This is a genomic window from Amycolatopsis albidoflavus, from assembly GCF_039525725.1.
Lineage (GTDB): Bacteria > Actinomycetota > Actinomycetes > Mycobacteriales > Pseudonocardiaceae > Amycolatopsis > Amycolatopsis albidoflava.
The window spans coordinates 57672-170947 of sequence record NZ_BAAAHV010000027.1; the positions used below are offsets into that span (position 1 = coordinate 57672).

110 protein-coding genes and 1 pseudogene (1 of these 111 only partly in view) are annotated in these 113276 nt (G+C 68.4%); 53 read left to right on the forward strand and 58 right to left on the reverse strand.

What is annotated here, in order from left to right; translation table 11 throughout:
* Positions 1 to 2129 precede the first annotated feature (2129 nt).
* The 6 genes and pseudogenes from ABD156_RS41880 to ABD156_RS41905 all read left to right on the forward strand — a co-directional run bounded on the left by ABD156_RS41880 (position 2130) and on the right by ABD156_RS41905 (position 6605).
* Complete coding sequence (locus ABD156_RS41880) at positions 2130 to 2459, forward strand: hypothetical protein (protein ID WP_134670394.1); 330 nt, start codon at positions 2130 to 2132, stop codon at positions 2457 to 2459.
* A 758-nt stretch (positions 2460 to 3217) separates the two neighbouring features.
* A complete protein-coding gene (locus ABD156_RS41885) occupies positions 3218 to 3571 on the forward strand; it encodes an RGCVC family protein (protein WP_240690961.1) in 354 nt (117 codons plus the stop codon).
* A 49-nt stretch (positions 3572 to 3620) separates the two neighbouring features.
* Complete coding sequence (locus ABD156_RS41890; protein ID WP_134670396.1) at positions 3621 to 4772, forward strand: N(5)-(carboxyethyl)ornithine synthase; 1152 nt, start codon at positions 3621 to 3623, stop codon at positions 4770 to 4772.
* Positions 4773 to 4844: 72 nt separating this feature from the next.
* Entirely contained in the window at positions 4845 to 5120 is a 276-nt protein-coding gene (locus ABD156_RS41895; RefSeq protein WP_344286692.1) for a hypothetical protein, read from the forward strand.
* 36 nt (positions 5121 to 5156) lie between these two features.
* Positions 5157 to 5936: pseudogene (locus ABD156_RS41900) on the forward strand (pentapeptide repeat-containing protein); the annotation flags it as partial.
* A gap of 207 nt (positions 5937 to 6143) precedes the next feature.
* Complete coding sequence (locus tag ABD156_RS41905) at positions 6144 to 6605, forward strand: hypothetical protein (protein WP_344286694.1); 462 nt, start codon at positions 6144 to 6146, stop codon at positions 6603 to 6605.
* Here ABD156_RS41905 and ABD156_RS41910 read toward each other — a convergent pair.
* The 5 genes from ABD156_RS41910 to ABD156_RS41930 form a co-directional block, all read right to left on the reverse strand.
* The gene (locus ABD156_RS41910) at positions 6598 to 7725 is read right to left on the reverse strand and encodes a hypothetical protein (RefSeq protein ID WP_344286695.1); all 1128 of its coding nucleotides are present in this window, start codon (positions 7723 to 7725) and stop codon (positions 6598 to 6600) included. The genes ABD156_RS41905 and ABD156_RS41910 overlap by 8 nt on opposite strands.
* 13 nt (positions 7726 to 7738) lie before the next feature.
* Positions 7739 to 8914 carry a phosphoribosyltransferase-like protein gene (locus ABD156_RS41915; protein WP_344286696.1) on the reverse strand — a complete coding sequence of 392 codons (1176 nt, stop codon included), beginning with the start codon at positions 8912 to 8914 and terminating at the stop codon, positions 7739 to 7741.
* Complete coding sequence (gene trpF / locus ABD156_RS41920) at positions 8901 to 9605, reverse strand: phosphoribosylanthranilate isomerase (protein WP_344286697.1); 705 nt, start codon at positions 9603 to 9605, stop codon at positions 8901 to 8903. Before trpF ends, ABD156_RS41915 begins: the two co-directional genes overlap by 14 nt.
* 276 nt (positions 9606 to 9881) lie before the next feature.
* Positions 9882 to 10124: a hypothetical protein gene (locus ABD156_RS41925; RefSeq protein ID WP_344286698.1), complete on the reverse strand. Its 243-nt coding sequence runs from the start codon at positions 10122 to 10124 to the stop codon at positions 9882 to 9884.
* 48 nt (positions 10125 to 10172) lie between these two features.
* The gene (locus tag ABD156_RS41930) at positions 10173 to 10436 is read right to left on the reverse strand and encodes a helix-turn-helix transcriptional regulator (protein WP_344287019.1); all 264 of its coding nucleotides are present in this window, start codon (positions 10434 to 10436) and stop codon (positions 10173 to 10175) included.
* A gap of 51 nt (positions 10437 to 10487) precedes the next feature.
* Here ABD156_RS41930 and ABD156_RS41935 point away from each other — a divergent pair, with 51 nt between their 5' ends.
* The 4 genes from ABD156_RS41935 to ABD156_RS41950 all read left to right on the forward strand — a co-directional run bounded on the left by ABD156_RS41935 (position 10488) and on the right by ABD156_RS41950 (position 15491).
* Positions 10488 to 10673, forward strand: coding sequence for a hypothetical protein (locus tag ABD156_RS41935; protein ID WP_344287027.1), 186 nt, complete (start codon positions 10488 to 10490; stop codon positions 10671 to 10673).
* A gap of 536 nt (positions 10674 to 11209) precedes the next feature.
* On the forward strand, positions 11210 to 13078 hold the full coding sequence (locus tag ABD156_RS41940) for a hypothetical protein (RefSeq protein WP_344286699.1): 1869 nt from the start codon (positions 11210 to 11212) through the stop codon (positions 13076 to 13078).
* Between the two features lie 402 nt (positions 13079 to 13480).
* Positions 13481 to 14878, forward strand: a complete 1398-nt coding sequence (locus ABD156_RS41945) for an MFS transporter (protein ID WP_344286700.1) — start codon at positions 13481 to 13483, stop codon at positions 14876 to 14878.
* Position 14879: 1 nt separating this feature from the next.
* On the forward strand, positions 14880 to 15491 hold the full coding sequence (locus ABD156_RS41950; RefSeq protein ID WP_344286702.1) for an HAD family hydrolase: 612 nt from the start codon (positions 14880 to 14882) through the stop codon (positions 15489 to 15491).
* An 81-nt stretch (positions 15492 to 15572) separates the two neighbouring features.
* On the opposite strand, the gene ABD156_RS41955 is transcribed toward ABD156_RS41950, so the two are convergent.
* The 10 genes from ABD156_RS41955 to ABD156_RS42000 all read right to left on the reverse strand — a co-directional run bounded on the left by ABD156_RS41955 (position 15573) and on the right by ABD156_RS42000 (position 27100).
* Positions 15573 to 16955, reverse strand: coding sequence for a glucose-6-phosphate dehydrogenase (locus tag ABD156_RS41955; RefSeq protein WP_344286704.1), 1383 nt, complete (start codon positions 16953 to 16955; stop codon positions 15573 to 15575).
* 4 nt (positions 16956 to 16959) lie between these two features.
* Positions 16960 to 17877 carry a Dyp-type peroxidase gene (locus ABD156_RS41960; RefSeq protein ID WP_344286706.1) on the reverse strand — a complete coding sequence of 306 codons (918 nt, stop codon included), beginning with the start codon at positions 17875 to 17877 and terminating at the stop codon, positions 16960 to 16962.
* Positions 17874 to 18209: a hypothetical protein gene (locus tag ABD156_RS41965; protein WP_344286708.1), complete on the reverse strand. Its 336-nt coding sequence runs from the start codon at positions 18207 to 18209 to the stop codon at positions 17874 to 17876. The genes ABD156_RS41960 and ABD156_RS41965 overlap by 4 nt, the downstream gene beginning before the upstream one ends.
* A gap of 2 nt (positions 18210 to 18211) precedes the next feature.
* Positions 18212 to 19390, reverse strand: coding sequence for a PucR family transcriptional regulator (locus ABD156_RS41970; protein WP_344286710.1), 1179 nt, complete (start codon positions 19388 to 19390; stop codon positions 18212 to 18214).
* A gap of 4 nt (positions 19391 to 19394) precedes the next feature.
* Positions 19395 to 22019: an ATP-dependent chaperone ClpB gene (gene clpB, locus ABD156_RS41975; protein ID WP_344286712.1), complete on the reverse strand. Its 2625-nt coding sequence runs from the start codon at positions 22017 to 22019 to the stop codon at positions 19395 to 19397.
* Between the two features lie 2 nt (positions 22020 to 22021).
* Complete coding sequence (locus ABD156_RS41980) at positions 22022 to 22327, reverse strand: chaperone modulator CbpM (protein WP_344286714.1); 306 nt, start codon at positions 22325 to 22327, stop codon at positions 22022 to 22024.
* The gene (locus ABD156_RS41985) at positions 22324 to 23256 is read right to left on the reverse strand and encodes a DnaJ C-terminal domain-containing protein (protein ID WP_344286716.1); all 933 of its coding nucleotides are present in this window, start codon (positions 23254 to 23256) and stop codon (positions 22324 to 22326) included. Before ABD156_RS41985 ends, ABD156_RS41980 begins: the two co-directional genes overlap by 4 nt.
* The gene (locus ABD156_RS41990) at positions 23256 to 23750 is read right to left on the reverse strand and encodes a nucleotide exchange factor GrpE (protein WP_344286718.1); all 495 of its coding nucleotides are present in this window, start codon (positions 23748 to 23750) and stop codon (positions 23256 to 23258) included. Before ABD156_RS41990 ends, ABD156_RS41985 begins: the two co-directional genes overlap by 1 nt.
* A 5-nt stretch (positions 23751 to 23755) precedes the next feature.
* Positions 23756 to 25639 carry a molecular chaperone DnaK gene (dnaK, locus tag ABD156_RS41995; RefSeq protein WP_344286720.1) on the reverse strand — a complete coding sequence of 628 codons (1884 nt, stop codon included), beginning with the start codon at positions 25637 to 25639 and terminating at the stop codon, positions 23756 to 23758.
* A 513-nt stretch (positions 25640 to 26152) separates the two neighbouring features.
* Positions 26153 to 27100 carry a nucleoside hydrolase gene (locus ABD156_RS42000; protein ID WP_344286722.1) on the reverse strand — a complete coding sequence of 316 codons (948 nt, stop codon included), beginning with the start codon at positions 27098 to 27100 and terminating at the stop codon, positions 26153 to 26155.
* 168 nt (positions 27101 to 27268) lie between these two features.
* Between ABD156_RS42000 and ABD156_RS42005 the strand changes: the two genes are divergently transcribed.
* From ABD156_RS42005 to ABD156_RS42060, 12 genes are all read left to right on the forward strand, one after another.
* Positions 27269 to 28780 (forward strand): AMP-binding protein, encoded by a 1512-nt coding sequence (locus tag ABD156_RS42005; RefSeq protein WP_344286724.1) that lies wholly within the window; start codon positions 27269 to 27271, stop codon positions 28778 to 28780.
* 32 nt (positions 28781 to 28812) lie between these two features.
* The gene (locus ABD156_RS42010) at positions 28813 to 29955 is read left to right on the forward strand and encodes a thiolase family protein (RefSeq protein WP_344287021.1); all 1143 of its coding nucleotides are present in this window, start codon (positions 28813 to 28815) and stop codon (positions 29953 to 29955) included.
* Entirely contained in the window at positions 29946 to 30332 is a 387-nt protein-coding gene (locus ABD156_RS42015) for a Zn-ribbon domain-containing OB-fold protein (protein ID WP_344286726.1), read from the forward strand. The genes ABD156_RS42010 and ABD156_RS42015 overlap by 10 nt, the downstream gene beginning before the upstream one ends.
* Before the next feature lie 38 nt (positions 30333 to 30370).
* The gene (locus ABD156_RS42020) at positions 30371 to 31153 is read left to right on the forward strand and encodes an IclR family transcriptional regulator (protein ID WP_344286728.1); all 783 of its coding nucleotides are present in this window, start codon (positions 30371 to 30373) and stop codon (positions 31151 to 31153) included.
* A gap of 16 nt (positions 31154 to 31169) precedes the next feature.
* Positions 31170 to 32726, forward strand: a complete 1557-nt coding sequence (locus tag ABD156_RS42025) for a methylmalonyl-CoA mutase family protein (RefSeq protein WP_344286730.1) — start codon at positions 31170 to 31172, stop codon at positions 32724 to 32726.
* On the forward strand, positions 32723 to 33100 hold the full coding sequence (locus tag ABD156_RS42030) for a cobalamin B12-binding domain-containing protein (RefSeq protein ID WP_344286732.1): 378 nt from the start codon (positions 32723 to 32725) through the stop codon (positions 33098 to 33100). Before ABD156_RS42025 ends, ABD156_RS42030 begins: the two co-directional genes overlap by 4 nt.
* Positions 33101 to 33299: 199 nt before the next feature.
* The gene (locus ABD156_RS42035) at positions 33300 to 34664 is read left to right on the forward strand and encodes an MFS transporter (protein WP_344286734.1); all 1365 of its coding nucleotides are present in this window, start codon (positions 33300 to 33302) and stop codon (positions 34662 to 34664) included.
* A gap of 22 nt (positions 34665 to 34686) precedes the next feature.
* Positions 34687 to 35670, forward strand: coding sequence for an aldo/keto reductase (locus tag ABD156_RS42040; RefSeq protein ID WP_344287023.1), 984 nt, complete (start codon positions 34687 to 34689; stop codon positions 35668 to 35670).
* A gap of 18 nt (positions 35671 to 35688) precedes the next feature.
* Positions 35689 to 36483: an SDR family NAD(P)-dependent oxidoreductase gene (locus ABD156_RS42045; RefSeq protein ID WP_344286736.1), complete on the forward strand. Its 795-nt coding sequence runs from the start codon at positions 35689 to 35691 to the stop codon at positions 36481 to 36483.
* Positions 36480 to 37349 carry a carbon-nitrogen hydrolase family protein gene (locus ABD156_RS42050; RefSeq protein WP_344286738.1) on the forward strand — a complete coding sequence of 290 codons (870 nt, stop codon included), beginning with the start codon at positions 36480 to 36482 and terminating at the stop codon, positions 37347 to 37349. Before ABD156_RS42045 ends, ABD156_RS42050 begins: the two co-directional genes overlap by 4 nt.
* Positions 37346 to 38710, forward strand: a complete 1365-nt coding sequence (locus ABD156_RS42055; protein ID WP_344286740.1) for an amidase — start codon at positions 37346 to 37348, stop codon at positions 38708 to 38710. Before ABD156_RS42050 ends, ABD156_RS42055 begins: the two co-directional genes overlap by 4 nt.
* Positions 38707 to 39537 carry an LLM class F420-dependent oxidoreductase gene (locus ABD156_RS42060; RefSeq protein WP_344286742.1) on the forward strand — a complete coding sequence of 277 codons (831 nt, stop codon included), beginning with the start codon at positions 38707 to 38709 and terminating at the stop codon, positions 39535 to 39537. The genes ABD156_RS42055 and ABD156_RS42060 overlap by 4 nt, the downstream gene beginning before the upstream one ends.
* Positions 39538 to 39584: 47 nt before the next feature.
* Here ABD156_RS42060 and ABD156_RS42065 read toward each other — a convergent pair whose 3' ends face one another.
* The 5 genes from ABD156_RS42065 to ABD156_RS42085 form a co-directional block, all read right to left on the reverse strand.
* Positions 39585 to 40316: a glycoside hydrolase family 75 protein gene (locus tag ABD156_RS42065; protein ID WP_344286744.1), complete on the reverse strand. Its 732-nt coding sequence runs from the start codon at positions 40314 to 40316 to the stop codon at positions 39585 to 39587.
* A gap of 197 nt (positions 40317 to 40513) precedes the next feature.
* Positions 40514 to 42043 carry an eCIS core domain-containing protein gene (locus tag ABD156_RS42070; protein WP_344286746.1) on the reverse strand — a complete coding sequence of 510 codons (1530 nt, stop codon included), beginning with the start codon at positions 42041 to 42043 and terminating at the stop codon, positions 40514 to 40516.
* Positions 42044 to 42125: 82 nt separating this feature from the next.
* Positions 42126 to 43244: a serine hydrolase domain-containing protein gene (locus ABD156_RS42075; RefSeq protein WP_344286748.1), complete on the reverse strand. Its 1119-nt coding sequence runs from the start codon at positions 43242 to 43244 to the stop codon at positions 42126 to 42128.
* 112 nt (positions 43245 to 43356) lie between these two features.
* Entirely contained in the window at positions 43357 to 44397 is a 1041-nt protein-coding gene (locus tag ABD156_RS42080) for an alpha/beta fold hydrolase (protein ID WP_344286750.1), read from the reverse strand.
* A 91-nt stretch (positions 44398 to 44488) separates the two neighbouring features.
* Positions 44489 to 47200, reverse strand: a complete 2712-nt coding sequence (locus tag ABD156_RS42085) for a helix-turn-helix transcriptional regulator (RefSeq protein WP_344286752.1) — start codon at positions 47198 to 47200, stop codon at positions 44489 to 44491.
* Between the two features lie 113 nt (positions 47201 to 47313).
* Between ABD156_RS42085 and ABD156_RS42090 the strand changes: the two genes are divergently transcribed.
* The 9 genes from ABD156_RS42090 to ABD156_RS42130 all read left to right on the forward strand — a co-directional run bounded on the left by ABD156_RS42090 (position 47314) and on the right by ABD156_RS42130 (position 55816).
* Positions 47314 to 48834: a tannase/feruloyl esterase family alpha/beta hydrolase gene (locus tag ABD156_RS42090; protein WP_344286754.1), complete on the forward strand. Its 1521-nt coding sequence runs from the start codon at positions 47314 to 47316 to the stop codon at positions 48832 to 48834.
* Positions 48835 to 48948: 114 nt separating this feature from the next.
* Positions 48949 to 49437 (forward strand): DUF6130 family protein, encoded by a 489-nt coding sequence (locus tag ABD156_RS42095; RefSeq protein WP_344286756.1) that lies wholly within the window; start codon positions 48949 to 48951, stop codon positions 49435 to 49437.
* Between the two features lie 45 nt (positions 49438 to 49482).
* Positions 49483 to 50421 carry a LysR substrate-binding domain-containing protein gene (locus tag ABD156_RS42100; protein ID WP_344286758.1) on the forward strand — a complete coding sequence of 313 codons (939 nt, stop codon included), beginning with the start codon at positions 49483 to 49485 and terminating at the stop codon, positions 50419 to 50421.
* A gap of 54 nt (positions 50422 to 50475) precedes the next feature.
* Complete coding sequence (locus ABD156_RS42105; protein ID WP_344286760.1) at positions 50476 to 51024, forward strand: SCO family protein; 549 nt, start codon at positions 50476 to 50478, stop codon at positions 51022 to 51024.
* Positions 51024 to 52592 carry a linalool dehydratase/isomerase domain-containing protein gene (locus ABD156_RS42110; protein ID WP_344286762.1) on the forward strand — a complete coding sequence of 523 codons (1569 nt, stop codon included), beginning with the start codon at positions 51024 to 51026 and terminating at the stop codon, positions 52590 to 52592. Before ABD156_RS42105 ends, ABD156_RS42110 begins: the two co-directional genes overlap by 1 nt.
* Before the next feature lie 10 nt (positions 52593 to 52602).
* Positions 52603 to 53454, forward strand: coding sequence for a fumarylacetoacetate hydrolase family protein (locus ABD156_RS42115; protein WP_344286764.1), 852 nt, complete (start codon positions 52603 to 52605; stop codon positions 53452 to 53454).
* Between the two features lie 7 nt (positions 53455 to 53461).
* Positions 53462 to 54376, forward strand: a complete 915-nt coding sequence (locus ABD156_RS42120; protein ID WP_344287025.1) for a VOC family protein — start codon at positions 53462 to 53464, stop codon at positions 54374 to 54376.
* A 32-nt stretch (positions 54377 to 54408) separates the two neighbouring features.
* Positions 54409 to 54924 (forward strand): SRPBCC family protein, encoded by a 516-nt coding sequence (locus tag ABD156_RS42125; protein ID WP_344286766.1) that lies wholly within the window; start codon positions 54409 to 54411, stop codon positions 54922 to 54924.
* A 79-nt stretch (positions 54925 to 55003) separates the two neighbouring features.
* Positions 55004 to 55816, forward strand: a complete 813-nt coding sequence (locus ABD156_RS42130; protein ID WP_344286768.1) for an SDR family oxidoreductase — start codon at positions 55004 to 55006, stop codon at positions 55814 to 55816.
* 57 nt (positions 55817 to 55873) lie between these two features.
* On the opposite strand, the gene ABD156_RS42135 is transcribed toward ABD156_RS42130, so the two are convergent.
* Positions 55874 to 56314: a COG1361 family protein gene (locus ABD156_RS42135; protein WP_344286770.1), complete on the reverse strand. Its 441-nt coding sequence runs from the start codon at positions 56312 to 56314 to the stop codon at positions 55874 to 55876.
* Between the two features lie 296 nt (positions 56315 to 56610).
* Here ABD156_RS42135 and ABD156_RS42140 point away from each other — a divergent pair, with 296 nt between their 5' ends.
* Positions 56611 to 57816 carry a hypothetical protein gene (locus ABD156_RS42140; protein ID WP_344286772.1) on the forward strand — a complete coding sequence of 402 codons (1206 nt, stop codon included), beginning with the start codon at positions 56611 to 56613 and terminating at the stop codon, positions 57814 to 57816.
* A 3-nt stretch (positions 57817 to 57819) separates the two neighbouring features.
* On the opposite strand, the gene ABD156_RS42145 is transcribed toward ABD156_RS42140, so the two are convergent.
* On the reverse strand, positions 57820 to 58278 hold the full coding sequence (locus ABD156_RS42145) for a MarR family winged helix-turn-helix transcriptional regulator (protein ID WP_344286773.1): 459 nt from the start codon (positions 58276 to 58278) through the stop codon (positions 57820 to 57822).
* Between the two features lie 79 nt (positions 58279 to 58357).
* Here ABD156_RS42145 and ABD156_RS42150 point away from each other — a divergent pair, with 79 nt between their 5' ends.
* Positions 58358 to 59212: an NAD(P)-dependent oxidoreductase gene (locus ABD156_RS42150; protein WP_344286774.1), complete on the forward strand. Its 855-nt coding sequence runs from the start codon at positions 58358 to 58360 to the stop codon at positions 59210 to 59212.
* Positions 59213 to 59257: 45 nt separating this feature from the next.
* Here ABD156_RS42150 and ABD156_RS42155 read toward each other — a convergent pair whose 3' ends face one another.
* The 18 genes from ABD156_RS42155 to ABD156_RS42240 form a co-directional block, all read right to left on the reverse strand.
* Positions 59258 to 59713, reverse strand: a complete 456-nt coding sequence (locus ABD156_RS42155; protein WP_344286776.1) for a hypothetical protein — start codon at positions 59711 to 59713, stop codon at positions 59258 to 59260.
* Positions 59714 to 59744: 31 nt separating this feature from the next.
* Positions 59745 to 60092, reverse strand: coding sequence for a hypothetical protein (locus ABD156_RS42160; RefSeq protein WP_344286778.1), 348 nt, complete (start codon positions 60090 to 60092; stop codon positions 59745 to 59747).
* Between the two features lie 169 nt (positions 60093 to 60261).
* On the reverse strand, positions 60262 to 62007 hold the full coding sequence (locus ABD156_RS42165; protein ID WP_344286780.1) for a CocE/NonD family hydrolase: 1746 nt from the start codon (positions 62005 to 62007) through the stop codon (positions 60262 to 60264).
* Between the two features lie 24 nt (positions 62008 to 62031).
* On the reverse strand, positions 62032 to 63258 hold the full coding sequence (locus ABD156_RS42170) for an MFS transporter (RefSeq protein ID WP_344286782.1): 1227 nt from the start codon (positions 63256 to 63258) through the stop codon (positions 62032 to 62034).
* Between the two features lie 98 nt (positions 63259 to 63356).
* Positions 63357 to 64334, reverse strand: coding sequence for a 5-oxoprolinase subunit C family protein (locus tag ABD156_RS42175; protein WP_344286784.1), 978 nt, complete (start codon positions 64332 to 64334; stop codon positions 63357 to 63359).
* The gene (locus ABD156_RS42180) at positions 64328 to 65224 is read right to left on the reverse strand and encodes a 5-oxoprolinase subunit B family protein (RefSeq protein ID WP_344286786.1); all 897 of its coding nucleotides are present in this window, start codon (positions 65222 to 65224) and stop codon (positions 64328 to 64330) included. The genes ABD156_RS42175 and ABD156_RS42180 overlap by 7 nt, the downstream gene beginning before the upstream one ends.
* Positions 65221 to 65970, reverse strand: a complete 750-nt coding sequence (locus tag ABD156_RS42185; protein WP_344286788.1) for a 5-oxoprolinase subunit PxpA — start codon at positions 65968 to 65970, stop codon at positions 65221 to 65223. The genes ABD156_RS42180 and ABD156_RS42185 overlap by 4 nt, the downstream gene beginning before the upstream one ends.
* A 2-nt stretch (positions 65971 to 65972) precedes the next feature.
* Entirely contained in the window at positions 65973 to 67295 is a 1323-nt protein-coding gene (locus tag ABD156_RS42190) for an aspartate aminotransferase family protein (RefSeq protein WP_344286790.1), read from the reverse strand.
* The gene (locus ABD156_RS42195) at positions 67292 to 68272 is read right to left on the reverse strand and encodes a phosphotransferase (protein ID WP_344286792.1); all 981 of its coding nucleotides are present in this window, start codon (positions 68270 to 68272) and stop codon (positions 67292 to 67294) included. Before ABD156_RS42195 ends, ABD156_RS42190 begins: the two co-directional genes overlap by 4 nt.
* Complete coding sequence (locus ABD156_RS42200; protein ID WP_344286794.1) at positions 68269 to 69027, reverse strand: SDR family NAD(P)-dependent oxidoreductase; 759 nt, start codon at positions 69025 to 69027, stop codon at positions 68269 to 68271. The genes ABD156_RS42195 and ABD156_RS42200 overlap by 4 nt, the downstream gene beginning before the upstream one ends.
* A 188-nt stretch (positions 69028 to 69215) precedes the next feature.
* Positions 69216 to 69788: a TetR-like C-terminal domain-containing protein gene (locus ABD156_RS42205; protein ID WP_344286796.1), complete on the reverse strand. Its 573-nt coding sequence runs from the start codon at positions 69786 to 69788 to the stop codon at positions 69216 to 69218.
* A gap of 23 nt (positions 69789 to 69811) precedes the next feature.
* Positions 69812 to 71308: an MFS transporter gene (locus tag ABD156_RS42210; RefSeq protein ID WP_377926010.1), complete on the reverse strand. Its 1497-nt coding sequence runs from the start codon at positions 71306 to 71308 to the stop codon at positions 69812 to 69814.
* Between the two features lie 30 nt (positions 71309 to 71338).
* Positions 71339 to 72241 carry an NADP-dependent oxidoreductase gene (locus ABD156_RS42215; RefSeq protein WP_344286800.1) on the reverse strand — a complete coding sequence of 301 codons (903 nt, stop codon included), beginning with the start codon at positions 72239 to 72241 and terminating at the stop codon, positions 71339 to 71341.
* A complete protein-coding gene (locus tag ABD156_RS42220) occupies positions 72238 to 73785 on the reverse strand; it encodes a carboxylesterase/lipase family protein (RefSeq protein ID WP_344286802.1) in 1548 nt (515 codons plus the stop codon). The genes ABD156_RS42215 and ABD156_RS42220 overlap by 4 nt, the downstream gene beginning before the upstream one ends.
* A gap of 227 nt (positions 73786 to 74012) precedes the next feature.
* Positions 74013 to 74729 carry a TetR/AcrR family transcriptional regulator gene (locus ABD156_RS42225; RefSeq protein WP_344286804.1) on the reverse strand — a complete coding sequence of 239 codons (717 nt, stop codon included), beginning with the start codon at positions 74727 to 74729 and terminating at the stop codon, positions 74013 to 74015.
* Positions 74730 to 74813: 84 nt separating this feature from the next.
* Complete coding sequence (locus ABD156_RS42230) at positions 74814 to 75626, reverse strand: class I SAM-dependent methyltransferase (protein WP_344286806.1); 813 nt, start codon at positions 75624 to 75626, stop codon at positions 74814 to 74816.
* Between the two features lie 10 nt (positions 75627 to 75636).
* Positions 75637 to 76089: a GbsR/MarR family transcriptional regulator gene (locus ABD156_RS42235; protein ID WP_344286808.1), complete on the reverse strand. Its 453-nt coding sequence runs from the start codon at positions 76087 to 76089 to the stop codon at positions 75637 to 75639.
* Between the two features lie 33 nt (positions 76090 to 76122).
* Positions 76123 to 77055: an alpha/beta hydrolase gene (locus tag ABD156_RS42240; protein ID WP_344286810.1), complete on the reverse strand. Its 933-nt coding sequence runs from the start codon at positions 77053 to 77055 to the stop codon at positions 76123 to 76125.
* Between the two features lie 108 nt (positions 77056 to 77163).
* Between ABD156_RS42240 and ABD156_RS42245 the strand changes: the two genes are divergently transcribed.
* Together ABD156_RS42245 and ABD156_RS42250 are read left to right on the forward strand one after the other, a co-directional pair.
* Positions 77164 to 77502, forward strand: a complete 339-nt coding sequence (locus ABD156_RS42245) for a PadR family transcriptional regulator (RefSeq protein ID WP_344286812.1) — start codon at positions 77164 to 77166, stop codon at positions 77500 to 77502.
* Entirely contained in the window at positions 77499 to 78413 is a 915-nt protein-coding gene (locus ABD156_RS42250) for a hypothetical protein (RefSeq protein WP_344286814.1), read from the forward strand. The genes ABD156_RS42245 and ABD156_RS42250 overlap by 4 nt, the downstream gene beginning before the upstream one ends.
* 70 nt (positions 78414 to 78483) lie before the next feature.
* On the opposite strand, the gene ABD156_RS42255 is transcribed toward ABD156_RS42250, so the two are convergent.
* On the reverse strand, positions 78484 to 79353 hold the full coding sequence (locus ABD156_RS42255; protein ID WP_344286816.1) for a cyclase family protein: 870 nt from the start codon (positions 79351 to 79353) through the stop codon (positions 78484 to 78486).
* A 44-nt stretch (positions 79354 to 79397) separates the two neighbouring features.
* Positions 79398 to 79754 carry a winged helix-turn-helix transcriptional regulator gene (locus tag ABD156_RS42260; protein WP_344286818.1) on the reverse strand — a complete coding sequence of 119 codons (357 nt, stop codon included), beginning with the start codon at positions 79752 to 79754 and terminating at the stop codon, positions 79398 to 79400.
* Between the two features lie 86 nt (positions 79755 to 79840).
* Here ABD156_RS42260 and ABD156_RS42265 point away from each other — a divergent pair, with 86 nt between their 5' ends.
* Positions 79841 to 81136, forward strand: coding sequence for an MFS transporter (locus ABD156_RS42265; protein ID WP_344286820.1), 1296 nt, complete (start codon positions 79841 to 79843; stop codon positions 81134 to 81136).
* Here ABD156_RS42265 and ABD156_RS42270 read toward each other — a convergent pair.
* From ABD156_RS42270 to ABD156_RS42280, 3 genes are all read right to left on the reverse strand, one after another.
* Positions 81120 to 82727: an ABC-F family ATP-binding cassette domain-containing protein gene (locus tag ABD156_RS42270; protein ID WP_344286822.1), complete on the reverse strand. Its 1608-nt coding sequence runs from the start codon at positions 82725 to 82727 to the stop codon at positions 81120 to 81122. The genes ABD156_RS42265 and ABD156_RS42270 overlap by 17 nt on opposite strands.
* A 275-nt stretch (positions 82728 to 83002) precedes the next feature.
* A complete protein-coding gene (locus tag ABD156_RS42275; protein ID WP_344286823.1) occupies positions 83003 to 83419 on the reverse strand; it encodes a Dabb family protein in 417 nt (138 codons plus the stop codon).
* Between the two features lie 11 nt (positions 83420 to 83430).
* Positions 83431 to 84273 (reverse strand): NmrA family NAD(P)-binding protein, encoded by an 843-nt coding sequence (locus ABD156_RS42280; RefSeq protein WP_344286824.1) that lies wholly within the window; start codon positions 84271 to 84273, stop codon positions 83431 to 83433.
* A gap of 114 nt (positions 84274 to 84387) precedes the next feature.
* Between ABD156_RS42280 and ABD156_RS42285 the strand changes: the two genes are divergently transcribed.
* The gene (locus ABD156_RS42285; RefSeq protein WP_344286826.1) at positions 84388 to 87054 is read left to right on the forward strand and encodes an AAA family ATPase; all 2667 of its coding nucleotides are present in this window, start codon (positions 84388 to 84390) and stop codon (positions 87052 to 87054) included.
* Here ABD156_RS42285 and ABD156_RS42290 read toward each other — a convergent pair.
* From ABD156_RS42290 to ABD156_RS42300, 3 genes are read right to left on the reverse strand one after another with little or no spacing between them, the layout of a single operon-like run.
* A complete protein-coding gene (locus ABD156_RS42290; RefSeq protein ID WP_344286828.1) occupies positions 87020 to 87301 on the reverse strand; it encodes a hypothetical protein in 282 nt (93 codons plus the stop codon). The genes ABD156_RS42285 and ABD156_RS42290 overlap by 35 nt on opposite strands.
* Positions 87298 to 87753, reverse strand: a complete 456-nt coding sequence (locus ABD156_RS42295; protein WP_344286830.1) for a DUF2269 family protein — start codon at positions 87751 to 87753, stop codon at positions 87298 to 87300. The genes ABD156_RS42290 and ABD156_RS42295 overlap by 4 nt, the downstream gene beginning before the upstream one ends.
* Complete coding sequence (locus ABD156_RS42300; protein ID WP_344286832.1) at positions 87750 to 88430, reverse strand: DJ-1/PfpI family protein; 681 nt, start codon at positions 88428 to 88430, stop codon at positions 87750 to 87752. Before ABD156_RS42300 ends, ABD156_RS42295 begins: the two co-directional genes overlap by 4 nt.
* Before the next feature lie 121 nt (positions 88431 to 88551).
* On the opposite strand from ABD156_RS42300, the gene ABD156_RS42305 reads away from it, so the two are divergent.
* From ABD156_RS42305 to ABD156_RS42350, 10 genes are all read left to right on the forward strand, one after another.
* Positions 88552 to 89511 carry a GlxA family transcriptional regulator gene (locus tag ABD156_RS42305; RefSeq protein ID WP_344286834.1) on the forward strand — a complete coding sequence of 320 codons (960 nt, stop codon included), beginning with the start codon at positions 88552 to 88554 and terminating at the stop codon, positions 89509 to 89511.
* Between the two features lie 97 nt (positions 89512 to 89608).
* A complete protein-coding gene (locus tag ABD156_RS42310) occupies positions 89609 to 90649 on the forward strand; it encodes an ABC transporter permease (protein WP_344286836.1) in 1041 nt (346 codons plus the stop codon).
* The gene (locus ABD156_RS42315; protein ID WP_344286838.1) at positions 90646 to 91611 is read left to right on the forward strand and encodes an ABC transporter permease; all 966 of its coding nucleotides are present in this window, start codon (positions 90646 to 90648) and stop codon (positions 91609 to 91611) included. The genes ABD156_RS42310 and ABD156_RS42315 overlap by 4 nt, the downstream gene beginning before the upstream one ends.
* Positions 91608 to 92615, forward strand: coding sequence for an ABC transporter ATP-binding protein (locus ABD156_RS42320; RefSeq protein WP_344286840.1), 1008 nt, complete (start codon positions 91608 to 91610; stop codon positions 92613 to 92615). The genes ABD156_RS42315 and ABD156_RS42320 overlap by 4 nt, the downstream gene beginning before the upstream one ends.
* Entirely contained in the window at positions 92615 to 93625 is a 1011-nt protein-coding gene (locus tag ABD156_RS42325; protein ID WP_344286842.1) for an ABC transporter ATP-binding protein, read from the forward strand. Before ABD156_RS42320 ends, ABD156_RS42325 begins: the two co-directional genes overlap by 1 nt.
* Positions 93618 to 94562: a LysR family transcriptional regulator gene (locus tag ABD156_RS42330; RefSeq protein ID WP_344286844.1), complete on the forward strand. Its 945-nt coding sequence runs from the start codon at positions 93618 to 93620 to the stop codon at positions 94560 to 94562. The genes ABD156_RS42325 and ABD156_RS42330 overlap by 8 nt, the downstream gene beginning before the upstream one ends.
* Positions 94559 to 96259: an ABC transporter substrate-binding protein gene (locus ABD156_RS42335; RefSeq protein ID WP_344286846.1), complete on the forward strand. Its 1701-nt coding sequence runs from the start codon at positions 94559 to 94561 to the stop codon at positions 96257 to 96259. The genes ABD156_RS42330 and ABD156_RS42335 overlap by 4 nt, the downstream gene beginning before the upstream one ends.
* 37 nt (positions 96260 to 96296) lie before the next feature.
* Positions 96297 to 97367, forward strand: a complete 1071-nt coding sequence (locus tag ABD156_RS42340) for a zinc-binding metallopeptidase family protein (protein ID WP_344286848.1) — start codon at positions 96297 to 96299, stop codon at positions 97365 to 97367.
* 53 nt (positions 97368 to 97420) lie between these two features.
* The gene (locus tag ABD156_RS42345; protein WP_344286850.1) at positions 97421 to 98446 is read left to right on the forward strand and encodes a LysR family transcriptional regulator; all 1026 of its coding nucleotides are present in this window, start codon (positions 97421 to 97423) and stop codon (positions 98444 to 98446) included.
* Between the two features lie 660 nt (positions 98447 to 99106).
* Complete coding sequence (locus tag ABD156_RS42350) at positions 99107 to 99703, forward strand: TetR/AcrR family transcriptional regulator (protein ID WP_344286852.1); 597 nt, start codon at positions 99107 to 99109, stop codon at positions 99701 to 99703.
* Between the two features lie 196 nt (positions 99704 to 99899).
* On the opposite strand, the gene ABD156_RS42355 is transcribed toward ABD156_RS42350, so the two are convergent.
* Both ABD156_RS42355 and ABD156_RS42360 read right to left on the reverse strand, forming a co-directional pair.
* The gene (locus ABD156_RS42355; protein ID WP_344286854.1) at positions 99900 to 100832 is read right to left on the reverse strand and encodes a TIR domain-containing protein; all 933 of its coding nucleotides are present in this window, start codon (positions 100830 to 100832) and stop codon (positions 99900 to 99902) included.
* Between the two features lie 92 nt (positions 100833 to 100924).
* Positions 100925 to 101506 carry a TetR/AcrR family transcriptional regulator gene (locus tag ABD156_RS42360; protein ID WP_344286856.1) on the reverse strand — a complete coding sequence of 194 codons (582 nt, stop codon included), beginning with the start codon at positions 101504 to 101506 and terminating at the stop codon, positions 100925 to 100927.
* A 31-nt stretch (positions 101507 to 101537) separates the two neighbouring features.
* Between ABD156_RS42360 and ABD156_RS42365 the strand changes: the two genes are divergently transcribed.
* Positions 101538 to 101936, forward strand: coding sequence for a PaaI family thioesterase (locus tag ABD156_RS42365; protein WP_344286857.1), 399 nt, complete (start codon positions 101538 to 101540; stop codon positions 101934 to 101936).
* 3 nt (positions 101937 to 101939) lie between these two features.
* Here ABD156_RS42365 and ABD156_RS42370 read toward each other — a convergent pair whose 3' ends face one another.
* Both ABD156_RS42370 and ABD156_RS42375 read right to left on the reverse strand, forming a co-directional pair.
* Positions 101940 to 102728 (reverse strand): hypothetical protein, encoded by a 789-nt coding sequence (locus tag ABD156_RS42370; RefSeq protein WP_344286859.1) that lies wholly within the window; start codon positions 102726 to 102728, stop codon positions 101940 to 101942.
* Entirely contained in the window at positions 102725 to 103969 is a 1245-nt protein-coding gene (locus tag ABD156_RS42375; RefSeq protein WP_344286861.1) for an MFS transporter, read from the reverse strand. The genes ABD156_RS42370 and ABD156_RS42375 overlap by 4 nt, the downstream gene beginning before the upstream one ends.
* Positions 103970 to 104139: 170 nt before the next feature.
* On the opposite strand from ABD156_RS42375, the gene ABD156_RS42380 reads away from it, so the two are divergent.
* On the forward strand, positions 104140 to 104721 hold the full coding sequence (locus ABD156_RS42380) for a hypothetical protein (RefSeq protein WP_344286863.1): 582 nt from the start codon (positions 104140 to 104142) through the stop codon (positions 104719 to 104721).
* Here the strand turns inward: ABD156_RS42380 and ABD156_RS42385 are convergent.
* A complete protein-coding gene (locus ABD156_RS42385; RefSeq protein WP_344286865.1) occupies positions 104718 to 105347 on the reverse strand; it encodes an O-methyltransferase in 630 nt (209 codons plus the stop codon). The two genes, ABD156_RS42380 and ABD156_RS42385, sit on opposite strands and share 4 nt — an antisense overlap.
* The gene (locus ABD156_RS42390; protein ID WP_344286867.1) at positions 105344 to 105934 is read right to left on the reverse strand and encodes a nuclear transport factor 2 family protein; all 591 of its coding nucleotides are present in this window, start codon (positions 105932 to 105934) and stop codon (positions 105344 to 105346) included. Before ABD156_RS42390 ends, ABD156_RS42385 begins: the two co-directional genes overlap by 4 nt.
* Positions 105935 to 106070: 136 nt before the next feature.
* Here ABD156_RS42390 and ABD156_RS42395 point away from each other — a divergent pair, with 136 nt between their 5' ends.
* Positions 106071 to 106841, forward strand: coding sequence for an AraC family transcriptional regulator (locus ABD156_RS42395; RefSeq protein ID WP_344286869.1), 771 nt, complete (start codon positions 106071 to 106073; stop codon positions 106839 to 106841).
* 3 nt (positions 106842 to 106844) lie between these two features.
* On the opposite strand, the gene ABD156_RS42400 is transcribed toward ABD156_RS42395, so the two are convergent.
* A complete protein-coding gene (locus ABD156_RS42400) occupies positions 106845 to 108161 on the reverse strand; it encodes a carboxylesterase/lipase family protein (protein ID WP_344286871.1) in 1317 nt (438 codons plus the stop codon).
* A 15-nt stretch (positions 108162 to 108176) separates the two neighbouring features.
* Positions 108177 to 109082, reverse strand: coding sequence for an MBL fold metallo-hydrolase (locus ABD156_RS42405; RefSeq protein ID WP_344286873.1), 906 nt, complete (start codon positions 109080 to 109082; stop codon positions 108177 to 108179).
* Positions 109083 to 109184: 102 nt separating this feature from the next.
* Between ABD156_RS42405 and ABD156_RS42410 the strand changes: the two genes are divergently transcribed.
* Positions 109185 to 110054 (forward strand): helix-turn-helix domain-containing protein, encoded by an 870-nt coding sequence (locus tag ABD156_RS42410; protein ID WP_344286875.1) that lies wholly within the window; start codon positions 109185 to 109187, stop codon positions 110052 to 110054.
* Positions 110055 to 110129: 75 nt separating this feature from the next.
* On the opposite strand, the gene add is transcribed toward ABD156_RS42410, so the two are convergent.
* Positions 110130 to 111158 carry an adenosine deaminase gene (gene add, locus ABD156_RS42415; RefSeq protein ID WP_344286877.1) on the reverse strand — a complete coding sequence of 343 codons (1029 nt, stop codon included), beginning with the start codon at positions 111156 to 111158 and terminating at the stop codon, positions 110130 to 110132.
* Positions 111159 to 111330: 172 nt separating this feature from the next.
* Complete coding sequence (locus ABD156_RS42420; protein ID WP_344286879.1) at positions 111331 to 111729, reverse strand: hypothetical protein; 399 nt, start codon at positions 111727 to 111729, stop codon at positions 111331 to 111333.
* Between the two features lie 944 nt (positions 111730 to 112673).
* Between ABD156_RS42420 and ABD156_RS42425 the strand changes: the two genes are divergently transcribed.
* Together ABD156_RS42425 and ABD156_RS42430 are read left to right on the forward strand one after the other, a co-directional pair.
* The gene (locus ABD156_RS42425) at positions 112674 to 112904 is read left to right on the forward strand and encodes a DUF397 domain-containing protein (protein WP_344286881.1); all 231 of its coding nucleotides are present in this window, start codon (positions 112674 to 112676) and stop codon (positions 112902 to 112904) included.
* Between the two features lie 151 nt (positions 112905 to 113055).
* Positions 113056 to 113276 carry the start of a Scr1 family TA system antitoxin-like transcriptional regulator gene (locus tag ABD156_RS42430; RefSeq protein ID WP_344286882.1) on the forward strand. The gene runs 682 nt beyond the window's last position, so the window shows 221 of its 903 coding nt (coding positions 1–221); its start codon is at positions 113056 to 113058; the stop codon falls past the right edge of the window.

Genomic DNA, 113276 nt, shown 5'->3' on the forward strand with positions numbered 1-113276 from the left:
CTTGTGCCGGAATGGACGGTCCGATGACCTGAGCGGACAAGGATTTCCCACGCGGTCCCGGCCCTTTCGTCCGACCGGCCGCGTGCAGCGCGCGAGGCGCGGCAACCGGATCCGCCTCCGGAGGGATCGTCAGGTCGCGGACGTGCGGCCTGGTCACCACGACGGAGCGTTGCCGGCGGCGGGAAAACCGGGCAGGCGCAACCAGGTGCGGCCCGTGGCGGAGCGGGGAAGAAACGAGATCCCCAGTGACCGGATTTGAGCCTGTTGCGGCCCACCCGCCCGGCTGTTCGACCTAGGCGCGGATTTCCGTGCCCGGCTTCCGGGACCGCGGCCGCCGGGCGCTGTCGAAACAGCCCTCCTCGGCGTCCGGCCCCTTGTACCGCGACCGCTCGCCTGCCGGCAACAAGTCCGATTCCCATGCCCGCCGCCAGGTTCGCCGGGACAGCCGCTCCCGTCCGGCCGGCCCGTTGGCGGACGCCGATACCACCGGCCCTACGCGCCGGAAAACGGCTCCGAAGCCGGGGCTCGCCGACGCGGGAACCGGCTCTCCGCCGGAGGAAACCGCGGCCGGAGTACGTCCTGCGGGCGGATCAGCGCATCGGGCCGCGACGGGACCTGCGAACCGCTCCGAGATTGCGTTGTTATTCTTTCCGCACAACGGGTTCCGTCATTCGCACGGCAGCGGGCCACGCCGCACCGTCACCCTCCCGAGTGGGCGCTGCCGACGGAGCACAAACCCGCCCGCAGCTGCTCGGCGGCATCATGGCCGCTGGGAAGACGATGGTGCGCCGTAGGCCGGCTGCATGCCGTGCTCCCGTCCCCGGTTCACGTGACCGGATGAGACCCGAGGACGATGCGGGCTCCTGCACCCGCACACGGAATGCCTTCGGACACCGCTGACAGTACACCCTCCCGCTGCTGCCGTCGCCGCTGTCGCGGACCGCGATCGCCGGCTGGAGCCCTGCCCAACCTCGTCGGCTGGTGCGGCGCAGGCGAACCGGTGCCGCACCGGCAGAGCCGTGTCCCTGTCGCTTGCGGAGGGGCCGGGAACCTCGCGGAGCGCCCGCCGCCCTGCCAAGCGACCGCGCCCCGGCAGGGCGGCTTTCCGCTCCCGCGCTTAAGGATTCCACAATGGACGAACGCGAGACCGCGGCCGCGCCGGACGCCGGGCAGTCGGCCGGAAGCGAATACACAGAGCTGTCGGCGGGACTGCTCGGCGGCGTCCGGTGCGGTGCGCGGCGGGAGCACCTTCGCCGTTTCGGCGGCAATGCACGCGTGGCGGCAGGCGGCACGGCAGTTGTCGATTACAGGCCGCGATGTCGGCCGACGACAAGGCCGGCCCGGCTGAGCTGCGGCTGGCGGGTCGGCAAGCACACGCGCCACCAGGTTCATCCGAATGTTCGAGGGGACCGGCCCGGACATCGGCCGTGCAGACCCGGCAGGGCGGCGCCGAGGCCGGTTTCCTGTGCCGTACGGCGAAATGCCAGGCTTGCCTCTTCGTTCCTCCGCTGTTGCCGGGGGTGTCGACCTCTCCATGGGCCGAACGGCAACGAAGGCGACCTCGAGCACGGGAAGCCGGATGACAGTCTCAGGCCGGAGGCAGCGCGCGGCCCGTTGCAGCGCGGGTTTCGTTGAAGCCGCCCGCTCCGAGTGCGGGCACGTCGGCAGCGGCTGGTGGCCGCGGTCAGCGGACCACGCCACGCTACTGCCTGCCGGCGCCGCGGCGCCGGCCGAAGCGGCCGGACAGCTCTCGGCTCGGCCACTGCTGCCGGGAGCCAGCCGCGCTCCGTGGGCGGCGAAGACCGGACTCGCTCGCACCGCAAGTCAAGCAGCCGCTTTTCTCTCTCGCACCGCCGATCTCGTGCGCACTCTGCTCGAGCTTGCGGCTGCGGCGGACCCGGATGGTGTACTGACATCGCGTCAGGGTGCCCGTAGTGTGATTCCGCAGAGGGGGACGGCCTCAGCCCTGCCCGGGATCGTGCAGACGCCGTTCCGCCCCGGCACCGGCTTGCTGCCCGCGAGACGGAACTGGTCGCAGTGAGCCGGAGGTTCTGGTGCCGCCTGCCTACCCCTTCGGGGCGATCCCCGGCCGTCGTGACCCGCCCTGCGGGTACTGCGGCGAGCGGCCCGTGTCCACGAGCCTCCAGACCGCTCTGGTGCGCGACTCGTCGGTCGTCGATTCCGTGGAATTGGCCTTGCCCGGACAACGGGTCGTCCACGCGTGCTGCGACGAGCACCTGGCCGCGCTGGTGAGCAAGGCCAAGCTCGAATGGGTCGACGAGCAGTGGTGGTTCGGGCTGCTGTGCCAGGCCAGCCGGGACTCGTCGCTGAGCCGCGCATCCCTGCGCCAGATCTCGCGACGGGTACGGCTTTCGGAGGCACAGCTGGACGCGGCGTTGCGGTGGAACGCCGCGCGGGCCGACCCGCTCGCGCGCTTGCCGGGCGGGCAATCGTGCTGAACGGAACTCGGTGCGTACCCCTCGAGCACACCGCCCCTGACGAAACTCTGCCAAGCGGATCCGCATTCTGCGTCCGCACTGGCGTCGCCTGCGCCGACACGAGCGCAACCAGCAGCCATCTGCGCCGGAACCGCCGAACCGTCGTGCTTCACCAGCGACACACGCTCCGCGCAGCGCCGTGAGCACGTCGTTCGAGGCGCGGAAGCACCGGAGATTCCAGCCGCGCCCGCCGGGTTCACCGCGTGGCGCGGCAGATCCTCGCCGGTGCCGAACGCGGATGTCGACGGCGGCAGGGCCGCGTTCTCCGAATCCGGCCGGGCGGTTGCCGGTCACGGCGATCGGCACGGGTCCTCGGCGGGCCGGCCTGCTCGGTGCCGCCGGAGATCCCCGTCGGGAACGGTCCCCGGCCGGCGGCCCGGTCGCCGGGATGCCGGGACGGCGCCGAGCGGGTGACCGTTACCTGCTGAGGCCCAGGCGCGTGTAGGGTCAGTGGTGTCCGGGAGCATCCCGTGTGCGGGCAATCGAGTTTGCACCGTCCCCGGACTCCGCCTGGTTCTCGCGCGCCACGTGGTGACGATCGCGGCACGCCGGCCTTCTCGTCCCAGTTCCGGTGGTTGCCGGGGCTGGAGCGTCATGAACGTACCGCACCGCATTCCGCCGCGGGCCCGCACGGAGCCCGTCCATTCCCCGGGCACCGTCGCCAGCGTGTTCCGCACGGCCGCGAACGGATCGGCGACCGCCGGCCGAAGAGCCCGGCGATGATCGCGATGCGCGCCGCGCTGGCGCCGACCGCCGCGGCGCCGTCCGGCGATTGCCCGGTCTGTCCACATCAGACAGACGCGCACGACCCGATCGCGGACCGCTTCTGCGCCGCGACCGCAGCAGGCGCGCTCCACCGCCGCTGCGCCTGCGCCGCTGGCGGCCGCGAAACCACGAAAGAGGAACGACCCATGACCGCACGAATCGACTTCGTCTCCCGCTACGACCAACGCGTCGCCAAGGTACGGGACCTGCTCAAGCAAGACACCGGCCTCACCGACACCGCTTGCCAGGCCCTCGCTGTGCGACTGCTGCACCTCATTGACGAAACGCCCGAAGACCTGCGCCGATAACGCCCTCGGGCACACGTTGTCCAGACCACCATCGAGCAAAAGGAACCCGGTGCACCAGCTCACTCTCGGCGTCGTCGCGCATTCGCGGAAACCGGACGAACGCCGATTGCCGATCCACCCCCGGCATCTCGAGCGGATCGACGCCGATCTGCGCGAGCGCATCTACCTCGAACACGGCTACGGCGAGGACTTCGGAGTGCCCGACGAACAGCTGAAAGGCACCGTCGCCGGGCTGCGCACGCGGGAGGAACTCATCGCCGAATGCGACGTCGTCCTGCTCGCCAAACCGGTGCTGAGCGACGTCGCCGAACTGCGGCCGCACCAGGTGCTGTGGGGCTGGCCGCACTGCGTCCAAGACCGGGAACTCACCCAGCTGGCCGTCGACCGCAGGCTGACGCTGATCGCGTTCGAGGCGATGAACCACTGGACCCGCGACGGGTCCTTCGGGCTGCACGTGTTCCACAAGAACAACGAGCTGGCCGGCTACTGCTCGGTCCTGCACGCCCTGCAGCTGACCGGGTCGACCGGCGACTACGGACGCCGCCTCCGGGCGGTGGTCATCGGTTTCGGCGCGACCGCGCGAGGCGCGGTCACCGCGCTCAACGCACACGGCGTGCACGACGTGCGCGTCCTCACCGGCCGCGGCATCACCGCGGTCGGCTCGCCCATCCACTCCGCGACGATGGTGCACTTCCAGCACGACGCGAACAGCCCCGGCGACCCCCGCCGCAGCCACGCACTCACCGACCGCGGACGAGTCCCCCTCGCCGGATTCCTCGCCGAGCACGACATCGTCGTCAACTGCGTGCTGCAGGATCCCGCCGAGCCGCTGACGTTTCTCGTCAAAGCCGACCTGGACGCGTTCGAACCAGGCAGCCTCATCGTCGACGTCTCGTGCGACGAGGGCATGGGCTTCAGCTGGGCCCGGCCCACCACCTTCGCCGACCCGACCTTCACCGTCGGCGAAGGCATCACCTACTACGCCGTCGACCACAGCCCGTCCTACCTGTGGAGTTCGGCGACCTGGGAGATCAGCGAGGCCCTGCTCCCCCTGCTGCGACCGGTGCTCGACGGACCCTCCGCATGGGACACCGACGACACCATCGGACGCGCCGTCGAAATCCGCGACGGCGTCATCGCGAACCCGGCGATCCTCACCTTCCAACGGCGCTCCGCGGCTTATCCCCACCGCGTGACGTAGCCGTCGGCACCCGCTGCCGACGGTCCGGTCTCGTCGCCCAGCTTCTCGGCATTCGCTCAGGAAGGAGTCTCAATGACTGCGATACCGAGCACTGGCAAGGACGTCGTCACCGAGGTCGGCGAGTGGCTCGGCGGCGAATTCGCCAGCCAGCTCTCCCCCGACGCGGTGCACCGGGAGGTCCGCGCCGCAGCCCGCGATCTGGACGGCTCGATCGTTCCCGAAGCCCTCGGCGACATGGTGCACCGGCTCGCCCGGGGCCGCCTAACACGGCTGTCGGCCGCGGAGCCCTCCCCGCCGGCCGCCACGCGGCGGCCGGCTTCCGCACCGCCCGCACTGCTTGGCGGCTGAGCCCGCCCCGATGCGGGAGGTGCGAACGAGACGGACCTCACCGACGTGGAACTGTCCGGAGCTGATCTGACCGGCGCGGTGCTTCGCGAAGCCCGCTTCGGCGAAAACGCGGTCTTGGCCCGGGCGAACCTGACCTCGACCGCACGACCCTGGCCCACGCCGACCTGCGAGACGCGATCCTCGGCTCAGCCAAGCTACGCGGCGCTGCCCTGGACAACGCCCGGCTTTCGAACACCTCGCTCAGTGGCGCCGCAGCCAACGGCACCACCTTCACGGATACCGATTTCCGAGGCACGGACCTTTCCCGGACTTGCTTCGTCAACGCTGATCTGCGCCGCGCTCGCCAGGACAGGGCTCGAAACGCTAGTCGATCGCCATTGGGCTGAACGCGGATTCGAGATCGCCTGCACTATCTGTGGAGTCAAGACGTTCGCCGTCATGGCTGACGCCTCTTCCCGAGGGCCCGCCGTCTGCTACCGACTGGACGCCCCCATCGACCGCGCCAGCGACAACGGCGTTCTGCCGCACCTGCTCGCCATCGCAGCGCTGGCCGCACAGCCCCAGAATGCGAACTGCCCCCCAGGCACTGACCTCATTCTTCCCGATGGCGGCACTCCCGAGGTCGACATCTTCGGAGTACACAATGCACGTGTGCTGGCAGGCGAAGTGAAGACCCGAGCCACTGACTTCACCACTGGTCAGCCTCCCGGTGACGTCAACCTATCCAAACGCCTCGATGCCGGCACCCACCTTCTAGCCGCGATCGACACACTGCCCGCAGACACTGCAAAGGCAGTTGCGCCCGGCCACGGTTGAAGATCCATGGCCATACAAGGCCACAACCATCAGGACTACCGCGGGGACGACCAACGGAGCCACCCACACCGACACACGCCCTTAACCAGCGGGTTCGGAACGGCGTCACCGACCGCACTAAGAACTGACCAAGGCTTAGCGATAAGCCGTGATCGTCGTCGTGCCACGATGGTGACCATGCAAGCTGTTCTCGCAGCCGGGATCGCAGTGATCGGCACCTTGTTAGGTTCGACCGTGGCCTACCTCTTCCAGCGAAGGCAGGCGCGATTCGTCCATTCGATGGCTTCGCATGGACGGATGCGGGATGAACAGATCCTTGCCTTCAGCTCGTTCGCCGAGGCGATCGCGGACCTGCGAGGCGCCCAGATCCGGCGATGGACGAGCAGGCAGGAGGATCAGCCCGACAGCGAACAGTACGTGCATGCCCGGGCTGAGTCCTGGCGGCTGCGGACTGCCGCGCGGAGCGCCATGTACCGGGTTCAGCTGGTCGCGGCCGACGAGGCCCTGGCCAATCGAGCGGGTGAACTCGTGGAGCTCACTGTGGCGATCCTGGCGGCGGGCGACGTCCAAGATCTGGACGCTTCAGCGAAGCGCTCAGCTACGGAGACCAACATGTTCATCACCGAGGCGCGACGCGTCTTGCGCAGCGATCGCGCGCAGCTCATTTAAGCGGAGGCAGGCTGGCCGGGTCGGTGGAGTGGTACTCAAACACCGTAATGTCGCGCGCGCCGAGGGAGTACGGCGACAGGTACTGCGAGCCGCGGCTGTTGAGTACGTCGGCCCGGACTTCGCTCGTCGTTCCGTGTTGTTCGGCATGCTCCTGCACGACGAATTGCGCCGCGACCGCGAGCGGCTTAGGACCGAACGACCCGATCGCGAGCAACGTACGGAGTCCTTCATCGCTGGCTTGACTGCAGATCGCAGCGACATCGCGCATGTACGCCAAGGCGTGCCTGACAGTGAAGACATAGCGAACCTGGACGCCTTGCAGTGGTGCGTCACGCAAGATCGTATAGTGGTTGCGCAGCTTCAACCGCGACTCAAGCAAGTTGTCGGAGTTCATGAAGTTGACCAGGTGAATGCCGATTTGGTTGCCCATGCCGTTGCCCCTCAGAGCTTCGAGAAGCGCGACCGCATCGTGCGTAGTGCCAGCGGCGAAGATCACCACTTCGGCATGATCGCGTTCCTCTAGCAGGCTCCGCAACGGGAGGCTGCTGAAGTGGCCGACGACTTCGCCCAGAAGCTCCGGTCCGGCCGCCTTCGGATAGTTATCGGCCCACGCGTAGAGGAGAGCTACCTTCCGCACCTTCGGGAACCTCCCGCGGTTGCTGCTGGAAGCCGCGACCTCCTCGATCAACGCCGAGAGGAGGTTCCTCGGGACAGCGGAGTAGTCCACGATCAGCTGGTCAATGCAGGGCAAGCCGCGCATGAGCAAGGCCAGCTCTCCCAGGAACCGGCCCGGATCGATCGGGTACTCGATGATCTTGTGTGCGACGCGGCCCCGGTGCTGACCTCCAGACAACGCCTGCACAACTCGGCGGACGTTGACCGCCTTGATCGCGTCGAGAAAAGTCGGACTGTGCCTGCCCTGCAGGGTGAAGATGATCCAGTGGATCTCGGACGTGCTTCCATCTTGGTCTAGGCCTTCGAACAGCTCGATGAGTTCAGTGCAGCAGTGGGTGGATCGCTCCTCGAAATTAGGCGCGAGAATGATCATGACCCGTGCGTGGCTGGTACCGCGAATGGTCCACCGGATCGACTGGAGGTCGCCAATCCGCAGGTATGACATTGATCGCCACCCTTCAGCGCCGCAGCGCTTCGATGATTTCTGGTCTCTCCGCAATTGTTGTCCATTTCGCGGACGACGGTTCGGCGGATTGATTGCCTATCCGTGAATGGACTCGGATGTAGGGCCCGGCGTAAGGGATCTCCGCGCCGGGTTCGCTCGAGTACCAGAAGATGGGGAGCGAGTCGGTCGGACAGTTCGCGTGGTCGACCAAGGTGAGGCCGCACCCGCGATACCCGTACTCAAGGTTGTCCCCGCTGCGGTCCCTCATCCGGTCCAGTCTCCGATCCGGTATCAGGAAGTGCTCCGCGAACCACTGGCAGAGTTCCAAAGCACTCGTACGGAGGCTGGGATCGAGAATAAGCGTTGTATCAGGGTGCGTGACACTGTGGCGGTCGTCAAAGTAGACAGCCTTGTGCCAGCTGATCCCGTCTACACGCAGCTCTGCCACGAGGTCGCGCAACGAATGCTCGGCGCGACTGGTGAGCACCTGGCACAGCACGACGATTCTTGGCACCGAGAGTCCCGATTGTTCCGCGAGTCCTCGTGCGAGGATCAGCCGACGCAGATCCGAGACAACGGAGTGACCGCTTAGCGACTTGTCCACCAACAGAACCCAGTGAGACTTCGCCACCATGGTCGCCAGCATGCTTCTCGCCGAATCCGACTTCGCCGGATTGAGGAGGTCCAGCAGCACGTCGGCGAGTTTGTCGACGCCGTCGACCCGCTGCTGACGCTGGTTGTCGAGCCTCCCCTCAATCCCGTTCACGTGACAGAACACGCTTGTCATGGCGTTGGGGTCGTTCTCGAAGAAGTGGCAACGGGACAGGACTGTCTGCCGCGCAGCGATGTGCTCAAGACCGAACTCGCCCTCGCAGAGGTCGAGGTACAAGGCACGCCACGCATCGTTGAGCAAGACCTGCGGGAGATACACCGTGTTCGCGAACAGATACAGCGCGGCGTGCTTCCATGACGCGGGCAGAGGCCCGGCACGATCCAACCACTCCAGCGAGCGCCAGATGCGCCGCCAGACCGGCACTGAGGTTCCGCGGTAAGGCGAGGACACCTCAAGGTTGTCGAGCAGGTGCAGCTTGGAAACCAGCTGCTCGTCCGCGAGCGTCGCGATGTCCAGGTCGTCCCAATAGGGAGCCGCGTAGTCCGGGAACGGACCTCGCGGATCATCGGATCGCACGCGGAGCCCCGCCTTCCGCCCCAAGTCTCCGCACCGCAGTCGCGAAGGCGACGAGCCGATCGACGTCATGGTCCCCACTTGGCCCCAGCAGCGAACTCTGCGCGTCAACTGCATAGGGACGGTACGAACTCACAAGACTCGCGACGTTGTCGGGGGTGATGCCGCCAGCGAGGAACACTCGGTCGATGGGGATCACATCTAGCGTGCGATGCAGAGCGCGGGAGTCGAGCAACCGACCGGTCCCTCCTTGGCGGTGGTCGAGGATGACGAAGTCGACCAGATCAAGGATCTCGGTCGTGAGTTCCCGAGACGGCGTCTCCTCTGGATCAACCAGCATAATCACTTTCGTGTTCAGCGGCTCGGACCGCAGGGCGGTCAGGAGAGCGTCCAAACCGTCGACCGACCAGGTCCGGTGCAGTTGCAACCACCGGACGCCGGTCTTCCGCAGCGCGCGTGCCACCGGTGCGACGGCATCGACCTTCGTCAGCAGGACGGGCTCGATGGTGAGCATCTCGTCCACGATCACGTCGACCAGGGAACGTACTGCGCTTAAGGCGTGATCGTCGAGCGAATCTATGGCGTGGATTCCCGCGAAGTCGAACCCCAGCTCTGACATACGGCGAAGCGCTGTCGACGTTCGCACGCGGCACCCTTTAATCCGGGTGCTGGCCGGCTCTCCGATCGCCTGCATCCACACCTCGTTTCTCGGCTTCTTAGGAGAGTCGCCGCAGATCAACGATCGTTACGACGCAATGAATGAATACCGCCAGTTGGAGCCTCGCGACGTGCGCTCCAGCGACGCTTGGACGCGCTGGGCGGGGTCGCGATCACCGGCGGAATCGGGAGGGTGCCCGGCGTGTTGCTGGCCGCTGTGCGATCACCTGGCTGGGCACCGGGGCGTCGATCTGGTCGCGGGTGTCGGACGGAGGTGCGGGCCAGAACTGAATGAGGAACCGCTCCGCGCCGTTCAGAGGGCCCCGTTGCCGCCGTCGACGCGGTGTGCCCTGGCGGCCATTGCTTCCCGCCGGCCCCTGGCGCGGTCGCCGGTGTGGGCACGGATGCGGTAGAGCACCCGGCCGCCGAGATCGAACCGGGCGAGAGGCTGCTCCCGGGCGGTGCGCCAGAGGCAGAGCCTGCCGGTCGAGAACCACGTCAGCACCTCGCTGACAGTGACCCAGTCCGCAGCGGGCGGCGGCTCGCCGTCCTCCATTCGTGGCCGGGTTCCGACGCGTGCAAGCGGTTCCGCGGAGGCGGCGCGTCAGGTCGTCGTGAGCGCGTCGAGCAGTTTCGACAGCGCAGTCTGCGCGGCGGCCGAGACGTAAGGCCCGACTGCGACCAGCGAGGCGATGAGTGCCGACGCCTCACCAGGGGTCAGCGTGAGCGGAGGCAGTTCCGGCCGCGCGTCGATCCGGTAGCCGCCGCCGGGGCCGCGGCGTACGGCGATTGGGACGCCTGCTTCGGTCAGGCGGGCGAGGTCCCGTTCCACTGTTCGGACGGTGGTTCCCGTCCTCGCGGCCAGCACTGAGCCGGGTACGAATCGGGGTGCTCTCGCGCGGAGTTCTTCGATGAGCGCGTGCTGTCGTTCGACCAGCGGCAGGGCTTGATGGAGTTGCGCGAAGCCTGCCTGATGGCCTGGTCCGATTGGCCGGGGCGGCGGTGGGTTCGCCACTGTGTCACCGTCTTCGTCAAGGTGTCCGAAAAGCCGACACCGCGCGGTCGGGTGGCCGATTCTACGGTGCGTTCATGGTCCCTTTCTTGATAATCGAGGCTCTGGTGCGTCAGCGTGAGGCGGATCTCCGTGACGGTCTGCAACCCTCGCCTCGACGCCGGGGCGGTCGCCGTGCCCTGCGGCAGTGGCTCGGCTGGGTCGGACTCGGGACCTGGCGGACTCCGGAAAAGAAATCACATAAGCAGGGTTAATCAAGTTTGCTCAACCATTGATCCGACGTCCGTCTTGTGAATATGCGGCATTCGCCGAGGCAGCGGCGAGCTAAGTTTCCGCATGCGGCGGGCACGGGCGACACGACATCGTCGCGACCACGCGCCAGGGAAAGAAGATTCCCCGTCGACGCGTGCCGTCAACCAAGCGTCCACAGTGGACATAGAAGGGTCTTAACCGCAGGCAAGCAGCCGATCCTGCGCGTCCGATCAGCGGGTTTCCGCCGAAGGTCCGTCCGGGCCATACTCCCCTCAGTCGCGCATTCGGCGCGCGTCGGGAGGTGTTCTCGAGTGGCACGAAGACATTCCTTTCCGGGCACTTTCTTTTCCCTCCTTTTACTCGGCGGCAGTCTTCTCTTGAGTGGAAACCAAGCCGCGGCGACGGAGGTGGTCGTCGATCTTGGGGCGTTTCCGGGTGATACCTCGAGCGAGGTCACCGGGATCAACGACAGTGGTGTTGCGGTCGGTTTTTACGACACTGGGGCCGAGGCTTCTGTCGCTGCGCGCTGGGAGCCGGGCGGAGAGGTCTCGCGGTTGCCGGTTCCCGCGCCGTTCAGCAGGTCGGCGGCGCGGGCGGTCAGTGACCGGGGGGTCGTCGTCGGGTTCGCCTACAACGGTGACGGCACGCAGAAACCCGTGCGTTGGCAGCCGGACGGGTCGTTCGCCGAGTTGCGGTCGGCGAGCGGGTTCGGGTACGGCGAGGCTGCGGCGGTCAACTCCGCGGGTGTCGCGGTCGGCTTGACGATGCCGGTCAATTCCCGCGGGCAGGCGGCGCGGTGGGACGTCAAGGGGAATCTGGCGATGCTTCCGATGCCGTCGGGCGCTGACGAGTCGGCTGCCTTGGGGATCAATGACCGCGGGACGGTTGTCGGGACTATTCGGAATCAGGCTGTCCGGTGGGATGTTGACGGCAAGTTCGTCATGCTCGCCTTGCTTCCCGGAGCCAGCGACGGCAAGGCGACCGGCATCAGCGACACCGGGGTCGTCGTGGGCAGTTCTGGAAGGCGGCCGGTGCGCTGGGACGCGGACGGGACGGTCCACCAGTTGCCGGGGCTTCGTTCGCCGGACTCGGCTGGCGGCGCGAACGCGATCAACAAAGCTGGGGTCATCACTGGCAGTTCCAGTGGCGCGGACGGGGTCAGCCACGCTGTGCGCTGGGATTCCCACGGTGGCATCACCGACCTCGGAGCGTTGCCGGGCGGCCGGGCGAGCAGCGGGTCCGCGATCGATTCTCGTGGCACGGTCGTCGGCTATTCCGTGGCGTCCGTTGGCTCGGCACGGCAGGCTGTGCGCTGGTTGCCGTCGGGGCAGGCGGTCGATCTGGGTCGTTCGCTGCCGCGGTTCGAGTCGGCTTCGGCGAGTGCGATCAACGCTCGCGGGCAGGCGATCGGGAGTTCCTGGAAATCCGGCGGCAAGCTCCATCCGGTGCTCTGGTCCCGCGACGGCCGCATGACCGACCTCGACCCGGACGGGGACACCCGGTGGGCGAGCGCGATCAACGACAGTGGCGTCGTCGCGGGTACCGACGGCTCTTGGGCGGTCCGCTGGAACACCGACTTGACCGTCGCGCGGCTCAAGACGCCGGGTGGAAACGCCTGGTCCAGCGCTGCGGGGATCAATGACCGCGGCGTGATCGTCGGGCGGACGGCGCAGCGGTCGAGAGGGGCGCGGCCGATCCGGTGGAACGCGGACGGGACCTCGACCTACCTGCCCAAGCTGGACGGCGACTTCACCGGCGGAGCTACAGCGGTCAACAACCGGGGAGTGGTCGTGGGGCACTCCGGCCACCGGGACGACACCTCCCGGCACGCGCTCCGCTGGGCGGCGGACGGGGCCCTCACCCAGTTGCCTGGTCTACCGTTGGCCGGTTACACCGCAGCCCTCGCAATCAATGACCGCGGCGAGGTGGCTGGCTATACCGCGAATCGACCGGCGCGCTGGAGTGTGGATGGCAAGCTCACTGTCCTCGCTGTTCCCGCTGGCGCGACCCATGCTGAGGCCACCGGGATCACCGGCGCTGGAGAGGTGGTCGGCTGGGCGGCTTTCAGCTCCGGCGTTCCTGACCGGGCGTTGCGGTGGAGTGCGGACGGGGCCCTGACTGTCCTGCCGTCGCTGCCGGGTGGGACGTCGGCGCGGGCGTTGGGGGTCAACGCGCGCGGGGACGTCATCGGGAAGTCCGACAACTGCGGCCATCAGGTGCACGCGGTGCGCTGGCCTGCACGCTGAGGCGTCGCTGCCGGCTCTGGCGGACATTCCGGCCTGGGCGGGATCGGGTGAACGTCGGTACCTGGCGGGTGTGCGGGGCGGGTTCCCGGGCGGGCACTGGCTCGTCCGGGAACCGGTCGGCGCCAATAATCCTCGTATTCCTCAGTTGTCACCGCGCAAATTGCCCGGCCGTCCATGGACATTGCCACGAATTCAGGCTCGCCAGGATTGTCCGAGAGGTGACGCGCGAGCGAAGAGTCTCGGCCGACTGACTCCGATACCCTCACGGTCGGAACAGCGTCTCCGCTGACGACAATTCGCCAGGCGTCCATCGACGGTTACCAGTCGACCCGTCGCCAAGATCGAGAGCAGTGTCCGAAATCCGCCAGCGCGCGCCTCCCCGTCCAGGCACGCTCGGCTTCTGTGGCTGTCGAACTCTTCCCGTCCGCCGAGCAAGTCCGCCCGCGGCGGGGGTTGCTGCTCGCGGTATTGCTGTCCGGGCAGTTTATGGTCAATGTGGACGGTGCGGTGGTCAACATCGCCGCTCCCACGATCCGGACCGGGCTCGGCACGGGGGAAGGGCCGGTGGCGCTGGTCGTCTCGGGGTATCTCATCGCCTACGCGGTCCTGCTGGTCACCGGGGCGAGACTGGGGGCCACACACGGGCGGCGGCGGATTTTTCTGTGGGGGCTGGCCGGGTTCACCGCCGCGTCGTTGGCCTGCGGGGTCGCACCGGGGATCGAGTGGCTGATCGTCGCGCGGTTCCTGCAAGGGGCGGCCGGGGCGCTGATGGTGCCGCAAGTCCTGAGCGGGATCCAGACGCACTTCACCGGTGCCGATCGGGGCCGGGCGCTGGGGTATTACGCGGTCGCGCTGTCAGGCGGCGCCGTTGCGGGGCAGGTGCTCGGCGGGTTGCTTGTCTCGGCCGATCTCTTCGGTACTGGCTGGCGGTCCGTCTTTCTGATCAACGTCCCGGTCGGGGTGGGGCTGCTCTTGGCCGCGCGGAGGGCGTTGCCTGCTGACAGCCGGGATGAGCGAGGCACGCTGGATCTGCCGGGCGCGGGTGTGCTGTCTGCCGCGGTGTTGCTGGCGATCGTGCCGTTGGTGCTCGGGCGCGAGCATGGCTGGCCGACCTGGATGTGGCTGTGTCTCGCGGCGAGTCTGGTGGTGTTCGGCTGGTTCGTCCGTCATTGCAGGGCAGCCGCCGGGCGGGGGAAGCGTCCGTTGATCGCGTTGGACGTGGTCGCGGATTCGGTGGTACGAAACGGGTTGCTCGCGCATGGCCTCACGACCGCGACTTACGCTGGACTGCTGTTCGTGCTGGCGCTTTACCTGCAGCAAGGCGTCGGGGTCGGACCGGCTGAGACTGGGCTGGCCATGGTGTCCTGGGTCGCTGCCTTCGGAGTGGCCGGGTTGGCGCTCCCCCGCCTTCCCGCTCGCTGGCGCAGGTTCGCGCCGGTGGCTGGGTGTCTTCTCCTCGCTATTGCCTATGCCTCGTTGTGCATCAACTTGTCGATCGCCGGGCGTCCTGGGCCGCCGTTGATCCTGTTGCTCGGGCTTGGCGGGATTGGGCTCGGAGTCAGTTCGAACTCATTGATCGACCGTGTGACCTCGACAGCTCGGCCGGATCGCGTCGCGGATCTCTCCGGTGTGCTCAACACTAATGCCCAGCTGTGCGCTGCGCTCGGGGTCGCGGGGGCGAGCACCGCTTATCTTGGACTTCCCTTCGAGACGACCGCCTCGTTCGCGACGGTGCTGGGCGGGTTCGCCGGGCTTGCCCTGATCGCCGCAGCCGTCGCGCTCGGCACGGAAAGGAAATGACATGCTCACCGCCGCCCTCTTCGATCTCGACGGGACACTTGTCGATACCGAACCCCGCAGTCAAGCCGCTTGGCGTCGGCTGTTTCGCGCGCACGGGGTCGGGCTGGACGAGTCGTTGGTCGCCTCGTTCGCCGGACGTCCTGGCAAGACCGTGCTGGCTGAGAACCTTCGGCTCTTCCCTGATGGGTCCACAGTGGACGGACTGTTCGCCGAGGCGATGTCCTACGCGACTGACGCGGCCGAGCCGATGCCCGGGGCCGTCGAACTGGTGCGGGCGTTGCATGAACTCGGTTGTCCGATTGGGGTGGTCACGTCGGGCACTCGCGATTACGCGCATGCCGAACTGAATGCGCTCGGCGTGCGGACGCTGTTCGATACGGTTATCACGGCGGAAGACGTCTCCCGGGGGAAGCCTGATCCTGAGGGTTATCTCCTCGGTTGTGCTCGATTGGGGGTCGAGCCTGCTCGGACCGTTGTGTTCGAAGACGCTCCTGCCGGGATCGCTGCGGCTAAGGCTGCGGGGACGTTTTGTGTGGCGATCGGGGCCGACGGTTCGGCTGCCGATCTGGTGGTCGCCGACTTGACCGAGGTGCCGTTCTCGCTTGTGAGGTAGACACGAGCTCGAAAAGCAGTCGAGCGGGTCAGGTTCTGCACATGGAGTGGGTGGGCGTATGTCGACCGAGGGCGAGGGAGGTCAACTGGCAGACAGCCAGGGCAATTGCCAAGCCGGGTATCCGTCCACCAGGTCATCCGCGGCGGAAGGCCCCCACGTTCCCGGTGCGTACAGCCGCGCCGGGCGGGGATAGGCCAGGGCTGGGCGCAGAATTCGCCAGCTTTCCTCTACCGCGTCCTGCCAGGCGAACAGCCGGTCGTCGCCTTCGAGTGCGTCGGCCAGCAGGCGTTCGTACGGCGATCGCGGCTTGCCCAGGTCCCGCTCGAAGCTCGTGTCCAGGCGCACTGGGCGCCATTGCTGCGTACTGTCCAAACCGGACAGACGAAGCCGGAAAGCCGGGTCCGGCGAGATTCGCAGGACCAGCTGGTTCGCCTCGACCTCTGCGGCGTCCGGCAGGAATCGCAGCGGCGGCGGGCGTTTGAAGATCATCCGGACCTCGGTGGCGTTCTCGGGCAGGCATTTGCCCGCTCGCAGGAAGATCGGCACCCCGGCCCAGCGCCAGTTGTCGATCGAAAGTTTGAGCGCGACATAGGTTTCGGTGTTCGACCCGGCCGCCACCCCGTGCACGCCCTGGTAGCCCTCGTATTGACCGCGCACACAGTCGCCCGGATCCACGGCCGGGATCGCCCGGAACACTTCGAGTTTCTTCGCCCGCAGATCCGCCACGCTCGGCCCGACCGGAGCGTCCATCGCCACCAGCGCCAGCAGTTGCAGCAGATGGTTCTGCACTACGTCGCGCAGCGCCCCGACCTGGTCGTAGAACCGGCCGCGCCCGGCGACGTCCAGTTTCTCGGCCATGGTGATCTGGATCGCGGCCACGCTGTCGCGGTCCCACAGTTCGGCGAGCACGTGGTTCGCGAACCGCAGGTATTCGATTTCGGTGACCGGTTCTTTGCCGAGGAAGTGATCGACCAGGAGCACCTGCTTCTCGTCGAGGACTTCGCTCAGGCGTCGGCGCAATTCCTGCGCGGAGGCGAGGTCGGAGCCGAAAGGTTTCTCCAGCGCCACGCGGCAGTCGGCCAGCAGGCCCGCGGCGGCCAGGTGGTCCACGACGGTCGCGAACAACGAAGGCGGCAGCGCCAGGTAGTACAGCGGTCTGGCGGTCAGTTGTGCGGCAAGTGCTTGGTACAGCTCAGGATCGGTGGCACCGCCGCTGAGGTAGGTCATCCGCCGAGCGAGGCGGGCGAACACCGCCTCATCGAAGTCGTCGACGGCCTTCTCGACGGAGCGGCGGGCGAGTTCGGTGAATTCGTCCTGGGAAAGCGAAGCGGTGGCGGTGCCGATGACCGGACACCGCAATTCGCCGCGCTGTTCGAGCCGGTAGAGCGCGGGGAGGGTCATTTTCGCCGCGAGATCCCCGGTGATCCCGAAAATCACCAGTGCTCCGGCGTTCCAGTCCGCCATCGGTTCAGCCCTGCCGGACCGGCGGATCGCCGAGGAAATCGGCCGGGGGCACGAAGAACAGGCTGCCGGTGACCGCGGTGGACACGTCGAGGAGGAGGTCCGGCGGATCGGCGACGAACATCCGCTCCAGCATCTTCTCGGTCACCGCGGGATCGGCCGCGTAGCCGCAAAAGTAGGTGCCGTACTCTCCGCGGGCGATGGAGCCGAAGGGCATGTTGTCGCGCAGGATCTTGTGTTCCGTGCCGTCCGGATCCTCGATCGTGGTGCGCGAAACGTGCGAATCCGGCGCTTTCCGCGCGTCCGGGATTTCGATGTCGTCGGCGAGATGCCTGCCGACGGACCGGTCGCGTTCCTCCACCGGCATCGCGGTCCACTTCGCCAGGTCGTGGAGGTATTTCTGCACGATCAGGAACGATCCGCCGGCGAAGGGACCGTCCTCGATCAGCGCTGCGCGGGCCGCGGCGGCGTCGGTGGGGTTTTCCGTGCCGTCGACGTAACCGAGCAGGTCACGGCGGTCGAAGTAGCGGAACCCGGGGGTGGCGTCGTACACCGAGACCGCGTCGCCGAGCCGGTTCACCACCCGCCGGGCCAGTTCGAAGCACGGGTACTGCCGGGTCGCGCGGATGTGCAGGAAGACGTCGCCGGGAGTGGCGGGCGCGTGGTGCCGCGAACCCGTCAGTTCCTGGAAGGGGTGCAGGCCGGCCGGGCGCGGGCCGGTGAAAAGCCCGTCCCAGGCTTGCGAGCCGAAGCCCGCCACGCAGGTGAGGCGTTCTTCCGGCAGCGGGAAAGCCACGGAGCGGACCAGCCCGGCGAGGTCGGGCAGCAGGTCGAGGACGGCGGCCTCTCCCCCGGGATTGATCGTCAGCGTCAGGAAGATCGCGCTTTCGCTCAGCTGGGCGAGAACCGGTTGCGGCGTGGTCACAGGAGGCCCGCCTCGTCCGGGATGACCTCGCAGGTGCGTTCGCGGTCCAGCGGAGCCGACATCGAAGCGACGGTGCCGGTGCCGCAGCCGCGCCACGCGACGGTAATGCCCTGCGGCTCGTCGTGACTGGATCCGATGGGGCCTCGCGCCGCGGTTTCGGCGGGGCCGACGTGATACGTGCGGATGTCGCCCTCGGCGGTGCCGTCGACCCTGGTCACTTCGTAGGCGAAGATCGCGACGCGCTGTCCGGCGGCCGGGAAATCGGGCGGCCACGGGTTGTCGAAGAGGCCGCCGCTGGGCGTGCCGAGGGTTTTCGCGGTGATCTGGTTCATGGTCAATCCCTTTGAGAGTGGGCTGGAATCCCGACCCGCAGCGCTTGCATCGCGGTGACAAGCTCGGCCAGGTCACGGGGGTCGGTCAGCGACCGGTCGGTGAGTTCCCGGATCCGCCGCAGCCGGTAGCGGACGGTGTTGGCGTGGCAGTGCAAGGTCTGTCCGGCGCGTTCGGACGAGCCGCCGCCGGAGAAGTACGCCTCGAGCGTCTCCAGCAGCAGATCGCGTTCGTCGGCGGGCAAATCCAGGACCGGGCCGAAGACCTGGTCACCGAGCCGCCGGCCTTCGTCGGGGTCGTAGGCGACGAGCGCGGCCAGCGGGCTCGGGTCGAACGCACGGACCTCGACGCGTTCGGGCGGCGTGCCGGCCAGCGCGGTGCGCGCCAGGTGCAGTGCGCGCGGGGTGTCGGCGAGCGACGTGTACGGCGGGCTGACCCCGGTGCGGGTCAACGCGACTTCGTTGAGCACGGTCAGCACCGCGCTGTATTGCCCGTCGCGCACCGACACCACCCCGGCCTGCAGCACGGGCGTGAGCTGCCAAGCCGACATGATGCCGAGCTGCCCGAGCCGCCGTTCGATGCCGGGCAGGCTCTCCTCGGCCAGCCCGCGGGTCTCCGCGGCGACAACGGCGAGTTTCCCGTCGAGCGGCAGGCCGAGCAGCCGTCCGGCTTCCCACGGCCCGGCTTCGGAGAGGCGCTGGCCGGTGAAAAGAGCTTCGACCAGCGCGGAACGGCGGCGTTGCTGGGCGACGAGGAGTTCCGCGCTCGCCGCCCGGTACGCCTCGGTCACGCGGACGGCGTGCTCGTCGGTGAGCTGCCAGAGCAGGCTCGCGGCGTCGATCAGCACGTCGACGCTGCCGGTCTCGCGGGCATGCGCGGCCAGCAGGTCCCACAGCATCGCGCAGCCGATCCGGTACACCTGCAGCACCTCCGGCAGCGGCGCGCCCTGGTGCGCGCGCCTGCTGCCGGTCTCCTGCGGGGCGCCCTGGTCCGGGGCCTCGATGCCGCCGAGCGAGTCGACCAGAAACCGCACGTTGACCGCGATCGAGCGGTGCAGGTCCGCGCGCGGCACGATCTTCTCGTCCCGGTAAAGGTCGATCCGTTCGCACGCCGTCGCGCAGATCTCGTCGATCAGCCGCGGCAGGCGCGGCTGAACCCAGGCGACGAGCTCGCCTATGGTCATCGGATCATGCCGCAGCCTCGGCGTCCCGGCAGGTCACCGTGAGCACGCCGTCGTCGAGGCTGACGTCGATGGTCGTGTTGTCGTGCGCTTCGCCGCCGAGCAGCGCGCGGCCGATCCGGGTCTCGACCTCGCGAGCGAGGAACCGGCGCAGCGGCCGGGCGCCGTAGACCGGGTCGAAGCCCTGTTCCGCGATGAAGCGCAGTGCTTTGTCGGACACCTCCAGGGTCATGTTCTGCTCGGCGAGCCGCTTGCGCAGGTCGCCCAGCATCAGCTCGACGACCCGTTCGATCTCCGGCAGCGTCAACGGTTTGAACAAGACAATGTCGTCGATCCGGTTGAGGAACTCCGGCCGGAAATGCCCGCGCAGCGCCGCCATCACCTCGCCGCGCGCGGACTCGGTGATCTCGCCCTCGGCGTTCACCCCGTCGATCAGGAAGTGCGCGCCGATGTTGGAGGTCATGATGATGACGGTGTTGCGGAAGTCGACCGTGCGGCCTTGCGAATCGGTCAGCCGCCCGTCGTCGAGCACCTGCAGCAGGGTGTTGAAGACGTCCGCGTGCGCCTTCTCAATCTCATCGAACAGCACCACCGAGTACGGTTTGCGCCGCACCGCTTCGGTGAGCTGGCCGCCCTCGTCGTAACCGACATACCCGGGCGGTGCACCGACAAGCCGCGAAACCGTGTGCCGCTCCTGGTACTCGCTCATGTCGATCCGGACGATGTTGTCCTCGGTGTCGAACAGATCCGCCGCCAGCGCCTTCGCCAGCTCGGTCTTGCCGACCCCGGTCGGGCCCAGGAACAGGAACGACCCGATCGGGCGACGCGGGTCCTTGATCCGCGACCGCGCCCGGATGATCGCGTCCGCGACCAGCTGCACCGCCTCGTCCTGGCCGATCACGCGCTCGTGCAGCAATTCGTCCAGGCGCAGCAGCTTCGACCGCTCGCCTTCCTGAAGGCGGCTGACCGGGATGCCGGTCCACCGCGACACGACCGCCGCGATTTCCTCCTCGGTCACGACCTCGCGCAGCAACCGGGTGCCCGCCTGCCGCGTGGCGAGCAGTTCTTCCTCGCCTTCCAGCCGACGTTCCAGCTCGGGAAGCTTGCCGTGGCGCAATTCGGCGGCCTTGTTCAGGTCGTAGGCCCGCTCGGCGGAGTCGGCATCCCGGCTGACCTGCTCGATTTCCTCGCGCAGCGCCTGAACCTTGTGCAGCGCGGAGCGTTCCGCCTCCCACTGCGTCCGCATCCCGCCCGCCTCGGCGCGGAGGTCGACCAGTTCGCGACGCAGCTCTTCGAGCCGGGCCTTGCTCGCCGCGTCGGTTTCCTTCGCCAGCGCGGCTTCCTCGATCTCGGTGCGGGTCAGCCGCCGGCTCAGCTCGTCCAATTCGGCGGGCATCGAGTCGATCTCCGTGCGCAGCATCGCGCACGCCTCGTCCACCAGGTCGATCGCCTTGTCCGGCAGGAACCGGTCCGAAATGTAGCGATGGCTCAGCACGACTGCGGCGACCAGCGCGCTGTCCTGGATCTTCACGCCGTGGAACACTTCGAGCCGCTCGCGCAGCCCGCGCATGATCGAGATCGCGTCTTCGACGGACGGTTCGTCCACCAGCACCGGCTGGAAGCGTCGTTCGAGCGCGGCGTCCTTCTCGATGTATTTGCGGTACTCGTCCGCGGTCGTCGCGCCGATCAGGTGCAGTTCGCCGCGCGCCAGCATGGGTTTCAGCATGTTGCCCGCGTCCATCGCACCCTCGGTGGCACCTGCGCCGACGACGGTGTGCAGCTCGTCGACGAACAAGAGGATCCGGCCCTCGGCCGAGGTCACCTCATTGAGCACGGCCTTCAGCCGCTCCTCGAACTCACCGCGGTACTTCGCGCCCGCGACGAGCGCGCCGAGATCGAGCGAGAACACCGTCTTGCCCTTGAGCCCTTCCGGCACGTCGCCGCGATCGATGCGCTGCGCGAGCCCCTCGACGATCGCGGTCTTGCCCACGCCCGGATCGCCGGTGAGCACCGGGTTGTTCTTCGTCTTGCGCGACAGGATCTGGATCACCCGGCGGATCTCGGCGTCGCGCCCGATGACCGGGTCCAGCTTGCCCGCCGCGGCGTCGGCGACGAGGTCGCGGCCGTACTTTTCCAAGGCCTCGTAAGCGGATTCCGGCGTCGCCGAGGTGACCCGCTGGTTGCCGCGCACCTTCCGCAGCACCTCCAGGAACTTGTCCCGGGTCAGCCCCGCGCCGCGCAACAGCCGTCCGGCCGCGCTCGAACTGCCCTCCTCCAGCAACGCCGCGACGAGGTGTTCGACGGACACGTAATCGTCCTTCAACCGCCCGGCTTCGCGATCGGCCGCGTCGAGCACCCTCGCGAGCCGGGCGGTCACCCGGGTTTCGCCAGGTGTGACACCGGGGCCGCTCACTTTGGGGCGGCGGCCGAGCTCGGCTTCCAGCTCTTGTTTAAGCCGGGCCGGATCCGCCCCCGCTTCGTCGAGAAGCCGCGACGCGAGCCCGTCGGACTGGTCGAGCAACGCGAGCAGCAGGTGTTCGCCGTCGACCTCCGGCTGGCCGTACCGCAACGCGGCGGTCTGGGCGTCGTGCAGTGCTTCCTGGGATTTCTGGGTGAGCCGGTTGGGATCCATGGTCAGTCTCCGCTGCGTCGGGATCGGAGGTCCGCTTCGAGGTCCGCGATGCGGTCGAGCAGGTCGGCGACCAGGCCGACCGCCGCGTAGTTCAGCGAGAATCCGGCGCGCAGCCGCTGGATCCGGGCCGCCGCGGACACCTGGGCGACCGGGTACCACCATTCGCCGCGCGCGTCCTCGACCGGTTCCAGCAGGCCCAGCACGGTGAACCGGCGGACCAGCTCCGGATGCAGGCCGGTCGCGTGCGCGAACGTCGGCAGATCCAGCTGCGCCGCGCCGGGGCGGCGGCGCACGAGCGCGTAGGTCATCCCGGCCTCCTCGGGTTTTCGTCGGTGGCCGCGGCCAATTCCTCGTAGAGCTTGCGCTGGGCGTCGGTCAGGTCCTTGGGGACGACGATCTTGACCGCGGCGTACAGATCGCCGGGATTTCCCCGGGAGTTCGGGATGCCGCGCCCGCGCAATCGCAGCTTTCGGCCGCTGGAGGTTCCTGCCGCGATCTTCAGCTTCGCTTCACCGCCGCCGGGAAGGTCCATGGCTACGGTCGCGCCCAGCGCCGCTTCCGAAGGCAGCAAAGGAAGATCGACGGTCACGTCCCGTCCTTCGACCTGGTAGCGCTTGTCGTGCAACAGATGCACCACCAGGTAAAGGTCCCCGCGCGGTGCGCCTTCGCCGCTGCCGTAGCCGCCTTGCCCGGCCAGCCGGATGCGCTTGCCGTTGATCACGCCGGCCGGGATGTTGACGTCGACGGTGCGCGAGCCCTCCGGACCGTCGAGGGTGAACGAACGCCGGCCGCCGCGGAAAGCCTCGTCCAGGCTGATTTCGACGCCTGCTTCCTGATCGGCACCGGGAATCGGACCGCGTGGCTGACGGCCGAAGCCGCCTTGGAAGCCACCTTGGAAGCCGCCGCCGAACATGCCGCCGAAGAGGTCCTCGAAGTTGACCCCTTCGGCGCTCTGGAAACCGCCGCCGGACTTGGCGCGAGCGTAGGTTTCCGGGTCCATGTCCGGAGGGACCTGCCGGAAGTCCTTGCCGAACGCGTCGTAGCGCTTGCGCTTCTCCGGTTCGGACAGCACGTCGTAGGCCTCGGAAACGGCCTTGAACTTCTCCTCCGCTCCCGGGTCCTTGTTGATGTCCGGGTGGTACTTGCGGGCGAGTTTGCGGTACGCCTTCTGGATTTCGTCCTGGCCCGCCGTCCTGGAGACGCCGAGCAGCTGGTAGAAGTCCTCGCTATCGCTCATCAATCCACCTTCGCGACCACGACCGCCGCGGGCCGCAGCTGGTTCTCGACGTCGCCGTAGCCGGGGCGCACGACCTGAACCACCGTGCCCGGCTCGACGCCCACGGCCGGAACCACCGATACCGCCTCGTGCAGCTGCGGATCGAACGGTGTGCCCTGTTCGTCCGCGTGCCGGGGAAAGCCGAGGTTGGACATCGCCGTGTCGGCCTGTGCCCGCACCGCTTCGACGCCGGAGACGACGGACTTGGGGTCTGCCTCGGCGTGCCCGATGGCCAGGTCCAAGTTGTCCAGCACGGTCAGCAGTTCTTTGGCGGCCCGCTTGCGTTCTTGCCGGCGCACCTGGACGGTGTCCCGCACGGTCCGTTTGCGCAGGTTGTCGAGGTCGGCCATCGCCGTGCGCCAGTTGTTCTCCAGCTCGGCGACCCTCGACTGGAGCCAGGAGACGTCGGTGTTGCCTTCCGGTTCCGCGGCTGCGTCTTGCTGCTTGTTCTCCATGGCGATCAGGAGGTGGTGAATTCGGCGTCGACCACGTCGTCACCGTCGTCGCCGTGTCCCGTCGAAGGTGCGGCGGGCGCGTCGCCAGCGGTAGCCGCCACCGCGGCCAGGCCGTGGAACAACTGCTGGAGTTCCGAGGTCATCGACCGCAGCTTCTCCAGGCTCGGGGCGTCCTGTTTGAGGAGGTCCCGGGCATCCACGGCAAGGTTCTCCGCGCGTGCCTTTTCGTTGAGCGGCACCGCGTCCCCGAGTTCGGTGACACTTTTCTCCACCTGGTAAACGGCGCTGTCCAGGGTGTTCCGGGCGTCGACGACCTCACGCAGCTTGGCGTCCTCGGCCCGGTGCGCCTGCGCGTCGGCGACCATGCGATCGACGTCCGCGGAGTCCAAATTGGAGCTTTCGGAGATGGTGATGGTCTGTTCCCGGCCGGAATTGGTGTCCTTGGCCGAGACGTTGAGGATGCCGTTGGCGTCGATGTCGTAGGTGACCTCGATCTGCGGCACGCCGCGCGGAGCCGGCGGGATGTTCTCCAGCCGGAACCGGCCGAGCACCCGGTTGTCCGCCGCCTTTTCGCGCTCGCCCTGCAGCACGACGATGTCCACAGCGGACTGATTGTCCTCGGCGGTGGAGAAGGTTTCCTTGCGCCGGGCCGGAATCGTGGTGTTGCGGTCGATGACCTTGGTCATCACGCCGCCCATCGTCTCGATGCCCAGCGACAGCGGGGTGACGTCGAGCAGCAGGACGTCCTTGGCCTCGCCCTTGATGATGGCCGCCTGGACCGCCGCGCCGAGGGCGACGACCTCGTCCGGGTTGACCGTCATGTTCGGGTCTTTGCCGCCGGTCATCCGCCGGACCAGCGCCTGCACCGCCGGGATGCGCGTCGAGCCGCCGACCAGGATGACCTCGTCGATGTCGTGCGCGGTGAGCTTCGCGTCGGCGAGCGCCTGCTCCACGGGTACTTTGCAGCGCTCGACGAGGTCGGAGGTGATCTGGTCGAAGGTGGAGCGCATCAGCGTGGTGTTGAGGTGCTTCGGGCCCGAGCCGTCCGCGGTGATGAACGGCAGGTTGATCGTGGTCTGCGTGACCGAGGACAATTCTTCCTTAGCCTTGGACGCGGCCTCGAACAACCGTTGCAGCGCTTGCGGATCAGCACGCAGATCGATGCCGTTCTCCTGCTCGAACTGGTCCGCGAGATGGTCGACGACGCGGCGGTCGAAGTCGTCGCCGCCCAGATGCGTGTCCCCCGCGGTCGAGCGCACTTCCACTACGCCGTCGCCGATGTCCAGGACACTGACGTCGAACGTCCCGCCGCCAAGGTCAAACACCAGCACCGTCTCGTGCTGCTTCTTGTCCAGCCCGTAGGCAAGCGCCGCCGCAGTCGGCTCGTTGATGATCCGCAGCACTTCCAGCCCGGCGATCCGGCCCGCGTCCTTGGTGGCCTGGCGCTGCGCGTCGTTGAAGTACGCCGGGACCGTGATGACCGCCTCGGTCACCTTCTCGCCGAGGAACTTCGACGCGTCGTCCACCAGCTTGCGCAGCACCAGCGCCGAGACCTCTTCCGGCGCGTACTTTTTGCCGTGCACGTCGAACCGCACGGCGTCGTCCGGCCCCGGCACGACGTCGTAGGACACCGCGTCGATCTCGCTGGCCACCTCGTCGTAGCGGCGGCCGATGAACCGCTTCGCCGACGAAATCGTGCCCTTCGGATTCATGATCGCCTGCCGCCGCGCGAGCTGCCCCACCAGCCGCTCGCCCGAATCGGTGTACGCGACCACCGACGGGGTAGTCCGGGCCCCGTCCGCGTTGGCGATCACCTCGGGCTGGCCGCCCTCCAGCACCGCGATGACCGAGTTGGTCGTCCCCAGGTCGATGCCCACCGCTTTCGCCACGACGCGTTCCTTTCCGGGATTTCTTTCCTATCCGGAGACCTCAGGACAGGACGGGTTCGAGGTCTGGTGTACTGGAGAGGGAAAGGGGTCGTCAAGGCGAAATGATCTTGGGTTTTGCCTTGACCAGCGCATTCGCTTGACGATTGTGGAGCGCACCAAAGAATATTGTTCCGCCACACAATCGGCTGGCTTCGCCGGGTGGCTCATTTACTGTGTGCGATCAAGTCGTACAGTTCGACCTCGCCGCTTCGGGTGTCTGGCCTTCGCCCACCCTGGGATGAATTCCGTCGGCCGCACGGCCGCTACCCCTCGGGGATCTCCAAACCCATGTGCGCCGCCAGCGCTCGTCAACGGAGCAATGCAATGCGGTTTTCAGGTAGGTCGGAGTCGCGCGGAGGGAACCACGGTCGAATTCGAAGGTGATGAGTTCGGCGTTCTCGGTGAAGTCGACCTTCCAGATCCCGCGTCTGGCTCGAGCGGCCGTCATCTTCCTGGGAAACAGAAGCCAGGTCTTCAGCCTGGGTGCGCTCTCGTCCGTGAGGCCCGCCCTCGAACGGGAGCCCGGCCAGGCAGCAAAGCGTGCGTCAACTGCGCAAGCAACCTACCGGTGTCAGCGGCGACGGCGACAGCCGACCTCGCCGGGTGCTCAGTCTTGACGGCTCGGGTCTGTCCACGCCGCCGCTCCCCGAGGTCGACCGTGACCGACGTGCGGTGAAGTCTGGCGATCTCCGGGTCGAGCAGGATCGCGGCGGCCAGCGGATCATGGAGCGGGAAAGCCGGCAACTTCCCCGGCAGAGCAAGGAGCATTGTCGCCATTCGTCCCCATAGCCGATCTTCATCAGCGGCGAGGCGTTCGAGCCAGAGCCGGGTGACGGTGGCCTTGCGGGTCACGTCGAGAGGAACCAGCGTCAGGTCGAACCCAGCCGCTACGACCTGGGCAGCTGCCTCGGGATCGTGCCATACGTTGCTTTCGGCGTAGTCGCTGATGTTGCCCTTCGCCTCGAACGCTCCGGCCATCGCCACCGCGCGCCGGACCAGCCGGGGCAGTTCGGGTTCGGCGTCCAGGGCGATCGCGACATTGGTGAGCGGGCCCAGAGTCAGGAGATCGACACAGCCGGGGCTCTTCCGGGCGAGCCGGACGATTTGCTCGGCGGCGGTTTCCTCCCGCACGGGCTTCCGTTTCGGCGAGCCCGCCGCCTTGCCCAGGAGATCTTCCGGATGGGCCAGATGCAGCGGCCGGGCGAGCGGCTCCGACGCCCCGACTGCCATGGGCGTCGAATGATCACCTGCGATCTCGAGGGCCCGCAAGCCGTTGTCGGCCGCGGCAGTCGCAGAGACGTTGCCGTGCACCGAACCGGCACCGGCGATCTCGACGCCAGGGGTGCGGGCGAGGAGAACGAGGGCAAGCGCGTCGTCAACACCGCCGTCCTGATCGACGATGACGGTGGTCGTGGTTGCCATGAGGCATCTTCTCCAGAGGCCCGCGAGTGACGCAATCCTTCGACGCCGCCCGCGAGCGCGCTACGGCCGAGGACCTCCCCGACGACTACACCCCCTTGACAGGTCGTTTCATCAGACAATACGTTCTTGTCGCCAGATGAAACACCTTCAGCAAGGGAGGCCGCTCGGATGGTTCTCGACACCGCCTACTTGCTTCGTCGCGCGGGGGCCTCCTACCGGGGCCTCACGGCGGTCGACGACGGGCGTACGGCGCGTACTTTCGGCGAGCTTCTCGACCGCGCGGAGCGGTTGGCCAATGCCTTGGACGCGCTCGGCATCCCGGACGGCGCGAGCGTCGGGATTCTGTCCGACAACCGCACGGAGTTTGTCGAGACGGACTGCGCCCTGGCGCTCGGGCGGCGGGTTCGGGTGGCGCTCAACGCGCGGCTGCATCTGGAGGATTTCCGTTACGTAGCCGAGGATGCCGGGCTCCGAGCGCTCTTTTTCGCACCGAAGTTCGCAGAGGAGGCGCACGCGTTGGCCGAGAAGTTCGGCATCGCGGTGATCCCGTTCGAGGAAGACGCCAGCTTTGAACACGCGTACGAGGGTCTCATCGCGAAAGCGAAATCCGAGCCGGTGTTGCGCGACCGCGATCCTGAAGGCGCGGCGTGGATTTCCTACACCTCAGGGACAACCGGGCGGCCCAAGGGAGTCGTGCTGTCGCATCGCGCGCTGCGCGAGGTGGCGCTGAATCTGCTGCTGGAGCTGGCACCGGTCCGCGAAGGGGAACGGGTTTTGCTTACCCAGGCCGTTTCGCACGCGTCGGGGTACTTTGTGCTGCCGTACTTGATCAGTGGCGCGGGCGTGCACGTCATGCCGAAATTTGATCCGGACGAGGTGTGGCGTCGTTCCCGAGAGGGACATTTCCGTACGCTCAAAGCGGTCCCGGCGATGCTCGAACCATTACTGGACGCGGCGCGCGGCGAGTGGGGGTTCGAAACGATCGTCTACGGGGCGTCGAGCGTGGCATTGCCGGTGCTGGAGCGCGCGCTCGATCGGTTCGGGCCGACGTTGGTGCAGGACTACGGGCAGTCCGAGGCGCCGATGACGATTACCTGCCTGAGCAAGGCTGATCATCTTGACCCGTACGCGAGGCAGTCCGCGGGGCGGCCTTGGCGGTCGGTAGCGGTCGAGGTGCGCACCGAGGACGGCCGAGTAGCTCGGACCGGGGAGATCGGGGAAGTCTATGTGCGCGGGTCGCATTTGATGTCCGGGTATCACCGCAAACCCGAGGCCACGGCGGCGGTTCTGGTGGACGGATGGTTGCGCACCAAGGATCTCGCGCGGGCGGACGAGCGTGGGTTTGTCCATCTCCAAGGGCGCAATGACGAAATGATCAATTCCGGCGGGTACAACATCGCTCCTCGCGAGGTGGAGAACGAGCTGTCGGCGCACGCCGCGGTCAGCGAGGCGGTGGTGCTCGGCCTTCCCGATCCGCGCTGGGGCGACGCGGTCACGGCGGTGGTGCGGCTGCGGGACGCCCAAGCCGCGTCCAGTCAGGAGTTGATCGAGTTCGTCCGGCCCCGGCTGGGGATTCGCACGCCGCGCAGGCTGGAGATCTGGGACGCCATTCCGCGCACGCCGTACGGGAAGGTCGACCGGGTCGAATTGCGCGACAAGCTGATCGGAGGGTTCGAGTGAACACCGGCGACATTGAGATCTTAGGCGTGGGGATGCATCCCTTCGGCCGGTACCTCAACTCCTCGCTGAAGGATCTCAATCGCGTCGCGTGCGTGTCCGCGCTGGTTGACGCGGGGCTTGAGGTGCGCGACCTCGACGCGGTTTACGCGGCCAATGCGATGGCGGGATTGTTGCAGGGGCAGGAGATGATCCGCGGCCAGTCGGTCATGCGGGAGATCGGGATCGAGCGCATCCCCGTCACGAATGTCGAGAACGCGTGCGCGAGCGGGTCGACTGCGTTGCGTCAGGCCATCCTCGCGATCCGCGCTGGTTCGGCGGACGTCGTGCTGGTCGCGGGTGTGGAGAAGATGTTCGTGGAGGATCGTTCCCGGACGCTCGCGGCGTTGGAGTCCGCGGGCGATCTCGACGCGGTGTCCGGGATCGGGCTGCAGTTCACCGCGGTCTACGGGATGCGGCTGCGCAAGCTCATCGCGGCGGGCAGGCTGACGGTGGACGATCTGGTCGCGGTTTCCGTCAAGAGTCACGCCAATGGCGAGCGCAATCCCTATGCACAGCACCGGAAAGTCGTCAGTCCTGAGGAAGTGCTGGATTCGCGGCCGATCGCTGATCCGTTGACGTTGCTGATGTGCAGCTCCATCTGCGACGGTGCGGCGGCGGTCGTGGTGGCACGACGCGGGGCGGTGCCAGCGAAAGAAAGGCCGAGCGTGCGGATCAGGGCGTCGCAGGCCGCAACGGGGTACACGACCACCGGGAACGAACCGTCGCTGACCGAATTGTGCGCGGCGGCGGCGTATGCGGAAGCGGGGCTCGGACCCGAGGACGTCGACGTCGCCGAGGTGCACGACGCGATGGCTCCTGCCGAACTCATCGCGTACGAGCAGCTCGGTTTCTGCGGTCCGGGCGACGCGGGCGCGCTGCTCGACAGCGGGGCGACCCAGATCGACGGCTCCCGTCCGGTCAACCCGAGCGGCGGGCTGTCGTCGCGCGGGCACGCGGTGGGGGCGACCGGGTTGGCCCAGATCGCCGAGTTGACCTGGCAGTTGCGCGGCGAAGCGACTGGACGGCAGGCCCAGCGTCCGCGCATCGGCCTCGCCCACAACAACGGCGGCTGGCTGGAGGGCGAGTCCGCCGTCTCGAGCGTGCATTTGCTGGAGAGGACCGAGCCATGGGACTGAACGCCGCTTTGCAGGTTCCGACCACCGCCGAACGGCCGCGCGACAACGGGTTCGCACTCGTGGGCAGCCGTTGCGGACAGTGCGGTGCGGCCGCGTTCCCGGCGCGCGCGGTCTGTCATCGATGCGGGACGGCCGCACCCGCCGAACACACTTTCGCCGCGACCGGCGTGCTGCTCACCTACACGACTGTGCACGTCCCGAGGCCCGGGCTGCCCGCGCCGTACACGCTCGGCCAGATCGCCCTCGACGACGGCGGGCCGATGGTGTTCGGCCAGGTCAGGACGGACGGAGACGAGCCTGAGGCGGGGATGGCCGTGCAGGTGAGGATCGGCGAGACGCCGCGCTACTGGTTCGTACCCGAGCGTTTCGCTGGTTGATACGGTGACCTCACTCGATGAAAACGCAGAGGTGGCCAGTGACTGAAACCCCCGACGGCTCCACGGTCCGCGCGGTCAGCCGGGCGATCGACATCCTGTTCGCGCTCGGGCACAATCCGCTCACGCTCGGTGACGTGGCGGAGGTCGTCTCGCTGTCGAAGCCGACGACGTACCGGCTGCTGAGCACGTTGCGCGCCAAGGGAATGGTCGTGCAGGACCAGGCCAGCGGACACTACGGGCTCGGTCCCGGCTGTTTTCACCTGATGTCGTCGATCTCGAACGGGAACGCGGGCTTCATCTTCGAGGCGACCGACGCGCTGGAGCAACTGCGCGACGTCACCGCGGAGACCGTCGCGGTGCACGTGCGCGCCGGCCGTTCCCGCATCTGCGTCAAAGAACTCCCGAGCCCGCATCTCATCCGCTACATCGCGGGCGTCGGCGTTTCCGAGGGCATCCACACCGGGTCGGCGGGCAAGACGCTGCTCGCGTTCATGCCCGAGGCGGAGCGCGAACGCCTGCTCAAGGACCTCCCGCTCGACCCGACGACGCCGAACACGATCACCGACCTCGAAACCCTTCGCGCCCAGCTGAAGAGCATCGCGGCCGCGGGCATCGCGCACAGCCACGGCGAACGGGCGGTGGGCGCGGTCGGCGTCACCGCGCCGATCACGGACGCGAACGGTTTCGCGCTCGCGGCGTTGAGCGTCATCGGGCCGGAGGGCCGGCTCGGCAAGGAGAAGATCGCCGAGATCGAACGACACGTACGGGAAGTCGCGGCCCGGATTTCGGCGACGGTATCCGGAGCGTCCGAAGTGGACTGAACGAGACGGAGGTCCAGTGCCCCACGATGGCGACGACAGCACCACAGCGAACGACGGCCGGGTTTCGCTCCGCGCGCGGTACGAGCCGACCACTGCCGAGCCCGCGCTGAAAGCGTGGAGCGACAGCCGGATCGCCGAGCCCGGACCGTTCCGGCCGCGCTTCATGGTCTACTCCGGACTCGGCCCGCCCGCGATGACCGCGGAACGGCTCGCCGTGCTGCAGGAGGTCGGCGCGGAGTCGTTTCTGCTGGCCGCCGACCTCCCCTCGCAGCTCGGTTTCGACCCCGACCACGAGCTTTCGCACGCTCAGGTCGGCCGGGCCGGCGTGTCCTGCGCGACGCTCGACGACTTCGCCACGATCTGCTCGCGGCTCGATCTCGCCGCCGCGGACAGCGTCGGGATGCTGCAGAACTCGCTCGGACACGTCGCGCTCGGAATGGTCCACAGTGTACTGTCCGATCGAGACGCCCGGCACGTCAAGCTGGTGATGCAGAACGATCCGCTCAAGGAATTCACCGCTCGCGGCACCGAAATCCACTCCCCTGCGCAAGCGCTGCGGATTGCCGCCGATTGCGTCGCGTTCGCGATCGACGAGGACATGCCCGGAGCGGCGCTTACCGTCTGCTCCAACCATTACGACGTCGCGGGCGCGGGTCCGTTGCTGGCGGTGGCTTTCGCTTTCGGCAACGCCATCGCATACCTGGACGAATTGGTCGCGCGCGGCTACGAACCCGCGGACGTCGCCGGGAAACTGATGTTCTTCCTCAACGAGCGCAGCGATTTGTTCGTGGAGGCCTCGGTTTTCCGCACCGCGCGGATCTTGTGGAGCGAGATTCTGCGTGACCGGTACGGCATTCCGGTCGCCGAACAACCCGTCGCGAAGCTCATGGGCTACGCGCACGGGCTGGAATCCGCCGAGGAACCGCTGGTCAACATCCCGCGCGTGACGCTCAGCGTGCTCGGGTCCATGCTCGGCGGCGTCGATTACCTCTGCGCCACCGGTTACGACGAGGCGTTGCGCATCCCGTCCGCCGACGCCGCCGCGCTCGCCGTGCGTACGATGCAGGTCGTCGCGTACGAGCACGGCACGCTGACGACGATCGATCCGCTCGCGGGCAGCGCCAAACTGCGCGACGTGGACGAGCAGGTTATGCGCAAAGTCCGGCTCGAACTCGACCGGCTCACCGAAGCCGGCGGCCCGCTCGAAGCCATCGAGAACGGCTACATCGCTGGGCGCATCGACGAAAACCGCGGTGCGCGCCAGGAACAATTGCGGACCGGCGAGCGGCTGATGGTCGGCCACGGCGTATTCGACGCCAAGGCCCGCGCTGAGTGGTTCGCGGGCAAGAGTTCGGGCGAGATCGACTTCGCGAAGGTCGAGCGGGAGGCCGTCGAGCGGATCACCGAGCACAAGCGCCGCCGCGACGCCGCGTCGGTCGACCGGGCGCTCAAGGCGGTCGAGACCGCGGCCGCGGGGACCGAGAACCTCGTGCAGCCCAGCATCGAGGCATTGCGTGCCGGTGCGACCTCCGCCGAGATCGTCGGCGCCACCCGGGAAGGGTTCGACAGATGACGCGCGTCGTACTCGCCAAACTCGGACTCGACGGCCACGACGTCGGCGTCCGGCTCATCGGCAAACACCTCGCCAACGCCGGATTCGAAGTCATCTACCTCGGCAAACGCATCCCCACCGCCACCATCGTCCACGTCGCCATCCAGGAGGACGCCGACGCCGTCGGGCTCAGCTGTCTCAGCGGCGGGCTCGGTCACTTCGCCTCGCTGACCGTCGAAGGGCTACGCCGCGAAGGCGCAGACGTCCCGGTCCTCGCCGGCGGCATCGATGAGCCCGCCGAGATCGAGCGCATGATGGCGGCGGGCGTGCATCGGCATTTCGGGCCCGGCGCCTCGATGGAGGAGATCGTGACGGCGTTCCGCGAGGCGACCTGACGCCGTCCTCTACCCGCCTCCCGCTCAGCCGATCGGGAGGTCCCGGTCCTGCCCTCAAGAGGCCCGGCAAGACCCCCCTTGACCTGCGTGACCAGGGCGAGTAGACAAGCCATATCACGTAGTGGTTCGCACGTTTCATTGGACGAAACACAGAGAGTTTCGTCCCGACGGCCGTCGAAGGTGGCGGAAGGAGCGGGCAATGGCGCCGGCGCAGGAACCGACCCAGGCACGACCCGAGACGAGACTGGCCAAGGTCGCGGTGACCGCGCTCTCGGCCTCGAGCATCGAGAACTACGACTTCTTCATCTACGGCACCGCGGCGGCGCTGGTCTTCCCCCAGCTCTTCTTCCCCGAGCAAACCGCACTGACCAGCGCATTGCTCAGCTTCGCGACCTTCGCGGTCGGCTTCATCGCCCGGCCGCTCGGCGGCGTGCTCTTCGGCCACATCGGCGACGTGCACGGCCGCAAGAAGGCGCTGATCGGCGCGCTCGCCGGGATGGGCCTCGCCTCGACGCTCATCGGCCTGATGCCGACGCATTCGGTGATCGGGGTCGCCGCGCCGATTCTGTTGGTATTGCTGCGTTTTCTGCAGGGCATCGCGGTCGGCGGACAGCTCGGCGGCGTCGTCCTGCTCGCGATGGAGAGCGCGCCGCCCCGCAAGCGCGGCTTCTTCTCCAGTTTCGCGCAGGCGGGCGGCCCGGGCGGCATTATTCTCGGCAACCTCGCCTTCATCGCGGCTATCCGGTTCACCTCGCCCGCGGCGTTCGAGGCGTGGGGCTGGCGCGTTCCGTTCCTCGCCAGCGCCGTGCTGGTCTGGCTGGCCATCCACCTGCAGCTGCGCCTCGAGGACACCGACGCGTTCCGGCGGCTCAAGCAGGTCAAGAAACCGGACGCCGGACGCTCCCCCGTGCTGCGCGCGTTTCGCGTCCACTACAAGCAGATCGCGTTGGTCGCGGCCGCCTACATCGGCATCAACGTGACCTACTACCTGTTCATGACGTTCGCGGTTTCCTACAGCACGAACTCCGCGATTTTGGGGCTGTCCAAGGACACCATCCTGCTCGCCGTCCTCGTGGCGGCCGGGGTGCAGCTGGTCTTGCTCCCGGTGTCCGGCGCCATCTCAGACCGCATCGGACGGCGCGCGATGCTGCTGGCGGGTTCGGGGATGCTCTGCGCTTTCTCGTTCGCGTTCTGGCCGCTGCTGAACACGAAGTCGACGTTCCTGATCCTGGTCGCGTTCATCGTCGGCCTCGGCCTGATGCACACCACGATGTACGGACCGCAGGGCGCGTTCTTCGCCGAGGCGTTCTCCACCGGGCTCCGGTACTCCGGCGTTTCGCTGGGCGTGCAACTGGGGGCCGTGATCGGCGGTGCGTTCGCTCCGCTGATCGCGACGTCGCTGTACGCGGCGACCGGATCCTCGATGTCGGTGGCCATCTACATGGCGGTGGTCTGCGCGATCACCTTCGGCGCGGTGCTCCTCATGCCGGAAACCCACCTGAAAGACATCAACGAGCCAGTGGCGGCAGCCGAACCCGCCGCCGCGAGCGATCCAGCCCACTGAACAAAGGAGAAGCAGCATGGCGATGCCCACCCGGCATCTCGGCAAGCTCGACGTCGGCGCCCAAGGGCTCGGCTGCATGGGCATGAGCGATTTCTACGGCAGCGGCGACGAAAGCGAGTCGATCGCGACCGTGCACCGCGCGCTCGACCTCGGCGTGACGCTCCTGGACACCTCCGACATGTACGGCTACGGCGCCAACGAGGAACTGATCGGACGGGCGATCGCCGGCCGCCGCGACGACGTCGTCCTGGCCACCAAGTTCGGCGTCGTCCGCGCGGAGGACGACTCGATGGCGCGTTCGGTGCGCGGGGACGCGGAATACGTCCGGCAGGCGTGCGACGCTTCCCTGCGCCGCCTCGGTGTCGACCACATCGACCTTTACCAGCAGCACCGGGTCGATCCCGCCGTCGAGATCGAGGAGACGGTCGGGGCGTTGGCGGAGCTGGTCGCGGCCGGGAAGGTGCGCCACATCGGACTGTCGGAGGCGTCCGCGGAAACGATCCGCCGGGCGCACGCGGTGCACCCGATCACGTCAGTGCAGACCGAATGGTCGCTGTGGTCGCGCACGATCGAGGACGAGGTGGTGCCGGTCTGCCGCGAGCTGGGCATCGGGATCGTGCCGTACTCGCCGCTGGGCCGCGGCATTCTCACCGGCCGCTACCGTTCGACGGACGATTTCGAGAAGGACGACTTCCGGCGGACGTCGCAGCCGCGCTTCGCCGAGGGAAACCTCGAACGCAACCTGGAATTCGTGCGGGCGCTGGAAGAACTCGCCCGACAACGGGGTGTCACGGCGGGTCAGCTCGCGCTGGCGTGGGTACACAGCCATGGCGACGACGTCGTGCCGATCCCGGGCACGAAGAAGCGGAGCAGGCTGGAGGAAAACGTCGCGGCCGTTGATATCTCGCTGTCCGCAGCTGACGTGTCGGCGATCGAACAGGCGGTGCCCGCGGATCAGATCGTCGGCGAGCGGTATTCCCCGGACCGGATGTCGTTGCTCGAATGACCTTGATGGGTTGGTGAAATGCGTTTCGCAGACCGTGTGGTGATCGTGACCGGCGGCGGTGGCTCTGGGCTGGGCCGGACGCTGGTCCGCCGTTTCGCCGCCGAGGGCGCCGCCGTGGTGGTCGCCGACCGCGACGAGGCGGCGGCCGGCCAAGCCGCCGCCGAGGTGGAAGAACACGGCGGACGAGCGTTAGCGGCAAGGACCGATGTGCGCAGCGATGACGACGTCCGCGCGCTGGTCGAAGCCACCAGATTCGCGTACGGCCGCATCGACGTCCTCGTCAACAACGCCTTCACGTCCAATCCGGCGTCCATTCTGGACACTCGCATCGAGGACTGGCAACGCGACCTCGACGTCGTGCTGACAGGCGCTTTCCGCTGTTCCCAGCAGGTTCTGCCGACGATGATCGACCAACGGCGCGGCGTGATCATCAGCGTCTCGTCGGTGAACGCGCACACCCACGTCGGCGCGGCCGGCTACAGCGCCGCGAAAGCCGGGGTGGAAGCGCTGACCCGCAACCTGGCCGTCGAGTTCGCGCCCTTCGGGATCCGGGCGAACGCGCTGGTTCCCGGCACTTTCCGCACCGACGTCTGGAAGGAACGGCAGAAGATCGACCCGGACCTCCTGGACCGCCTCGCGACCTGGTATCCGCTCGGCCAGGTCGGCGTGCCCGACGACATCGCGTCCGCTGCGCTCTTCCTGGCTTCGGACGAGGCGTCGTTCATCACCGGGAGCCTGCTGCCGGTCGACGGGGGTCTGCTGGCGGGCAATCCGCAGTTCGCGCGCGACGTGCATCCGGAGAACCACCGATGAAGGACGAGGTGCACGTTTCGCTGGTGCAGTTCAGTTCGGCGGTACTGGACTGCCCGGGCAACGCTAAACGGATGGCGGAGTTCGTCGAGCGCGAGGCACAGGAGCACGGGGCTGAGCTGATCGTTTTCCCTGAGCTCAGCAACACCGGGTACGTCCGCTCCGCGCGCGACGACGCCTATGCCGAGAGCCTCTACGCCGCGTCGGAACTCGTGCCCGGCCCGACCACGGAGGCGCTGGGCGAAGCCGCTCGCCGTGGTGGTGCACACGTCGTAGTTGGTATGTCACAACGGCATCCGCGGATACCAGAGGTGCTTTACAACAGCGCCGTGCTGATCGGTCCGTCCGGCGACGTGGTCGGCATCCAGCACAAGGTGCATCCGTGCCGCGACGAGAAGGAATACTACGTTCCCGGCGATGAGATCTCCGTGTTCCCCACTGCGCTCGGCACGCTCGCGCTCAACGTTTGCTACGACGTCCGGTTCCCCGAAATGGCCCGCGTGCAGACCCTTGCGGGTGCCGAGATCGTCGTCTCGCTGTGGGCGTCGGCGGTGCAGCCGGGCAAGGTTCCGTCGGACAGCATCGTCTCGCGGTGTGCGACGAGAGCGATGGAGAACGCTGTGTTCTTCCTGGGCTGCAACCGAACTGGCACTGATGACGAGCAGCGCTTCTACGGCCGAAGCGCCGTCGCGGGCCCGAGCGGTGAAGTGCTGGCGCGCTCGGACGACGACCGCGAGGACGCCGTCCGGGCAGTGCTGCGGGGCGCAGATCTCAAAGCGCAGCGCCGATATCTCACGATTTTCCGCGACCGCAGACCGGAATTGTACGGCCGCGTCACCGAACCGCTCTCCCGCCCGGAGCCCCTATGAACTCGCACCTCAGCCAGTGGACGGCTGAACAACTCGGCGCCGCTTACGCGTCCGGCGATCTTTCTCCAGTAGAAGCGACAACGGCGGCGCTGGACGCGATCGACGTCGATCTCCGCGCTTTCGCTTACGTCGACCAGGAAGGCGCGCTCAAGCAAGCGGCCTTGAGCGAACAACGCTGGGTCGACGGGCGCGCACTGGGACCGCTCGACGGCGTTCCCGCGTCGATCAAGGACCTCTTCCTCACCCGAGATATGCCCACGCTGCGCGGCTCGCGTCGCACCGACCCGACGCAGCGTTGGGACACCGACAGCCCCGCCGCGGCGGCACTCCGCGCGAACGGGCTGGTCCTGCTCGGCAAGACGACGACTTCAGAACTCGGCTGGAAAGGCGTCACCGACAACCCCATCGACGGCATCACGCGCAACCCGTGGGACCCGAGGCTCACCGCAGGCGGATCGAGCGGCGGCAGCGGCGTGGCGGTCCGGGCGGGAATGGGCGCGGTGTCCGTGGCCACCGATGCGGCCGGTTCGGTCCGGATCCCGGCCGCGTTCTGCGGCGTCGTGGGCTTCAAGCCGACACACGGACGCATCCCGATGCACCCGCCGAGCGTCCTGGGCACCCTGGCACACGCCGGACCTTTGGCCCGCTCGGTAGCCGACGTCGCCGCGCTGACCGACCTCCTCGCCGCCCGGGACCACCGCGATCCCTCCTGGACACCGACAATCGGCGAAACAGCGGACCCCATCAGGGTCGCGTTCTCACCAGCGCTCGGTCGCGTGGACGTGCATCCGGAGATCGCCGCCCTCGTCGCGGAAACCGTCGCCTCGTTGGCCGAAGCGGGCTTACAGGTCGAGGAGTCCGACCCCTCTTTTCCGGACCCGGCAGACACATTCGACGTACTGTGGTCCGTCGGCGTCGCGCACATCGTCCGGCGCTACGGCGGCACGGCACCGCTCGATCCGGGCCTGCAGACGCTCATCGAACGAGGTGCCCGATACGAGACTGCCGACTATCTCGACGCGCAAAGCGAACTCGCCGCGCTCGGCGTCGCCATGGGCGAATTCCACACGCGTTACGACGTCCTGCTCACGCCGACCGTGCCGATCGAACCCTTCGCCGCGGGCCACGACGTGCCGCCGGACAGCGGGATGGCCGACTGGCCACAGTGGACGCCCTTCACTTACCCGTTCAACCTGTCCCGGCAACCCGCGCTCAGTGTCCCGATTGGACGGACGTCGCGCGGCCTGCCAGTCGGCCTCCAGGTCGTCGGATCCCGTTTCGCGGACTCGACGGTCTTGAAGGTCGGTGCCCTGATTGAACAATTACGTCCCGCGCTCACCTATCCGCAGGAGAACGCATGAAGTTCGGCGTCAACACTTTCGTAACCGACGAAAGCATCCGCCCTGACGCGCTGGGCCGAGCACTGGAAGAGCGCGGCTTCGAAACGCTGCTCGTCACTGAACACTCGCACATCCCGGCGAAACGGGAGACGCCCTGGTCCGGCGGCGGCGAACTGCCGCGCGAGTACTACCGTACCTATGACCCGTTCGTCGCCCTCGCCATCGCCTCCGCGGCCACGACCACGCTCACCCTCGGCACCGCTGTCGCCCTGCTAGCCCAGCGCGACGTCTTCCAGACCGCGAAAGAAGTCGCGACGCTCGACGTCCTTTCCGGCGGCCGGGTCCTGTTTGGAGTCGGCGTCGGATGGAACCGCGAGGAAATGCGCAACCACGGCGTCGAACCGCGCCGCCGCGGCCCGCTGCTGAACGAGAAACTCGCCGCGCTCAAAGCGATCTGGACCGCCGACGAGGCCGAATTCCACGGCGAACACGTCGACTTCGATCCGGTCTGCTCCTGGCCGAAACCCGCGCAACGCCCGCACCCGCCCATCGCCATCGGCGGCGAAAGCCCAGCCGCACTCGACCGGCTCGCCCGCTACGGCGACGAATGGATGCCCCGCGCGAAAACTCCGGTCGAGGAACTGCGCCGCGTCGCGTCGTGGCTGGCCGACCAGGGCCGATCCGACGTCCGCACCACGCTCTGCGGAGCCACATTGGACTCTGACATCGCGGCGTACGCCGAAGCCGGAGTAGACCGGGTGACGTTCACGCTGCCGCCCCTGCCGGACCGGGAAACGGTGCAATACCTGGACAAACTGGCGGCCTACGTCGAACGGCAAACACGCTGAATGCGGTCACTGCCAGCTTCGGCAGTGACCGCATCAGTTTTCGAAGACTAGATACCCATGCTCGCGCCGAGCGTGTCCAGCGCCTTGTTGACCATGCCCTGGGCCGCGGCGTTCAGGTTGGCGTTGGTGCCGTTGACAACCCAGTCCGAGCCGGAGAACATCACCACGGTCACGCCGTTGTCGACGCCGCCGTCAGTTCCGCTGCTGTTGATTCCGAGCAGCGAAGCCGCCTTCACCGACGCTTCGCCCAACTCGCGGGAGTCGTTGTCCGAAGTGTCCTGGTCGTTCGCGGTCTGCGTGTCGCCGAAGATCGCGCCGATCACCTTGCTCTTGTAGAACATCAGCGCGAACTGCCTGCCCTTGATGCCGTGCTCCTTGTAGAAGAAGTGCGGGCACGGGCTCTTCTTGTCGTAACAGTCGTCGCCGAGGACGTAGAACGGCACCTTGTGCGCGCCGAGCGACTTTCCGTTGCTGTCCTTGAAAGTCGTGGTGCCCAGGTGGTCGGGATCGGGGTCGGGGTCACTGCCGTCGGTGTCGACGGCCAGGCCGGAACCGTAGGCGTAGACGCCCTTCGCCACCTGGTAGACGTTGACGTTCTTGGCCCGCGTCATGGTGTTGATGTGCGGCTGGGTATTGACCTTGTTCGCGTTCGTGCTGTTCTTCTTGACGCCGGCCAGCACCTCCGCGGCCGTGTACGACTTGGCCGCGGTGTCCGCGGTGGACGCGTGAGCGGAGTTGACAGCGAGCGGCACGGCGAGCGCCAGAGCGGCGCCAACCACAGCGAAACGCCTACGGGAGGATGACATGACCGGGCGACCTCCAGCCTTCATTAGGAAAACTTCCTAACATAGTGAACCATCCGTGACCAGTCGTTGTCACGAGGTCACTTCGAGAAAGTTCGAGGCGGCGGCCTGGTGCTGGGGATCCACGCGGGACAGGTGCCGCTGACCGGCACGCCGCCCGCGGATCAGTCCGGCTAGTGCAGCTCGAAAGTGAAGAACTGACGCCCCTCCACCAGCACCCGAATCTGGATGACCTGGCTGACGCGGCGCGGCAGAGCGTCGCGCATCGCGAAGAAGATCGTCCTGATCGCCTGGAACATCGCGGCGCGGTCTTTCGCCAGCCGATAACTGACCGGGAGACTCAGGTCCACACCGGATCGATTGTTCTTCTGCGCGTCGTCGAGAAGCGACGCGACGTGGAGAGCGAAGTCGCTCGCCAGGTCGTAGTCCCCGGCCCGCTCGGTGCCGCGCACCTCCGGCGGCGTCAGCAACAGCGGGTCGAGCCTCCGGGCGGCGTCCAAGACGGCCTTGCTCGGCCCAGCCGGCTTGAGGTTCGGCTTGGGCGCGTCCCGCGACGGAGAGAAGTCGAATGTGACCGACGGGCCCGGGATGATCTTCTCGCCGGGCGCGGACGGAACCGGCGGCGCGACGGACGGCGGCACGGCCTGGGCGTACGGGCTGCCCGCGCCCTCCTGCTGACGTTCCATCGCCTTGCCCGGCTGCTGGTTGATCCATCCCTCCACGAGGCTGTGGATGGAGCCCTGCTCCTCGGGCTTGAGATGTGCCTGATCCATCGCCACGTCGACAAGCTTGAGTATTCCCGACACGACCGCCGACTTGGCGCCGTCCACGACGAGCTTCCGCAGGCTGTCGGACAGCCCTAACCGGCGGAGGATCGGCGTGAGAGTCGAATCGACGACCACGGCGCCGACCGCCTCGCCCGCGTTCTTCGGCTGTTTGTCCGGGTCGGCCTTCGCCGGAGAGATACCCAAATGCGTCGCCCGATTCTCCGGAACGACGGACGGCAGCTTCTTGGCGACCTCGTGCGCGAGGACGGCCGGCGTGCCGGACACCGGCCCGGACAACCACGCCTGAACCGACGCCATCTTCAACGCATCGCCGACGAACAGCTTCAGGATCGCGGACTTCACCTCGTCGGTGTTGTGCAGGGTCTGGCCACCCTGGACACGCTGTACCTCAGTCAGGTATTCGGCGAGCGCCTTCTCGACCTTGCCGACCGGCACGCCCGGCTTCTCGCTGGTGCGGTCGGCCTGCCGCTGGATCGCCGCGACCGGACCGCCGGGCACCGCCGACCCCGCGTCGGCCGCCCGCTCGGCCGGGTCCCCGGGGGAACTGACCCCCGGCACGAGGCGGCTCGCGTGCCGCTGCTGCACCACGTGGGCCGCCTCGTGCGTCAGGAGGGGTTCGTCGGGAGTGCCGGCGACGACGATGTCCTCGCCCGAGGTGTACGCGACCGCGTCCAGGTCCCGGGCGGAGCGGGCCGCGTCGGGACCGGTGTGCACCCGGACACCGCTGAGGTCCTCGCCCCACCGGCCTTCCAGCCGGTGCCGCACCTCGGACGGCAGCGGCGTCCCGGACGAGCGCGCCGGGATCTGGCTGAAGTCCGTCGAGACGGCGGCCGGCGTCTCGTGGACTTCGTCCGGCGCGACCTGGGCTACCGGATCAGGCTTCCGCCTCGTCGGACGGTGGTCGTGAGCCCGCATACCGCGCCTCGCTTCCGATCGCCTGGCTACGGCTTCAGCCCCCAGGATCGGCCGCGTGCGTCACCGTCGCATCACCGCCGCGTCAGGACGCGCAATAGGCCTTGAGCGCCGCGTTGCCGAGCGTGGTCTGTCCCCGCGTCGCGGCTCCCGCCAGATGGTTCTCGTTGGCCGCGACCAGCACCTGCTTGCTGCCGTCGTCGCTGGTCAGCCACAGGTTGTAGTAGCCGAGCACCCCGCCGCTGTGATTCCAGACCGGGCCGCAGGCCGTCGGCGACAGGCCGATTCCCAGCCCGTATTGGTTGCCCGCGTTGTCGGTCGGCACTGTCGTCTTCAGCTCGGCCTGCTGCTGCGGCGGCAGGAGTTTTCCGCTCAGCAGCGCGCGTTCGAAGGTCGCCAGATCGTCCTCTGTGGACACAATGGCGCCAGCGGTGCCGAACGCTTGCACGTTGGAGACCGTGACGTCGTTGTAGAACGCGCCGAGCGCGATGTAGTAGCCGTTCAGATAGTTGCCGGCCAAGCCGGGATCAGCGGTCGGGAAGGAAGTGCCGCTCAAGCCGAGCGGCTCGATGATGCGCTTCTGGATCTCCGCCGCCGGTTCGTCCCCGGTCACCGCCTTGATCACCATGCCGGCGACCACGTAGTTGGTGTTCGAGTAGTGGAACGAGGTGCCCAGCGACGGGTGCGACGTCGCGATGTCCACCAGCGTCTGCGGCGGCCATGCCTGACGGGGGTTGGTGTTCGCGACGTAGGGGCCGAGGAACCGGAGGTCTCCCGCGTAGTCCGGCAGGCCGGAGGTCTGGTGCAGCACCTGGCGGACGGTGATCTTCGTGCCGTCGTTCCCGTTGGCGTTCACCGCGCCGGGCAGCCAGCGGGCGAGCGGGTCGTCGAGGGAGAGCCTGCCCTCGGCTTCCAGCTGCAGCAGGACGGCCGCGGTGAACGCCTTGGTGTCGCTGCCGATCCGGAACTGCGCTTTCGGGTCAGCCGGGGTCTTGGTGGTGAGATTTCCGTATCCGGCGTGGATGTATTGCGCGGTTTCGCCGTTCCGGACCAGGCCGATCACGCCGGGATATCCCGCGCTGACCCCGCCCTGGGCTCCGGCTTGGAGGATCTCCGCCGGAGTCTCCGCCGAAGCCGGACTGGCCAGCCCGGTCAAGGCCGCCGCCACAGCCATCGCGACGGCTCCGAAAGCTTTGCGTCTCATCGCACTCCTCGCGTCGAAGGTCGCCGGGCTTGCCGATTCCTGAACGGGCACAGCAGTTTCCGGCGAGAGGAATGCGCAACATATCCGCTTCCGATCAAACTTCGATGAATCGTCAGAGCTTGGCCGCGTCCGCGATCGCCTGCGCGAACGGCCGCGGTGCCTCCTGCGGCACGTTGTGCCCGATCCCGTCCAGGATCCGGTGCTCGTACTTCCCGGTGAACTTGGCGCGGTAAGCCTTGCCGTCCTTGGCCGCGCCGTCGAAGTCGCTGGCCAGCGTGATCGCCGGAACGCCGATGGTCGCGCCCGCCGCGAGTTTCTGTTCGTACGCCTCGTACTGCGGCTCGCCCGGAGCGAGGCTGAGCCGCCAGCGGTAGTTGTGGATGACGATCGCGACGTGGTCCGGGTTGTCGAACGCCGCGGCACTGCGGTCGAATGTCGCGTCGTCGAAGTGCCAGGTCGGCGACGCCGTCTTCCAGATCAGCTTGGTGAAATCGTGGCGGTTCGCCGCGTAGCCGGCGCGGCCGCGTTCGGTCGCGAAGTAATACTGGTACCACCAGCCCAGTTCCGCGGCCGGGGGCAGCGGCTGAAGGTTGGCCTTGAGGTTGGCGACGATGTACCCGCTCACCGGGACAACCGCCTGGCACCGCTGCGGCCACAGCGCCGCGATCACCGCGGCCGTCCGGGAACCCCAGTCGTAGCCGCCGAGAATCGCTTTGTCGATCTTCAACGTGTCCATCAGCGCGACGACGTCCTGCGCGATAGCGGTCTGCTGTCCATTTCGGACAGTACTGGCCGACTTGAACACCGTCGATCCGAACCCGCGCAGGAACGGGACGATCACCCGGAACCCTTGCGCGGCAAGCAGAGGCGCGACGTCGGCGTAGCTGTACGGGTCGTACGGCCAGCCGTGCAACAGCAGCACCGGCTTGCCGTCAGCCGGACCGAATTCCGCGTAAGCCATCGAAACGAGACCGGCGTCGGCGTGCTTGATCGTGCCCAGCGAGGTGTGCTCGCCAGAGCCCGCCCGCAAATCCGCTCCGGCGGCGGGCTGCGCGACGGCGGGCTGCGACGCGGCGGGCGAGGAGCAGGCAGCGAGAGAGGTCGCCGCCAGACCGGCCGCGAACGCCTGGGTGAATCGTCTCCTGCTGATCATCTGAACTCCTGTGCGCGAGACCGTGGGACGGCCTCGACGCTAAGGAGCCCGGCCGCCGCCCGCGCCCGTCGGATGACGCAACCGGCGTAAGTCAGTCGCCCAGAGCCCGCACCGCACCAGCCAATTCGGCACGAGAACTGACGCCGAGCTTCGGGAAGATCCGGTGCAGGTGGGTCCCGACGGTCCGGTGCGAAAGATAGAGCCGCTGCCCGATCTCCCGGTTCGTCAGCCCCTCGGCGGCCAGCTGCGCGATGCTCAGCTCGTGCGGAGTCAGCTTGTCCCGGGCATCCGGGCTCCGGTTCGGGCTCGACTCCCCCGCGCTGCGCAGTTCGCGCCGCGCCCGCTCGGCCCACGCCGTCAGGCCGAGCGCGTCGAAAGTCTCCCGCGCGGTCCGCAGGTGCGCGCGGGATTCGACGACCCGGCGCTGCCGTCGCAGCCACTCGCCGAACGCCAGATGAACCCGCCCGCGTTCGGCGGGCCAGCCGCTCAAGTCCGCCTGCAAAGCAGCCGTGAACAGGTCTTCCGCGGTTTCCTTCGGCGCGAGCACGGCCCGCGCGTACCGGAGCCCGATGTGCAACGCCGGGGCTGACGTCGACGCGGCCAACGGCTCCAGCTCGGCCAGGATTTCCCGCATCGCTTCGGTCTGCCCGGCCCGCACGGCGGCCTCGGTCAGCTCCGCGACGCAGTACGCGCGCAAGGCCAGCTGATAAGCCGGATCCGCGGGATCGAGCAGACGGCGCAAGTCGGCGAACGCGTCCTCGTACCGGCCTTCGCTCAACCCCACGAGCCCGCGCGCGAGCTGGACCGTGGCCAGCACCGGACGCGCACCCGCGGCGAGCCCCGCGCGCTCGGCCTCGTCCGCGAGTGCGGTGGCCTGCTTGTGGTCGCCGCGCAAAGCCGCGATCTCGGCCTGGACCGCGAGCGCCAGCCCGCCCATGAACGGCTGGCCCGTCTCCCGCGCGAGCCGGACGGCTTCGGCGGCCGAGGGCGCGGCACCAGCCAGGTCGCCGAGCCGGACCCGGCTCCACGCCTGGACGGCCAACGCACGCGGCAACACCCCGAGCTTGCCTTGCGCCCGCAAGCCCGGCACCGCGGCCGTCGAAAAGCGGGCCGCCAGGTCGAATGCGCCGACCTGCAAGGAAGCGCTGCCCAGGTACCGGTCGGTTTCCGGGTCAGCTCCGGCCGCGCCGGCGAGCACCCGAAGCTGCTCCAGCACCGCAGTGCCCCGCTCGAACGGCGCGACGTACGCGGCGACCGCGATCAGGCGCGGATCGTCGTCGGGAATGGGCAACTTGGCGGCGACGTCCAGCAGTTTCCGGCGGGCCGTCGCGCCGGGTTCGGCCCAGAAACACCGCATCGCGGCACCCCACAAGATCCGCATCGCCGCGTCGTCCTGTCCATCGGCGGCAGATTCGGCGAGGGACTCGGCGAGGGCCGCCAGCTCCCCGATCCGCGAGGGATCCTCGCGGACGCCGTCCTCGAAAGCGCTGAGCACCTGGCTCGCGGTCGCCTTGCGGCGTGGGGAAAACGACTCGTCGCGCACCAAGCGTTCGGCGGTCTCGCGGCGGCCCGATTCGACCGCCAGCTCGGCGGCTCGCAGCAACCGATCCGCCCGTGCGTCCGGGTCTTCGCTGAGCCGCGCCGCCTGCTCCAGCGCGGCGATCGCGGCGGCGGCCCCGCCTCTCCGGCGAGCGCGATCGGCCGCCGATTCCAAGGCCGCGGCCACGGTTTCGTCCGGACCGGATGCCGCCCGGGCTTGATGCCAGGCTCGCCGATCAGGCTGTTCGCGCACCGTCTCGGCCAACGCGAGCTGCGCCCGCCGACGGTCGCCGAGCGTCGCGGCGGCGGGAATGGCCGAGCGCATCAACGGGTGCCGGAAGGTCACGCAGCCGACCGCGAACTCGACCAGCCGGGCGTCGACAGCGGGGCTGAGCACCTCGGGCTCGACCGGCGTGCCGAGCAAAATCCCCGTCGCGGCAAGGGTTTCGGCGATCGAACCGGCCTCGTTGAGCGCCGCGACCAGCAGGGCGGCTCGGGTGGCTTCCGGCAGCGTCGCGACCCGGGACGCGAATGTCCGCTCAAGCCGTTCGGTCAGCGGCAGGACCGGGTCGAAGACGTCGAGGTCGGCCACCGCGGACGGAAGTTCGGTCAGCGCGAGCGGATGGCCGGCGGACTCGGCGAGCAGCCGCGTCCGGACCAGCGGGTCGAGCCTCGGTGCCACCGAGTCCAGCAATTCGGCAGCGGCGTCGTCGGTGAGGCGGCCGAGCGGCATCGGCGAGAGACCGGCGTCGAGCAGCGGACCGGAATCGTCCCGGAGCGTGGCGAGCAGCGCGACCGGTTCGGTCTCGACGCGCCGGGCGACGAAGGCCAGGACGTCCGCGCTGGCGCGATCCAGCCAATGGACGTCCTCGGCGACGACCAGCACCGGCTTCGCGGCGGCGGCATCGGCCAGCAGCGTCAACGCGGCGAGCCCGACCAGATACCCGCTGGGTTCCGGCCCGTCCGCGAGCCCGAGCGCGGTTTCCAGAGCGGTCCGCTGCGGCGCGGGCAGCTCGGCGAAGCCCGCGCGGACGGGGTGCAGCAACTGGTGCAGCCCGGCGTAGGCGAGGTCCTGCTCGGCCTCGGCACCGGTCGTCCGCAGCACCCGCATTCCCGCGACCGAAGCCGCGGCCGTTGCAGCGGCGACGAGCGCGGACTTCCCGATGCCGGCCTCGCCGCGGATGAGGACGCCGACGCGTCCTTCCGGGCCGTCGACCAGTTCGGTCAGCTCCTTGAGCTCGGCGTCCCGTCCGTGCAGCGTCATGATCCCTGACGATACCGGGAGCCGACGTACGTCGACGGCGTCGTCCGACGGGCGCGAAGACGGCCGCGAGCGGCTTAGTTTCAGCCGAAAGCGACCCTCCACAAAGGAAAGCGATGAGACGCACCCGAACACTTTTCTCGGCGTTGCCGCTCGCGGCGCTGCTGGTGACGACCGTCACCCAGCTCGCGCCCAGCGCCGCCGCGGCGGAGACCACCGCCTGCGCCACCGTCCCCGCCACCGCGCCCAGCGGGGCGAAGATCGAATCGGTGCAAGCTGAGCCGAAGCCCGGCTACTGCGAAATCACCGTCACGCTCACCCACCCCGGGGCCAATGACCACGTCAAGGTCGCCGTGGCATTGCCGCAGACCGGGTGGACCGGCCGGCTCCAGGCGGTCGGCGGCAGCGCGTACGCCGCCGGCGACTTCGGCGCACCGCTGGCCCAGGCCGCCAAGGACGGCTACGCGGGCGTGACCACTGACGCCGGCGTGCTGACCGGGCTCGACTCCTCGTGGGCACTGACCGCGCCCGGCAAGGTCAACCGGCCGCTGCTGACGAACTTCGCGACCCGCTCGGTGCACGAGGCCGCGCTGGTCGGCAAGGACGTCACGCAGCGGTTCTATCACCGGCCGGTGACCTATTCGTACTGGAACGGCTGCTCGACCGGCGGCCGCCAGGGCTACTCCGAGGCGCAGAACTACCCCGGCGACTTCGACGGCATCCTGGCGAACGCGCCCGCGGTCCACTGGACGCAGTTCGCGGTCGCGACGCTCTGGCCGCAGATCGTGATGAACCAGGAGCACGATTTCCCGAGCCCCTGCGTCTTCAGCGCGTTCCGGCAGGCCGCGGTCAAGGCGTGCGACGCGAACGACGGCGTCCGCAACGGCATCGTCGACCGGCCGGACGAGTGCAGCTACGACCCGCGCTCCCTGATCGGCACGAAGGTCCTCTGCGACGGCAAGGAGGTCATCGTCACGGCCAAGGACGCCGACGTCGTGCGCAAGATCTGGGCCGGGCCGACCGACGAACGCGGCCGGAAGCTGTGGGACGGCCTCCCGAAGGGCGCCGATTTCACCTGGCTGGCCGGCATCGACGACACCCCGTCCGCGCCCGGGTTCCCGGTGGCGGTCAAATGGGTGCAGTCGTTCGTCGCCAAACAGGCCGATTTCGACACTTCGAAGCTCACCTACGCCCAGTACGCGCAGGTGTTCCGCCAGTCGGTGCGCGAGTACGACGACGTCATCGGCACCGCTGACCCGGACTTGTCGGCCTTCCGCCGGACCGGCGGCAAGCTGCTGACCTTCGTCGGCTCGGACGACCAGCTCATCCCGCCCGGCGGCACGCTGCGCTACCGCGCCGAGGTCGAACAGGCGATGGGCGGCTCCCACCGGGTGAACGACTTCTACCGGCTGTTCCTGGCTCCCGGCGTCGAACACTGCGGCGGCGGGACGGGCGCGGCGCCGACCAACCCGCTCGGCGCGCTGGTCGATTGGGTCGAACACGGTAAGGCGCCGGCCACCTTGGCGGCCTCGACCGCGGACGGGAAGCAGACCCGCGACCTGTGCGCGTACCCGCGAGTCTCGCGGTACCAGGGCTACGGCGACCCGGCCGTCGCGTCCAGCTACCGCTGCCGCTGACCTGTGCCGTGCGTGCCGACCCCAGCGGCACGCACGGCACTTCCCTCGCGACGTACGGCAATGCAGTCATCCGACCGACGCGAAGATGATCAACAGCGACCTAGTTTTCTTGCTATGCCTCGCTTCTTTCGCACCTTGGCTCTCGGTTCAGCTGTCCTGCTGGCGACTGCCTGCTCTGCCTCCGCGGCCCCTCCGCCCGCCACCTCTCCTCCCGCCGGCCCTCCTCCGGCCGCGGCTTCGGGCTGGCCGCCCGCACCCGTCGTCCCGCTGCCGTCCCAGCCGCCGCCCGCACTCGTCGTCGACGCGCCGCTGCCGGAACAACTCGCGAAAGGCCTGGTCGTCCTGCGCTACCGGGCGGAAAACCTCCGCATCGTCCCGGTCTACGGCCCAGCCGCGCTCGACGTCTCCCCGCGCATCGGCCACATCCACGTCACGGTCGACGACGCGCCCTGGCACTGGGCCGACGGCAGCGGCGAACCGCTGATCATCCAGGCGCTGCCGCCCGGCCCGCACAAGGTGTGGATCGGGCTCGCCGACCCGACGCACAAGGTCTTGGACAGCAAAACCGTCAGCTTCGTCGTGCCGGTGGGCGGCCACCATTGAGCGGACCGGCAGAATCGGGCGCATGCGAACAGCCGAGCGTTCCGGATGACCGATCTCGCCGACGGCAGGCTCAAGCTGCGGCATCTGCGGTACGTCGTGGCCATCGCTGAGCACGGATCGCTGGTCGCCGCGGGCGAGCGGCTGCACATCACCCAGCCGGTGCTGACCCGCGGGCTGCGCGAACTCGAGTCGATCCTCAAGGTCGAACTGTTCGAACGCGGCCCGCGCGGGATGACGGCGACGCTGTTCGGCGAGGTGTTCGTCGACCACGCCCGCGCAGTGCTCGCCGAACTCCGCCAGGCCGGGCGGCATCTCGAAGAGCTGGTCGACGGCCACGCCGGCACCGTCACGATCGGTGCCTTCCTCGCCGGGGCGAGCGTGCTGCTGCCCCGCGCGGTCGCGCGCGTGAAAGCCGTCGCCCCCGACCTGACCGTGATCATCCGGCACGGCGGCCCGGAAGCGCTGTACGAGGCGCTGCTCGCGGGCGACATCGACCTCGTCGTCGGCACCCTCGAACCCGCCAATAACGACCGGCTTCGCCAGCACCACCTCTACTACGAACCCGCCCGCGTGGTGGCCCGCAGCGAGCATCCCGCGCACCAGCGGCCCGGGCTCACGATCGCCGATCTGATCGGCGAACTCTGGTCGCTGCCGCCCGCCGACAACCCGCAGCGGCGCCAGCTGGAAGAACACCTCCTCGGCCGCGGCCTCTCGACCCCGGCCAATCGCATCGAATGCGGTTCGTTCCTGGCCGTGCGCGCCATCGCGCTCGAGACCGACACCCTGGTCGTGATGCCGCAGCTGGTCGCCGAAACCGAACCGGGCCTGGCCGCGCTGCCGATCGACCTCGGCATCGTGGAATCGGTCGGCGTCACGCTGCCCGCGGGCAGGCGGCTCACCCCGACAATGCTGCTGATGACGCGGAAACTGGACGAGGCGGCGGCCGAGATCCGCAAGACCATCGGCTATACCCAACCGACATAGCCGAGCGCCAACGCGGCATTGGACGGGCATGGCCATGGCTCCTAGCTTGGAGTCATGGAAATGAATTCCTCCTGCTGCACCCCTCCCGGTTCCGGTTCGGCGACCATTGTGCGCCCGGTTCCGACAGTCGGCGGAAGTTTCCGGCTGATCGACGATTCCGGCGCCGCGGTCACCGAGCGTTCCTATTTCGGCAAATACCTGATCGTCTTTTTCGGCTTCACGCATTGCCAGACCGTGTGTCCGCCCGCGCTGGCCCGGATCGACCAGGCACTCGAAGAACTCGGCGAACTCGCGAATAGCGTGCGGGCCCTTTACGTGACGGTCGATCCGGAACGCGACACTCCGGAGGTCCTGCACGCTTTTCTGGCCGCGCGGCACCCGCGGATCACCGGGTTGACCGGGCCCGCCGAGGAAATCGAGTCGATGAAGAAGGCGTATCACGTGCACGCCCGTCGCGTCGACGACCCGGACGGCTACCGGATGCCGCACAGCGCGTTCACCTTCCTCATGGGACCTGAAGGCGACTACCTCACGCACTTCGCGGACACGGTGGACAGCAAGGAAATCGCCGCCGCTGTCCAGGCTTTCCCGGCGGTGCGGTGATGCTCGCCGCACCGGACATCTCGGGGTATCCCGCGCTCGACGACTTCCAAGCGGGACACGTCCAGCACGTGCGCAATCTGGTCGCCCAGCAGGACAACGAGTGGGCGAACATGGGCAGCATGCTGTGGGGCCAGGAATGGACCGACGCTTACCGCTACCAGCTCACCCAGATGGCCTACACCCTGGGTTTCGCGCATTTCCACCATCTTCCGGCCGCCCCCGGCGCGTTCCGTCCGGCCTTCGAAGAGATCATCCGGAAAATGCAGCTTCCGGAAGTGTGGGCGTACTGGCGCGAAACCAGCCGGGGCAGCATCCGCAACAATCCGGATATCACGGAATTGCGCGAGGGCTGGCGCGATCCGGTGTTCAAAGAAAACATCATGTACAGCGGCCGGTTCTTCGCGATCCTCGGCATGCACAGCATGCTTTTCGACAGCGACCAGTACGACCGCGACGGCGCGCTTTCCTTCCGCTGGGACCCGCTGTTCCAGGGACTCGGCCCGGAAGTCTACGAGTACTCGCTCAGCTCGCTCGCCGACAACCTGTACTGGCAGATGGCCGAACAAGGCTGGTACGGCATCGTCTGCGAACCCAACTGCCTTTTCCTCGTCTGCAACCAGTTCCCGATCCTCGGGTTCCGGTTCCTCGACCTGCGCAAGGGCACGTCGGTCGCCGATGAGGTCACCCAGGCCTACCAGGCGGCGTGGGACAAGCGGGGAATCCTGAACGAATACGGCGAGTACTGGCGGCTCTGGCTGGTCGAGCAGGACCGCCCGGAAATGCCGCTGGAGGGCGGCGGCAACGCCTGGACGGCGCTGAACCTGAACGCCTGGAGCCGCGACCTGGTGCACCGGCTCTACCCGGACCAGATCCGCGACGAAATCCGGCGCACCCCGGACGGCCTGGTCACCCTCGCCGAGCCGACTGCGGCACTGGAGGCCCGCAAAGCCCGCGCAGCCGGCCGCGAACCGGAGTTCACCCGCGACCTGGACTTCACCTGGCGCGCCCCGGCTTTCGGTTACGTCGCAGGGTGCATGGCGGAGGTCGGCGACCAGGAGAACCTGCGCGGCCTGCTCGGCTACGCCGACGCCTACCTGAACCCGACCTGGGAGAACGGCGGCCTGTTCTACCCGCGTCAGGACCGTTCGTTCGACGAGAACGGCAACCTGATCTTCATGGACCGGCTGACCGGGAACGCGATGCTCGGCTACGCCCGGCTGAACGTCCCGGACGGGCTGTGGAAGATGTACCACGATCCCTGGACCGCCGAGCATTTCCGCGAGCCCCGGGTGACCCGGATCGACGGCACGGCCGAGATGCTGCGCGCCTGGTACGACCGGGAGAAGGCGCTGCTGGCACTGACTTTGCGCCCGGTCGCCGGAAAACCCGCCGACGTGACATTGCGGATCAGCAATGCCGAGGCGCCCTGGAAGCTCTTCCGCGGCGACGTGTTCGCCGCCGATTCCGCCGGGACGGGCACCCCCGGCCTGCACACCCGGCGCGAGGGGAACGACCTCGTCGTCAGCCTCCCGCTGCCGGTGCGAACCAATCTGACGCTCTGTTTCTGAGGAGAAAACCGTGAAACTGGCCAATGTGGACGGCCGGGCCGTCCTGCTGACCGCCGAGGACAAGGGAATCGACGTCCCGAAAGCGTCGGGCGGCCTTTTCGGCCTCGGTTCCGCCTATCAGAACTGGACCGAATTCCGGGCCTGGGCGAAGAAACTCACCGCCGAACCCGACGTCGTCTTCACCCGTGCCCAGCTCGGTCCGCCCTCCCCCGCCCCGCGGCAGATCGTCGCGATCGGCCTCAACTACGACGCCCACGCCGCGGAGTCCGGGTTCGCCGCGCCGGACGGTCTTCCCCCGGTGTTCGCCAAATTCGTTTCCGCGCTGACCGGTCCCGACACCGAGGTCGTGCTGCCGCCCGGCGGCAAGGTGGACTGGGAGGTGGAACTGGTCGCGGTCATCGGCCGGACCGCCCACCGGGTCGAGGAATCCGAGGCGTGGGACCACATCGCCGGCGTGACGATCGGGCAGGACCTTTCCGAGCGCGTCTCGCAGCTGGCGGGCCCGGCTCCGCAATTCGGCCTGGGGAAGTCTTTCCCGAACTTCGCGCCGGTCGGACCGTGGCTGGTCACGCCGGACGAACTGGCGGATCGAGACGACCTGGCGCTGTCGTGCGCGGTCGACGGCGAGACCGTGCAGGACGGCCGCACGCGCGAGATGATCTTCCCGGTCGCGAAGCTGATTTCCGCGCTGTCCCGCACCATCACCTTGTACCCGGGCGATCTCGTCTTCACCGGAACACCGTCCGGGGTCGGCGTCGGCCGTACGCCGCAGCGATTCCTGCGAGCCGGGGAAGAGCTGGTCAGCCGGATCGAAGGCCTCGGCGAAATGCGGCAGACCTTCGTCGCGGATCCGGAGGCCTGACGTGGGGATGCATCGGCTGACCCGGGTCACGATGGGCGTCCCGAACGTCGCGGAAACCATTGCCTACTACGCTGATTTCGGCCTCAACCACGTCGGTGACGGGTCCTTCGCCACCCTCGACGGCGGCGAGCAGCTGCGCGTCCGGCACGCGCCGTACCGGCAGTTGCTCGAACTCGGCGTGGGCGTCGACGACGCCGACGACATCGCGCGGACCGCGGCGCGCCTCAACCGGCTCGGCGTCGTCAGCACCGAAACCGGCACCGCCGTCGCCGCGATCGAGCCGGTCTCCGGATTCACCGTCCGGGTCGAGATTTCGCCGCGGATCACGCAGCAACCCGTGCTGGCCACGCCGTACAACGGACCCGGCCGCATCGAGCGGTTCGGCCGCGCGCCTGGCGTGGTGCGCACCAGCGCGGTCCGGCCCAAGAAGCTCGGCCACTGCGTGGTGGGCACCACCGATCTCGACGCCACCATGCGCTTCTTCACCGAGGCGCTCGGCTTCAAGGTCAGCGACTACATCGGGAACAAGGGCGCGTTCATGCGCTGCTCGGTCGACCACCACAACGTGCTGGCGCTCGCGGCCCCGGTGAACTTCCTGCACCACACGTCGTGGCAGGTCGACGATATCGACGACGTCGGCCGCGGCGCCGCGGCGATGCTGAGCGGCCATCCCGACCGGCACGTCTGGGGCCTCGGCCGCCATCACGCGGGCTCCAATTTCTTCTGGTATCTCAAGGACCCGGCGGGAAACTTCAGCGAGTACTACTCCGACATGGACTGCGTCCCCGAGGACGAGATCTGGAAGCCGGAGGTTTTCGACGGCGTCCAGGGCCTGTTCAGCTGGGGTCCGCCCCCGCCGCCGTCGTTCCTCGAACCGGACGACCTCGGCGCGCTCATGACCGGCCAGCATTCCGCCAAGTAACCCCGAAATAACCCCGAAGAAGGAGAGAAATCATGTCTGAAGCCCTGTACGTCCGGCAGATTCCGGACAACCTCAACATCCGCTTCGTCGAAAACCGCATCGTGGTCAAGCGCCCGGCGCAGGAGGTGTACGACTGGGTGACCACCTGGTCGAACCTGCCGAAGTGGCTGCCGATGGCCTCCGGCACCGAGGTGCGGCGCGGCACGCCGGACGTCCCGGCGGAGCTCGGCGACGTGCTGCTCGAAAACATCGTGCCGGACCTGAACGAGAAGCCGAAGCTCTACACCGTCGTCGCGCGGGTCCCGGGAAAGCTCTGGACGGTGGTCGGCCGCGACGTGCTCGAAGACGGAACCCCGGCGCCGTCGATGCACGCGATCGCCACCTTCACCACCTTCGACCTCGGCGACGGGACGACCCTGTTCTGCCGCCTGTTCGAGCGCCTGATCCCGCCCACCGAACCGGCCGGCCCGCACCCGGTCGAGGACCCGGCCCGCATCCAGCCCGGACTGGAACTGCTGAAGGCGCACATCGAGGGCACCGCCGCGTAGTTCCGCGGTTGACCTCCACCATGGTCGAGGGAGAAGGATCGCGGTGAAGGTCTGAGCCATACCGCGGAGGAGATTGCTGATGATCTTGGTGACGGGCGCGACCGGAAACATCGGGCGTTCGCTGGTCGGACGACTCGCCGGGGCCGGGGCCGAGGTCCGTGCGCTGACCCGGTCCCCCGGCCGGGCAACGGTTCCGGCGGGAGTCGGCGTCGTCGAAGGCGATCTCGAGGATCCCGCCTCGCTCCGGCTGGCGCTCACCGGCGTCGAAGCGATTTTCCTGCTGCGGACCGGAGACACGGACACCAGCCAGATCCTGAAAACCGCGGCCGAAGCGGGCATCGCGCGAGTAGTGACAGTGTCGTCGCTGCTCGCGCAGACCCACCCCGGCTCGTCCGTCGGCCGGACGCTGCTCCGCGGCGAGCAGGTCGTGCGGGACAGCGGCCTCGAGTGGACCATACTGCGGCCCTGGGAATTCTTCTCGAACCTGCTGTTCTGGGCGCCCGCGATCCGCTCGGACGGTGTGGTGCGGGCACCGCGGCCGGGCTTGCCGTCGCCCGCCATCGATCCGCGCGACATCGCTTCGGTGGCGGCCAGCGCGCTGCTGGAGGACGGCCACGGCGGCAAGACCTACCCGCTCACCGGCCCTGCGACCTTGACGCCGCAGGAGAAGATCGCAGCGATCAGCGCGGCACTGGGCCGCCCGCTGCGTTTCGAGGAAGATCCCAGCCTCGCGACCGAGGACCCGGCCGACGACCTCGCCGCCGCGGTGTCGTTCCCCGGAGTCTGCGCGGTGGCGAGCCCCGGCGCACTGTCCACAGTGGAGGACGTGACCGGCGTTCCGGCGACGGCTTTCCGGCAATGGGCGATCGAGCACGCCGATTCGTTCCGCTGACCGGCCGCTGGCACTGCGTCGCCCGGCTCAACCCGGCGACGCAGTGCCAGCCGCTCGCTACCGCGAGACGGTGACCGTCGGGCCCTCCACCGTCTCGTACGAGTAATTGTCTCCGACGAACTGGTGCTCGATTACGTACTGTCCGAGCTGTGCGCTGGCGAAAACCCCGATGGTGAAGGTGAAGGTTTTGCTGCCGTTGATCGGGACATCGCCCACGTCGTAACGAATAGTGTTTCCGGCCTGGTAGCACAGCGCGCAGGTGCTGACGTCCAGGAGCTGGTTGATCGCGCCGTTCGCCACGCCCAGACCGAGCTTTCCGCCTTTCAGCGGATCGGCATCGGCGTTCGACAAGGTCACCGAGAAGGTCAGGGCCGCCCCTGGCGCGACGGTGGCCGGCGTAATGCTCACGGTGCTCGACGGCGCCGGGTCGGCGTTCGCGGGAACGCCCATCCCCATCAAGGCGAGAACACACATCAGCGCGACAATAGCTTTTCTCATGACAGCTGATCACCCACTCCATGCTCGGCACAACACAGAAAAAAGGGATGGCCCGCCTCGGCCCGTCGTGTGCTCGCACGGCCGTTCGGAGCACAGCTGCTCATTCTTTCGGCCGCACGGTATTTCGTCGCTTTCAAGCCGGATTGACCAAGAGCGGGGAATGCGACCTCCTTCTGGGCCAGACCCCCGACAGGTCGACGTTAGCCCGGAAATGATAGCGGGAATCCGACCCGTCGCGCGAGAACTGTTCTTCGATCGCCGCTATCGTCGGGAACGATCGGCGAAAGGACCTGCGCATGCCTCTCAGCCCGCAGACTGTCACGTTGCCCGGCCAGGTCCGGGACGTGGCGGCACCCGGCCCGAACGGACCGTTGGTCGCGACCGCGTACGACCGCGACAACCTGTCCGGCACAGTGCTTACCGCGCTCGACGCGTCGGGTGCGGTGCTCTGGAAACACCGAGCTGACGGCCGCCCGTACCCGCCGTTGGTCAGCGTCAGCGGGACAGTGTGGATCGCCCAGCGGGACGCGGGCTGCTACGTCCTGACCGAACTCGACCTCGCTGGCTCGGTCCTCCGTTCAGTCGTGCTCGACCACGAACCGCACGAGCACCTCGGCGCGTTCGTCCTTCTGGCGGACGGCTTTTGCGTGTCGTGGCTTCCCGCCGGCAGTTCCCGCGTCGTACCGCCCGGTCGCGCCCCTCGCGTTGCCCGCCACGACGAAAGCGGCCGGACAGTCTGGTCCACCACCATCCTGCTCAGCTCGCTGAAACCGGAGGACACCGACTCAGCCGAACACCCGGGGCCGCCCCGAGAGCCCCGGACGCTCACCGCGGCGCACTGGCAGCCGCTGCTCGTCTCCGCCGATCGCATCGCGGCCGGTTTCGCGGACGACGGCAGCGGGATCGGCGTGACGCTCTTCCTCGACACCGCACACGGCGGCGTTATCTCCCAAACCCTGCCTGGCCCGCGCAGTCGGTGCGCCATCGCGGCACCCGGCGAATTCCTGATCGGCGAACAGGGTTACAGCTTCTTCCGCACCACCCGGTACGACCGAACCGGAATGGCCACGCAACGGTGGTCCAGCCACGGTTTGCTGCTGATCGATAGACACGGCGGCATTCGTGGTCCCGAATCCGAAAATATTCGTCGCTTGCGTTCGCGATTCCGCGGCCTGGCCGAAAACGGCACCCTGCTCGACGGACCGCTGTTGCGTGGTTGCTACACCACGTATCCGGCGCTGGACCGCAATGGCACAGCCGTATTCTGGCGAGAAGGCCGTCTCCTCACCGTCGATGCGGACTTCCAGCTGCGCAAGCTCTTCCTCAGCGAAGACGACCGCGGGGTGACGGGCCGGATCCTGCTGCTCGCGGACGGGCTGGTCGTCTTCAGCCTGGGCAGCGAACTGCTGTTCTTCCGCGACACCGGCCTCGGCCCGCTGGACGACGGCCCGTGGCCGTGCGGCGGCGGCAATCTCAACGGCAACCCGGTGCGATACCAGTAGAGCTCAGCCGGCCCTGCCGTCCAGCCTCGGCGCGCCGAGCAAGCGCAGCCCCTCCTCCAACTCCGCCAGCGCCGCGCCGCCAAGGAAGTGCTCGCGAACCGCCCGGGCATAAGCCGGCAATGCGGACTCGTACGTGTGCAACCCTGCTTCGGTCAGCGAAATCCGCATCAACCGACCGCGCCCCGCAGCCGCGCGGTCGACCAGGCCGCGCCCGTGCATGCGGGCGAGCTGGTGCGAGAGCCGGGTCGCGGTCCAGCCCGTCAGTTCGCCGAGCAGCTTCTGGCTCAACTGCTTGTCTTCGGCCTCGTGCAGCCGCGCCAGGATCTGGAAATCCGCGCCGGACAGCCCTCTCGCGGCGAACAGGTCCCGCTCGACGGCCGCGACCGCCTTCCCGCTGAACTGCACGAATGATCGCCACACCCGCGTCTCTCGCGGGTCGAGCAGATCCGGGTCGCGGCTCATGGTCTCCCTTACGTCGTCTCCTGAGGTAGTATCGGACCTCTGACTTGATACGTCAAGTTGACACATCAGGAGGAACATCATGCGAACAGCAGCGGTGCTCGGCACCGGCGACGCGGGTTCCGCGATGGCGCGGCAGCTCCGGGAGCACGGCTTCGCGGTCCGCGCGTGGAACCGGACCGAATCCCGCGCCCAGCCGTTGACGGCACACGGCGTGGCGGTCTTCCCCACCGCCGCGGAGGCGGTGCGCACAGCCGAGGCCGTGCTCATCACAGTGTTCGACGCCGCAGCGGTGCTGGAGGTACTGCGTGAGATCGCACCGGCCCTCGACTCCGACGCGGTCGTGTTGCAGAGCGCGACCGTCGGCGCGGACATCGACGGGATTGTCCAGACCGCGGAACAGCTCGGCGTGACTTTGCTCGACGCGCCGTTCCTCGGCAACCCCAAGCGAGGCGGGCTCACGCTCATGGTCGCCGGAGCAGCCGAACCCAAGCGGCTCGCTAGCCCGGTTCTCGAGGCGCTCGCGTCCACTGTGGTCGATGTCGCGGACCGGCCGGGTGGTGCGAGCCTGCTGAAATTAGCCTGCAACGCCTGGCTTTTCGGCCTGAACGCGGTGGCCGCGCAGACCGCCGTGCTGACCGAAGCGTTCGGCTTGGATTTCCGGCTCTTCCTCGACGCCGTCGCCGGCTCGAAGGCCGACAGCCCGTACCTGCGTTATCGCGCGGCGCAGCTGACCGGCGAAACCGACGAGGTGCTCAGCCCGGTCCGCGCGGCGGTCAAAGACCTCGCCCACATCCGCGCCGCCGCGACGTCCGCCGGAGTCCCGGATCTGGTTCTGGACCACCTCGCGCGGCTCTACACCCAGGCCGCGGACAACGGACTCGCCGACCACGATCTGGCCGCGGTCCGCGTCGTCCTCGGAAAGCAGGCGGCATGACGATCCTGGCCGGAGTGCGCCGCTGGCACGTGACCGCCCAGCTAGTCACCGCACCACGACGTAGTCTCCACCGGCCCGGGCCGCGACGAGATCGGCGTGCGTCGACCCGCTGGTCAGGAAACGCCCCCGGACGACGCGGACCCAGGAACCGTCGAGAGGAAAGACGAGCACTAACTTCGTACCGTCAGTTCCGCGTAGCATCGAACCTTTTCTCAGGTTGCCGAGAAATTCGATGATGTCGCGTTCGATGTCCCCGGCGAATTCGCGATGGCGTTCCTGCGAGATGTCGTACAGATCGGTGTCGATGTCGTAGGTGACCCGCTTCCCGCTCGCCGGGTCCCGCGCCTCGAACTCCATCCCTAGCCACCGTTGCGGATCGACGATCACGGTGGCCTGCCATGTCAACCCGCTGAGCTGCCATCTCACCGGCGTGTCGTCGGCGACCACCGTCCAGGCGGTGGTCGCCGCCAGCTCGCGAAGGAAGTCAAGGAGGCCAGTCATGCCGCCGATTCTAAGCCGTGGACTGCCCGGCTCAGCGCACGGTGAACGGCAGGATCGAGTACGAATGCTGACAGTCCAGCGCCACCCAGTAATTCCCGTTCCCCGCCGGAGTCACGTCCGTCCGCACACTAGCCTGCGCGGTGCCGACGTAGGTGTGCGGGTTCGTCGGGAAACCGGTGAGCACGTTCGACCACAGCTGGCGCACCGGGCCGTCGTCCTTGGTGCATTGCCAGCTCATCGTCACCGGATCCCCGGGCGCGCCCGAGTTCGGATCGAGAGTCAGCTGCGAAGTCCTCGGCGACGCGGCCGAAGCAGGCCCCACCGCGCCGATCCCGGCCAGCCCCAGCACGCCAAGCAAGACAATTGTCCGGCGAATCATAACCCCTCCCCAGGTTTCGAACTCCTCACGATAGAACCGCGCACTTCGCTCTGTCCAGCCATCTCCGCGACCAGACGCCGCCCATCGAGAGCGGCGTCTGGCGGTTTCGCGAGACCGGCGGTTCCGTGCCGCGGGTTCGGCGGGTGACACCGGTTCGCGAAGTGTGCGGTCAGGCTCCGGGAATCCGGGGCAGCAGCAACTGCGGTCGCTGGTTTTCGTTGCTGTGCAAGGTAGTCCTCCCGCTGTACGCCGCGCGGTCGCGGTCGCCGGGGAGTTCGTGCCAGTACGCACCGCTCCCGCGGACTTCGCGGCCGTAAGTTAGCTCATGCGGGCCGGGCAAATGGTGCTCGTAATCCTGGCCGCGCACGGACACCCCGAGCGCGTAACCAGCCGGGACCACGATCGAGAACGGCCAGATTTCCACGTCCGCCTCGTACACCTCTCCAGGCGTCAGCGGCGACACCGCGGTGTGCCGCTGCCAAGGACGATACGGGCGGGAAAGTTCCGGGTCGAGTTCGCGGTGCGACAGGCGCAGCCAGCCCTGACCGACCGGACCGTGCGGCTCGAAAGCAGTCGGGAAAAGGACTTCGACGCCATCGGGATCGAACAGGTGTACCGTGACGAAGAGATCCGCGTCCTCAGTCGTCGACGAAACGAACAATTTCAACGCCGCCGGACCGGTGTATTCCACTGCTTGCGAAGCGGACGGCAGGGTGAACAGCAGCCCTTCCGACCGCGCGACGAACTCCGCTTGCTGCCAGCCGGACGGAGCGTGTTCGGTCAGTGCGCGAGTGCCGAGGTCGAGATGCAGCGCGGTCCATTCGGTGCGCGCGAGCGGCCATTCCCGTTCGTGGCGCAGGAAAAAGCTGTCCGGCGTGCGTACCTGCAATTGAACCGGTGGCTGCGCGTCCCAGCCGTTGGCTTCGCCCTTGAGGAAATGGTCGAAGAACCGGCGCTGCACGTCGAGGCCGTAGTCGGTGTAGAACTCCGTCCAGTGCTCCAGCCCGTGCACCTCCAGCCACTTCTGCTCGGACGAAACCCGTTGGAATCCCTCGAAGTTGCCGCGCGAATGCAGCCCCATGCCACCCCAGTTCGAGGAGGACAGGACCGGGACGGTGATTTTCTCCAGCACCGCGGTCCGGTCCTGGTAGTAGTTGTCGACGACCGGCCGTTCGAGCAGAACGTCGGAGATCCGGATCTCGGCCGCCGCCAGTTCTTCCTCGGTACGCACGGGTTTCCCGGACACGCGGCGGCCGGTGTTCGGGTTGACCGGCGAGTCGGCGCGGCCGTGCTGGATGCGCAGCACCTGGTTCGGAGCCCAACTCGGCATGAACTCCGTCGGGATCCCGCCATGGTGGGTGTATTCGCGGAAATAGTCGGACGCGCCCTCCCACGGGCAGATGGCTTTCAGGTGCGGCGGGGACAGCGCGGCGGCCAGCCATTGATTGGTCGCGAGATAGGAGATGCCGAGCATCCCTACGTTGCCGTTGCTCCACTCTTGGACCCCGGCCCATTCGATCGCCTCGTAAAGATCTTGCGCCTCACGCGGCGAGAAGAAGTCGATCGCCCCTTCGCTGCCGCCGGTGCCGCGCACGTCGATCCGCACGCACACGTAGCCCTCCGGCACCCACCGCTCCGGGTCCGGATACTCCCAAACCTGGTACGCCCCGGTCGAAGTAGCGACCACTTCGGGATGATCGCGCACCAGTGCGGCGAACTGCGAAGGGAACCCGTCAGCGAACGAAAGCCCCTTTCCGTACGGACTGGCCGCGAGCAGCACCGGATGCGGCTGGTCGTCGTCCGGCCGGAAGATGTCCGCGGCGAGCGTCACGCCGTCGCTCATCGTGAGCCGGACGTCCCAGTCGACCCGCATGCCGTCGCGCACTTCGGAATACGGTTCGTAGTGCTGTGTCATGATTTTCCTCTCTGTCCTTTGTGGTCAGTCGCGCGGCTTGCCCATCGCGGCCATCGCGACGAGGCCGACGACGGGGATCGCGCACAGCTGGACGACTCCGGCGGTGTGCCATCCCAAACCGGATTTGACGGCCGCGAAGAAATAGCCGGACACACTCGCCGGGAGATACATCGCCGCGACGAACAGCCCGCTCGCCCGGCCCGCCTTCGCGGCGGGCACCGAACGCTGCATGAGCGCGTTCGTGGTGGTGTAGACGATCCCGGTGAACGCGATCCCGAGCACCAGCGAAAGCACGAGCTGCGCGGGATAGGCGTCGGCGAAGGCGAAAATGCCCGCCCCGCACCCGGCGATCGCGGCGAATCCGACGAGGTTGACCAGCCGCTGGTCGAGCCGGTCGGCGAACATCCCGCAGAAGACCGACGTGAGCGCACCGAGCCCGAACATGCCCGCGGCGACCGAGATCTGGCTGCCGGAGTAGCCGTGCGCCTCGCGGAGATAGGTGGGATACAGCCCGAGGTAACCGTAGATGGAGAAGCCCGCGGCGAGGGTGGCGATGGCGCAGCAGACGACCCGGCGGTTGAAGAACCGGATCTCCGTACCGGGAGCCGGCATCTCACGGGGCATCTCCTGGCGTCCGGTTTCCGTCACCGACCGCGGCACCGTGAACGCCATGACGACGAGGATGACCAGGCCGAGCCCGCCGAACACCAGCAGCGGAACGCGCCAGTTCCCGGTCGAAGACAGCAGCGCGCCGCCCCACAACGGGCCGGCGAACGCGCCGAGCCCGAACGCCGCGTTGATCGACCCGATCGCCACCGCGCGGTTGCGGTGGAAGTACGCGCCGACGGCCGCGTACAGCGCCGCGTTCTGCGCTCCTTCGCCGACGCCGGACAGGATCCGCCACGCCGTCAGGTCGACGAGCCCGTGCGCCGTCGCCTGCAGCGCGCAGGTGATCGAGAACAGCAGCAGGCTCGCGATGATGACCCGTTTGCGCCCGATCCGGTCGGCCAGGTACCCCGCCGGGATGCCGGCGAGGCCCATGCCGAGGGTGAAGATCGTGGACAGCGTCCCGGCCTGGGTGCCGGTGAGCAGGTAGGTCTGCTTGATGTCCGGCAGCAGGATGGCGAACACCTGCCGGTCCATCGCGTTGACGAGGTAGGTCAGGTCGAGGACGAGCAGGATGAGCAGGGTCCGGACGGTCCAGGGCGAGGCATGCCTCGGGGCGGCGACGGCGAGGTCGGGAGTGGTCATGGCGGGGCTCCTCGGAACGAGGCGGGTACGAGCGGCGCTGGCGAACGAGTGCGTTCGCGCCGTCCTCCGGGGACGGCCGGGTGCTGCCGGAAGACAGGTCAGTACAGGGAAAGCAACCGCAGCCCACGCCGCACCTGGTCGAGCCGGTCGCGGCTCTCGCGGCGGGCGGCGACAGCCTGGTCGAGCGACACCGGCACGAAACGGACCGTGTCCGGTGCTTTGAGCTGGGCGAGCACGTCGAGGTCGGCGGTCACGACGGTGCCGATCGTGGCGTAGCCGCCGCCGGTCACGGCGTCGCGCAGCAGGCAGATGGCCTCCTCGCCGTTGGGGACCTGCACCGAGCCGACCGGGTAGCCGAGGTCGACCACGTTGCTGGGGTTGTCGCCCGCGCCGAACGGGGCTTCGCGGTCCACGAACCGCAGTGCCGGGCCGATCAGCCTGCGGCCGGTGCGGTCGGATTCGGCGGAGACGGTGAACGTGGAGGAGAAGAATTCCCGGACGCTCTCGTCGGTGAAGCGGTACCGGCACAACCCTTCGACCAGCCGCAACGGTTGGTGTCCGCCGAGCGCGGGTCGCAGCCGGGGATCGACGGTGCTGCCCTCGCCGGGACAGAATTCCTCGGTCTCGTCGCCGATCGGCAGGGTGTCGCCGGCAGCGAGCGGACGGCCGATCGCCGAACTCTGGTAAGTGGATCGGCTGCCGAGGAACGGCTCCGTCGCGATCCCGCCGCGCACCGCGAGGTAGGCGTGGCAGCCGGTGCGCAGCGTGCCGATTCGCAGTACTTCTCCCGTATCCACGGACAGCGTCCGCCAGCACCCGGCGCGCGTTCCGTCGATGCTGATCTCGGCTTCGCCGCCGGTGACCGCCACGGTGGCCGGTTCCGCGAAGCGCAGCTCCGGGCCGATCATGGTGATCTCCAGCGTCGCCGCGGTTTTATCGTTTCCTACCAACAGGTTTGCGCAGCGGTGTGAGTACTGGTCGAGCGCGCCAGAAGGAGGCAGACCGATGGCGTATTGCCCGGCGCGGCCGAGGTCTTGGACGAGCGTGCGAGCGCCCGGGGCGAGGACGGTCAGCATGACAACGCCGCCGTTAGCTTCCGCGGATAGCCGGCCGGATCGGCGAGGAATTCGGCGAGCGCGAACCGGACCGGTGCCCGATGGTATCGGTAGCGGCCTTCGCGGGAATCGGTGCGCAGTTGCGCGTACTCCTCACCGGAAATGGGACGGAAGCTCAGCAGCGTCGAAATCGTGGCGAGCACTTTCGACGTCTCGAACCCGGGCGTCCGCTGCGCGAGATCGGCGACGGGAACCGGGGAACGGCCAAGCAGCTGGTAGCCGCCGACGCCCGCGGTGGGATAGACGACGGTGAACGCGCCGCCGTGCGCGACTGCCCTCGCCGGGGTTTCGGTCCGCGGCCGCAGGTATTTCGGGACTTGGAGTTGCCGTTCGCGCGGAACGAGCTGGACGCATTCGGTGTTTCCCGGCTTGAAACACGGGAAAGTGACGATGAAGGGTGCCGACGAATGCGCGGTTACGAGGTCAGCCGCAGATGTCAGCCCGTTGACGCGCGCGGTATAGGCGAGATCGGTCTCCCCCGCCGACTGGTGCCGGTCGCGGAACTTCATACAGACCCGCTCGGTCTCTGGATCTCCGTACCAGACCGGGATTTCGACGATCTCCGTATCCAGTGCGACCGATCCCGCTTCTCCGAACCGCTCGTGCAGCCGGGCCAGCGTTCGTACCAGTTCGCGCGGGTGCACAACCTCGGGATCGACACGCACGAGGTAGCTGGCGTTCGCCGGGGCGACGTCGAGGATTCCGGGAAGCTCGCGCCGGGACAACTCGCCGGTGATCGCCTGGATTCGCAAGGCCTGCGCGAGATCCATGCTTTCGCAGACCTCGACGAACACGAACTCGTCGCCGCCGAAACTGGCCCGGGCGCCGTCGGCGAAAACCTCGTAGCTCATGCCGCACGCACCACGAACCCGGCCGCCTCAAGACGTCGACGCACCGCCTCCGCGACCGCCACCGCGTTCGGTCGATCACCGTGCACGCACACCGAGCGCACCGGCATCGGAATCACCGTTCCGTCGACCGTCCGGGCCGTCCCGCGCGCCATTTCCAGCGCCCGATCTGCCACCGCGGCCGGGTCCTTGGCCTGCGGGACGGGTTCGACGAGGTTGATGCCGTCCTGGTCGAAGTCGAGATCGGCCGCGTTCTCCGGGATCACCGGCAGCCCGGCCGCGACCACCGCACGCAGTGCCTCGGCAGGCGCGAACATCAGCGGCACTCCAGGCAAAACCGACTGAAGCTCTCGCGTGACGGCGACCGCCAGCTCCGGCGAACGGCAGATCCGGCCCATCAGCGCACCGTGCGGTTTGACGTGCGTGAGCGGCACCTCCTCGACCGCCGCGAGTCCGGCGAGCGCGCCGACCTGGTAGAGGATGTAGTCGACCACGTCGGAATCGGTCGCCGGCAAGGCCCGGCGGCCGAAGCCCAGCAGATCCGGGTAGCCGGGGTGGGCTCCGGCGGCGATCCCGGCGTTCCGCGCGCGGACCAGGGACGCGCGCATGGTCGCCGGGTCGCCCGCGTGGTAGCCGCACGCGATGTTGGCGGTGGTGATGTGCTGGAACAGGGCGGCGTCGTCGCCGAGGGTCCAGCGGCCGAAGCTCTCGCCGGCGTCGGCGTTCAGGTCGATCGTCGGTGCGGTCATGCTCACCTCCGGACTCGGGCGGCCGCGTCGGCGAAGCGCGCCAGCAGCAGGGCGGCGTCGGCGGCGGAAAACACCAGCGGCGGCCGGATTTTGACGACGTTGCCGTGCGGCCCGGACGCCGACACGAGCACGAGGTTCTCGCGCAGATCGTCCACAAGGGACTGAGCGAGCGCCCGGTCCGGCTCGGTGCTGTCCGGTGCGGTCACCTCGATCCCGAGGAACAGTCCGGCACCGCGCGCCTCGACGAGGAACGAATGCGCCTCGACAATTTCGGCAAAGCCGCTGAGCAACTGTGCGCCGATCTCACGGGCGTTGTCGATCAGTCCTTCGCGCTCGATGGTGCGGAGCACCGCCGAGGCCGCCGCGATCGGCACGTTGCTGCCGCCGAAAGTGTTGAAGTAGCGAACCTTCTGGCCGAATTCCCGGCCGATCTCGTTCCGCAGCACGGTCGCGGCCACCGGGATCCCGTTGCCCATCGGCTTTCCCAGCGTCACCAGGTCGGGCACGACGTCGTGTCGGCCGAAGCCCCACCATCCGGCTCCGGTGCGACCGAATCCGGCTTGGACTTCGTCGGCGAGGTAAACCCCGCCGGCCGCACGGACTTCGGCGGCGAGGACGCTGAGCAGATCCGTCGGGAACGGCTGCACACCGTCGGAAGAGAAGATGCTGTCCACCACGAGCGCGCAGACGCCAAAGCCGTGCCGCTGGAGGTCTTCGATGGCTGCCCGAATCTCGATGCGAAGCAGATCCGTCACATTGTGGTGCCGCAACGGATCTGGTGCGCTGATCGTGCGCACGTGCGGGCCCAGCGGTGAAGCCGGACCGAGGGACGGGGAGAAGGCGGCGACCTCGGCGGTCACGCCGTGATACGCGTTGCGCGTGACGATGACCCCGGTGTTTCCGGTGTGCGCCCGTGCGATTCTCAACGCCAGGTCGTTCGCTTCCGAACCGGTGCAGGTGTAGGTGACCCGGTCGAGTTCCGCCGGGAAGGTCGCGAGCAGCCGTTCGGAGAAATCGAGCAGATCCGTTTGCAGGTAACGGGTGTTCGTGGTGAGCGTCGACAACTGCCGCGTTACCGCCTCGACGACGGCCGGGTGGCAATGGCCGAGCGAGACGACGTTGTTGTAGGCGTCGAGATACTCGTTGCCGGCAGGGTCGTAAAGGTGCACGCCCGAGCCCCGACTGACTTCGACCGGGTTGGTGTAGAACAGCTGGTAGCCCGGCCCGAGCACCTTCGCGCGCCGATCGATCAGCTCGCGAATATGCTGTGGTTGAGCGGATAGATGCTCGCTCGTGAAACCGTTGACCATTTCCGGACGGGTCATCGCCGCACCTCCAGCACTCGTTCGGCCGCCGCGGGGAGGTCCGCGTGTGCGGCACGGGCGGCGTCCCAGTCCCGGGAAGCGTGCGAATGGACGTAATCCGCACGGGCCGGATCCTGCCGAGCCCGCCAGGAAGCGATCAGTGCGCGCTGCACCAATCTCGCGGTGGCCAGCAACGGAAGCAGCGCCAGTTCTTCTTCGGCGACCGGCCTGATCTGGAGGTAGCCGCGCAGCCACGCCAGCGGGGCCGCCCACAGGTCCGTCGCGTCCGGGTCGAGGAGGTTGGAGAGCGCGATGGCGAGGTCGAAAACCACCGCTGTGCTGAGCACGTCGCCGAAGTCGAGCACCCCGGCCAGCTCCCCGTTCGCGCCGACGAGGATGTTGTGCGGGCTCAGGTCGTTGTGCACCAGCTGGGTTTCCAGTTCGCCCGGACGGACCCGGGCCGCGCACTCCGCCAGGATCTCGTGCGCGAGCCCGTTCGTGGGCTCGAGCGCGCCGAGATGGCGCAGATCCCAGAGCAAGGTCCGGTTCCCGCCGCGGAAGCCGGCGAGCGCACGGGTGAGCTGCCCGTGCCAACGCCCGAAAGGCTCCGGGTCCGCCGGGCGCCCGGCCAGCGGCTCCCCCGGCAAGAACGAGAGAACCCGCAACGACCGGCCGCTCGCGAGGTCGTGCAGATCCGCACCGTCCACACCGGACTTCACCACGGGAACCGGCAGCTCAGGTGCGGTGCGCTCAAGATGCTGCAACACCTCCGTCTGCAGCACCAGGTCCTCGCGCGCTTCACCGCTCACCTTGACCAGGTAGCGCGCATCCGCCGCATGAAGGACGAACGTCTCGTCCTTCTCCGACGCCATCCGTTCCAACCGGCCGGATAAGCCGTGCAGTTCTTCAAGCGCCGCAAGCACTACCGCTTCGTCGAGCGGTTTTGTGACCACGTCGAGCCCGCTCGCGGCCACGAGTTCGCGGAACTCGGGCTTCACGACGCCACCCAGCCGCCGTCGATCAGCAGGCTGGCGCCGTGGATGTACGACGCGGCGGGCGACGCGAGGAACGCGACTGCGGGCGCGATGTCGCCGACTTCGCCGACGCGCCCCGCCGGAGTCGAGTCGAGCATCTGACGCTCGTAATCGGAATCCGCGAGCAGATGCGCGTTGATGCTCGTGCGCACGTTGCCCGGCGCGACCGCGTTCACCCGGATGCCCTGCGGCGCGAACTCGGCGGTCAGCGATTTGACCAGCAGTTCCACCGCGCCCTTGGTCGCGCAGTAGGCGCTGGAGTTCGGGAACCCGACGTGCCCGCAGATGGACGAAACGAAGATGACGCTGCTGCCGTCGCCGAGGTGTTCGGACGCCGCCCTGGTCAGCCTGAACGGCGCGCGGACGTTGGTCGCCCACTGCGCGTCGAGCAGCTCGTCGGTGGTGTCGGCGAACGGCGTCGGCAGGAAAACCCCGGCGGCGTGCACGAGCACGTCGATGCCGCCGAAGCGGGCGACCGCGCGGTCCACGACCTCCTTGGGCCCGGCCGCGGTCGCGAGATCGGCGACGATCGGCTCCGCCTCCGCACCCGCCGCGGCCAGTTCCCCGGCCACCGCCCCGAGCCGCTGAGAATCCCGCCCCACCAGGGCAATCCGCGCCCCGGCGGAGCCGAGCTCACGAGCGATCTGCGCCCCGATCCCGGAACTCGCCCCGGTGACGACGGCGGTCCGATCACGAAGCGGTGGTGCGCTGCCGGTCATGAGGACTCCGCTCTTAACGTTAGAAAACTTGCACTAACGAGAAGTATGCGAAGACGCGACCACTAATGCAAGAGATCCTGCAGTTAGATTTTTCAGCCGCCGTCAGACGTCCGTGAGGGGAACCCTGAGGGACTCAGAGTCCGTCAGGGTTCCCCTCACGTCCCTTGGCGAAGCAGGGGCAGCTGGCCTCAAGCAGTCGCGAGCGCCCGATCCACCAGCGCCGCCAACTCCGTATCCGGCGGCTCATACCCGAAAATCGCCCGCAGGTAGATCGGCGCCAGCACCACGTCGAAAACATGCGCCACCGTCGGCGGCTTCCCGCCGTCGGCCGCGACCCGGTCCAACGCCCGCTGCAGCTGCGCGGTCCGCTGCCGCAAATACCCGGCCGCATCGGCAGCAGCCTGCTCGTCCTGCCCGCCCCCGAGCGGAGACGTGGCCGCGGCCAGCGCACGGAACAGTGCGAACCCCTCGCGCGTCTTCACCTGTCCGGCGACCGCGTGCGCCCAGTCGAGCAGGTCGCGGCGCAGGTCACCGCTGTCCGGGAAAGGGGCTTCCTCGTTGAGCTGCGTGACGGCGACGTCGAGGACCAGCGACTCGATCCGTCCCCACCGCCGGTAGATCGTCACCTCGTGCACGCCCGACCGTTCGGACACCTCCCGCACCGACGGCTGGTCGCGTCCCTCGGCGAACAGCTCGCGCACGGCGTTGTGCACCGCCGCGCGCGTACGAGCGGTTCGGCCTCCAGGACGGGTGTCTGCCATACGACCAGGCTAGCGTTCGCGGTTCAGGCCGCCGGGTCAGCGGGCAGCGGCAAGGGACCGCTGCGGAACAGCAGCGCGGCCAGCAGCGCGCTGCCGAGGAAGACCGCCGCCGCGATCCAGAACACCAGGCGGTATCCGGCGAAGGTCGCCTCGGCAAGGGTCCCGGACGCCGGATGCGCGGCCAGGTATCCGGCGATCGCGGACGTCGCGAGCGAGCTGAACACCGCGGTGCCGATGGAGCCGCCGATCTGCTGGGCCGTCGTCACCAGCGCGGACGCCACCCCGGCGTCGCCGGGCTCGACACCGCTGGTCGCAGCGTTCTGCACCGAGCCGAAGATGCACCCGAACCCCACGCCGGTCACGAGCAGGGCGGGCAGGATGTTCGCGGCGTAGGTCGAGTCCGCGCCGATTCCGGTGAGGATGACCATGCCGACCGCGGCGAGAAGACAGCCCAGAGTGACGATCGGCCGCGGCCCCCAGCGCGGCAGCAGCACCGCCCCGGAGAACACCGCTCCGGCCATGACCAGACCGATCATCGGGAGGAACGCGACGCCGGTCTGCACCGGGCTGAACCCGAGCGTGTTCGCGAGGTAGAACGTGAGGAACAGGAACACCGCGAACATCCCGGTCCCGCTGATTGCCAGGGTCAGATACGCCGCGCCCCGGACCCGGTCCAGGATCACCCGCAGCGGCAGCAGTGGATGGGCGGTGCGGCGTTCGACGACCGCGAAGACGGCGATGAGCGCGACACCCGCGAGCACTGGCCCGAGCGTCCGGAGGTCGTGCCAGCCGTTCCGTTCCGCGGTGCCGAGGCCGAAGACGATCCCGATCAGGCCGAGGACCACGGCGACCGTGCCCGCGATGTCGAGCCGGACCCGCCGCAGCCGCTCGCCGTCGTGGAGCAGCACCAGCCCGCCGGCGAACGCGACCGCCGCGATGATCAGGTTGACGTAGAGGCACCACCGCCACGACAGGCCCTGCGTGAGGACGCCGCCGAGCAGCAATCCCACCGCTCCGCCCGCACCGGAGATCGCGCCGAAGATCCCGAACGCGCGGCCGCGTTCCTTGGCGTCGTCGGCGAAAGTGATGGACAGCAAGGACAATGCGGCCGGCGCGAGCATCGCGGCGAATGCGCCCTGTCCGATTCGCGCGGCCAGCAAGGTCGCGAAGTTCCCGGCGGCGCCGCCGACCGCGGAGGCGAGCGCGAACCCGCCGATGCCGACGAGGAAGAGCCGCTTCCGGCCGAAGTAGTCAGCCAATCTGCCGCCGAGGAGCAGCAGGCTGCCGAACGCGAGCGCGTAGCCGGTCAGCACCCATTGCCGGTAGTCGGCGGGGAATCCGAGGTCGTGCTGCGCGCTCGGAAGGGCGATGTTGACGATGGTGGAGTCGAGGATGTCCATCAGCTGGGCGAGGCTCAGCACGACGAGCGCCAGCCAGCGATGCTTGTGGCGCACGGCGTTTCCGGGCGCGCTCCGGGGAGCCGGCTGGGTGGTCCCGGCCGGCGAGAGGTCAGAATTCATGAAGTTCTCTCGATTGAGTAGTGGGGCCCGTCAGCCGGGCAGCAGCACGAGCTTTCCGCGCACGCGGCCCGATTCGCCGACCCGGTGCGCTTCCGCGACCTCGGTCAGCGGGAACGTCTGCCCGACGGGCAGGGTGAACTTTCCGGCTTCGATCAATTCGCCGAGCTGGGACAGCACGTACAGCGCGTGTCCGCCGTCGCCGCGGCTGAACCGCACGCCGTACTGCTGAGCGCCGGCGAAATCGGCGACGGTGATGACGTGTTCGGGACCTCCCGCGAGCTGAATCAGCTCCGGCAGGACCCCGCTTCCGGCGATGTCGAGCGCCAAGTCGACACCGTCGGGCGCGAGCGCGCGGACCCGGTCTGACATACCAGGTCCGTAAGCGACGGGTTCGGCGCCGAGCGAGCGCAGAAAGTCATGCGTGGCAGGGCTTCCCGTGCCGATCACGCGGGCGCCGCGGGCCACGGCGAGCTGAACCGCGGCACCGCCGACGCTGCCGGAAGCCCCGTTGACGAGCACTGTGGCACCGCTGTCGACGCCGAGCTGGTCGAGCGCACGCGCGGCGGTCTCGGCCGCGGCGGGCAATGCGGCCGCCTCGGCGAAGCTGAGCGAGTGCGGGATCTTCTCGTAGCAGAACAGCACGGTCAGTTCTGCTTGTGCGCCACCGGAAGCAGCGAATCCATAGACCCGATCGCCGATCGCGACCTCTGTGACGCCCTCGCCGAGTTCGTCCACGACGCCCGCTGCTTCGTGCCCCATGGTCTGCGGGAGCTCCTGGTCCATCAGGCCCTGGCGCTTCTTCCAGTCGCTCGCGTTGACGCCCGCCGCGCGCACGGAGATCCGGATCTCGCCGGGTCCGGGGTGCGGGTCCGGGACGTCCGCGATCTCGAGGACTTCCGGGCCGCCGAAGGTGCTGAACCGGACTGATTTCATCGGGTACTCCCTTTTCGGCCCGAGGCCGAGGATCGAAGAGGCAGGCACGGGAAATCGTGGCCCGCCCACAAGTTCGCGGACAGCTGTTCCGGATAAGACCGCACGATCGGGTCGGAGCCGATCACCCAGGTCGTCCCCGCGTCGTCGAATTCGGGCCAGCCGGGCCCCTCGCCCCGCGCGAAGGCAGTCCAGGCCTTCCGCATCGTCGCCGAGAGCCTGACGAGTTCGGCATTCGGTTGCGGCCCAAGCAGTTTCTCGACCAACGGCCCGGTCAAGTTGCCGAACGTCAGCGCGACGTCGACGCCGTGGCAGGCTCCCAGCGCCCCGGCCGCTTCGAGGACGAACTCATACCGGAACGAACGGCCGGTGTGGTCCCGGGAAAGGTGTGCCGACGGCATGCGGAACAGCCAATCGGAATGCAGCGTTTCGTAGAGCTGTTCGGAGGTCGCTTCCGGAAAAGCCGCGCGGTAGCCTTCCGGCGCTAATGCGCTGAGCGCGTCTTCCGTCATTCTCTCGGTGACCCGCCCGAGCATTCCGCGCCCGGCGAGCATTTTCCGGAACTCGTCGCGGGTGTGCCCGACGATCAACTCGACGTCCCGGGAAGCACCGTTTCTGAGCGCTTCCCAAGGCGTGGCAGGAAGAACGTCGCCATCGACGACCGGCGAAAACGGCGTCACCCCGTACGCGAAGGCGCCCCAGCGATCGGCGTACTCGCGCAGATCAAGCGCGCCCACTGCTTTGGCAAGTGCCTCGGGTGAGATAGCACTGAGCCCTTCAACGGTCGGTTCAGCACCGACTCCCGCCGCGATCGTGGCCATGACGTCCGCCGCCAACTCCGGCGAGACAAACGTTCCCGGCACACTCTGCGCGATCGCCCGGCGGAACAGCCCGGCCGCCCGCGGCATCGCGAGCAACGCGGCGATCCCGGCCGAGCCCGCGGATTGGCCGAAGACCGTGACCTGCTCCGGGTCGCCGCCGAACGCGGCCGCGTTGTCCCGGACCCACTCGAGCGCCGCGACCTGGTCCAGCAGCCCGCGGTTCGCCGGAGCCCCGGCGATCTGCCCGAAACCCTCGACGCCGACGCGGTAATTGAACGTCACCACCACGACGCCGCCCTCTGCGGCGAGGACCGCTCCGTCGTACCCGGAATCCGCCGAGCTTCCGGCGAGGTAGCCGCCGCCGTAGACCCAGACCAGCACCGGACGGCGGCCGGCCAGGTCCGCGGTCCAGACATTCGCGGTGAGGCAGCCGCGCCCGTCGTCGACCGGTTCCCGCCGCGGCGCCACGGCCGAGGAAGGCACCTCCGCCTGGGCCGGGATCGGGCCGAAGACCTCGGCGTCGAGGACGTCCGCCCAGGTCACGGGCGGCCGGGGCGCCGCGAAACGCAGGTCGCCCACGGGCGGCGCGGCGAAGGGGATGCCCCGGAAGACGGCAAAGTCTCCTTCAATCGTGCCGCGGACCGGGCCGTACGAGGTCGTCGCCACTGGCCGAGCCGCTGGGGTGCCAGCCGATCCGGTCCGGGGCTGGGCTGTCAGGTTGTCCACGAACACTGTTCTATCAACGAACAGTGTTCCTGTCAACGCGCACGAACCAGCCTCCCGAGCAAGGTGTTTTCAGAAACGCCAGGTGGCGGCGGGCTCGCTACCCGCGTGGCGGCTCCGCTCCCGCAAAAGTCCGTGAGGGGAACCCCGAGGGAATCTGATTCCCTCGGGGTTCCCCTCACGGACATCGGCACCGCGCGGGCGCGCGGGCGGGATCCGGCGCGGATCGTCTACCGGCGCGTCAGACCGTCGATCATCAAAGAGACCGCGAAATCGAAGCGGTCATGCCCTTCCCCGGCAGTCAGCTCGACAGCATGGCTTGCGGTGTAGGGAAATTCCTCCGCGGGCAACGAAGCCAGCCGACGCTGCATCTCGTCCCGCCCGACGACCCACACGGCGTCCTTCTCCTCCACCCGCCGCCGCACGATCGACGTCTCCAGGCAGTAAGCGGCCACGTAGAGCAGCAGCGCGTCAACACCCCAAGCCGCGGCCTGCGCCGTAACCCCGCCGTTCAGCAGGATCGCCAGCATCCCTTCGTTGAGCCGCGCGGTGTCGAGATCCGTCGGAGCCACCGCGAAAGCCGCGCCGGAGATTCCGGGGTAGGCCAGGTACAGGTCGCGCACCTGGGCGCACACGTCGCGGATCTGCTCGCGCCAGTTCGCGGCATCCGGCTTCGGCAGGACGATTTTCGAGCTCAGCCGGGCAATCAGCAGCTCGTCGAGATCGGTTTTGTTGACGACGTGCGCGTAGAGCGAAGCGGGGCCGGTGTTCAGCGCGTCGGCCACCCGGCGCATGGACAGCGCCTCGAACCCCTCGGCCGAGATGATCTCCAGCGCGGTGTCGACCACCTGCTCGACGGTGATCGGCACCGTGCGCCGCCGGGGCTTGGGGCTGGTTCCGGAGTTCGGTGACTGGTGCCGTGCCGCGCGGCGTTCTTTCGGGTCCACCACCGCACCCTATCTCGGAGTGTTCGTCGGCCGAACACTGTTCGTCCCCGGCCTGCGTACTCGTCGAGACACAGCGGCGCAAGACTAGAACCGGTACCGAAGCACCCGAGTCCCCTGCCGAGACAACGCGGTGCTGCACCCCATCAGCCGCGTCACCGCGCGCAGCGGCTGGGGGAAATAGCCGACCTCGGGAACACGGGTTAGAAACTGCTCGTCGACCAGAGTCAGACCGGCCTGCCAGCGCTCCGGTTCGTGCGCGTCGTCGAAACCCTGCGCGGCGGTGATTCCGATGGCCTTGATCGTCGGGTGGTACTTCATCGACCAGGCGGCGAACCGGGTATAGCCGTTGAGCGCCAGCTCCCCGGTGTCGAAATGCGCGGTCAGCTGCTGAGTCATCCGCTGAAACGCGTCACCGGGCAGGAACGGCAACACTCCCTCGGCCACGATCATCGCCGGCCGGTCGCGGGGCAGCGGGTCCAGCCAGCCGGACGTGGTCAGGTCAGCACCCACGCACTCGGATACTTCAGGCAGGAATTGGGAGCGCAGGGCGACGACGTCCGGGAAGTCGATGTCATACCAGTCGACGCCGCCCGGCGGGGCACAGCGAAGCGCCCGCGAATCGAGGCCGCACCCGAGGTCCAGCACGACCGCGTCCGGGTGGGCGGCGACGAACGCCCGGACCGCTTCGTCGAGTTTCTTGGCGCGCAAGGCAGTACCGCAGACCAGGCTCGGTTTGACCTTGAGCCGGGCGAAGTCGTAGTCGATCTGTTCGGCGACCCGGGCCGAATGGGCGTCGTCGAGAATCGGGTGCGGCGACTGGGAATCCAGCGCCCTGGCATACAGCGTGAGCAGCAGGGTTTCCCGGAGCGGATCCAGGGCGAGACGCAGGCGTGACACGAGAAAGTCCTTACGTTTTCAAGGGATTGCGCGCCGCGAGGTCGCGCAGCCAGGTCAGGGACCGTTGCGCGGCGCGGATGCGTTCGGTGTTCGGGCCGCCCCCGGCGAGTTTCATGCCCTCGTCGGCGATGTCGCCGAAGGCGCCGAGGCTGTCGAGCTTGCGCTGGACAACCTTGTGCCAGGCGTCGTCCTCGATGCGGTAGTAAGTAGTGCGGTCGCCGGGGACGCGGACCTTGCGGATGAGCCCGATAGTGGTCAGGAAGCGCATGTTCGACGTCAGCGAGGCGCGGCTGGCCTGGATCGTGTCGGCGATCTGGCCCGCGGACTGCTCCGGCGGGTCGCAGATCATCAGCAGGCCGAGGATGCGCCCGGTGATCGGCGGGAGCGCCCATTCTTCGACACAGAACGTCGCCACCCGCTCGACCCACTGCAGCACCTCGCACTGCTTGTCCTGATCGGACATCGCGCGCCCTCCTCGGCCAGCTCTTCAGATCCGTCACTCTGTCATGGCGGCCCCCGTCGCGTGGGAAGGCACCGGGGTGACGCCGGACTGCGGAGCCGCGCGCAGGTGCTGGTCGAACCAGCCCACGGCCAGCGCCATCGCCTCGTCGAGACCGGGCCCGGTATAAAGGCCGAGCACGTCGTAGGGCAGCACCTCAAACCGTTTCGGCTCGCCCGCCTTGGCGAACGCGCTCTGCGCCTCTTCGAGCACGTGGTAGGGATCCCAGCCGCCGTTGGCGATCATCAACAGCGGGGTCGGGGCCAGCCGGTGGATGAGTTCCTCCGGCGCGAAGGTGAGCATGTGCTCGGTCGAGTCGAGCGTTTTTTCGTTGCGGTAGGAGGGAAACATCTCCGCGGCGACATCCGGCGCGTCCCGCACGCTGTGCCCCAGCTTCAGGTGCGGGACCCGCGCGCTGGCCTCGCCCTCGTACCGACGCTGCCAGTCCTCGTCGAGCTGATCGCGCACCGCGCGCACCCCGGCCCAGCCGGCCAGCCGTTCCAGGTATCGCCATCCGTTCCACACGCTGGGGCTCTGCACGACGACACACTTCGCGCGCCGGTCGAGCACCGCCGCCTGCACCGCGACTGATCCGCCGATGCTGACGCCCCACAGCCCGATCCGTGCGCTGTCAACTTCCGGCCGTTGCTGCAGATAGGAGATGGCGCTGCGAAAATCCTCCGCCTGCCGTTCCGGATAGTCCTGCCCCCGCGGCTCGCCTTCGCTCCCGCCGACCGTGCGGTAGTCGATCGCCAGCACGGCGAACCCGGCGCGCACGAAGTACGGCGCGAACACGGCCAGCGCCTCCTTGACCATCACCCCGCTGTGCCCCAGCACCAAACCGGGCACCGGACCTTCGACATCCGGCAGGTACAGATCGCCTGCGCACCGGGTGCCGAGGCTGTTGAACCTCACCTGTTCCGAGTTCATCGCTGTTCTCCCCTTGTTGCTAGTTATTTCAGTCTGCACTGAAACAACTAGCAACGTCAATCAGTCACTCTGGTCGCCATATACAGCTCATCGGTATATGCTTCCCTCATGAATGACGGCGCTTTACGCGAGCCGACCTTCCTGGTCCTCACCGCGCTCGCCGCTCAGCCGCAACACGGCTACGGCGTGCTGCGCGACGTCGAGACGATCTCCGGCGGCCAGGTCACGCTGCGGGCCGGCACGCTGTACGCCGCGCTGGACCGGCTCAGCGCGGAAGGCTGGGTGGAAGTGGATCGCGAGGAAGTCGTGGACAGCAGGCTGCGCCGCTACTACCGGCTGACCGAACCGGGAGCCACGCGGCTGGCCGCCGAAGTCCAGCGGCGGCAACGCCACACCACCGCCGCCGAACAGCGGCTTCAGCTCCGAAGTGCGGAAGGACTGGCGTGAACGACCTTGAGCGGGGCTACCGGCGGCTGCTGGCTTTGTACCCGCGCGCGCACCGGACCGTGCACGGCGAAGAAATGCTGGGAGTACTGCTCGACGGTGCCGGAAACCGAAGCAGGCCAGGGAAAGCTGAGACTCTGGACCTCCTGAGGGGAGCCGTCCAAGTGCACTGGCGACACGCGCTGAGCGGCAACGGCCGCCGGGATGCCCTGGCGATGGTCAGCTTGTTCGCACCGCTGCTCCTGCTGACCGGAGCCGCTTCGACGGTGCGCGAGATCCGGAGCGTGTCCCGAATGGACGGTTGGCCGCTGAGGATGTGGCTCAGCGCGCTAGCCGACGTTCCAGTGTGGACACTCTGGCTCGCCGCCGCGGTGGTCGGCGTATGCGGCCTGCGCCGGGCGTCGGTGGCCCTCGCCTGGTTGGCCACCGCCGGTTTGCTCGCTGTCGCGGTCCTCGATCCCGCCCGGCATTGGGCAGTGGACGTGACCGCGGGCTGGGTACTGCTCAGCGTTTTCGCGGCAATCGCGATGACTGTGTCCCCAGGCCCACGCCATGGGTTGGCTCTGCTGGGCCGGTGGCGACTCGCCGTACTCGTCAGCACAGTCGCGGTACTGCTCGCTCTCACGACGACAGCCCGGGGCATGCATCTTCCCCTGGCTGAACTGGTGCAACTGGCGGTGCTCGTGGTCGGCGTCTTCGCTGCCTGCCGTGTTAGCACGCGAAGCGGCCGTCGTGCGGCGCTGCTCCTTCTCGTGCCGCTCATCGCGGTGCCGGTCGTCGCGCGGGTGCTCGGACGGCTCGATGCCTACACCGTTCTGCCGGTCGTCATCTACGCCGTACCCATAGTCGTCACACTGGGATTCGCTGTTCTGCTTCACCGGTTCGACCGGCCTCCGCACACGAACCGGAACTGAGCAGACCGGCCAGAACAAGAGACTGCCCTCGCAGCCACCAAAAGAGGGCCGACGGGGAAGGCCGAGGCGCTCAAAAGATCGCGAGCGGATTGACCGGCACCCCCGTCAACCCGAGGATCCGCGGCGGTGCGGCGACAAGGAGAAAGCTGTACCGGCCAAGCTCCGCGCACACCGCGGCGAGTTCGTCGGCGTCCACGGCGTCGATCAACGGCATGCCCAGCCTCGGGAGGGCCACCCCGTGCATCGCGAACGGTTGCGAGGGCGGGTAAGCATCCGAGAGGTCTCCGGCATACAGCGACACACCACGGTCGTGCATCCACCGCACCGCGTCGACGCTCATGCCGGGCATCGGGTTTCCGCGGTAGCGGGTCCGCACCCAGCCGAACCGCGCGACCAGTGCGTCGCCGGGTTCAAGGTGGACTTCGAAGCGTTTCTCCGCTGCATCGAGGTCCTGCCCGGTGATCGCGCGATCGGCGGGCACCGGTCCGTCCGCACCGAGATCGAGCAGAACTCCCCTGGTCACAATCCCTTCGGCGAACGCCGCGGTCGACCCGTGCGCGACGCCGCCCGTCGTGACGCTCTCGTTCGCCGGGCGACCCGGGTACACCTGCCCGTCCTGCGGGATGTGCGCCAGCGCGTCCAGATGCGTCGACAGAGTGTGGTGGTTCGTCACCGTCATGACGTCCGCGTGCGCGAACGCGGGGCTTCCGGTGTACAGCATGAGCTGCTGCACCGGCGACTCTTCGGCGGTCCGCGGCGGGAAGGGGCCGCTCAGCACGGGCGCGGGCCGGATCGGCACGGCGAGGGAGACCGAGCGGCCGGTGCGCACTTCGCGCCCGGCTCGTTCGCGGACCTCGTCGGTGATCAGGTTCAGGGTGCCGCGCTCGTCGTCGGCGCCCCAGCGACCCCAGTTGCTCGGCAGTTCGTCCCGTTCGCTCACGACCTTGATCCTACGGAGAATCCGCGGCCGAACAGCCCGGCCGATCACCGCCCGGGGTCGTGCTCCTCGGCGTAGGACCGGCCCCACGCCGCCATCACGTTCAGCACCTCCTGCGCGTTCTCGCCCACTTCCGTCAGGCTGTACTCGACCTTCGGCGGCACCTGCGGGTACACCACGCGCCGCAAGAGGCCGTCGGCTTCCAGTTCGCGCAGTTGGCGCGTCAGGACTCGGTCGGTGAGATCCGCCAGCAGGCGCGAGAGTTCGCCGAAGCGGAGCACGCCGTGGTCGGCCAGTGCGTGCAGGATGCTCGGCTTCCACGCGCCGCCGAGGACCATCGTCGTGATCTCGGCGGCGCATGAGGTTCGCCACGCTCGCACGGCCTTCTCCGTTTGCGGACGCATCCGACCTCCTCACTATCCATCCGGTTAGTACCGGACGGCGAAGTCCGTACTTGTCGGTCACGGGGGTACCCAGACAGGATCCTCGCATGGCGTTGACCCGGGTGGAGCCGCGGCGCGGGCTCGTTTTGATTCCGTTGCTGGCTGGGGTGCTCGGCGGAAGCCTCGCCCTTGGCATGGTCAACACAGCGCTGCCGCGGATCGCTTCCGAACTGCAGGTGTCCGCGTCGGCGCGCGCGTGGATCGTCGACGTGTACCCGCTCGCGCTGGCGGTCGCGATGGTCGGCGCGGCTCGCGCGGGCGACCGGTACGGGCGGAAACGCGTGCTGTTGCTCGGGGTGAGCGCGCTGGCCGTGCTCAACGCGGTCGCCGCGGCTGCCACCAGCGCGGCGTTGCTCATTGTCTGCCGGGGATTGCTCGGGGTGGCCGGCGCGCTGATTCTGGCCGGGGTCGTCGGCACGATCGGATCGCTGTTTTCCGGGCGCTCGCTCGCGTTCGCCAACGGATCGTGGATCACCACGCTGGGAGCGGGGAACGCGCTGGGACCGGTCGTCGGCGGGTTGCTGACCGAAGGACCGGGCTGGCGCTGGGTTTTCCTCGCGCTGGTGCCGCTCGCGGTGGTCACGATCGCGCTGGCGGTGTGGCTGCTGCCCGAATCAGTCGGGCAGGCGGCTGCCGGATGGGAGCTCCCGAGTCTGCTGTGGTCGGTCGCGGCGATCGGCGGGATTGTGTACGGGCTGCAGGAAATCACCGTCGCACCGGTGCGCGGGTCGTTGTGCACTGCGGCGGGTGTGGTCGCGGGAGTGGTGTTCGTCCGCCGACAGCTTCGGCTTCGGGAACCGTTGTTGCAGGTCCGGCTGTTTCTGCGGCCGGGGTTCGCGTCGGCGTTCGCGCGGATCGTCGTGTCCGCCGCGACGGCCGCGGCCTGCCTCTATCTCGTCAGCCTCGAACTCCAGCACATGCAAGGGCGTACGCCCATCGAGGCGGGTTTCGCGTTGGCTCCGCAAGCTGTGGCCACCGCGGTCGGCGGGTTAGTCGCTCCGTTCAGCGTGAACTGGCTGCGCAGCCGGACGTCGACGTCTATCGCGTTGGTGATTCAGGCTGCCGGTCTAGCTGCGATTCCATTGACGCACACGGTTCTTCCGGTCGCGTTGGTCGGGTTCGGGTATGGCGCGATCGGCACTTTGGCGACCACGGCGCTGTTCGAGGCCGCGACCGCCGAGCACGCCGGAGCGGCCGGGGCGACTCAGGAAGTGGGGTTCGCCATCGGCGCGGGCGGCGGGGTCGCCGTATTCAGCACGATCGCCAATCTCGGCGGCGGGACGGGTTTCGCGGCGGCGCTGATCGCGGCGGGAGCGGTCACGCTCCTCACCGCGATCCGCTGACCGCCGTTTCCTCCACTGTGGACCCGAGCTGCACCCACCTCGTCGCCCCGAGCGTGTGCAGGAACGGAAGGTCGTGGCTCACCACGATAAGCGCGCCGGAGTACGACTTCAGCGCTTGCGACAGCTGCCGGACACTGGCCAGGTCCAGATTGTTGGTGGGCTCGTCCAGCAACAGCAGCTGCGGCGCGGGTTCCGCCAGCAGCAACGTCGCCAGCGTCGCCCGGAAACGCTCGCCGCCGGAAAGGCTTCCGGCTGTCTGATCCGCCTGCCTGCCGCGCAACAGGAACCGCGCGAGCTGGGCGCGAATCTCGTTGTTCGACGCGGACGGAGCCGCCCGGGCCACGTTCTGCGCGGCCGACACCGTGTCGTCGAGAAGGTCGAGCCGTTGCGGCAGCCAGCGCACCGGAACCGGCACTTTGACTGTCCCGGATCGCGGCTCGATCGCCCCGGTGATGGTCTGCAGCAGCGTGGTTTTGCCGGAACCGTTCGGCCCGACCAGCGCGATTCGCTCCGGCCCGCGCAGCGCGAGATTCACCGCGAGGCCGTTCCGAAGCTCCACATCGGACAGAGTCAGCACTTCTTTTCCGGACGGCACGGCGGTTTCCGGCAGCTCGATCCGGATCTCGGCGTCGGTGCGGACCGCGTCCTCGGCCTCCTTCAGCCGCTCCTTGGCCTCCGCCACCTTGCCGAGATGCATCGTGCGATGCTTGCCCGCGGCGATTTCCGCGTCCTCTTGGCGTTTGCGCATCCGGACCTTGGGCTCGCGCTTGTTCTCCCACTGCTTCCGGCCGTAGCGAGCGCGCCGGTCCAATTTGGTCCGCGCCTCGATCAGCTCCCGCTTCTGCCGTTTGAGATCCGACTCCGCGACCCGCATCATCCGCGAAGCGGCCTCCTGCTCGACGGCCACCGCCGCCTCGTAATCCTCCAGATTCCCGCCGTAAAAGGTCACCTCACCGGACCGGAGATCGCCGATCCGGTCGACGTGGCGCAGCAGCTCGCGATCGTGAGATACCAGCACCAGCACGCCTTTCCACGCCCGGACCGCCTCGCCGACCCGTCGCCGGGCCCGCAGGTCCAGGTTGTTGGTCGGTTCGTCGAGCACGAGCACGTCCGGCTGCCGCAGGAACTGCGCGGCGAGGCCGAGCAGGATCAGCTCGCCGCCGGACAGCTCCCCCGCCCGCGCGTCCAGCGCGACGTGCGCGAGGCCGAGCTGATCGAGCGTCGCGCGGGTGCGTTCCTCGACGTCCCACTGGTCGCCGACGGTCGCGAACTGGCGTTCGCCGGCTTCCCCGCGTTCGATCGCGGCGAGCGCGGCCCGGATCTCCGCCACGCCGAGCACCTCGTCGACGCGGCGTTCGGTGCCGAGGATCAGGTTCTGCGGCAGGTAGCCGAGTTCGCCGGACACGCTGATCGAGCCCGCGGTCGGCCGCAGCTCCCCGGAGATCAGCCGGAGCAGGGTGGATTTCCCGGAACCGTTGAGCCCGATGAGCCCGGTGCGGCCCTCGCTGATCGCCAGGGTGAACCGATCGAAGACGACCTCGCCGTCCGGCCAGGCGAAACTGAGGTCCGAGCACACAATGGACGAAGACATAAGCGTGACTCCTCGTTCGTGATGGACAGGAACGTGAAGACACCGCGGTACGCACGTGTGTTACGGGACGGGATTCAGGTTGCCGTCATCCGAGGCCAGACGCGCGACAGGCGGAAGAACCCGGGTCGCGGTGTCTCTGAACCTCAGAAGATCAATATCCCTCTCCAATGAACGGCAGCAGCTCCTCGTCAGTTTACCCAACGGCCCGGTCCTGGCGCGAACGAATTAACGCGGCGGGCGTGGTTCCCCGGCGAAACCACGCCCGTCGCACCGCGTCAGCTGTCGTGTTTGCCGGGCGCCGCGCTGCCGGTGTATTCGGCGAGGCCGGAGATGAGGTCCGCGATGTCCGGCACGTTCTCGAACCGGATCCGGTGCACCTCGGCGATCTGCGCGCCGATCTCCGGGTCCGGGTCGTCGGTGATGTCGGACGACACGAACTCCTCCACGAACGGCAGCCCGATCCGGTCCAGTTCGAGGTGCGCCGGGTGGTTCATGTAGTCCGAGTACCCCGCGATGTCCTCGATCACCAGGACGGCGCCGATTTCGTACTTCCCGCCGAAATCCGGGCCGACGACGCGGGCCTTGACCGCCGGGATCGCGTCGAACAGCTCGCGCATCGTCGCGACGAGCTCAGCTTTCTTCTCCGCCGTGACTCCGGGCTTGAGCGTGAACCGAATGCTGTGGTAGATCATCGAATTTCCTTTCAGAGAGCCGCGAACGCGGCGGAGTAGTCATGGGCGAAATCGGTGAGGTCGCGCGCGGGGCGTCCGGTGAGATCGGCGACGGAGGTGTGCACCTCGGCGGCCTCGCCGCGCGCGTAGTGGGCGTAGTCCTCGACGAGGCCGCCGATCTGCCACGACGGGAGCAGGCCGGTGAGCGCGGCGGCGAACTGGTCGGCGGGTGCGTCGTGGAACGCGATGTCCCGTCCGGTGGCGGCCGAGAGCGCGGCGGCGATCTCGGCGTGGGTCACGGCGCGCGGGCCAGTGAGGGTGTAGGTGCGGCCGGAGTGTCCGGTGCCGGTTAGCACGGCAGCGGCGGCAGCTGAGATATCCCTGGTGTCGATGACGCTCACAGCTGCGTCGCCGATGGGCGCGGCGAAGAATCCCTGCGCGATGGTGGCGGAGAAGTTGAGCAACGCCTGCAGGTAGAGGTTCGGGCGGAGCACCGTGTAGTCGAGCCCGATCTTCTCGACGTGCGCCTCGACTTCGGCGTGCCAGCGCAGGAAGCGCACCGGTGAATCGGCGCGGGCGGCGTACTGGGAGAGGAGCACGAGGCGGTTGACGCCGGCGTCAACCGCCAGGTTGGCGAACTGGATCTGCAACTCGGCGGCGTCGGGTGCCGACGGGCTGTTGAGGAACACCGCGTCGACCCCCTTCAGCGCCGCGGCGATCGACGCCGGGTCCCGCAGATCGGCGATGACGGTCTCGACGCCGTCGACGGGACGGCCCCGGGTCATGGCGCGGACGGTGCTGCCGCGGGCCTGCAGTGCCGGAATCAGCGCGGACCCGACGGTTCCGGTCGCTCCGGTGACGAGCACGGTGTCCATTGTGGAATTTCCTTTCCTCTGGTGACCTGTCACCAGGGTCGTCCGGACACCCCGCCGCTCGCGTCGGTGACAATCACCTATCTCGCCCGCGGCGGCTGCCCTAGGGTTCGGACCATGCCCACGACGTCCTCCCTCATCGGCCGGCACGACGAGATCGAGCGCCTTCTCGCGCTGGTCCAGGCCACGGAGCGGGGCGAGGGCGGGGTGCTCGTCCTCCGCGGCGAGCCGGGGATCGGCAAGAGCGCGCTGCTGGACCACCTCGAACACGGCGCGGAGCGGTTTCAGCGGATCCGCGCGTCCGGGTCGGAGTTCGAGGGCGAGATGCCGTTCGCCGCGCTGCACCAGCTGTGCGTTCCGGTGCTGGCGCACCTCGACACCCTCTCGATTCCCTACCGAGACTCCCTCCTGGTCGCCTTCGGCCTGGCCGACGGCGCGCCCGACCCGTTTCGCGTCGGGCTCGCCGCGCTCGAACTGCTAGCCACCGCGGCCGCGGAACGTCCGATGCTGTGCGTGATCGACGACGCGCACTGGCTGGACGCCGCGTCGGCGCGGGCGTTGACGTTCCTGGCCCGGCGCATCTCGGCCGAGCCGATCGCGATGGTGTTCGCCGCCCGCGACCAGGATCCGGTCCCCGGGCTGGACGAACTGCCCGGGCTGACCGTCGGCGGCCTGAGCGACGCGCAGGCACGCGAGTTGCTGGCCGGGGAGAAGACCGTGACGCTGGACGAGCGGGTGCGCGACCGCCTGCTCGCCGAAGCCCGCGGCAACCCGCTGGCCCTCATCGAACTGCCCAAAGCCGGCGGTTTCGCGCTCCCGACGCCGTCGCCGATCGCGAGCCGGATCGAGCGGAGCTTCCTCGCCAGAATGGCGGATCTGCCCGCGGACGCCCGGGAGCTGCTGATCCTCGCGAGCGCCGATCCCACCGGCGATCCGAGCCTCCTGTGGACAGCCGCGCGACAGCTGGACCTCGATGTGCCCGCCGCGAGCGCCGCGGCTGAAGCGTCGGGGTTGATCCAGTTCGACACCCGGGCCCGCTTCAGTCATCCGCTGGCGCGCTCGGCCGCTTACCGCGCGGCTGAGCCAAAACAGCGGCAGACGGCGCACCGAGCGCTCGCCGACGCCACCGATCCGGACACCGCTGGCGACCGCCGCGCTTGGCACCGGGCGCAAGCCACCTCCGGGCCGGACGAAGACGTCGCGGCGGAACTGGAGCTGTCGGCGTCCCGCGCGCAAGCCCGTGGTGGTGTGGCGGCCGCCGCCGCGTTCCTCGAGCGCGCCGCCGCACTGTCGCTCGACCCCGGCAAGCAGGTCGAACGCACGCTGGCAGCCGCGCGGGCGACGCTCGCGGCAGGCCGGACCGAAGCGGCGGCAGACCTGCTGACCAGCATCGATACCTCGGCCCTGGCTATCCCGCAGCACGCCTCGGTCGACCTGTTGCGCGGGCAGATCGCCTTCGTCCAAGGCGCGGACGGGGCTGTCCGCGGTCCGGAAATCATTCTGCAAGCCGCCCGGCAGCTCGCGGACAGCGATCCGGAACGGTCGCGCGAGTTCCTGGTGGCGGCGCTGGAGATGGGGCTGGTCGTCGGTAGGGCCGCGGGCGTGCTGGACCGCGTGCTCGCCGCCGCGCCCCCGTCCGGGCCGCCGGACCTCCTGACCGCGCTGGTGCGCTTGACCACCGAGGGACACCGGGTCGGCGTGCCGGCGATCCGGCAGGTCCTCACCGGCGCCGACGAAGGCTGGACCCGCACGCCCGCCCTGGCCACCGTGCTCGCGGGCGAACTGTGGGACCTCGACCTGCACCGGACGATCATCGACTGGCTGACGCGGACCGGACAGTCGACGGGATCGCCGATGACTGTCCGGCTGGGCCTCTCGCAGGCGGCGGTGTACGCGGTGCTCACCGGAAACTTCGGGCAGGCGATGGCCGCGATCGCCGAGGAGGAAGCGATCGCCGACGCTCTCGGCGATCCGCCGCAGCTCTACCCGCGGGTGCACCTCGCGGCGATGCGCGGGCGCAAGCAGGAGGTGCTCGACCTGTTCGCCGAGGTCACGAGCCGACGCACCGGGCAGCTGACCGCGAACGCCCACTGGTCGATGGCCGTGCTGCACAACGGACTTGGCGACTACCCGGCCGCTCTCGAGGCCGCCACGCAGGCCGTCGCGAGCGGTGACCTCTTCCTCACCGGCATCGCGCTGCCCGAGCAGATCGAAGCCGCCGTCCGGTGCGGAGAGGACGCCGTCGCCCGGTCAGCCCTGGAAGCGCTGGTCGAGCGCACGGAACCCGCTGGCACCGGCTTCGCGCTCGGCGTCGCGGCGGGCGCGCGGGCGATGGTCGACGACACGGAAGAGGACTATCTGGCGGCGCTTTCGTATCTCACGGACAGTCCGCTTTCCGTGCAGGTCGCGCGGGCACACCTGCGGTACGGGGAATGGCTGCGCCGCGAGGGACGCCGTCGTGACGCGCGCGAGCAGCTGCGGACGGCGCACGAGCAGCTGTCGAAGATCGGGCTGGAGGCGTTCACCCGACGGGCCGCCGACGAGCTGCGCGCTACCGGAGAGGTGGCGCGCAGCCGGTCCTCGCACACCTACGACCGGTTGACCATGCAGGAGATGCACATCGCGCGCGAGGTCGCTGCCGGGGCGACGTCCAAGGAGGTGGCTACACGGCTGTTCCTCAGCCCTCGGACGGTGGACGCGCATCTTCGCAATATCTTTCGCAAGCTCGGTATCACGTCACGAAGGCAGCTCAGAGATATGCCTGATCTTCGCGACGCGAGCTAGGCGGCGAAGCGGCCCGAGCCGCCAAAAGACCGCCGATTCCGGGAATCAGTGCCAGCAGCCAGATCCGATGACGGCCGCCCATGAGCAGGACAGCGGCGATCACCGTTGCGGTGTAAGCCAAACCGTGCACCGGGCCCAGCACCCGCGAGACCTCCGGCTGATGCACGGTCACGATATTTCCCAGCATCAGCACGAGCGTCGCCAATTCCACCGCGCCGAGGATGTCCAGTATCCGCCGCGGACTCACAATCCGACTCCTGTAGTCGAGCCGGGACGGTAGATCATCAGCACGACCACCACCGCCCACAGCAGGTTGAAAATGCCGGTCGTCATTCCCAGGCGAGCTGAACTGACCGGCTTTTGTTGGGACCCGAGTGCGTCGACGACGCGTTTCTGGCCCGGCAGGATGAAACCGACCAGGATTCCGGCGGCCGCGACAGTGAGAATCAGCGACACGATCAACCAGGTGTCCCCCAGCACTCCCATCCGCGCTCCGGTCGCGAGACCGAAGACCGGAACCAGCACCCCGATCACCGCGTAGACGCGGGTCGTCCGGTGCAGAACCTGCAGTGTCGCAGCCTTTTTCGGATCGTCGGAGGCGAGCCGGGCGGCGCTCGGGAACATGCTCGCGGCGACGGCGACCGGGCCGATGGCGAGAATCGCCGCCAGTACATGAATCGACAACAGGAAAGCGTTCACGAGGAGATCCGCTCCCCGATCACGCTCGTCCGCGAAATCCGCTCGGCATCGGATTTCCAGGTGGTGCCGCGGCGTTCGTATTCGAAAAGCTCCTCGACCGCACGCGCGGCGCGCGAACCGAAATCGCGCTCCAGCACGTACAGAGCCACGTCGAGGCCCGACGTCACGCCGCCGCCGCTGATGAGGTCGCCGTCGTCCACGACGCGGGCTCGGACGGCGTTCACTCCGGCGACGCCGAGCAGGTCCACACCGAGCACATGCGTCGTCGCGGTGCGGCCTTCGAGCAGCCCGGCCATCGCCAGCGCGAGCGAACCCCCGCAGATGGTCACGACGGTGCTGTCCGGATTGTCGAACGCGCGCCGCAGCAACGGCATCGCGTCCCCGGACGCGAAGCGCGACAACAGCACCGGAATGGTTTCGACGTCCGGGTCGCCGTCCATCGGCCCGGCTGCTCCGGGGACGAGGACGTAGCCGGGCGCGTCCGGGTCGAACGCGGCGGTCGCGGTCAGGGTGAGCCCGGGGACGCCGGAGCGCACGACGCCGGGGCCGTCCGCGCTCACGAGTTCGACGGCGAGCTTGCCGCCGAGGAAGTCGCTTCCCGCCGACAACACCTCGAACGGCGCGATGGTGTCGAGCGGGTCGAACCCGTCGAAGAGCACGAACTGAGCACGGAGCATGAGCGGTTCCTTCCGATGGACGCCTTCGTCCATCGAAGCCTTCCGCGATGATCTTCACAATGGCTATCTGGACACCTTTCACCGGTATATGGCCAAGGCCACGATGCCTTACCCTGCAGGGATGCACACCACGGCAGTGCTCGCGCTCCCGGACACGATCCCCTTCGATCTGGCCACGCCCATCGAGACCTTCGGGCGCGTCCGGCTCCCGGACGGCCGCCCGGGGTACCGGACCGTCGTCGCCGGTCCGGAGCGCACGATCAGCGCCGGCCCGCTGCGGCTGACCATCGATGAGGGCCTGGACGCCCTCCAGCGCGCCGACCTCATCGTGGTGCCCGGACGGGAGAACCCCCTGGCGCCTGCCCCGCCCGCCGTCCTCGAGGCATTGCGGGCCGCCGCCGGCCGAGGCACGCGAATCGCGTCGATCTGCGTCGGGGCATTCACGCTCGCCGAAGCGGGATTGCTCGACGGCCGGGAGGCGACAACGCATTGGCTCGCCGCCGACGAATTCGCGCGCACCTACCCGGCCGTGCGATTGAATCCCGACGTGCTTTACACCGACAACGGGAAAATCCTCACTTCCGCGGGTGCCGTCGCCGGAATTGATCTGTGCCTGCACATCGTCCAGAACGATTACGGAACCGCAGTCGCCGCCGATGCCGCGCGCCTCGCCGTCGCGCCATTGCACCGCCCCGGCGGACAGGCGCAATACATCGTCCGCAACCGCGCGCCCAGCCGCGCGACCGCGCTCGACCAGGTCGTGGCGTGGATCGAGGAAAACGCGTACCGGGACCTCGCGCTCGCGGACATCGCCGCCGCGGCCGGGCTGAGCGTCCGCACGCTGACCAGGCGATTCAAGGACGAAACCGGGCAAAGCCCCATGCAATGGGTGGCCGGGGTGCGCCTGCGGCAGGCGCAGGAACTGCTCGAAACCACCGACCACACCGTCGACCGGATCGCCGCGCAGACCGGGTTTCCCACGACGAGCAACTTCCGTTCCCAGTTCGGCCAGGTCGTCGGCGTGCCACCGGGCGCTTACCGGAAAGTGTTCCGGCCGAGAACGAATCGGTCAGCCCATTAGTCCGTCTTATCGAATGCGATGCCGGTCTTCTTGCCGAAAAACGTGAACCTTCTCTAGCTTTTGCCCACAGGCGGCGAATCCGAGGGGGGGTGGCCAGGTGACCGAGCCCCGTCCTGCGCAGCCGGCGCTCGTCGGCCCGCGAGCAGAACCGGAGTCCAGCGGCGGGCCGTGGCGGCGCGGCCTGCGGGCCTTGCTCGGCAATTCCCGGGTCATGGTGTCGGCGGCGGTCCTCGCGGTGATCGTGGTGCTGTGCCTGCTCGCGCCGCTGTACGCCAGCCACGTTTCCGGTACCGATCCGTTCGTGGCCAACCCGGTCGGCACCACCGTGCTCGACGACGGAACCGTGCTGCCGCTGCTGCAACCAGCGCCCCAGGGCGTGGGCGTGCTTCCGCTCGGGCCGACCGGCGAAGCGCATTTCCTGCTCGGCGCGGACGGGGACGGCCGCGATGTCGCCGCGCGGATCCTGTACGGCGGCCGGAACACCCTCGTGATCGGCGTGCTCGCCGGGCTCGTCGCCTGCGCCGGAGGCCTCGTGGTGGGGCTGATCGCCGGGTACGTCGGCGGCGCCGTCGACGGCGTGCTGTCCAGGATCCTGGACGTCGTCTGGGCGTTTCCGGTGCTGATGCTGGCGATCTCGATTTCCGCGATCAGCTTCGCGTCCGGGATCAGCCTCGGTTTCGTCCGGGTCAGTTCCGGCAGTCTCGCGCTGCCGGTCCTGATTATCGGGGTGGTCTACGTGCCTTATGTCGCGCGGCCGGTGCGCGGCGCGGTGCTGTCCGTGCGCGCCGCGGACTACGTCGGCGCGGCGACGTCCTACGGCGCCGGGCACGGCCGGATCATCCGCCGGGAAATCCTGCCGAACGTGCTGTCCCGGGTGATCGTGCTGTTCCCGCTGATGGTGGCGACCGCGATGCTGCTGGAGTCCGGGCTGTCGTTCCTCGGCATCGGCGTGCATCCGCCCGCCGCGAGCTGGGGCACGATCATCGAGGACGGCACGCAACTGCTGCGCAACCGGCCGCTGATGGCGATCGTGCCCGGCGCGCTGCTCGCGATCACCGTGTGCGTGCTGAACATCCTCGGCGACGCCATCCGGGACGCCTTCGATCCGAAGGCCGAACTCCGGATGCGTGCCCGGTGATCGGCTACGTCGTGCGCCGGGTGTTCTCCGCGGCCGGCGTGCTGATCGCGGTGAGCGTCCTGGTGTTCCTGATCTTCTTCAAGACCCCGGGTGTCGACCCGGCGCGGCAGATCGCGGGCAAACAGGCGACCCCGCAGGTGATCGCGCAGATCCGGACCGACTTCGGCCTCGACAAACCGTTGCCGGAGCAGTACTTCGCCATGATGAAGCGCCTGGTCGTCGACCGGGACCTGGTGTCCTACACCGATCGCGGCCCGGTGCTGTCCCGGGTGGCCAAGACGATCCCGGTCACGCTGTCGCTGGTCGGCGGGGCCGCGGTGATCTGGCTGCTGCTCGCGCTCGGCGCGGGCACGCTCGCCGCGGTGTTCCGGGGCCGCGCGGTCGATCCGCTGCTGATGGGCCTGGGCCTGGTCGGCATGTCGCTGCCGGTGTACTGGCTGGGCGGCGTCGTCAACATGCTCACCCAGGGCTCCTGGCACAACAGCCTGTTCAGCTGGCTGCCGGAACTCGGCTACACGCCGATCAACGTCAACCCGCTGAAGTGGTTCGAGCAGCTGCTGTTCCCGTGGATCACGCTGGCGATCGGCACCGCCGGGCTGTACGCGCGGGTGCTGCGGGCGGATCTGATCGAGGTCGACCGGTCCGATTTCGTGCTCACCGCGCGGGCGAAGGGGCTTTCCGAATCCCGGGTGCTGCTGCGGCACGTGCTGCGGAACTCGCTGATCCCGTTCGTCAGCCTGTTCGGCCTCGACCTGGGGGCCATGCTCGGCGGGGCCGCGGTGCTCACCGAGCAGGTGTTCGGCCTGCCCGGGGTCGGCAACCTCACCTTCCACTCGCTCAGCCGATTCGACCTGCCGGTGCTGATGGCGGTGACGCTGTACGGCGCGTTCACCGTCGTGCTGGTGAACCTCCTGGTCGACCTCGGCTACGCCGCCCTTGACCCGAGGATCCGAGTGCGATGACGACCTTGCCCGAGAAAGTCCTGTCCGCAGAGGGCCTGACCGTGGAGTTCCGCACGCGCGGCGGCTTGGTGCGGGTGGTGGACGACGTGTCGTTCGAACTGCGCGCGGGCGAAACCCTCGGCGTGGTCGGCGAATCCGGTTCCGGCAAGTCGGTCTCGATGCTCGCGCTGCTCGGCCTGATCCGCGACGGCAACGCGGTCGTCAGCGGCCGGGTGCTGTTCGACGGCCAGGATCTCCTCGCCCTGCCCGCGAAGAGCATGCGCGACTACCGGGGCGACAAGATCGCGATGATCTTCCAGGATCCGATGACCTCGCTGAACCCGGTGTACCGCGTGGGATGGCAGATCGCCGAACAGATCCGCCAGCACCGCCGGATCGGCATGCGAGCCGCTCGCCGCCGGGCGGTCGAACTGCTCGAGATGGTCGGCATTCCGAGCCCGGGCGCCCGCGCGCGGGACTATCCGCACCAGTTCTCCGGCGGCATGCGGCAGCGGGTGATGATCGCGATGGCGCTGTCCTGCGAACCCGACGTCCTGATCGCCGACGAGCCGACCACCGCGCTGGACGTCTCGGTGCAGGCGCAGATCCTGCGCATCATCCGGGACCTGAGCGCCCGCACCGGCACCAGCGTCATCCTGATCACGCACGACCTCGGCGTGCTCGCCGGGATCGCGTCGCGGGTGCAGGTGATGTACGCCGGTCGGATCGTCGAGCAGGCGCCGACCGCGCAGTTGTTCGCCCGGCCGCAGCATCCCTACACCGTCGGGCTGCTCGGTTCGATTCCCCGGCTCGACGTGCCCCGGCCCGCTCGGCTGCCCTCCATCGAGGGCCTGCCGCCGCTGGCTTCCGACCTCGGGCCGGGTTGTGCGTTCGCGCCGCGATGTCCTGACGCGGAAGCGGTTTGCCTCGAGCAACGGCCGGTTCTGCTTCCTTCGGCCCAGGAGCATTTCGACGCCTGCCTGCTGCGGCACGCGTCGACCCCGGACGAAAAGAGAACCGCCTGATGGCTGCCCTCCTGAGCACGACAGACCTGGTCAAATGGTTCCCGGTACGGCGAAATCGGCTGGGCCGTCCCGGACGGCTGCGCGCCGTCGACGGCGTCTCGCTGTCCGTGCGAGGCGGCGAAACGCTCGGTCTCGTCGGGGAATCCGGCTGCGGCAAGTCGACCCTGGGCCGCTGCCTGGTCCGGCTGTACCAGCCGAGCAGCGGGTCGATCATCTTCGACGGCGCGGAGATCAGCCGAACGGGCCGGCGCGGGCTGCGTCCGGTCCGCCGGTCGGTGCAGATGATCTTCCAGGATCCGTACGCCAGCCTCAATCCGCGTCGCCGGATCGGCGATTCGATCGCCGAACCATTGCGCGTGCACCGCCGACCGGTCAGCCGGGCGGACATCGCCGAACTCCTTGTCCTGACCGGGCTTTCCGCCGAACTCGCCGACCGGTTCCCACACGAGCTGTCCGGCGGGCAACGGCAGCGTGCGGTGATCGCGCGAGCGCTGGCGCTGCGGCCGCGCATGGTCGTCGCCGACGAGCCAGTGTCCGCTTTGGACGTCTCGGTGCAGGCGCAGATCCTGAACCTCTTCGACGATCTCAAGGAACGGCTCGGGCTCACCTACGTGTTCATCGCCCACGACCTCGGCGTCGTCCGGCACACCTCCGACCGGGTCGCGGTGATGTACCTCGGCCGGATCGTCGAAGAGGCACCGGTTCGCCAGATCTTCGCCGCGCCGCGCCATCCTTACACCGCGGCGCTGCTGGCTTCGGTGCCGATCCCGGATCCGGCGGCGGGCGCGGACTGGCGGGACACCACGCTCGCCGGGGACGTGCCCAGCCCGCTCGACCCGCCCGGCGGCTGCCGGTTCCACCCGCGCTGCCCGCGCGCCACCAGCGTGTGCCGCACGACCGAACCGGCACTGACCAGGGAAAACGCCGACCACGAGGTCGCCTGTCACCATCCGCTCGAGCCGGCGGTCCAGGTGGCGCCGGCCGGACCGAAGGCCGCTCGCGATGACTAGCGCCGACACCGACCAGTCCGCCCGTCCGACGCTCCCGCAGCTCGCGGCGCTGATCGCGATCTCCGCGACCGGCTCGTTCGCCGGGGCCGCGACCGCGCTCGGCTGCACCCAGTCCGCAGTCAGCCAGCGGGTCGCGAGCCTCGAACGCGGGCTCGGGGTCCTGCTGGTGCACCGGTCCCGGCAGCAGCGCCGGGTGTCGCTGACCGAAGCGGGCGACACCCTGGTCGCCGCCGCGGAACAGGTCGGCGGGATCCTGTCGGTCGCCGTCAGCCAGGTCGAGACGATCCGCAAGGGCCTGAACGCGACGGTCCGGATCGGGTTGTTCACCAGCGCGAGCGAGCGGGTGATCCCGCCGATGATGGCGGCGCTGCGGCGCCAGCCCGTCGACTACCGGATCGAATTGGTAGAGCTGGATCAGCAAGCTGAAGTATCCCGGCTGGTGCGCAACGGCGACATCGATCTCGCGTTCGTGAAACTGCCGATCACCGATCCCGCGCTGCTCACCGCTGAACTCCTCACCGATCCGTTCGTGCTGCTCGCGCCCGCCGGCGCGGAGCGGGTCTCGCCCGGGCGGCTCGCCGGGCTGCCGTTGATCGGCCTGCGCGGCCAGCGCGACCCGATGGAAGCGTGGGCCGCGTCGGTGGGCGCGGAGCTGAACTGGGTGCTGGAGATGGAAACCAACCACGCCGTCGAGGCGATGGTCGCCGCCGGCCTCGGCTACGGTGCGGTGCCCCGGCTGACCCTCGGCGGGCGAACCCCAGGCGTACGAAGGATTTCCCTCGCCGGCACTGTCCCGGCGCGAACCGTCGGCATCGCCTGGCGGCGCTATCACCCGAGGCTGGCGTTCATTCGCGGGGTCATCGACATCATCCAGCGGGTGTGCTCCCGCTCGGCGGAGATCCTGCCGCCGGTCGACGGCGAGGGGATGGCGCGATGAGGCGGATTCCAGCGGTGCTCGCGTCCTTGCTGCTCCTCGCCTCAAGCGGCTGCGCGGTGGACGACACGCTGGACCTGGCGTCGGTCGCGCCCGGCGATCACGGGCATCAGGGCGGGATCGAGGTCATGCTGTCGTCGGGCAACGTCGGCACCGCCGATCCGATGGTCAATTTCTCGACGTCGTCGTGGACTCTCTTCACCGCGACCTACGACGGTCTCACCGCGTTCACCAAGTCCGGTCCGGAAACCGGCCAGCACGTGGCCCCGGATCTGGTGACCGAAATCCCGAAACCGACGGACGGCGGTCTCAAGTGGACGTTCACGCTGCGGTCCGGGATCCGGTTCAGCGACGGGCGCGAGGTCCGGCCGACGGACGTCAAAGCGTCCTTCGAGCGGATGTTCAAGGTGCACGGGCCGACGACGTCCTCGCAGTTCGACGTCCTCGCCGGCGCGAAGGAATGCCTCGACACCCCGGAAACCTGCGACCTGTCGAAAGGCATCGCGATCGACGAAGCGGCCAATAAGATCGCTTTCACCCTCACCGAACCGGATCCCGAGTTCCCGCAGCAGCTCGGCCAGCCGCTGGCGTCGATCCTGCCCGCCGACACCCCGCCCGCGGACGTCGGCTCGGACGTGTCGAAACTGCGCTCGACCGGACCGTACTACTGGGCGAGCTACGATCCGACCGACCGCGTCGTGATGAAACGCAATCCGTATTTCCGCTCCTGGTCGCCGCTGGCGGCACCCGAGGGATATCCGGACCAGATCGTGCAGAAATTCGGCCTCGAACCGACCGACCAGGTCACCGCGGTGATCAACGGGCAGGCCGATCTCGCGGTCGACTCGATTCCGCCGGACCGGCTGAACGAGGTCAGCGTCGACCATCCGAAGCAATTGCACATCGACCAGCTCGGGCACGTCTGGTATTGGGCGCTGAACACGCGGATTCCGCCGTTCGACAATCTCAAGGCCAGGCAGGCGGTGAATTACGCGTTCGACCGGAACTCGGCGGTGCTGCAGGCGGGCGGCCCTGGGCTGGCCGTCCCGACCTGCCAGGTCCTGGTGCCTAGCCTTCCCGGATACCAGCAGTATTGCCCGTGGACGAGCAACCCCGCCCCGAACGGCCTCGGGCCGTGGCGCGGCCCGGACCTCGCGAAGGCGAAACGCCTGGTCGCGGAATCCGGCACCGCCGGAGCCGCGGTCTCGGTGGTTCCCGGAAACAACCGGATGCATATCGCGATGGGCGAATACATGCAGACGCTGTTGACCGATTTAGGGTACCGTGCGACACTGAAACCGATGGACGAGGGATTGCAGTTTCCCTTTGTCCAGAATTCCGGAAATCACGTCGAAGCCGCCTTGACCGACTGGTCGCAGGACTATCCGGCGGCCAGCGATTTCCTGAAAGTGCTGACCTCGTGCGCCGCGTTCGTGCCGAATTCGGACGCGAGCCCGAACATCGGCGGCTTCTGCGATCCGGCCATCGACGCCCGGATGACCGAAGCCCTGCGGCTGGCCAACACAGACCCCGACGCGGCGAACGCGCTGTGGGCCAAGGTGGACCGCGCGGTCACCGACCAGGCCCCGTGGGTGTCCATGTACGTGCCGAAGTGGATCGATTTCACCTCGGCGCGGCTCGGCAATTACCGGTTCAGCGGCCAGTTCGGATTCCTGCCCGGCGTCGCCTGGCTGCGCTGATCTCTCCCCGAAACCCTTGCCCCGGAAAAGGAGCAGCATGCCGAACCCCTACGGTTCCTCGCGATACTCGCCCGACACCGCGACGTTGCGCCGGCGTCTCCTGCCGCTGCTCGCCGCGCGCGGGCCGTCCGGCTACGAGGAAGAACCGGTGCGCGCCTGGGTCGAATTGGCGGGGGAATTCGCGGACGTGCACGTCGATCCGCTCGGCAGCGGGCACGCGGTGCTGAACCCGGGCAGCACGCCGCGGATCACGCTGATCGGGCACATCGACGAGATCGGGCTGAGCGTCAGCCACATCGACGAGGCCGGACGGCTGTGGGCGGTCAGCATCGGCTGCTGGGACGCCGCGATCCTGTACGGCCAGCACGTCGTGGTCCTCGCCGAGGACGGGCGGGTGCCGGGCGTGATCGGAACCGCGCCGCCGCATTTGAACGACGGCGATTCGACGCCGAAGATGGCCGATCTGTGGATCGACATCGGAGCCACCAGCCGGGCCGACGCGCAATCGGTGATCACGGTCGGCGACCCGGTGGTGTTCGGTTCGGCTCCGGTCGACCTGCTCAACGGCCGGATCGCCGCACCGGCGCTGGACAACCGACTCGGCGCGCTGGCCGTCCTCGAAGCGGCTCGCGCGGCAGCCGAGGCCTCGGTCACCGCCGAGATCTCCGTGGTCGCGAGCGTGCGCGAGGAAACGAGTTACCACGGCGCGATGGGCGCGGTTTATGCGACGGAACCGAATTTCGCGCTCGCGATCGACACGACTTTCGCCAGCGACATCCCGGAAGACGGCGTCGAACGCAAAACCGGCGACCACCGGCTCGGCTCCGGCCCGGCGATCGGCCGAGGCGCCGTCACCGACGAACCCATGGCGCGCAGCTTGCGCTTGCTGGCCAAAGAGCTCGGAATCCCTTACACCATCGAGGCTTACGGCGACGAGAGCGGTTCCGACGCCGACGCCATGGCAGCGGTCGCCGCCGGCATCCGCTGCGGCGTCATCAACATCCCCCTCCGGCACATGCACAGCTCCGGCGAAGTGGCGGACCTGGCCGACTTGGCCGCCACGATCGATCTCGCCGCCGCGTTCTGCCTCGCCGGAGGGACCCGGTGAACCCTGTTCGGGAACCCTGAGTTTCCCGGCGCCACCCGGCAAGGAGGCCAGCCATGATCGGCGCGGAACGACGGAACCGGCTCGGCCGGGTTGTGCTGGACGCGATCTGGTCCGACAACGGCCGCCTCACGCTGCTGCAGCTGAGAGCGCTCTACGCGGTCGCCAACGAGGGCTCCTTCGCGGCGGCCGCGGTCGCGCTCGGCTGCAGCCAGCCCGCGGTGAGCCAGCGCATCGCGTCGATCGAACGGCGCCTCGGCGTCGTGCTGGTCCGCCGGATGTCCGGGCAACGGCAGGTGCGGCTCACCGACGCCGGGATCGCGCTGGTCAACGCCGCCGAACAAGTGCAGGTCATCCTCCGCACCGCGACGAGGCACATCCAGGACATGCGGGACGGCCGCGAACCGACCGTCCGGATCGGCGTGTTCTCGAGCGTCGCGGTGCGGGTGATGCCGCTCGTGCTGGCCGCGATGCGCACGCAGCACATCCCGTGCCGCGTCAAACCCATCGAGGTCGACGACGACGTCCGCCTGCAGGAATTGCTGCGCTTCGGCGAAATCGACATCGCGTTCGTCATCTTCCCCCTGCAAAGCGGCGAAGCACACGGCCTGGAACTGTTCAGCGACCCGTTCATCCTGCTGGCCCCCCGAAACGCCCCGCTGGCCTCGGTGCCCCGCGTCCGGCCGGCAGACCTGCGCGGCCTGCCGATGGTGTGCCTGACCAGCGAACAACTGGAGGTCGCCGCCGAACTCCGCCGCCAGGGCATCGAGCCGAACTGGGTCTTCGACACGGACAAGATCCACGTCGTGGAACCACTGGTCGCCGCGGATGTCGGGTACTCGATCGTGCCGCAACTGGCGCTCGGGCAACGCCATCCCGGCGTCACGCGGTTCTCATTGAGCGAAATCGTGTCGCCCCGGGAGATCGGAATAGCTTGGCCGCCGCATCACCCCCGGCTCGGGTTGCTGCTGCGAGTGGCGGACGTGATCCGCGGGGTGTGCGCGGATCCGGCGGATATCCTGCCGCCGATCGACGAGCCGGGGTGCGCTTCGGTGGAGCAGGCGGTGCTTCGGCTTCAGTGACTGCCGCTACCGATTTCCTCCAAAAAGGAGAGAAGTCGCACGGACAGCTCTCTCGCCGCTGACCCATGCTTTCCGCAGTGGAGACGCGGCACCGGGACGCCGTTGGCCCGGCGCCGCATCGTGGTGATCATGCCCGGGACGTCAGGACATGATCACGCGTTGGGGCGGTAATACGGGTAGCGGACCCATTGCCATGATTTCCCCATAATTTTCCCGATCCCCCGATCAGGACATTCCGCGACCGGATCGAACACATTCAGGCACACCCCGCGCCGCAATGCCGGACAGTCGTCGCGAACTCGCCGACCTGCGGTGATAGCTACTTAGCGACAGACCTGCCGCGTCTCGTGCGCGACGCGAAGAAAAGCGGTGAAAACACCTGAATCCCCCTAGCGCTCGACTCCCCCATCTGACGCTGTAACAAAAGGCTACCGAACGTGCCCGCAAGCGGCCAAACGTCTTTCCCTGACGTCACCGAGATGGCGTAGCCACTGCAGGATCGTCGCACCCGGTGCAGCCACCCAGCCCAACCAGCACCGCCGAATGCCGCCGTATCCTTTCCTTCCGTCATTTCCCGAACAGCTCTACCCGTTTCGCAATACCGCTCGCTCGGAGACTGGTAGAATCGCGGGATAACCGCGGACAGGAAGGACCCGCGCGGTGCCACGCGCTGCAGAGCCGGAAACGCCCGTCGAGCGCCCCGGCGCCTACCGGAGCCGCTTCACCGGCGCGCTGGAGTCGCTGCTGGCGCGGAAACGGTTCCCGAAGATCACGATCGGCGACCTCGTCGGCCGGGCGCACACGTCCCGCCGCGGCTTCTACGAGCATTTCGCTTCCAAGGAAGCGTGTCTGCTCGCCCTGCTCTCAGAAGCGGCCGAAACGGGATCCGCGCAGGTAGCCGCCTCGGTCGACCGCACCGCGCCCTGGCAGACGCAAATCCGCCAGCTCGTCACGGCGTGGATCGGCGTCGTCGACGCCCGGCCCGCCGTCATGCTGAGCCACATCCGCGACGTGCCCTTGCTGGACGCCCCGATCACCGCCGACCTGAACCACGACGCTTACGTCAACGTCGTCCGCGCCATCTCGGCCGGCACCACGTTCCGGGAATCCGGCGGCGTTCCGCTGTCCCGGGTCCGCGCGCTGATTCTGTTCGGAGGACTGGAAAAACTGGCCGAGGACGCGCTGCGGCAAGGCGAGCCGGTGAGCGCGCATACCGAGGAAGCGGTGGAAACCGCGCTCCTTTTCGCGGCTTCGTGAGGATGCGGAGGCCGCGCGAGAGCTACGCGAGACTTCCGCCAGCGAGAACTTCAGACCTGCAGACCGGGCAATGTTGACCGAACCGCGGCCCAAGGTTGTCCGGAGAACACGTCGCCGTGACGCTCCCCGCGCCGCGATCGACAGCCGCGCCGCACGGTCGCTGCCCGAGGTGGTCGCCAGGAGGCTAGCCGCCAGGTCAGACCCGCCGTTCGATGAAACTCACGATCTTTTCCCACAGAAGGACAAAGAGCTCGTCATAAGTCAGCAGAGTTTTCGACGGGTTTCCCATTCCGAAAAGAGTCAAATCGTTCAATTCGACTTTCGCCTGACTCGCATTCGCGTCCCACGTTGCGGACACGAACCCATTGGCGGCGTCACCACTGACACGTGGCCAAGCGAAGCTCAAGACGAGCCGACCGCTCCAACTACCCCCACCGTCTCGAAGAACCAGTTCGCAAACAGGCCTTCCGCGCTCTTCAACGAGTACTTTTACCGCGGTTTCGGATCGGCGCACGCTGCAATGGAAACCAAAACCGTCCAAGGCTCCAATTTTTTGCGCAAACAGTTCTCCAACCCGGCTCAGCGCGGCGTCGAGCGTCGCTTGTGCGCTGAAGCTGTTCGGAGCTATACGCGGCAACCTGACTTCAACGGCGTCTTCGACGACTTGGCTGACGTCGCGAGGCTCCTGGTGTCGGCTCCGAGCAGCGCCGACCTTCTCCGCAATGACCTCAGAGAGCAGGTCAGGCCTTTGCGGGTCTGCCCGAATATAGACAACCGCAGGATTCAGGACCTCCGGCGGAACTACTACGTCGTCCATCAGAACGGGAAGGATGTAGCCGCCGCCGCGCTCGACGTCGGCTCTCATCGCCGCAGAGAACTCGTCCATCGGGTACGGACCGTCCAGGTACTCCCGCGAAAGAAACGGCACGACATACCGTGCGGCGACACCGCCGTAGACTCGTCGCAATTGAGGTATCACATCAGTTCCCCACAAGCGGACAGTTTCGTCCTGGTCATAGAAAACCGTGACGCCGCGCGCCTGGCAGCCCCGGACTACCTTTTCGACGTAGTCACGCTGTCTGCCGCTGAATGAAACAGCGATGTCGAATTCATGATCAGCCTCGGCCATGGGCGGGTATTCTACGCGACGAGCTTCGGTGACGAGGCAGCAACCGACGCAGGATGCAGCAGCCCGCCTCTTGCCATCAGCGAGTGCGGATCTCAGTTCACCTGACCTGATACCGCGTCCACCAGCGTCCGGTACACCTGCTGGCACCGGCGAATCCGCGCCGGACCCGGATCGTTCGCGATCTCCTGCCCCAGCGCGGTGAGCGACCCCAGCAATGCGACCGCAAGCTCTTCGACACCTCCGCCAGAGCTGCCCGCCTCGCGCAGCAGTGCGACGGTCGGCTCGCGCCACCACTGTTCGTCCAGGTTTCGCCACCGTTCCTGGCCCAGCACGGACGGACCGTCGACGAGAAGGATCCGTCCCACGGCCGGGTCCGCACACCGGCGGAGGAAGATCGAGCCGGACGCCTTGAGCTGGTCGGACGGCGTTCCGGCACCGCCGGATCGCGACCACAGCACCCGGTGCAGATCGGCGTGCACCTGCTCGACCACAGCGCCGAACAGCTCCTGCTTGTTCTCCCAGTGGTGGTAGACCGCGCCCGTCGTGATCCCGGCCGCGGCGGCGATCTGCGCCAGCGAGGTCCCCGCATACCCCTGCGCGGCGAAGAGCCGCCGCCCGGCCTCGACGAGGTCGTGACGGGTGGTCCGGGAGCGTTCCTCGTTCGTTCGCCGCATCCACTTACCTAATCATGTTATGTTTCTGGACGTGGACACAGTACGGGCTCAGGAGATCATCGACAGCAGCCCGTTCGGGCCGTGGTGGGGTTTCACGGTGAAGGCCGTCGACCCGGGTGTCGCGACCCTCTCCCTGCCGGCCCGGCCGGAGTTCTTCCGCCCCGGCGACGTCCTGCAGGGCGGATGCGCCATGACGCTCGCCGACGTCACCTGCTGGATCGCGATCCTCTCCGTCATCGGACCCGACGAACCGGCCGTCACGGTGAACATGACCACCGCGTTCCTCGGCGCCGCACGGTCCGACCTGACCTGCGAGTCAACCCTGACCCGAACCGGACGCCGCACGATCTACGGCACCGCGACAGTCACCGACGACGCCGGACGGCAGGTCTCCCACCACACCCTGACCTACCTCCGCCCAGGCCAATAGCCGTCAGCTCAGCGCGCGACGCAGCACGACCCACCGCTCCCCCGGCCGGTCGACAGCAGTCGGATACCAGCGCGGCCCCAGTGCCGCACTCAGCTCGGCGCTCCGTTCGATCAGCGAGCTGACCGCGGGTTCGCCGACGACGATCACGGCCGACCAGTCGACGTGGGCCAGGAGGTGGTCCTCAGCGACCCCGAACTGCGTGTCCAGGAGAGAGACCACGTCGTGGCCGGTGTCCGGGCTCGACTGGATCTCGCTGGTATCCGGCACCTCGGCATCGGTTTCCGGAAGGGGCTCCGAGGCGTCGTCCTCTCGTTCCTCGGACCACACATGGTCTTCGAGCCGGTCGATGCGGCGGCACAGGTCGAACGCCTGCTCGTCGGACAGGCGCAGGCACACGCTGCGGCCGTCGGCCAGCGTGAACGTCAGCTCCGCTTCGGGAACCCCGGCGCTGCCCGGTTCGGCTTCGACAGTCCCCGCGACGTCGCCGAACAACACCAGCTCGGCCGGGCTTTCGTGGCCCTGCCCCAGCGAAGGCAGGTTCGCCGCCATCTCGACCACGGAGTACGCGGCGGTCCAGAACGCTTCCTTGTCCCGGAAGTCCTTGCGGCTCTGGCTCAGCGTCCGCCCAATCCCGGCCGGTTCGACATAGGCCTCCACCCGGCCGGTGCCCAACCCCTCGTCCCAGGTCGCGGCGACCGTGACCTGGTTGGCCAAGCGTTTGCGGTAGGACTCGACCCGATCGTGCCGGGCGAGTTCCCAGCCGTCGGCCTGCTCGGGCCAGTCGTCGTTCACCGATGGGTCCTTTCGACGCGCGCTGCGGATACGGTCCTCCGACGCGTCGCGCGCGTTCCCAGTTCCGCGTTCTGGGCGCGAGCAAGCAGGGTGACTGCAGCCGCGACCGCGATCACCGCAGCGGTGACGAGTGCGGTCAGCGGCCATCCGATCCGCTCGGCCGCCGTCGCGCCGAACGCGGTGCCGAGGCTTCCACCAGCGAAATAGACGACCATGTACGCGCTGTTGAATCGCGCCGGCGCGCTGGGCTCGATTGCCAGCACCGTGCTCTGGTTCGCGACTTGGGCGGCGAAAAGACCCGCGTCAAACAGAGCCAGGCAGATCAACGTCGACACAGTGCTCGGCAAGGCGATGGCGAGTGCCGCGCTCGCAACGCCAGCGAGGCTCAGTCCACAGAGGATGACCCGACGCGCGCCCACGCGATCAGTCCAGGATCCGGCGATTCGCGTCGCGAGCATTCCCAGGATTCCGGCGAAGGCGTACAGCCCGATGCGTTCCGCGGAATACGAAAAGGGCGGCTTCGACAGCGCGACCGCGATTCCGGACCACACCGCGCAGAACGCGAAGAACCAGAGGGTGCCCCGGACCGCCGCGAGCCGAAGCGCGTAGTATCGCAGGTACAGCCCGGGAATCGAGCGCAAAGTGGCGAGGTAGCCGCGATTGTTCGCCCCGGCCACCGTCGGAAGCACGAGCAGTACCGCCACCGCGACAACCGCGCATCCGGCGGCGAAAACGCCCAGCATCGCCCGCCAGCCGATCAGATCGGCCAGCCAGCCTCCGACGATGCGTCCGGCAAGGATTCCCGCTGAGATGCCAGCGGTGACGATCCCCAGCGCGGTAGCGCGCCGGTCCGGGCTCGACAGCCGGGCAGTCACCGAACTCAGGCCGGCGCCGACTGACGAGCACGCGCCGAGCACGCCGAGCACCAGACCGAGCAACCACACCTGTCCGACGATCGCGTTCAGCCCCAGTGCCGCGGCGAGCGCGGCGAACTGCGCGGACAGGACGTAGCGCGGCGGGAACTGGTCGACAAGCGGAACCAGCAAGGCGAGTCCGCACAGGTACCCGACCGGCCCGCACGCGAGCGCGACGCCGACCGCACCGAGCGACGTCCCGAGCCCGCCGGCAACCTCGGCGATCGCGGGCTGCAACGGGTAGATGGCCGCGGTGCCCAGTGCGGCGGCGAGCGAGATGAATCCGACGACCGAGCCGCGCAGGCGCGGAGTGGTATCTGAATGCACCGGCCGAGCGTAGGAAGATCGGGGCGGGGAGCGCTGGCGAGAAACCGCCATCACCCGTGGCTTCGCTAAGGATCCGACAGCGGTACCGCGTTTGTGGGATGATCGAGTTCCATGACGACGCCACAGCCTGCGCCCGCCGTACGCTTCGAGCCGCTGGGCCTGGGCCAGTCATGACCGGCGAACGAGCCGCGCGGCAGATCGACGTCAGCCATCTGCCCGAGGACCTCGTGGCCCTCATCGACGCACTGAGACCCGGCGAAAACCTGGTCCTCACCAGGGACGGCGACCCGGTCGCGACGATCTCCGGCACCGGCGTCCGGCCCGAACCCCCGCGCACGGACTACGACGACGTCACGGTCGTCGCCACCGCGATGAAGCTGTCTGCCTCGGCCCGGATGTCGCTGTCGGCCGAACTCGGTTCGGATTACCTCGTGCTGGACCTGCACTCGGCGCCGGCCACCGCGGACGTCCTGCTCGTGCCGCCGGTCAGCCCGCAGCTGATCGGAGGTCTCCGGGCGAAATTCCCGAAGGCCCGGGTCGTCCTCGCCGAGGTGGAGGACGCGGAACTGGGCGTCAGCTACCACGGGCCGGTCCGGCGGCTGCTCGACGCCGGCGCCGAGACGTACCTGACCTCGGCGAACGTCCCGCACCTGGCGCGGCAGCTCGACCATGCCGTCACCCAGCAGCGGCAGCACCTCACCGGCGGGAGCGCCGCGCCGCTGGAGATCGGTCCGGTGGAGCAGGGCGGTTAAGGTCCGACCTTGACCCCCAGTTCGGTACCGCCGTGCAGGGGCAGCGAGACCGACACGAAGCCGTTGGCCGGATCGCGGAGGTAGTCCAGGAAATCGGGTTCGGCGTTGTCGTTCATGACGTACCCGCCGATCCGGATTTGCGGCGCGACGAACTCGATGACCTCGCGGGCCAGCGACGGTTCAGCGCCCAGCCATCCGTCGATCAGGGCGAAGTCGACCTCGCCGCCGAGATCACGCAACGTGACCCGAGCGTCGCCTTCGCGGATTTCGGCGTAGCCGGCCAGCCCGGCCTCGGCGAGATTGTGCCGCGCGGCAGCGATTTTGTCCGGCACCAGCTCCGCGCCGATCACCGTCCCTCCCCCGTTGTCGCGCACCGCCGCCGCGGCGTAGAGCGTCGACATGCCCACCGAGGTGGCGAATTCGACGGTCCGGGTGGCACGGATTCCCCGGCACAAAAGATAAATCAGGTCGCCTTGTTCCGGAGAGATCGAGAAGCCGTATTCGCCGTATTCGTGCGGATCACGTTCGAGGCCGGACCGCGGGTCGTCGGCTGGATATTGTTGCGCGGCAACGAGCCTGTCGATGACGGCGTTGACGAGCGGATCGCGAAGCGGGCTGTGGGTCATGCGGAAACTCCCGTCAACCAGGCGTGGCCTTCTTCGAGGATCTCTTGTTCGCGCTTGCTGAAGCGGGTCGGGCAAGTATCCGGCACCTGATGTCCGCTGTGCTCCAGCAGATAGGCCAGCGCGGCGTACTCGCGCGGATGCCGCCGGGGGTCGAGGTCGTCAGTGGGCCGGATTCCGTACGGATAAGTGAAGCCGCCCATGTCGTAGACGGAATCTCGACGCACGATGCGCCACCTGGCGTCGCGACGTTCGACGCGGTCGAGGAATCTATTGTGGACAGTCACGCCGAGCCCCAATTCGAGGTGGTCAGCGACAAGCATCGCGTTGGTCTCCACGAAGGCGCGATCACCGGAGGCCTCGATGACGGGCGCACCGATGAAATGCTTGCTGCGCAACGGGCCGCCGCTCATCCGGCGTGATCCGTCGACAAAGTCCTTGGCCGGGCCGGAAAACCACAGGATCGTCAAGGTCGCGTCGTCGTGGAACAGGCTCGCCAACGCGTCCCAGTGCTCCCGGTCGCGATGGATCCAGCCGGTCATAAGGTCGGTGATCGCCTGCCGGTCAGCGGCTCGGATTTCGTCCGTCACAAGGAATCTCCCAGGAACTAGGCTCGTCCAGCCAGCATCGCCCGCCGGAGAACCCGCTGCCACCGCCCGCCGGACAGCCGATACCGGTATCCCGCCAAGATCACCAGCGGGCCGTTTTCCGGTATCCTGGGAACCGATGCCGAACCGCCGCCACTCCTGCTGGTCGGGCGACGATCCCATCCAGGGCCGCTGGTCGCTGGCCCACGGGGAAGGGGTCGCCGCGCATCAGCACGCGCGGGGACAGCTGCTGTACGCGGCGAGCGGGCTGCTGGCGACGACCACCGAACGGGGCACGTGGGTCGCGCCCGCGGACCGCATCTCGTGGACGCCGCCTCGCTTCGAGCACGGCCATCGCGCCTACGGCGAGACCGAGGTCAGCATCCTGGAGGTGCCCGCCGAGCTGTGCGCCGAGCTGCCCTCCGCGCCGACCGTGTTCACCGTGTCCGCGCTGCTGCGCGCCGCGGTCTTGAAGCTGACCGGCGGCACGACCCTGCGCCCGGATGTCGGGGATCGGCTGCTCCGGGTGCTGGTCGACGAGCTGACCGAACTCCCCGAACAGCCGGTGTACCTGCCCGAACCGGCCGACGACCGGCTCCGCGCGGTCACCGATCTCCTGCGCGGGAACCCGGCCGAATCCGCCACGCTCGGCGAACTCGGCCGGGCCGTCGGGGCCAGCGAGCGAACGTTGAGCCGGTTGTTCCGCGGCGAGCTGGGGATGAGCTTCTCGCAGTGGCGCTCGCAGCTGCGCGTCCAGCACGCGCTGGTCCATCTCGGGCAGGGCCGTTCGGTGACCGACACCGCGCTGCGGTGCGGATGGGCCAATCCGACCAGCTTCATCGAGACCTTCGCCGCGATCCTCGGCCAGACTCCAGGGAGTTATCAGGCCGCGCTCCGAGCCGCCCGGTGACGTTCAGCCGAAGCGATGTGCCTCAGGCCGTTGCGGGTCGTACGCTGCCCAGCCCGGCTTCCCCTCCCGCGCGAACGCGACCCAAGCGGCATGCATCTCCGCCGCAAGGCCGGCCGGAGCGGCATCCGGACCGAGCAGGCCAGTGTCACCGTGCAGCCAGGGCTCGTCGGCGAGATCGAAGACGAACGGCAGCTCGACGGTGTGCGCGGCGCCGAGCCGACCGTCCAGCGCAGTGGAGCGATACCCGAACGAATAGACATAGGTGCGGCCGGTTGAGATCTCAGCGTGCGCCCGCGCCATCCGAGTGGTGCCAGCCCCGAACAGCGCCTCGCCCAGCTGGCCAGCGGTGTCGTCCGGTTTTCCCTGCGGTACCAGGTAAAGCCGCCCCTCCTCGGCGTTCGTGCCGATCAGCAGGTCGACGTCGCCGACCAGGCTGTCCGCGGGCTGCACCGGCAGGACCAGGCTGAACGGACTGAGCCCGGCCAGCGGGTCCGTCGCGGTGGCGGTCCGCAGATCCAGCCCGGCCAGCGCGGGCAAGATCTCCAGGAACCGCTCGTCTGAGACATCAGCGAACGCCGCCGCAATCGGATCGACGCCCAACGCCGCAGCAGCAGCCGACGTGACCCGTCGCGCCTGCTCCGGAGTGAACGCACCCGTGCCGCTTCCACTTTGGACAATCGCGCGCCGGAACAGTCCCTTGGCCTCCGGGGTCGCGAGCAGTGCACCGGTGAGCGTCGCTCCCGCGGATTGCCCGAACACCGTGACATTTCCCGGATCCCCGCCGAACGCGGCGATCGAATCGCGCACCCACCGGAGCGCGGCGAGGACGTCGAGCAGCCCGCGATTGTCCGGTGCTCCCTCCAGGGCAAGGAAACCCGGAATGCCGAGCCGGTAGTTCACCGTCACGAGGACGACGCCGTCACGGGCGAAGGCGCTGCCGTCGTAGAGCGCGGCGCGGGTCGACCCGGTGACGAACCCGCCGCCGTGCACGAAAACCATGACCGGACGGTTTCCAACGTCCGCGGCCGGGGTACGAACGTCGACCGTCAGATATTCCGTTCCAGGGACCCAGCCCGGCCCGAAGTACGGGCTCATATCGAGGCGACCGAAGTCGCGGACAGGCTGCGGCGCGGTCGGCGACGGCCGGGTCCCGTCGCGGACTCCGGACCAGCTCGGATGCGGCACCGGCGGAGCGAACCGGCCGGGCCCGCTCGGAGCGGCGGCGTAGGGAATGGCCCGGTAGGATTCGCCCGCTGCGCCGCGTTGGCCGCGGACCGCGCCCGCCGCGGTCTCGACGACCGGATTTTCCTGCTGAGACATAGGAATCACTTCTTTCTAGGAGATCCGGGAGAACCCGGCCCACTTCTTGATCGCGAACTTCGACCCGTCCCGCTCGACCTCCGCCGCTCCGGATCCAGGGAAGTGCGCCGGGAACAGCAGCGCGTTGTCCTCGACAGCTCGGCCGAGCAGCGCGCGCCGAGTCGCCCGCGCCTCGGCCGGGTCCTCGCAGAAGCAGGAATTGGTCTCCGGCTCCGCGATCTGCAGCGGGGTATGCACCAGGTCGCCGACGAACAGCGCCCGGTCGCCGCCGGAATCCAGCGTCAGGACGGACGAGCCGGGCGTGTGCCCGGGCGCGAGGTCGAGCCGCAGATTCTTGTCGATCCGGTACGTCCCGTCCCACAGCCGGGCCTGACCGGCCTGCCGCACCGGCGCGACGCTGTCCTCGAAGACGTTCTGGTTCCCGCGCCCGAACACGGTCTCGTTTTCGTTCGCCGGATCCCAGAACTCGAAGTCCCGCAACGGCATCAGGTAGGTGGCGTTCGGGAAGGTCGGCACCCAGTCTCGGCCGTCGAGGCGGGTGTTCCAGCCGACGTGATCGATGTGCAAATGGGTGTTGACGACGACGTCGACGTCCTCGGGCGAGACACCGGCGGCGGCGAGGTGCTCGAGGTAGCCGGTGTCGAGGCGGCTCCACACCGGCGCGTACGGCCGGTCCTTGTGGTTGCCGACGCCGGTGTCGACGAGGATCGTGCGGCCCTCGCTGCGCAGCAGCCAGGACTGGATCGCCGACTGGCATTCGCCGGTCTCCGGATCCCAGAAATCGGGGGCCAGCCAGCCGCCGTGCTCGTCCCACGAGCCCGCCGGGCTGTCCGGGAAGAACTGGTCCGGGCGCATCTCGACCGAGCCGTAGAACTCCTTGACGCGGGTGACCGTGACGTCGCCCAGAATGATCTCGTTCATGCGACCGAGCCTGGGCGCCCGAGCGCGCCCGGACCAGTCCCGCGTTTTCCTACCCCGCGCAGGGTGTGGCAGCGCTGTCGCACCCGGCGGATAGTGGAAGCCATGACCGCTGGCCCGCTAGGCGACTTCCTGCACGCACGACGAGCCCGGCTGCGCCCCTCCGACGTCGGCCTGGCGGACGTCGGACCACGCCGTCGTGTCGCCGGCCTGCGCCGGGAAGAGTTGGCGCACCTGGCCGGCGTCAGCGTCTCCTACTACACGCGGCTGGAGCAGGGACTCTCCCGAGGCGCGTCAGCCGAAGTGCTCGACGCGATCGCGCGCGCCCTGCGACTGGACGCCCACGAACGCGCCCACCTCGACCGCCTCGCCGACGCGGCGCGCCGCACGCCCAAGCCGCGCCGTCCACGCCCGGAGAAGCTGGCCGACGAAACGCGCGACCTCCTCCGCGCAGTCGACGGCGTCCCGGCGCTGGTGCTGGGACGCCGCACCGACGTGCTGGCGTGGAACACCCTCGGCCATGCCCTGCTGGCCGGGCACCTGGACCTGGCCCAACGCCCCAACCTGAGCCGGATGCTGTTCCTGGACCCGCACTGCCGCGACCTGTACGCGGACTGGAAACGCAAGGCCCGCGCGGTGGTCGGCAACCTGCGCATCACCGTCGGAAAGCACCCGGACGACCCGCTGCTGGCCGAACTGATCGGCGAGCTGACGATGAAGAGCCCGGAGTTCGTCTCGCTGTGGCGCGATCACCGGGTCGGCCCGTGCGACGCCGATTCGTACGAGTTGCGGCATCCGGTGGTGGGCCGGGTGAGGGTGACACAGCAGACGCTGTCGGTGGCCCGGTCGCCGGAGCAGGTGCTGATCGTGTGCACGACCCCGGCCGGCTCGGCTTCGGAGGAGGCGTTGACGTTGCTTCGCCAAGTCAGCGAGCGGACCTCTGACGCGGACGAAACGGTGCGCACGCCGAACTGACCGATCGGCACCGCGGCCAGCGGAAAGACGCTGGTCAAGTAACGTCGACGGCCACTTCCGCCGCGCCTCAGCCGGTTAAACCTCCGCGCCGGCGTCCTGCGCCACCAAGTCGATCTCCGCCAGCAGCTCCGCCTTCCCCGCCTCCCCGAGAAACGAAGCCCGTACCGCGTTCCTCGCGAGCTCAGCCACCTCAGCCGCCCGCAAACCGAGCGTCATCGCCACCGTCAGGTACTCGCCTTCCAGGGTCGCGCCGAACATCGGCGGATCGTCGGTGTTGAGCGTGACAACGAGCCCGTGGTCGAGCATCCGCCGCACCGGATGCGCCGCGATCGAGGGCACCTGGCGGGTCCGGACGTTCGACGTCGGGCACACCTCCAGCGGGATCCGGTGTTCGGCGAGGTAGGCCAGCAACGCCGGGTCCGCCGCGCAGCTCGTGCCGTGGCCGACGCGTTCCGCGCCGAGGTCGTGGACGGCCGACCAGATGGTCGCCGGGCCGCTCGTTTCCCCGGCGTGCGGCACGCTGTGCAGGCCCGCCTCGCGCGCGGCGGTGAAGAACGGCTCGAATTGTGCCCGGCCGACCCCGATTTCCGGGCCGCCGAGGCCGAAGCTGACCAGTCCGTCCGGACGTTCCCGCAGCGCGAACACCGCGGTCTCCCGTCCGGCTCGGAGGCCCTTCTCCCCGGGAATGTCGAAGCACCAAGCCAATTCCACGCCGTGCTCCGCCTTCGCGACGGCGCGGCCCTCGACGAGCCCGGTGAGCAGTTCGTCGCCGGGCAGGCCGTCGAGGAGGTGGTTGTACGGCGTGACAGTCACTTCGGCGTAGCGGACGTTCTGGCGGGCGAGTTCGGCCGCGAGACCGGTCACGAGGGTGCGGATGTCGTTGCGGTCCTTGAGCATCGACTGGACGGCCCAGTAGACCTTGAGGAAATGGTCGAAGTCGCGGAACACGAAAAACTCCGCCAGCTCAGCAAGATCCGCGGGCACGCCGGCTTCCGGATGCCGGCGGGCCAGCGCCAGAACTGTTTCGACGCTGGCGGAACCGACGAGATGGACGTGCAGTTCGGCTTTGGGCAGGGCGTGAACGAACGCGCGCAGGCCAGACATGAGGAGGCTCCCTGAAGAAAGAATGAGGTGACGGAGGAAGAAAAACGGGACGACTCAGGGAGCGAGGTCGCCACGATCGCGGTCGGCTCCGTAGAGCGGCAGCTGGAACTCCGGCACGGACTCCACTGTAGCGGAGATCAGCCGCAGGACACGGAAAAATCGCGGAACGCCGTTACCGCCGATGGCTGGGGCGCGCCTGGTTGAACAGCACCGCGCTGCAGATCAGCACCAGCCCGGCGACCGCGACCCCGACCACCGGGCTGATCAGCAGCACCACCGTGCTGATCACGCTCGCGGCGAAGGCCAGTTGCAGGCACGCCCACAACACTGGCGTCACCCACGCCAGCGCCCCGGACGCCGCACACACCCACCGGCCGCGTGCGACCGGTTTGCGGTGCCGTCCCGGGCCGCGGCGGGCGAAGACTTTCGTCGCGGCGGCCACCATTTCGTCCCGAGTCGCGATTCGCCGCCCGCCGCGGGCCGGTGCGACGGCCGCGCCGAATTCGACGCGTTCCACTCGTCCGGCGCGGTCGTCGTCTGGCGGGCCGGCGTTCTCCAGCGGTAGAGTCATGCCGTCTGTTCCTTTGCCTAGAAGAGGTTTCAGACATCCCCGTGGCCCCCTGCTGCAACAGGGGGCCACATCTATCTCTCCGGGCGCGCGACCCAGTTCGATAGTTCTCATCTTGGCCAAGAGCGGGCAGACCTCGAGACCTACTGACGGTCGTCTCGCCGAGCGGCGCCCAGCTGTCGATTAACGGTAAAGAGACACGACGAACTACCGTGCGCGATATCAGTCCGCCGGTTCAGCCCGGCACTTCCGCGGACTTCGGCGAAAACGAACTCCGCGACCGAACTCCGGCTCGCGCGCGTCCAATCAGGTGCCGACCCGCCCCCACCTGGATAAATGCCGAGTCACCCTCCGTGCGCGCACCCGCTGACACAGGACAAAACGCCCATCCACTCGGAGGTAAGCGGCGATTTATAGCGCATCAGGAACCGCTTTTCATCACCCACAAGAGTGGTAGCATGTGATCAGAGAGAAAGGACCGCGAAGAACCGCGACAGCGGCGCTGCCAGCCGTCGCCAAGACCTCTGACCTGTGATTTTCTCACGAAAACCGGATCGCGGGACAAAAATTGGCATTCAGCCAACCGCACGCGAACTACTCCGTTCATCGCACGCCCCCAGGCATCCGCCGACTGGAATATGCATGCCTTACCGGGCGAGCCAGAATATTCTTACATGCCTTGCCGCCACGGCTTACGGCGACCCGGCCACGGTTCGCCGGAATGCTGCCGACCAGCCAATAACGCTGCCGCACTGGACAAATACCGGCCATGAACAGGACAGAGCCCGCACCCTCGATCACCGCGAGAAAACCGTCCCGACGCCAAACAGGTGAACCTATCGGCCCATTTCGGGATTGTGCAAGTCCGCGCCTTGCTTCGGCATATTCCATCCTTGATCCTGAGTTGAATATGCCAGCAAAAGACAACGGCTTGACAAGGACGAATCATGAGTTCTTACGATCCGAACACCGTGAGTTCTTCGCTCGACGACGCCGCCTGGCAGCGGCCTTCGGCGTGCGGCGGCAACGGCGGGGACTGCGTCGAAGTCAATCTGAGCGATCCCGATCTTGTCGCGGTACGGGATTCCAAGATCGGCCGTTCGCCCGCGCTCGTCTTCGGCAATCAGGAATGGGAGGCGTTCGCCGGCGCGCTGCGCGAGGGGCAGTTCGACCGCTGAAAGATCGTCATCCCGGTCCCCCCGCCCGAAACACGTCCCGGACGCCCCGGACGGGCTCCGCCCGTCTTGGCCGGGAGTAATGCTAGGACTACTATGCTTTTGTGCCCGGCAACGGTATCTCCTCCTCCCCCGATCGGACGGCTCGCGCCTCGTGAGCCGGCTTTCCGTCGAGGCCCAGCTGGTCGAGCTGGGCAAGCTTCTCGTCGCCGCCCGCGTCGAACGCGGGCTGACCCAGGGCGAACTCGGCGACGCCCTCGGCTACACGCAGCCGAACATCAGCAAGATGGAGCGGGGCAGGACTCGCGTCCACCCGCATCTGCTCGACAAGTGGATCGGCTTCCTCGAGGTCGCTCCCGCCGACGCGGCGACGAT

Excerpts from the sequence above, each read along its gene's own strand:
- ABD156_RS41885 (WP_240690961.1), top strand. The coding sequence starts at position 3,218 with ATGATCGCGATGCGCGCCGCGCTGGCGCCGACCGCCGCGGCGCCGTCC.
- ABD156_RS41895 (WP_344286692.1), top strand. The coding sequence starts at position 4,845 with ATGACTGCGATACCGAGCACTGGCAAGGACGTCGTCACCGAGGTCGGC.
- ABD156_RS41910 (WP_344286695.1), bottom strand. The coding sequence starts at position 7,725 with ATGTCATACCTGCGGATTGGCGACCTCCAGTCGATCCGGTGGACCATT.
- trpF (WP_344286697.1), bottom strand. The coding sequence starts at position 9,605 with ATGCAGGCGATCGGAGAGCCGGCCAGCACCCGGATTAAAGGGTGCCGC.
- ABD156_RS41925 (WP_344286698.1), bottom strand. The coding sequence starts at position 10,124 with ATGGAGGACGGCGAGCCGCCGCCCGCTGCGGACTGGGTCACTGTCAGC.
- ABD156_RS41950 (WP_344286702.1), top strand. The coding sequence starts at position 14,880 with ATGCTCACCGCCGCCCTCTTCGATCTCGACGGGACACTTGTCGATACC.
- ABD156_RS41955 (WP_344286704.1), bottom strand. The coding sequence starts at position 16,955 with ATGGCGGACTGGAACGCCGGAGCACTGGTGATTTTCGGGATCACCGGG.
- ABD156_RS41965 (WP_344286708.1), bottom strand. The coding sequence starts at position 18,209 with ATGAACCAGATCACCGCGAAAACCCTCGGCACGCCCAGCGGCGGCCTC.
- ABD156_RS41970 (WP_344286710.1), bottom strand. The coding sequence starts at position 19,390 with ATGACCATAGGCGAGCTCGTCGCCTGGGTTCAGCCGCGCCTGCCGCGG.
- clpB (WP_344286712.1), bottom strand. The coding sequence starts at position 22,019 with ATGGATCCCAACCGGCTCACCCAGAAATCCCAGGAAGCACTGCACGAC.
- ABD156_RS41980 (WP_344286714.1), bottom strand. The coding sequence starts at position 22,327 with ATGACCTACGCGCTCGTGCGCCGCCGCCCCGGCGCGGCGCAGCTGGAT.
- ABD156_RS41985 (WP_344286716.1), bottom strand. The coding sequence starts at position 23,256 with ATGAGCGATAGCGAGGACTTCTACCAGCTGCTCGGCGTCTCCAGGACG.
- ABD156_RS41990 (WP_344286718.1), bottom strand. The coding sequence starts at position 23,750 with ATGGAGAACAAGCAGCAAGACGCAGCCGCGGAACCGGAAGGCAACACC.
- ABD156_RS42000 (WP_344286722.1), bottom strand. The coding sequence starts at position 27,100 with ATGGCAACCACGACCACCGTCATCGTCGATCAGGACGGCGGTGTTGAC.
- ABD156_RS42005 (WP_344286724.1), top strand. The coding sequence starts at position 27,269 with ATGGTTCTCGACACCGCCTACTTGCTTCGTCGCGCGGGGGCCTCCTAC.
- ABD156_RS42010 (WP_344287021.1), top strand. The coding sequence starts at position 28,813 with ATGCATCCCTTCGGCCGGTACCTCAACTCCTCGCTGAAGGATCTCAAT.
- ABD156_RS42015 (WP_344286726.1), top strand. The coding sequence starts at position 29,946 with ATGGGACTGAACGCCGCTTTGCAGGTTCCGACCACCGCCGAACGGCCG.
- ABD156_RS42030 (WP_344286732.1), top strand. The coding sequence starts at position 32,723 with ATGACGCGCGTCGTACTCGCCAAACTCGGACTCGACGGCCACGACGTC.
- ABD156_RS42035 (WP_344286734.1), top strand. The coding sequence starts at position 33,300 with ATGGCGCCGGCGCAGGAACCGACCCAGGCACGACCCGAGACGAGACTG.
- ABD156_RS42040 (WP_344287023.1), top strand. The coding sequence starts at position 34,687 with ATGCCCACCCGGCATCTCGGCAAGCTCGACGTCGGCGCCCAAGGGCTC.
- ABD156_RS42045 (WP_344286736.1), top strand. The coding sequence starts at position 35,689 with ATGCGTTTCGCAGACCGTGTGGTGATCGTGACCGGCGGCGGTGGCTCT.
- ABD156_RS42050 (WP_344286738.1), top strand. The coding sequence starts at position 36,480 with ATGAAGGACGAGGTGCACGTTTCGCTGGTGCAGTTCAGTTCGGCGGTA.
- ABD156_RS42055 (WP_344286740.1), top strand. The coding sequence starts at position 37,346 with ATGAACTCGCACCTCAGCCAGTGGACGGCTGAACAACTCGGCGCCGCT.
- ABD156_RS42060 (WP_344286742.1), top strand. The coding sequence starts at position 38,707 with ATGAAGTTCGGCGTCAACACTTTCGTAACCGACGAAAGCATCCGCCCT.
- ABD156_RS42070 (WP_344286746.1), bottom strand. The coding sequence starts at position 42,043 with ATGCGGGCTCACGACCACCGTCCGACGAGGCGGAAGCCTGATCCGGTA.
- ABD156_RS42075 (WP_344286748.1), bottom strand. The coding sequence starts at position 43,244 with ATGAGACGCAAAGCTTTCGGAGCCGTCGCGATGGCTGTGGCGGCGGCC.
- ABD156_RS42080 (WP_344286750.1), bottom strand. The coding sequence starts at position 44,397 with ATGATCAGCAGGAGACGATTCACCCAGGCGTTCGCGGCCGGTCTGGCG.
- ABD156_RS42085 (WP_344286752.1), bottom strand. The coding sequence starts at position 47,200 with ATGACGCTGCACGGACGGGACGCCGAGCTCAAGGAGCTGACCGAACTG.
- ABD156_RS42090 (WP_344286754.1), top strand. The coding sequence starts at position 47,314 with ATGAGACGCACCCGAACACTTTTCTCGGCGTTGCCGCTCGCGGCGCTG.
- ABD156_RS42095 (WP_344286756.1), top strand. The coding sequence starts at position 48,949 with ATGCCTCGCTTCTTTCGCACCTTGGCTCTCGGTTCAGCTGTCCTGCTG.
- ABD156_RS42100 (WP_344286758.1), top strand. The coding sequence starts at position 49,483 with ATGACCGATCTCGCCGACGGCAGGCTCAAGCTGCGGCATCTGCGGTAC.
- ABD156_RS42105 (WP_344286760.1), top strand. The coding sequence starts at position 50,476 with ATGGAAATGAATTCCTCCTGCTGCACCCCTCCCGGTTCCGGTTCGGCG.
- ABD156_RS42110 (WP_344286762.1), top strand. The coding sequence starts at position 51,024 with ATGCTCGCCGCACCGGACATCTCGGGGTATCCCGCGCTCGACGACTTC.
- ABD156_RS42120 (WP_344287025.1), top strand. The coding sequence starts at position 53,462 with ATGCATCGGCTGACCCGGGTCACGATGGGCGTCCCGAACGTCGCGGAA.
- ABD156_RS42125 (WP_344286766.1), top strand. The coding sequence starts at position 54,409 with ATGTCTGAAGCCCTGTACGTCCGGCAGATTCCGGACAACCTCAACATC.
- ABD156_RS42130 (WP_344286768.1), top strand. The coding sequence starts at position 55,004 with ATGATCTTGGTGACGGGCGCGACCGGAAACATCGGGCGTTCGCTGGTC.
- ABD156_RS42135 (WP_344286770.1), bottom strand. The coding sequence starts at position 56,314 with ATGAGAAAAGCTATTGTCGCGCTGATGTGTGTTCTCGCCTTGATGGGG.
- ABD156_RS42140 (WP_344286772.1), top strand. The coding sequence starts at position 56,611 with ATGCCTCTCAGCCCGCAGACTGTCACGTTGCCCGGCCAGGTCCGGGAC.
- ABD156_RS42145 (WP_344286773.1), bottom strand. The coding sequence starts at position 58,278 with ATGAGCCGCGACCCGGATCTGCTCGACCCGCGAGAGACGCGGGTGTGG.
- ABD156_RS42150 (WP_344286774.1), top strand. The coding sequence starts at position 58,358 with ATGCGAACAGCAGCGGTGCTCGGCACCGGCGACGCGGGTTCCGCGATG.
- ABD156_RS42155 (WP_344286776.1), bottom strand. The coding sequence starts at position 59,713 with ATGACTGGCCTCCTTGACTTCCTTCGCGAGCTGGCGGCGACCACCGCC.
- ABD156_RS42160 (WP_344286778.1), bottom strand. The coding sequence starts at position 60,092 with ATGATTCGCCGGACAATTGTCTTGCTTGGCGTGCTGGGGCTGGCCGGG.
- ABD156_RS42165 (WP_344286780.1), bottom strand. The coding sequence starts at position 62,007 with ATGACACAGCACTACGAACCGTATTCCGAAGTGCGCGACGGCATGCGG.
- ABD156_RS42170 (WP_344286782.1), bottom strand. The coding sequence starts at position 63,258 with ATGACCACTCCCGACCTCGCCGTCGCCGCCCCGAGGCATGCCTCGCCC.
- ABD156_RS42175 (WP_344286784.1), bottom strand. The coding sequence starts at position 64,334 with ATGCTGACCGTCCTCGCCCCGGGCGCTCGCACGCTCGTCCAAGACCTC.
- ABD156_RS42180 (WP_344286786.1), bottom strand. The coding sequence starts at position 65,224 with ATGAGCTACGAGGTTTTCGCCGACGGCGCCCGGGCCAGTTTCGGCGGC.
- ABD156_RS42185 (WP_344286788.1), bottom strand. The coding sequence starts at position 65,970 with ATGACCGCACCGACGATCGACCTGAACGCCGACGCCGGCGAGAGCTTC.
- ABD156_RS42190 (WP_344286790.1), bottom strand. The coding sequence starts at position 67,295 with ATGACCCGTCCGGAAATGGTCAACGGTTTCACGAGCGAGCATCTATCC.
- ABD156_RS42200 (WP_344286794.1), bottom strand. The coding sequence starts at position 69,027 with ATGACCGGCAGCGCACCACCGCTTCGTGATCGGACCGCCGTCGTCACC.
- ABD156_RS42205 (WP_344286796.1), bottom strand. The coding sequence starts at position 69,788 with ATGGCAGACACCCGTCCTGGAGGCCGAACCGCTCGTACGCGCGCGGCG.
- ABD156_RS42210 (WP_377926010.1), bottom strand. The coding sequence starts at position 71,308 with ATGAATTCTGACCTCTCGCCGGCCGGGACCACCCAGCCGGCTCCCCGG.
- ABD156_RS42215 (WP_344286800.1), bottom strand. The coding sequence starts at position 72,241 with ATGAAATCAGTCCGGTTCAGCACCTTCGGCGGCCCGGAAGTCCTCGAG.
- ABD156_RS42235 (WP_344286808.1), bottom strand. The coding sequence starts at position 76,089 with ATGTCCGATCAGGACAAGCAGTGCGAGGTGCTGCAGTGGGTCGAGCGG.
- ABD156_RS42240 (WP_344286810.1), bottom strand. The coding sequence starts at position 77,055 with ATGAACTCGGAACAGGTGAGGTTCAACAGCCTCGGCACCCGGTGCGCA.
- ABD156_RS42245 (WP_344286812.1), top strand. The coding sequence starts at position 77,164 with ATGAATGACGGCGCTTTACGCGAGCCGACCTTCCTGGTCCTCACCGCG.
- ABD156_RS42260 (WP_344286818.1), bottom strand. The coding sequence starts at position 79,754 with ATGCGTCCGCAAACGGAGAAGGCCGTGCGAGCGTGGCGAACCTCATGC.
- ABD156_RS42265 (WP_344286820.1), top strand. The coding sequence starts at position 79,841 with ATGGCGTTGACCCGGGTGGAGCCGCGGCGCGGGCTCGTTTTGATTCCG.
- ABD156_RS42270 (WP_344286822.1), bottom strand. The coding sequence starts at position 82,727 with ATGTCTTCGTCCATTGTGTGCTCGGACCTCAGTTTCGCCTGGCCGGAC.
- ABD156_RS42275 (WP_344286823.1), bottom strand. The coding sequence starts at position 83,419 with ATGATCTACCACAGCATTCGGTTCACGCTCAAGCCCGGAGTCACGGCG.
- ABD156_RS42280 (WP_344286824.1), bottom strand. The coding sequence starts at position 84,273 with ATGGACACCGTGCTCGTCACCGGAGCGACCGGAACCGTCGGGTCCGCG.
- ABD156_RS42285 (WP_344286826.1), top strand. The coding sequence starts at position 84,388 with ATGCCCACGACGTCCTCCCTCATCGGCCGGCACGACGAGATCGAGCGC.
- ABD156_RS42300 (WP_344286832.1), bottom strand. The coding sequence starts at position 88,430 with ATGCTCCGTGCTCAGTTCGTGCTCTTCGACGGGTTCGACCCGCTCGAC.
- ABD156_RS42305 (WP_344286834.1), top strand. The coding sequence starts at position 88,552 with ATGCACACCACGGCAGTGCTCGCGCTCCCGGACACGATCCCCTTCGAT.
- ABD156_RS42320 (WP_344286840.1), top strand. The coding sequence starts at position 91,608 with ATGACGACCTTGCCCGAGAAAGTCCTGTCCGCAGAGGGCCTGACCGTG.
- ABD156_RS42325 (WP_344286842.1), top strand. The coding sequence starts at position 92,615 with ATGGCTGCCCTCCTGAGCACGACAGACCTGGTCAAATGGTTCCCGGTA.
- ABD156_RS42330 (WP_344286844.1), top strand. The coding sequence starts at position 93,618 with ATGACTAGCGCCGACACCGACCAGTCCGCCCGTCCGACGCTCCCGCAG.
- ABD156_RS42335 (WP_344286846.1), top strand. The coding sequence starts at position 94,559 with ATGAGGCGGATTCCAGCGGTGCTCGCGTCCTTGCTGCTCCTCGCCTCA.
- ABD156_RS42340 (WP_344286848.1), top strand. The coding sequence starts at position 96,297 with ATGCCGAACCCCTACGGTTCCTCGCGATACTCGCCCGACACCGCGACG.
- ABD156_RS42345 (WP_344286850.1), top strand. The coding sequence starts at position 97,421 with ATGATCGGCGCGGAACGACGGAACCGGCTCGGCCGGGTTGTGCTGGAC.
- ABD156_RS42355 (WP_344286854.1), bottom strand. The coding sequence starts at position 100,832 with ATGGCCGAGGCTGATCATGAATTCGACATCGCTGTTTCATTCAGCGGC.
- ABD156_RS42360 (WP_344286856.1), bottom strand. The coding sequence starts at position 101,506 with ATGCGGCGAACGAACGAGGAACGCTCCCGGACCACCCGTCACGACCTC.
- ABD156_RS42380 (WP_344286863.1), top strand. The coding sequence starts at position 104,140 with ATGACCGGCGAACGAGCCGCGCGGCAGATCGACGTCAGCCATCTGCCC.
- ABD156_RS42385 (WP_344286865.1), bottom strand. The coding sequence starts at position 105,347 with ATGACCCACAGCCCGCTTCGCGATCCGCTCGTCAACGCCGTCATCGAC.
- ABD156_RS42395 (WP_344286869.1), top strand. The coding sequence starts at position 106,071 with ATGCCGAACCGCCGCCACTCCTGCTGGTCGGGCGACGATCCCATCCAG.
- ABD156_RS42400 (WP_344286871.1), bottom strand. The coding sequence starts at position 108,161 with ATGTCTCAGCAGGAAAATCCGGTCGTCGAGACCGCGGCGGGCGCGGTC.
- ABD156_RS42405 (WP_344286873.1), bottom strand. The coding sequence starts at position 109,082 with ATGAACGAGATCATTCTGGGCGACGTCACGGTCACCCGCGTCAAGGAG.
- ABD156_RS42410 (WP_344286875.1), top strand. The coding sequence starts at position 109,185 with ATGACCGCTGGCCCGCTAGGCGACTTCCTGCACGCACGACGAGCCCGG.
- add (WP_344286877.1), bottom strand. The coding sequence starts at position 111,158 with ATGTCTGGCCTGCGCGCGTTCGTTCACGCCCTGCCCAAAGCCGAACTG.
- ABD156_RS42420 (WP_344286879.1), bottom strand. The coding sequence starts at position 111,729 with ATGACTCTACCGCTGGAGAACGCCGGCCCGCCAGACGACGACCGCGCC.
- ABD156_RS42425 (WP_344286881.1), top strand. The coding sequence starts at position 112,674 with ATGAGTTCTTACGATCCGAACACCGTGAGTTCTTCGCTCGACGACGCC.